The 114,418-nt window shown below is 56.6% G+C and carries 101 protein-coding genes, 3 tRNA genes, 1 other RNA gene and 8 pseudogenes (2 of these 113 running past the window's edge); 46 read left to right on the top strand and 67 right to left on the bottom strand.

The window, feature by feature from the left end; translation table 11 throughout:
- From AABM54_RS04385 to AABM54_RS04370, 4 genes are all read right to left on the bottom strand, one after another.
- Nucleotides 1-837, bottom strand: partial view of a methyl-accepting chemotaxis protein gene (locus AABM54_RS04385; protein WP_347904030.1) — the 5' end (the start) only. It extends 1,194 nt beyond the left edge of the window; only the first 837 of its 2,031 coding nucleotides appear in the window; it begins with the start codon at nucleotides 835-837; its stop codon lies beyond the left edge, outside the window.
- 215 nt (nucleotides 838-1,052) lie between these two features.
- Nucleotides 1,053-1,889, bottom strand: coding sequence for a regulatory signaling modulator protein AmpE (gene ampE / locus AABM54_RS04380; RefSeq protein ID WP_347904028.1), 837 nt, complete (start codon nucleotides 1,887-1,889; stop codon nucleotides 1,053-1,055).
- Nucleotides 1,886-2,446 (bottom strand): 1,6-anhydro-N-acetylmuramyl-L-alanine amidase AmpD, encoded by a 561-nt coding sequence (ampD, locus tag AABM54_RS04375; RefSeq protein ID WP_347904027.1) that lies wholly within the window; start codon nucleotides 2,444-2,446, stop codon nucleotides 1,886-1,888. The genes ampE and ampD overlap by 4 nt, the downstream gene beginning before the upstream one ends.
- Nucleotides 2,447-2,509: 63 nt before the next feature.
- Entirely contained in the window at nucleotides 2,510-4,738 is a 2,229-nt protein-coding gene (locus AABM54_RS04370; protein WP_347904026.1) for a DUF1631 domain-containing protein, read from the bottom strand.
- A gap of 366 nt (nucleotides 4,739-5,104) precedes the next feature.
- Between AABM54_RS04370 and nadC the strand changes: the two genes are divergently transcribed.
- On the top strand, nucleotides 5,105-5,953 hold the full coding sequence (gene nadC / locus AABM54_RS04365) for a carboxylating nicotinate-nucleotide diphosphorylase (protein ID WP_347904024.1): 849 nt from the start codon (nucleotides 5,105-5,107) through the stop codon (nucleotides 5,951-5,953).
- A gap of 81 nt (nucleotides 5,954-6,034) precedes the next feature.
- On the opposite strand, the gene AABM54_RS04360 is transcribed toward nadC, so the two are convergent.
- Nucleotides 6,035-6,340, bottom strand: a complete 306-nt coding sequence (locus AABM54_RS04360; protein ID WP_347904022.1) for a DUF6388 family protein — start codon at nucleotides 6,338-6,340, stop codon at nucleotides 6,035-6,037.
- A 300-nt stretch (nucleotides 6,341-6,640) separates the two neighbouring features.
- Between AABM54_RS04360 and AABM54_RS04355 the strand changes: the two genes are divergently transcribed.
- Both AABM54_RS04355 and AABM54_RS04350 read left to right on the top strand, forming a co-directional pair.
- Nucleotides 6,641-7,180 carry a hypothetical protein gene (locus AABM54_RS04355; RefSeq protein WP_347904021.1) on the top strand — a complete coding sequence of 180 codons (540 nt, stop codon included), beginning with the start codon at nucleotides 6,641-6,643 and terminating at the stop codon, nucleotides 7,178-7,180.
- Nucleotides 7,181-7,514: 334 nt separating this feature from the next.
- Nucleotides 7,515-9,494 carry an acyltransferase family protein gene (locus AABM54_RS04350; RefSeq protein ID WP_347904019.1) on the top strand — a complete coding sequence of 660 codons (1,980 nt, stop codon included), beginning with the start codon at nucleotides 7,515-7,517 and terminating at the stop codon, nucleotides 9,492-9,494.
- A gap of 257 nt (nucleotides 9,495-9,751) precedes the next feature.
- On the opposite strand, the gene AABM54_RS04345 is transcribed toward AABM54_RS04350, so the two are convergent.
- From AABM54_RS04345 to rlmE, 16 genes and pseudogenes are all read right to left on the bottom strand, one after another.
- A tRNA-Thr gene (locus AABM54_RS04345) sits at nucleotides 9,752-9,827 on the bottom strand.
- A 134-nt stretch (nucleotides 9,828-9,961) separates the two neighbouring features.
- Nucleotides 9,962-12,067 (bottom strand): polyribonucleotide nucleotidyltransferase, encoded by a 2,106-nt coding sequence (gene pnp / locus AABM54_RS04340; RefSeq protein ID WP_095145053.1) that lies wholly within the window; start codon nucleotides 12,065-12,067, stop codon nucleotides 9,962-9,964.
- 208 nt (nucleotides 12,068-12,275) lie between these two features.
- Nucleotides 12,276-12,545: a 30S ribosomal protein S15 gene (gene rpsO, locus AABM54_RS04335; protein WP_003197723.1), complete on the bottom strand. Its 270-nt coding sequence runs from the start codon at nucleotides 12,543-12,545 to the stop codon at nucleotides 12,276-12,278.
- 142 nt (nucleotides 12,546-12,687) lie between these two features.
- Nucleotides 12,688-13,605 (bottom strand): tRNA pseudouridine(55) synthase TruB, encoded by a 918-nt coding sequence (gene truB / locus AABM54_RS04330; protein WP_347904017.1) that lies wholly within the window; start codon nucleotides 13,603-13,605, stop codon nucleotides 12,688-12,690.
- Between the two features lie 3 nt (nucleotides 13,606-13,608).
- Nucleotides 13,609-14,011: pseudogene (gene rbfA / locus AABM54_RS04325) on the bottom strand (30S ribosome-binding factor RbfA).
- Between the two features lie 158 nt (nucleotides 14,012-14,169).
- Complete coding sequence (gene infB, locus AABM54_RS04320) at nucleotides 14,170-16,686, bottom strand: translation initiation factor IF-2 (protein ID WP_347904015.1); 2,517 nt, start codon at nucleotides 16,684-16,686, stop codon at nucleotides 14,170-14,172.
- 26 nt (nucleotides 16,687-16,712) lie between these two features.
- A complete protein-coding gene (gene nusA / locus AABM54_RS04315) occupies nucleotides 16,713-18,194 on the bottom strand; it encodes a transcription termination factor NusA (protein ID WP_347904014.1) in 1,482 nt (493 codons plus the stop codon).
- Between the two features lie 47 nt (nucleotides 18,195-18,241).
- Nucleotides 18,242-18,700 (bottom strand): ribosome maturation factor RimP, encoded by a 459-nt coding sequence (rimP, locus tag AABM54_RS04310; protein ID WP_159987310.1) that lies wholly within the window; start codon nucleotides 18,698-18,700, stop codon nucleotides 18,242-18,244.
- A 139-nt stretch (nucleotides 18,701-18,839) separates the two neighbouring features.
- A tRNA-Met gene (locus AABM54_RS04305) sits at nucleotides 18,840-18,916 on the bottom strand.
- 96 nt (nucleotides 18,917-19,012) lie between these two features.
- Nucleotides 19,013-19,098: transfer RNA gene (locus AABM54_RS04300), tRNA-Leu, on the bottom strand.
- A gap of 22 nt (nucleotides 19,099-19,120) precedes the next feature.
- Nucleotides 19,121-19,504, bottom strand: coding sequence for a preprotein translocase subunit SecG (gene secG, locus AABM54_RS04295; protein WP_347904012.1), 384 nt, complete (start codon nucleotides 19,502-19,504; stop codon nucleotides 19,121-19,123).
- A 4-nt stretch (nucleotides 19,505-19,508) separates the two neighbouring features.
- Entirely contained in the window at nucleotides 19,509-20,264 is a 756-nt protein-coding gene (gene tpiA / locus AABM54_RS04290) for a triose-phosphate isomerase (protein WP_347904011.1), read from the bottom strand.
- Nucleotides 20,265-20,330: 66 nt separating this feature from the next.
- On the bottom strand, nucleotides 20,331-21,668 hold the full coding sequence (glmM, locus tag AABM54_RS04285) for a phosphoglucosamine mutase (RefSeq protein ID WP_347904010.1): 1,338 nt from the start codon (nucleotides 21,666-21,668) through the stop codon (nucleotides 20,331-20,333).
- A gap of 16 nt (nucleotides 21,669-21,684) precedes the next feature.
- Nucleotides 21,685-22,536: a dihydropteroate synthase gene (gene folP, locus AABM54_RS04280; RefSeq protein ID WP_347904008.1), complete on the bottom strand. Its 852-nt coding sequence runs from the start codon at nucleotides 22,534-22,536 to the stop codon at nucleotides 21,685-21,687.
- Nucleotides 22,537-22,544: 8 nt separating this feature from the next.
- Complete coding sequence (ftsH, locus tag AABM54_RS04275; RefSeq protein ID WP_347904006.1) at nucleotides 22,545-24,455, bottom strand: ATP-dependent zinc metalloprotease FtsH; 1,911 nt, start codon at nucleotides 24,453-24,455, stop codon at nucleotides 22,545-22,547.
- A 202-nt stretch (nucleotides 24,456-24,657) separates the two neighbouring features.
- Nucleotides 24,658-25,287, bottom strand: a complete 630-nt coding sequence (rlmE, locus tag AABM54_RS04270; protein ID WP_347904004.1) for a 23S rRNA (uridine(2552)-2'-O)-methyltransferase RlmE — start codon at nucleotides 25,285-25,287, stop codon at nucleotides 24,658-24,660.
- 101 nt (nucleotides 25,288-25,388) lie between these two features.
- On the opposite strand from rlmE, the gene AABM54_RS04265 reads away from it, so the two are divergent.
- Nucleotides 25,389-25,697 (top strand): YhbY family RNA-binding protein, encoded by a 309-nt coding sequence (locus AABM54_RS04265; RefSeq protein ID WP_347904002.1) that lies wholly within the window; start codon nucleotides 25,389-25,391, stop codon nucleotides 25,695-25,697.
- Nucleotides 25,698-25,706: 9 nt separating this feature from the next.
- On the opposite strand, the gene AABM54_RS04260 is transcribed toward AABM54_RS04265, so the two are convergent.
- The 8 genes and pseudogenes from AABM54_RS04260 to grpE all read right to left on the bottom strand — a co-directional run bounded on the left by AABM54_RS04260 (nucleotide 25,707) and on the right by grpE (nucleotide 36,192).
- Nucleotides 25,707-26,111 carry an MFS transporter gene (locus AABM54_RS04260; protein WP_347904001.1) on the bottom strand — a complete coding sequence of 135 codons (405 nt, stop codon included), beginning with the start codon at nucleotides 26,109-26,111 and terminating at the stop codon, nucleotides 25,707-25,709.
- 31 nt (nucleotides 26,112-26,142) lie between these two features.
- Nucleotides 26,143-26,619: a transcription elongation factor GreA gene (gene greA, locus AABM54_RS04255; RefSeq protein ID WP_347903999.1), complete on the bottom strand. Its 477-nt coding sequence runs from the start codon at nucleotides 26,617-26,619 to the stop codon at nucleotides 26,143-26,145.
- Nucleotides 26,616-29,838, bottom strand: a pseudogene (gene carB / locus AABM54_RS04250) (carbamoyl-phosphate synthase large subunit). The gene greA and the pseudogene carB overlap by 4 nt, the downstream one beginning before the upstream one ends.
- Before the next feature lie 135 nt (nucleotides 29,839-29,973).
- Nucleotides 29,974-31,110, bottom strand: coding sequence for a glutamine-hydrolyzing carbamoyl-phosphate synthase small subunit (gene carA / locus AABM54_RS04245; protein WP_347903997.1), 1,137 nt, complete (start codon nucleotides 31,108-31,110; stop codon nucleotides 29,974-29,976).
- 257 nt (nucleotides 31,111-31,367) lie between these two features.
- A complete protein-coding gene (dapB, locus tag AABM54_RS04240; RefSeq protein WP_347903995.1) occupies nucleotides 31,368-32,174 on the bottom strand; it encodes a 4-hydroxy-tetrahydrodipicolinate reductase in 807 nt (268 codons plus the stop codon).
- A 10-nt stretch (nucleotides 32,175-32,184) separates the two neighbouring features.
- The gene (gene dnaJ / locus AABM54_RS04235) at nucleotides 32,185-33,309 is read right to left on the bottom strand and encodes a molecular chaperone DnaJ (protein ID WP_347903993.1); all 1,125 of its coding nucleotides are present in this window, start codon (nucleotides 33,307-33,309) and stop codon (nucleotides 32,185-32,187) included.
- 297 nt (nucleotides 33,310-33,606) lie between these two features.
- Nucleotides 33,607-35,523 carry a molecular chaperone DnaK gene (gene dnaK, locus AABM54_RS04230; protein ID WP_347903992.1) on the bottom strand — a complete coding sequence of 639 codons (1,917 nt, stop codon included), beginning with the start codon at nucleotides 35,521-35,523 and terminating at the stop codon, nucleotides 33,607-33,609.
- Nucleotides 35,524-35,625: 102 nt separating this feature from the next.
- Nucleotides 35,626-36,192 (bottom strand): nucleotide exchange factor GrpE, encoded by a 567-nt coding sequence (gene grpE, locus AABM54_RS04225; RefSeq protein WP_095169477.1) that lies wholly within the window; start codon nucleotides 36,190-36,192, stop codon nucleotides 35,626-35,628.
- A gap of 250 nt (nucleotides 36,193-36,442) precedes the next feature.
- Between grpE and recN the strand changes: the two genes are divergently transcribed.
- Nucleotides 36,443-38,116 carry a DNA repair protein RecN gene (gene recN / locus AABM54_RS04220; RefSeq protein WP_347903991.1) on the top strand — a complete coding sequence of 558 codons (1,674 nt, stop codon included), beginning with the start codon at nucleotides 36,443-36,445 and terminating at the stop codon, nucleotides 38,114-38,116.
- Between the two features lie 75 nt (nucleotides 38,117-38,191).
- Here recN and fur read toward each other — a convergent pair whose 3' ends face one another.
- Complete coding sequence (fur, locus tag AABM54_RS04215) at nucleotides 38,192-38,596, bottom strand: ferric iron uptake transcriptional regulator (protein ID WP_064382593.1); 405 nt, start codon at nucleotides 38,594-38,596, stop codon at nucleotides 38,192-38,194.
- A gap of 97 nt (nucleotides 38,597-38,693) precedes the next feature.
- Here fur and AABM54_RS04210 point away from each other — a divergent pair, with 97 nt between their 5' ends.
- A complete protein-coding gene (locus AABM54_RS04210) occupies nucleotides 38,694-39,221 on the top strand; it encodes an outer membrane protein assembly factor BamE (RefSeq protein ID WP_347903988.1) in 528 nt (175 codons plus the stop codon).
- Between the two features lie 61 nt (nucleotides 39,222-39,282).
- Here the strand turns inward: AABM54_RS04210 and AABM54_RS04205 are convergent, their stop codons facing one another.
- The 3 genes from AABM54_RS04205 to AABM54_RS04195 are packed head-to-tail and all read right to left on the bottom strand — an operon-like array spanning nucleotide 39,283 to nucleotide 41,438.
- Nucleotides 39,283-39,600, bottom strand: coding sequence for an RnfH family protein (locus AABM54_RS04205; protein WP_347903987.1), 318 nt, complete (start codon nucleotides 39,598-39,600; stop codon nucleotides 39,283-39,285).
- Nucleotides 39,593-40,027 carry a type II toxin-antitoxin system RatA family toxin gene (locus tag AABM54_RS04200; RefSeq protein WP_347903985.1) on the bottom strand — a complete coding sequence of 145 codons (435 nt, stop codon included), beginning with the start codon at nucleotides 40,025-40,027 and terminating at the stop codon, nucleotides 39,593-39,595. Before AABM54_RS04200 ends, AABM54_RS04205 begins: the two co-directional genes overlap by 8 nt.
- 7 nt (nucleotides 40,028-40,034) lie before the next feature.
- On the bottom strand, nucleotides 40,035-41,438 hold the full coding sequence (locus AABM54_RS04195; RefSeq protein ID WP_347903984.1) for a sodium-dependent transporter: 1,404 nt from the start codon (nucleotides 41,436-41,438) through the stop codon (nucleotides 40,035-40,037).
- A gap of 118 nt (nucleotides 41,439-41,556) precedes the next feature.
- Here AABM54_RS04195 and smpB point away from each other — a divergent pair, with 118 nt between their 5' ends.
- Complete coding sequence (gene smpB / locus AABM54_RS04190; RefSeq protein ID WP_131060797.1) at nucleotides 41,557-42,039, top strand: SsrA-binding protein SmpB; 483 nt, start codon at nucleotides 41,557-41,559, stop codon at nucleotides 42,037-42,039.
- 148 nt (nucleotides 42,040-42,187) lie between these two features.
- Here smpB and AABM54_RS04185 read toward each other — a convergent pair whose 3' ends face one another.
- The gene (locus AABM54_RS04185) at nucleotides 42,188-42,955 is read right to left on the bottom strand and encodes an FCD domain-containing protein (protein ID WP_347903983.1); all 768 of its coding nucleotides are present in this window, start codon (nucleotides 42,953-42,955) and stop codon (nucleotides 42,188-42,190) included.
- 261 nt (nucleotides 42,956-43,216) lie between these two features.
- Here AABM54_RS04185 and AABM54_RS04180 point away from each other — a divergent pair.
- The 8 genes and pseudogenes from AABM54_RS04180 to AABM54_RS04145 all read left to right on the top strand — a co-directional run bounded on the left by AABM54_RS04180 (nucleotide 43,217) and on the right by AABM54_RS04145 (nucleotide 53,239).
- Nucleotides 43,217-44,912 (top strand): annotated as a pseudogene (locus AABM54_RS04180) (lactate permease LctP family transporter).
- A 150-nt stretch (nucleotides 44,913-45,062) separates the two neighbouring features.
- On the top strand, nucleotides 45,063-45,887 hold the full coding sequence (locus tag AABM54_RS04175) for a (Fe-S)-binding protein (protein WP_347903981.1): 825 nt from the start codon (nucleotides 45,063-45,065) through the stop codon (nucleotides 45,885-45,887).
- Nucleotides 45,884-47,338, top strand: a complete 1,455-nt coding sequence (locus tag AABM54_RS04170; RefSeq protein ID WP_347903980.1) for a LutB/LldF family L-lactate oxidation iron-sulfur protein — start codon at nucleotides 45,884-45,886, stop codon at nucleotides 47,336-47,338. Before AABM54_RS04175 ends, AABM54_RS04170 begins: the two co-directional genes overlap by 4 nt.
- Nucleotides 47,338-48,009 (top strand): lactate utilization protein, encoded by a 672-nt coding sequence (locus AABM54_RS04165; protein WP_347903979.1) that lies wholly within the window; start codon nucleotides 47,338-47,340, stop codon nucleotides 48,007-48,009. Before AABM54_RS04170 ends, AABM54_RS04165 begins: the two co-directional genes overlap by 1 nt.
- Nucleotides 48,006-50,816 (top strand): FAD-binding and (Fe-S)-binding domain-containing protein, encoded by a 2,811-nt coding sequence (locus AABM54_RS04160; RefSeq protein ID WP_347903978.1) that lies wholly within the window; start codon nucleotides 48,006-48,008, stop codon nucleotides 50,814-50,816. Before AABM54_RS04165 ends, AABM54_RS04160 begins: the two co-directional genes overlap by 4 nt.
- Before the next feature lie 211 nt (nucleotides 50,817-51,027).
- Nucleotides 51,028-51,306 (top strand): hypothetical protein, encoded by a 279-nt coding sequence (locus tag AABM54_RS04155; protein ID WP_347906132.1) that lies wholly within the window; start codon nucleotides 51,028-51,030, stop codon nucleotides 51,304-51,306.
- A gap of 96 nt (nucleotides 51,307-51,402) precedes the next feature.
- Nucleotides 51,403-51,796, top strand: a transfer-messenger RNA (tmRNA) gene (gene ssrA / locus AABM54_RS04150).
- A gap of 185 nt (nucleotides 51,797-51,981) precedes the next feature.
- Nucleotides 51,982-53,239: pseudogene (locus AABM54_RS04145) on the top strand (integrase domain-containing protein).
- A gap of 166 nt (nucleotides 53,240-53,405) precedes the next feature.
- Here AABM54_RS04145 and AABM54_RS04140 read toward each other — a convergent pair.
- The 5 genes from AABM54_RS04140 to AABM54_RS04120 form a co-directional block, all read right to left on the bottom strand.
- Nucleotides 53,406-53,675: a hypothetical protein gene (locus tag AABM54_RS04140; RefSeq protein WP_032902697.1), complete on the bottom strand. Its 270-nt coding sequence runs from the start codon at nucleotides 53,673-53,675 to the stop codon at nucleotides 53,406-53,408.
- Nucleotides 53,672-54,652: an integrase domain-containing protein gene (locus tag AABM54_RS04135; protein WP_347903976.1), complete on the bottom strand. Its 981-nt coding sequence runs from the start codon at nucleotides 54,650-54,652 to the stop codon at nucleotides 53,672-53,674. The genes AABM54_RS04140 and AABM54_RS04135 overlap by 4 nt, the downstream gene beginning before the upstream one ends.
- Nucleotides 54,636-54,989: a hypothetical protein gene (locus AABM54_RS04130; RefSeq protein ID WP_347903974.1), complete on the bottom strand. Its 354-nt coding sequence runs from the start codon at nucleotides 54,987-54,989 to the stop codon at nucleotides 54,636-54,638. Before AABM54_RS04130 ends, AABM54_RS04135 begins: the two co-directional genes overlap by 17 nt.
- Nucleotides 54,976-56,382 (bottom strand): YfjI family protein, encoded by a 1,407-nt coding sequence (locus AABM54_RS04125; RefSeq protein WP_347903972.1) that lies wholly within the window; start codon nucleotides 56,380-56,382, stop codon nucleotides 54,976-54,978. Before AABM54_RS04125 ends, AABM54_RS04130 begins: the two co-directional genes overlap by 14 nt.
- A gap of 1,063 nt (nucleotides 56,383-57,445) precedes the next feature.
- Entirely contained in the window at nucleotides 57,446-57,982 is a 537-nt protein-coding gene (locus tag AABM54_RS04120) for a LasR-specific antiactivator QslA (protein ID WP_347903971.1), read from the bottom strand.
- A gap of 529 nt (nucleotides 57,983-58,511) precedes the next feature.
- Between AABM54_RS04120 and AABM54_RS04115 the strand changes: the two genes are divergently transcribed.
- Nucleotides 58,512-58,844 (top strand): hypothetical protein, encoded by a 333-nt coding sequence (locus AABM54_RS04115; RefSeq protein WP_347903969.1) that lies wholly within the window; start codon nucleotides 58,512-58,514, stop codon nucleotides 58,842-58,844.
- A 191-nt stretch (nucleotides 58,845-59,035) separates the two neighbouring features.
- On the opposite strand, the gene AABM54_RS04110 is transcribed toward AABM54_RS04115, so the two are convergent.
- The 6 genes from AABM54_RS04110 to dndB all read right to left on the bottom strand — a co-directional run bounded on the left by AABM54_RS04110 (nucleotide 59,036) and on the right by dndB (nucleotide 67,481).
- Nucleotides 59,036-60,172, bottom strand: coding sequence for a hypothetical protein (locus AABM54_RS04110; protein ID WP_347903967.1), 1,137 nt, complete (start codon nucleotides 60,170-60,172; stop codon nucleotides 59,036-59,038).
- 67 nt (nucleotides 60,173-60,239) lie between these two features.
- Entirely contained in the window at nucleotides 60,240-62,183 is a 1,944-nt protein-coding gene (locus tag AABM54_RS04105) for a hypothetical protein (protein ID WP_347903961.1), read from the bottom strand.
- 327 nt (nucleotides 62,184-62,510) lie between these two features.
- A complete protein-coding gene (gene dndE, locus AABM54_RS04100; RefSeq protein WP_347903959.1) occupies nucleotides 62,511-62,882 on the bottom strand; it encodes a DNA sulfur modification protein DndE in 372 nt (123 codons plus the stop codon).
- Entirely contained in the window at nucleotides 62,875-64,860 is a 1,986-nt protein-coding gene (dndD, locus tag AABM54_RS04095) for a DNA sulfur modification protein DndD (RefSeq protein WP_347903957.1), read from the bottom strand. The genes dndE and dndD overlap by 8 nt, the downstream gene beginning before the upstream one ends.
- A 2-nt stretch (nucleotides 64,861-64,862) precedes the next feature.
- Nucleotides 64,863-66,353 carry a DNA phosphorothioation system sulfurtransferase DndC gene (gene dndC, locus AABM54_RS04090; protein WP_347903956.1) on the bottom strand — a complete coding sequence of 497 codons (1,491 nt, stop codon included), beginning with the start codon at nucleotides 66,351-66,353 and terminating at the stop codon, nucleotides 64,863-64,865.
- 27 nt (nucleotides 66,354-66,380) lie between these two features.
- Nucleotides 66,381-67,481 (bottom strand): DNA sulfur modification protein DndB, encoded by a 1,101-nt coding sequence (gene dndB / locus AABM54_RS04085; protein ID WP_347903955.1) that lies wholly within the window; start codon nucleotides 67,479-67,481, stop codon nucleotides 66,381-66,383.
- Between the two features lie 921 nt (nucleotides 67,482-68,402).
- Between dndB and AABM54_RS04080 the strand changes: the two genes are divergently transcribed.
- From AABM54_RS04080 to AABM54_RS04070, 3 genes are read left to right on the top strand one after another with little or no spacing between them, the layout of a single operon-like run.
- On the top strand, nucleotides 68,403-69,692 hold the full coding sequence (locus AABM54_RS04080) for an ATP-binding protein (protein WP_347903953.1): 1,290 nt from the start codon (nucleotides 68,403-68,405) through the stop codon (nucleotides 69,690-69,692).
- Nucleotides 69,685-70,650, top strand: coding sequence for an O-methyltransferase (locus AABM54_RS04075; RefSeq protein ID WP_347903952.1), 966 nt, complete (start codon nucleotides 69,685-69,687; stop codon nucleotides 70,648-70,650). The genes AABM54_RS04080 and AABM54_RS04075 overlap by 8 nt, the downstream gene beginning before the upstream one ends.
- A complete protein-coding gene (locus tag AABM54_RS04070; RefSeq protein WP_347903950.1) occupies nucleotides 70,647-71,453 on the top strand; it encodes a restriction endonuclease in 807 nt (268 codons plus the stop codon). Before AABM54_RS04075 ends, AABM54_RS04070 begins: the two co-directional genes overlap by 4 nt.
- A 156-nt stretch (nucleotides 71,454-71,609) precedes the next feature.
- Here the strand turns inward: AABM54_RS04070 and AABM54_RS04065 are convergent, their stop codons facing one another.
- Entirely contained in the window at nucleotides 71,610-72,386 is a 777-nt protein-coding gene (locus AABM54_RS04065) for a hypothetical protein (RefSeq protein WP_347903948.1), read from the bottom strand.
- A gap of 755 nt (nucleotides 72,387-73,141) precedes the next feature.
- Here AABM54_RS04065 and AABM54_RS04060 point away from each other — a divergent pair.
- Nucleotides 73,142-73,267 (top strand): hypothetical protein, encoded by a 126-nt coding sequence (locus AABM54_RS04060; protein WP_347903946.1) that lies wholly within the window; start codon nucleotides 73,142-73,144, stop codon nucleotides 73,265-73,267.
- A gap of 155 nt (nucleotides 73,268-73,422) precedes the next feature.
- Here AABM54_RS04060 and gstA read toward each other — a convergent pair whose 3' ends face one another.
- The gene (gstA, locus tag AABM54_RS04055; protein ID WP_347903945.1) at nucleotides 73,423-74,082 is read right to left on the bottom strand and encodes a glutathione transferase GstA; all 660 of its coding nucleotides are present in this window, start codon (nucleotides 74,080-74,082) and stop codon (nucleotides 73,423-73,425) included.
- A gap of 121 nt (nucleotides 74,083-74,203) precedes the next feature.
- Between gstA and AABM54_RS04050 the strand changes: the two are divergent.
- A pseudogene (locus AABM54_RS04050) lies at nucleotides 74,204-75,055 on the top strand (LysR family transcriptional regulator).
- Nucleotides 75,056-75,118: 63 nt separating this feature from the next.
- Here the strand turns inward: AABM54_RS04050 and AABM54_RS04045 are convergent.
- Genes AABM54_RS04045 through AABM54_RS04035 form a run of 3 tightly spaced genes read right to left on the bottom strand, consistent with a single transcriptional unit; the run spans nucleotide 75,119 to nucleotide 76,909 of the window.
- Nucleotides 75,119-75,610 carry an NUDIX hydrolase gene (locus tag AABM54_RS04045; protein ID WP_347903944.1) on the bottom strand — a complete coding sequence of 164 codons (492 nt, stop codon included), beginning with the start codon at nucleotides 75,608-75,610 and terminating at the stop codon, nucleotides 75,119-75,121.
- Between the two features lie 11 nt (nucleotides 75,611-75,621).
- Nucleotides 75,622-76,335, bottom strand: a complete 714-nt coding sequence (locus AABM54_RS04040) for a hypothetical protein (RefSeq protein ID WP_347903942.1) — start codon at nucleotides 76,333-76,335, stop codon at nucleotides 75,622-75,624.
- Nucleotides 76,223-76,909: a hypothetical protein gene (locus AABM54_RS04035; RefSeq protein WP_347903940.1), complete on the bottom strand. Its 687-nt coding sequence runs from the start codon at nucleotides 76,907-76,909 to the stop codon at nucleotides 76,223-76,225. Before AABM54_RS04035 ends, AABM54_RS04040 begins: the two co-directional genes overlap by 113 nt.
- Nucleotides 76,910-77,159: 250 nt before the next feature.
- Here AABM54_RS04035 and AABM54_RS04030 point away from each other — a divergent pair, with 250 nt between their 5' ends.
- The 3 genes and pseudogenes from AABM54_RS04030 (at nucleotide 77,160) to nadE (ending at nucleotide 79,877) form a co-directional block, all read left to right on the top strand.
- On the top strand, nucleotides 77,160-77,807 hold the full coding sequence (locus AABM54_RS04030; RefSeq protein ID WP_347903939.1) for a nicotinamidase: 648 nt from the start codon (nucleotides 77,160-77,162) through the stop codon (nucleotides 77,805-77,807).
- Between the two features lies 1 nt (nucleotide 77,808).
- Complete coding sequence (gene pncB / locus AABM54_RS04025; protein ID WP_347906131.1) at nucleotides 77,809-79,014, top strand: nicotinate phosphoribosyltransferase; 1,206 nt, start codon at nucleotides 77,809-77,811, stop codon at nucleotides 79,012-79,014.
- A gap of 10 nt (nucleotides 79,015-79,024) precedes the next feature.
- A pseudogene (gene nadE, locus AABM54_RS04020) lies at nucleotides 79,025-79,877 on the top strand (ammonia-dependent NAD(+) synthetase).
- A gap of 136 nt (nucleotides 79,878-80,013) precedes the next feature.
- Here nadE and AABM54_RS04015 read toward each other — a convergent pair.
- Together AABM54_RS04015 and AABM54_RS04010 are read right to left on the bottom strand one after the other, a co-directional pair.
- Entirely contained in the window at nucleotides 80,014-80,481 is a 468-nt protein-coding gene (locus AABM54_RS04015; RefSeq protein WP_347903938.1) for a hypothetical protein, read from the bottom strand.
- A 101-nt stretch (nucleotides 80,482-80,582) separates the two neighbouring features.
- Nucleotides 80,583-80,717 (bottom strand): hypothetical protein, encoded by a 135-nt coding sequence (locus AABM54_RS04010; protein WP_347903937.1) that lies wholly within the window; start codon nucleotides 80,715-80,717, stop codon nucleotides 80,583-80,585.
- A gap of 174 nt (nucleotides 80,718-80,891) precedes the next feature.
- Here AABM54_RS04010 and AABM54_RS04005 point away from each other — a divergent pair, with 174 nt between their 5' ends.
- Both AABM54_RS04005 and AABM54_RS04000 read left to right on the top strand, forming a co-directional pair.
- Nucleotides 80,892-81,587: a hypothetical protein gene (locus AABM54_RS04005; protein ID WP_347903936.1), complete on the top strand. Its 696-nt coding sequence runs from the start codon at nucleotides 80,892-80,894 to the stop codon at nucleotides 81,585-81,587.
- A gap of 24 nt (nucleotides 81,588-81,611) precedes the next feature.
- Nucleotides 81,612-81,871: pseudogene (locus tag AABM54_RS04000) on the top strand (hydrolase); the annotation flags it as partial.
- Between the two features lie 87 nt (nucleotides 81,872-81,958).
- Here AABM54_RS04000 and AABM54_RS03995 read toward each other — a convergent pair.
- Together AABM54_RS03995 and AABM54_RS03990 are read right to left on the bottom strand one after the other, a co-directional pair.
- Nucleotides 81,959-82,342, bottom strand: coding sequence for a hypothetical protein (locus tag AABM54_RS03995; RefSeq protein ID WP_347903935.1), 384 nt, complete (start codon nucleotides 82,340-82,342; stop codon nucleotides 81,959-81,961).
- Nucleotides 82,343-82,716: 374 nt separating this feature from the next.
- Nucleotides 82,717-83,607 carry an EamA family transporter gene (locus tag AABM54_RS03990; protein WP_347903933.1) on the bottom strand — a complete coding sequence of 297 codons (891 nt, stop codon included), beginning with the start codon at nucleotides 83,605-83,607 and terminating at the stop codon, nucleotides 82,717-82,719.
- A 105-nt stretch (nucleotides 83,608-83,712) separates the two neighbouring features.
- Between AABM54_RS03990 and AABM54_RS03985 the strand changes: the two are divergent.
- The 4 genes and pseudogenes from AABM54_RS03985 to AABM54_RS03970 all read left to right on the top strand — a co-directional run bounded on the left by AABM54_RS03985 (nucleotide 83,713) and on the right by AABM54_RS03970 (nucleotide 86,770).
- Nucleotides 83,713-84,496 (top strand): annotated as a pseudogene (locus tag AABM54_RS03985) (helix-turn-helix domain-containing protein).
- A gap of 97 nt (nucleotides 84,497-84,593) precedes the next feature.
- Complete coding sequence (locus AABM54_RS03980) at nucleotides 84,594-84,737, top strand: hypothetical protein (protein ID WP_347903932.1); 144 nt, start codon at nucleotides 84,594-84,596, stop codon at nucleotides 84,735-84,737.
- A gap of 113 nt (nucleotides 84,738-84,850) precedes the next feature.
- On the top strand, nucleotides 84,851-86,305 hold the full coding sequence (locus tag AABM54_RS03975; protein ID WP_347903931.1) for a phospholipid carrier-dependent glycosyltransferase: 1,455 nt from the start codon (nucleotides 84,851-84,853) through the stop codon (nucleotides 86,303-86,305).
- A 51-nt stretch (nucleotides 86,306-86,356) separates the two neighbouring features.
- Nucleotides 86,357-86,770, top strand: coding sequence for a hypothetical protein (locus AABM54_RS03970; RefSeq protein ID WP_347903930.1), 414 nt, complete (start codon nucleotides 86,357-86,359; stop codon nucleotides 86,768-86,770).
- Nucleotides 86,771-86,970: 200 nt separating this feature from the next.
- Here AABM54_RS03970 and AABM54_RS03965 read toward each other — a convergent pair whose 3' ends face one another.
- Together AABM54_RS03965 and AABM54_RS03960 are read right to left on the bottom strand one after the other, a co-directional pair.
- A complete protein-coding gene (locus tag AABM54_RS03965; RefSeq protein ID WP_347903929.1) occupies nucleotides 86,971-87,810 on the bottom strand; it encodes a phosphatase PAP2 family protein in 840 nt (279 codons plus the stop codon).
- Nucleotides 87,811-87,839: 29 nt separating this feature from the next.
- On the bottom strand, nucleotides 87,840-88,514 hold the full coding sequence (locus AABM54_RS03960; protein WP_347906130.1) for a histidine phosphatase family protein: 675 nt from the start codon (nucleotides 88,512-88,514) through the stop codon (nucleotides 87,840-87,842).
- Nucleotides 88,515-88,939: 425 nt separating this feature from the next.
- On the opposite strand from AABM54_RS03960, the gene AABM54_RS03955 reads away from it, so the two are divergent.
- Nucleotides 88,940-90,859 (top strand): methyl-accepting chemotaxis protein, encoded by a 1,920-nt coding sequence (locus AABM54_RS03955; RefSeq protein ID WP_347903928.1) that lies wholly within the window; start codon nucleotides 88,940-88,942, stop codon nucleotides 90,857-90,859.
- Between the two features lie 48 nt (nucleotides 90,860-90,907).
- On the opposite strand, the gene AABM54_RS03950 is transcribed toward AABM54_RS03955, so the two are convergent.
- From AABM54_RS03950 to AABM54_RS03925, 6 genes are all read right to left on the bottom strand, one after another.
- Nucleotides 90,908-91,327: a type II toxin-antitoxin system VapC family toxin gene (locus tag AABM54_RS03950; RefSeq protein ID WP_347903927.1), complete on the bottom strand. Its 420-nt coding sequence runs from the start codon at nucleotides 91,325-91,327 to the stop codon at nucleotides 90,908-90,910.
- Nucleotides 91,324-91,569: a plasmid stabilization protein gene (locus AABM54_RS03945; RefSeq protein WP_347903926.1), complete on the bottom strand. Its 246-nt coding sequence runs from the start codon at nucleotides 91,567-91,569 to the stop codon at nucleotides 91,324-91,326. The genes AABM54_RS03950 and AABM54_RS03945 overlap by 4 nt, the downstream gene beginning before the upstream one ends.
- An 82-nt stretch (nucleotides 91,570-91,651) precedes the next feature.
- A complete protein-coding gene (locus tag AABM54_RS03940) occupies nucleotides 91,652-92,020 on the bottom strand; it encodes a glyoxalase superfamily protein (RefSeq protein WP_347903924.1) in 369 nt (122 codons plus the stop codon).
- Between the two features lie 170 nt (nucleotides 92,021-92,190).
- A complete protein-coding gene (locus AABM54_RS03935; protein WP_347903923.1) occupies nucleotides 92,191-93,654 on the bottom strand; it encodes a D-aminoacylase in 1,464 nt (487 codons plus the stop codon).
- A gap of 1 nt (nucleotide 93,655) precedes the next feature.
- Nucleotides 93,656-94,516 (bottom strand): MurR/RpiR family transcriptional regulator, encoded by an 861-nt coding sequence (locus tag AABM54_RS03930; RefSeq protein ID WP_347903921.1) that lies wholly within the window; start codon nucleotides 94,514-94,516, stop codon nucleotides 93,656-93,658.
- Between the two features lie 16 nt (nucleotides 94,517-94,532).
- Nucleotides 94,533-95,882, bottom strand: coding sequence for a gluconate:H+ symporter (locus tag AABM54_RS03925; RefSeq protein WP_347903919.1), 1,350 nt, complete (start codon nucleotides 95,880-95,882; stop codon nucleotides 94,533-94,535).
- 294 nt (nucleotides 95,883-96,176) lie between these two features.
- On the opposite strand from AABM54_RS03925, the gene AABM54_RS03920 reads away from it, so the two are divergent.
- From AABM54_RS03920 to AABM54_RS03905, 4 genes are all read left to right on the top strand, one after another.
- The gene (locus tag AABM54_RS03920; protein WP_347903918.1) at nucleotides 96,177-96,755 is read left to right on the top strand and encodes a hypothetical protein; all 579 of its coding nucleotides are present in this window, start codon (nucleotides 96,177-96,179) and stop codon (nucleotides 96,753-96,755) included.
- A gap of 8 nt (nucleotides 96,756-96,763) precedes the next feature.
- A complete protein-coding gene (locus tag AABM54_RS03915; RefSeq protein WP_123584879.1) occupies nucleotides 96,764-96,970 on the top strand; it encodes a helix-turn-helix transcriptional regulator in 207 nt (68 codons plus the stop codon).
- Nucleotides 96,971-96,981: 11 nt separating this feature from the next.
- Nucleotides 96,982-97,353 (top strand): hypothetical protein, encoded by a 372-nt coding sequence (locus tag AABM54_RS03910; RefSeq protein ID WP_347903916.1) that lies wholly within the window; start codon nucleotides 96,982-96,984, stop codon nucleotides 97,351-97,353.
- Between the two features lie 115 nt (nucleotides 97,354-97,468).
- Entirely contained in the window at nucleotides 97,469-97,873 is a 405-nt protein-coding gene (locus AABM54_RS03905) for a lysozyme inhibitor LprI family protein (RefSeq protein ID WP_347903914.1), read from the top strand.
- Between the two features lie 51 nt (nucleotides 97,874-97,924).
- Here the strand turns inward: AABM54_RS03905 and ggt are convergent, their stop codons facing one another.
- The 3 genes from ggt to AABM54_RS03890 all read right to left on the bottom strand — a co-directional run bounded on the left by ggt (nucleotide 97,925) and on the right by AABM54_RS03890 (nucleotide 101,391).
- Nucleotides 97,925-99,592 (bottom strand): gamma-glutamyltransferase, encoded by a 1,668-nt coding sequence (ggt, locus tag AABM54_RS03900; protein WP_347903912.1) that lies wholly within the window; start codon nucleotides 99,590-99,592, stop codon nucleotides 97,925-97,927.
- Nucleotides 99,593-99,830: 238 nt separating this feature from the next.
- Nucleotides 99,831-100,742, bottom strand: coding sequence for a LysR family transcriptional regulator (locus AABM54_RS03895; RefSeq protein ID WP_347903910.1), 912 nt, complete (start codon nucleotides 100,740-100,742; stop codon nucleotides 99,831-99,833).
- A gap of 58 nt (nucleotides 100,743-100,800) precedes the next feature.
- Nucleotides 100,801-101,391, bottom strand: coding sequence for an NAD(P)H-dependent oxidoreductase (locus tag AABM54_RS03890; RefSeq protein WP_347903909.1), 591 nt, complete (start codon nucleotides 101,389-101,391; stop codon nucleotides 100,801-100,803).
- 202 nt (nucleotides 101,392-101,593) lie between these two features.
- Here AABM54_RS03890 and AABM54_RS03885 point away from each other — a divergent pair, with 202 nt between their 5' ends.
- The 7 genes from AABM54_RS03885 to AABM54_RS03855 all read left to right on the top strand — a co-directional run bounded on the left by AABM54_RS03885 (nucleotide 101,594) and on the right by AABM54_RS03855 (nucleotide 107,846).
- Nucleotides 101,594-101,908: a putative quinol monooxygenase gene (locus AABM54_RS03885; protein ID WP_347903907.1), complete on the top strand. Its 315-nt coding sequence runs from the start codon at nucleotides 101,594-101,596 to the stop codon at nucleotides 101,906-101,908.
- A gap of 186 nt (nucleotides 101,909-102,094) precedes the next feature.
- Entirely contained in the window at nucleotides 102,095-102,628 is a 534-nt protein-coding gene (locus AABM54_RS03880) for an RNA polymerase sigma factor (protein ID WP_347903905.1), read from the top strand.
- The gene (locus tag AABM54_RS03875; RefSeq protein WP_347903903.1) at nucleotides 102,625-103,617 is read left to right on the top strand and encodes a FecR family protein; all 993 of its coding nucleotides are present in this window, start codon (nucleotides 102,625-102,627) and stop codon (nucleotides 103,615-103,617) included. The genes AABM54_RS03880 and AABM54_RS03875 overlap by 4 nt, the downstream gene beginning before the upstream one ends.
- Before the next feature lie 152 nt (nucleotides 103,618-103,769).
- Nucleotides 103,770-106,247, top strand: coding sequence for a TonB-dependent siderophore receptor (locus tag AABM54_RS03870; RefSeq protein ID WP_347903902.1), 2,478 nt, complete (start codon nucleotides 103,770-103,772; stop codon nucleotides 106,245-106,247).
- 149 nt (nucleotides 106,248-106,396) lie between these two features.
- On the top strand, nucleotides 106,397-106,972 hold the full coding sequence (locus AABM54_RS03865; RefSeq protein WP_347903900.1) for an NAD(P)H-dependent oxidoreductase: 576 nt from the start codon (nucleotides 106,397-106,399) through the stop codon (nucleotides 106,970-106,972).
- A gap of 53 nt (nucleotides 106,973-107,025) precedes the next feature.
- A complete protein-coding gene (locus tag AABM54_RS03860) occupies nucleotides 107,026-107,397 on the top strand; it encodes a MerR family transcriptional regulator (RefSeq protein ID WP_347903898.1) in 372 nt (123 codons plus the stop codon).
- Between the two features lie 104 nt (nucleotides 107,398-107,501).
- On the top strand, nucleotides 107,502-107,846 hold the full coding sequence (locus AABM54_RS03855) for a cupin domain-containing protein (RefSeq protein ID WP_347903896.1): 345 nt from the start codon (nucleotides 107,502-107,504) through the stop codon (nucleotides 107,844-107,846).
- Nucleotides 107,847-108,072: 226 nt separating this feature from the next.
- On the opposite strand, the gene mmsB is transcribed toward AABM54_RS03855, so the two are convergent.
- Together mmsB and AABM54_RS03845 are read right to left on the bottom strand one after the other, a co-directional pair.
- On the bottom strand, nucleotides 108,073-108,960 hold the full coding sequence (mmsB, locus tag AABM54_RS03850; protein ID WP_347903895.1) for a 3-hydroxyisobutyrate dehydrogenase: 888 nt from the start codon (nucleotides 108,958-108,960) through the stop codon (nucleotides 108,073-108,075).
- Nucleotides 108,961-108,970: 10 nt separating this feature from the next.
- Entirely contained in the window at nucleotides 108,971-110,497 is a 1,527-nt protein-coding gene (locus tag AABM54_RS03845) for a CoA-acylating methylmalonate-semialdehyde dehydrogenase (RefSeq protein ID WP_347903894.1), read from the bottom strand.
- Between the two features lie 164 nt (nucleotides 110,498-110,661).
- Here AABM54_RS03845 and AABM54_RS03840 point away from each other — a divergent pair, with 164 nt between their 5' ends.
- The 4 genes from AABM54_RS03840 to AABM54_RS03825 form a co-directional block, all read left to right on the top strand.
- Entirely contained in the window at nucleotides 110,662-111,612 is a 951-nt protein-coding gene (locus AABM54_RS03840) for a LysR family transcriptional regulator (RefSeq protein WP_347903893.1), read from the top strand.
- 434 nt (nucleotides 111,613-112,046) lie between these two features.
- The gene (locus AABM54_RS03835) at nucleotides 112,047-113,372 is read left to right on the top strand and encodes a hypothetical protein (protein ID WP_347903892.1); all 1,326 of its coding nucleotides are present in this window, start codon (nucleotides 112,047-112,049) and stop codon (nucleotides 113,370-113,372) included.
- A 73-nt stretch (nucleotides 113,373-113,445) separates the two neighbouring features.
- On the top strand, nucleotides 113,446-114,102 hold the full coding sequence (locus tag AABM54_RS03830; RefSeq protein ID WP_347903891.1) for a DUF5343 domain-containing protein: 657 nt from the start codon (nucleotides 113,446-113,448) through the stop codon (nucleotides 114,100-114,102).
- A gap of 1 nt (nucleotide 114,103) precedes the next feature.
- Nucleotides 114,104-114,418, top strand: the 5' portion of a protein-coding gene (locus AABM54_RS03825; protein WP_347903890.1) for a Swt1 family HEPN domain-containing protein. 279 nt of this gene lie beyond the right edge of the window; 315 of the gene's 594 nt are visible here — the first part of the coding sequence; it begins with the start codon at nucleotides 114,104-114,106; its stop codon lies off the right edge, out of view.

Below are 114,418 nucleotides of genomic sequence, written 5' to 3'. Positions count from 1 at the left end.
GGTGTCGGCCATGACCACTTGCTCCTCGAACAGCTCGCTGGCCTTTTTCAGCGACGCCTTGCTGGTGTCGGCCAATGAAGAGAGGCGCTCGCGGGCCGCTGCACTGGAGCTCAGCGCGTCCTGCAACTTCAGTCCGTACTCGGCCTGGAGCCTTTCGATCTGCGCCAGCAGTTCATCGAATCGGGTGCTGGAAGACGAGTTGAGAAAGCCCTGCCCCAGGGAATAGGCCCCCATCGCCCGACCTTCGCCGAGGATCTGGGTAACGTGCGGAGTGACGCTGGTAATCAGTTCGCTCAACTGACGCATGTCGCTCTGGTTGTCGCGGCTCAGGCCGGCCTGACTGGCGATGATCTGACTGAAAATCTGCGCACTGCCGAGCAACTTTTCGATCAATGCGCTTTTGCTTTGCAGCGAGTTTTCGGCTTGCTGGGCCTTGAAGGCGCTGATCATTTCATCGCGTTTGGCGTCGAACACTGCGACCAGCTCGGGGTCGACGGTCATCGCCTTCAAACCTTGCAAGTGCTGCAGGATGGTCTGCTCAAGGGCGGCGATCTTCGTCTCGACATCGCCAGCCTTGCCGGACTGGCCGAGGCTGGCGTTGATCTGTACGAGGTTGTTCAGGGTTTCCAGGTCCCGCCGCAACGCCAAGCTGCTGCCCAACAGGTCCAGGCTCTGCAATTCGACCTGGGTGCCCTGGAACTCGCGATAGGAATCGCGGACCAGGTAGAAGTTGGTCACCAGCATCGGCAGTAAAAACAGCACGCTGATCAAGCTGAACTTCATGCCGAAGCTCAGTCGGTTCATCAGTGCGACAGCAGGATAGAGCAAGCTCTTCACTGGAAGTCCCCCTAGGATTTTTTATTTTTATTGGCAGGCGCAGCCGAATACAGCAGATAGCCACTATGGCGCGCTACTTCTGTATAGCTCAAATCAAAGGGAGGCTTTGTAACTTAAGGTTAACGGCGAGATACGGTTCATCTGGACAGATGAACCCTTGCGGCGAGGGCGCTTGCTTGCTCGCCACAATGAGGTTCACTTCAGCGTTGAGGTGGTTACGGCAGAACAGTCCACAACGCAAACCCGGCATACCAGAGCACGGCGGCACGCAGCAGCAGTTCCCAGATCCGGTCCAGGCTCATGAGGCCTTCCGGCCCCGTCACGGGTGGGGGAATTTCGCCAGCCACCAGGCCAACTTTCTCGATCAACTGCGCGGCACTGATGTTCCAGTTCAGCAGTTCGTGCAACATCACCCGGCTGACTGCGACGAAATTGCCAACCAACGCGAAACTGGCCCCCAGCAGGCGCACCGGCACCCAGTCAAAGGCATGGCGCAATTGACTGGCGCGCTCCGCCAGCGCCGTGTTCTTGCTGTGTTCAGCGGCCAGCGCCAGCAGGCGATAGCTCAGGGCGGCGACCGGGCCCAGCAGGAAATACCAGAAAATCACCGCAAAAAAACTCTGGTAGGCCTGCCACAGCAGGTGGGCTTGCACCCGCTCCAGCAGTTGCTCGCCGCTGTCGGCGCAAATATCCAGGTCACGTTTGGCGACATGCGACGCCGCTTGCAGGTCCTCGCGGCGCCAGGCATCGCGAAACGGCCCAAGACCGCCGAGCAAGTCACCTCGGCCCAGGCTGTAAATCACCACCAAAACGTGCACCGGCAAGGCCAGTAAACCGTAGGCCAGCGGGTCCAGCACCACCAGTAGCAACCCCAGCAGTACGACCGGCAACAACACCAGCAAGGCCAGCACTAACCAAGGTCGCCCCGTCAGCCGTGGGCTGGCTTCCAGTTTGGCCAGCTCACGCAACCATCCCTTGTCACGCTGCACCCGCTGACGCAAGGCCGAGAACTTCTCGATCCAGACTGCCAGCAGTAACACCAGAAAACTCATTGTCCTTCCCCTTTTTCCAGAGCTGCGCGATAGCGCGCCCAGTCAAACGCAGGTCCCGGGTCAGTCTTGCGACCAGGAGCGATATCGCTGTGGCCACAAATCCGCTGCGCGGTAATAGCCGTGAAGGCGTTCTGCAATTGCCGGGTCAGGGCAATCAACGCCTGATACTGAGCGTCAGTGAACGGCAGATCATCCGTGCCTTCCAGTTCAATGCCCAGGGAAAAATCATTACAGATGTCACGTCCCTCAAAGCACGAAACACCGGCATGCCAGGCGCGCTCGAGACAGGAGACAAACTGAGTGACCGCGCCGTCACGTTCGATCAGAAAATGAGCAGACACCCGCAGCTCGGCAATCCCTTCAAAATAGGGATGTTCCGTGACATCCAATCGATTCTGGAAGAATTCCTGCACTTTGCCAGTGGCAAACTGTGCCGGAGGCAAACTGATGTTGTGGATCACCAGCAGGGAGATTTCGCCTGAAGGGCGCGCATTGAAGTTGGGTGACGGGCAGTGGCGAACGCCCTGGCACCAACCACTCGCGGAGTCCAGCTGCATACAGGTTCCTTCAACGACGCCTTTGATGCCGCCAGTATGCCGTGATCCACCGTCAGGTTGCGATCACTTGCCGTGATTGAGTCGGCGCAGGTTGCCAATCACCGACTCCAGCGCGCGATCGAACAACAACGCATCATCCAGCGCCCGGACCGTGCCACGGCGCAATTCCAGCGCCAGCCCGGTACGACTGCGCTCCAGCACCTTCATGCCGGTGCGATTGACGAAGATGTATTTGCCCGTCGGCTGGATGATCGCCGCCAACTTGCAGCGCAGGGTGTTTTCATCGTCTTCCTGAAACTCGACCCAGCACCCCAGGCGCAACTGGTCGACCTGCTGCAACCCGGCATCATCCACTGCCAGGCCCGCGCCAACGCTTTCGGCCGGGCCTTCGTCGGCGGTGGGCAGCACAATCTGCTGCAACACTTCGATCATCACCGGCAAGTCGCTGACACGCTGTTCAACCGGACGCTGCTCAGGCGCCTGGGCCGATTGCTCGAACAGGTGCACATGCAGGCCTTCGAGTTCGCTGAAAAACTCGCTGGTGGCAAACGGATCGAACGCCGCGCTGCTCAGCCCATTGCGCAACGCCTTGAGCAACCCCGGCACCAGCGCCAACAGGTGCAGGCTGGCATCGGGATCGACATGGCGCTGAACGCTCCAGATCAACTGGTCCATGGTCTGCACGCCCGCCCGCCATTCGGCCGACTGTTCGCCATGCTTGAGGCAGGTCAACAGCAGTACCTTGCTCCACGCCTCCTGGACAAAATTGACCACCGCCTGCGGCAGCACTTTACCCAGCAAGGCCTGATTCAATGCCTGCTCGACCCGCTGGCGCGCCAGTTCAGCCTTGGCCCGGCCTTCTTCGGCGTCGCGGGTACGTTGCTCCAGCAACTCGCTGCGACGACGCTCGTCGCTGGTGAAGGTCAGGAAGTCGTTCAGCAGCTCGGAGAATATCGCCGGATCGTCACCGAAGTCGTTCAGCAAGCGTTGCACCACTTGTTCGATACGCACGTACAGGCTGTCACGCTGATGGTCATCGCACGCGCCCCAGCCCATGGCCGCAGCAGCGATTTCATTGAGCAGGCGGCGAGCCGGGTGATTGCCACGGCTAAAGAAGCTTTTGTCGAGCACCGCGACTTTCAGCATCGGAATTTGCAGGCGACCGATCAACGCCTTGAGCGAGTCCGGCAGGTTGCGGTCATCGAGAATGAATTCAAAGAGCATCGCGATCAGGTTGATCACGTCCTCGTCAGCCACCCCGACCACCCGCGACTTACCACTCTTGACGCTGACCCGCGTGAGCAACTGCTCCAGCTGGTTGCGCAGGTCGAAGTCCTCGACGGCGGTCGACGCTGGCACATATTGCTGCAAGTGCGAGAGCAGGCGCAGCAGGTCGCGGGTCGAGATCGGCTGGGTCTGCGCGCTGGCCTCAAGGGTCGGCGCCACACTGCCGCGCACGTGAAAAAGCAGTTCCTGCAACGCTGCGAAGACTTCCTGCACGCTGTCATCAATCTGCGTGCTGCCTGACTTGCTTGCGCTGTCATGGGATGCGGCGTGCACGCTGGCAGCCGAACGATCCGCGGCACGGCGTGCCGGCGCAGCCTTGAGCTCGGGCAACACCCCCGTGGCGATCAGTAACTGGTTGGCTTCGGCATAGAGCTGGTCGGCGTCGCTGAGCACGTAGCGTTCGAACAGCTTGAGGATGATCAGCTTGACCTTGATCTCCACGCCCAGGTTGCGCCCGGCCTGCAAAAAATACTCGCAGAGCATCGCCGGGCCCATCGGGTTGTGCGAGTCGTCCAGCGGCTTGCCCAGCAACGCGCCCAACCGGGCCGTCAATTGGCCGAGGGCCAAGCCGTCGCGGTTGAGCACCTTGGCGACCATGGCCTCCAGGGCCACCGCCCGCTCCAGATCGTCGCTGGGGAGCTGGGTCGACGGGTCGTAGATCATCGACAGCAGCAACGCACTTTGGCTGAGGTCATAACGGGCCAGGCCGACGAAAGCCTCGAAGAACTGCTCCAGGAAACCCCGCTCGATGCTTTTGCGCTTGAGGCGCAAGTCGCGCATGGCTTCAAAGAACGTGTTCTGGTCGACATTGTTCTGCGCCCGGTCAGCCATTTCGAACAAGGTGTCGTCAGCGTTATCGAACAGTTCCTGCAAGCCGTGGCGCAACTGCTGGGCAGCCTTGTCGCGTACCTGAAGCAGAATCACCGGCAGGCGGGCGAGCGGCGAAGGGCTCGCCTGATCGGTAGCCGCCTTGTGTAAAGGCACTACATTCCCGTCGTTGTGCATCCAAGCCTCCTGAAAGGGGTGATTCTTCGGTTCGATATGAAAGATCGGCAACGCCGCACACGCTCACAGCCGGCTCACAACGCAATCGTGACGCACGGCGCTGCATTTCAATTATCGGGAGCCAAAGGGACGTCAAAGCTATGACGTCAAACGCAAGGCGCGATTATCTTGCAAAAGATATCCCGAGTGCCAGCGGACTCTGCGTTTCTCGGTGAAATAGATCCGAACAAGGGACCTTCGCAAGGCTGCGAAGATTCGGTCGAGCCGACCAAATGCAGGTTGCAGCGCCTGGTGATGCGCGTCGGTGCCTTGGGTTCGCTCCCGGCATGGCCCTATAATCGGGCCACTTTGTTTGTGGAGCCCGTTATGCCGAATCTACGCCTCGCCGATTTGACCGCCGAAATCGAAGCCAACGTGCGCCGTGCGTTGCTGGAAGACATCGGCAGCGGCGACATCACCGCACAATTGATCCCGGCCGAGCGCCTGGCCAAAGCCACCATCATCACCCGTGACGCGGCCGTCATCAGCGGCACCGCATGGGTCGATGCCGTGTTTCGGCAACTGGACCCACGCGTCGCGGTGCACTGGCAAGTGTGCGACGGCGAGCGTGTGACTCCCAATCAGCCTCTGTTCCATCTCGAAGGCCCTGCCCGTTCACTGTTGACCGGCGAGCGCAGCGCGCTGAACTTTCTGCAACTGCTGTCTGGCGTGGCGACGCGCGCGCAGTATCTGGCGGACTTCGTCGCCGATACCCAGGTGAAATTGCTGGATACGCGCAAAACCCTGCCGGGGCTGCGCCTGGCGCAAAAGTACGCCGTGACCTGCGGCAGTTGCCACAATCATCGCATTGGCCTGTATGACGCCTTCCTGATCAAGGAAAACCATATCGCCGCCTGTGGTGGCATTGCGCAAGCCATTGCAGCCGCGCACAAGATCGCTCCCGGCAAACCTGTAGAAGTTGAAGTGGAGAGCCTGACGGAACTCAAGGAAGCCCTGGCGGCCGGTGCCGACATCATCATGCTGGATGAGTTGAGCCTGGACGACATGCGCGAAGCCGTGCGCCTGAATGCGGGCAAGGCGAAACTGGAAGCCAGCGGCGGCGTCAACGAAAGTACTTTGCGCCCGATCGCCGAAACCGGTGTGGACTACATCTCGATTGGTGCGATGACCAAGGATGTGAAAGCCGTGGATTTGTCGATGCGCCTCAGTATCTGAGGTAACTACAAGCGGCAAGCTACAAGCCTCAGCGGTTGCTTGCCTGACTTGTAGCTTATCGCTTGAAGCTTGAAGCTGTTTTCAAACCACCAGATTATTCATCTCGCAGTACTCTTCCCACTCGACACCCAATACCTCGGCCGCCTCCTTGTGCAGCGCCAGGCGCGCGGCCTCGTACTCTTCCGGGCTCGAGGTGTACTTGAGCGTCAGCTCCCAAGGCTGCAGGCCCTGAGCCTCGGCTTCATCTTCGAACGCCCACTGAATCTGGTCTTTCTGGTCGTCCGGACTCAAGTCCTTGATCTCATCCATCAATTCGGGTGCATCCAGCGCGTACTTCTTCAGCGCTTCTTCGTGTCTTGCTTCTTGGCTCAACTCTTTAACGGTCATGGCGTTCTCGCTGATCTGGGAATGGAAGATGGATCTGGATCATCAAGGATCTCTCTGACGCAAAAACCGGCTTAGGCCCGGTCTATCTGGCCTTCAGAACCATTCTGGATCATTTGAAAACTGCTGGGTGGTGCTCAGACAGGCTTCGAATATAGGACGTTTGAGGGACTATTCACATGGCTCTTTACATCAATCCCACAAAAAAACCTGTCCGTTGGGCAGCCGAAGCCAGGGGAACATAAACCTGAAATCCAAGTCATAGCGATGTGCCATATCGGCACTTCACAAGGAACCCCAGTGATGCGCAGTTTCCCGAAGTTTCCGGCCAGCCTCCTCGCCACTGCTTTGCTTGGCAGCATGGTATTAACCAGTGCCGCTCAGGCCGCTGTTGAGGTCACCTCCGACCCTGCTTCCTACAACGACAAAGTCTCTGCCATTCACAACTCGTTCGGCAAAGACACGCTGGTCAGAACCAGCGTCAGCATCGATGACCTGGAGAACATGCAGAAGACCGTGAAAGCCAATGCCGCCGAACTGGAAAACCAGAAACGGACGATTAGCGATCAGGCCCGCCTCATCGAAGAGCTCAAGCGTAGCAGCGGTTCCAGTTCCAGCTCGAACAACAGTGAACTGTCCAACCTCAAGCGCACGGTCAGCGAGCAGGAACGCGACCTGAACAACCTCGGCAAGCAGGTGGAAGACCTCAAGCGCAGCAGCGGCTCCAGCTCGAGTTCAAGCTCCAGTGAACTGTCGAACCTCAAGCGCGAAGTCAGCGATCAAGATCGCACAATCGATCAGCTCAAACGCACGGTCGAGGACCTGGGCAGGAAGGTGAAATAACGTTCGTCCCGCAGTGATGATGAGGTGCTTCGTAGCCATCTCGAGAGAGGTGGCACAAGCAGGAATTGCATGTAAACCAGATAACCTACACAGAGTGAACCTTACCCGCTGACCGCCAAGCCGCTGTACTGACCCATGTACTTTTCCGGCTTGGCTGGGTCCGCCCGCAGCAGAGATGCTGATCGATCATAAGGCGCCACAGTGATCAATCAGGTCGCAGCCACTGACGTCCTGTCGTCCGAACATACCCACTGTGCTGTTGAATCAATCCAGATACGCGTAGGATAGCTGCGCCCTTGATGTAGGCGAATTGACATTTGGAGTTCACCGCAGGATGACGTCCCTCGCCGAAACGGCTAAAAACTTGAGCGTTCCTCAATTTATCCAGCCGAAGTATCGGGCTGACATAGACGGCCTACGCGCATTAGCAGTCCTTGCTGTTCTGCTATTTCACTTTGATCTTGGAGTGCCTGGCGGATATGTTGGGGTAGATGTCTTTTTTGTAATCTCTGGCTTCTTGATAACTGACACCATTAGAAATTCAATCACTCAAAACAGATTTTCATTTCTAAGTTTCTATACCAGAAGACTTTTACGCCTGCATCCCGCATTGCTGGCAACCATTGCCGCGAGTCTGTTGACTGGCTTCCTGATCATGGACCCAGCGTCATTAAGCAAGCTGGCGTCGTCCGCTAAATACTCGCTGCTATCAGCATCAAATTTCTATTTCTTCAACAGCCAGGGTTACTTTGAAGAAACCGCAAAGATGCAACCACTGCTCCACACCTGGTCTTTATCCGTGGAGTGGCAATTTTACCTGGTATGGCCATTGATAGTATGGGGATCCCTTAAGGTATCCAACAAGTTCCTGGCCATTGTGCTTGCGATCTTGACCATAGTGTCCGTAGCTTCATCGCAAGCAATGCTCTCCATAAACCCCTCAGCCTCATATTACATGATGCCTTTTCGTGTATTTGAGCTTTGTATAGGTGCATTCCTGGTCCTGCTGAATGACAAAAGATCAGGCGTACCACTTGAGAGACTTGTGTTTGCCGCAGGCATCATCACAATCATTGCGGCTTCGTTTTTACTGAAGCATGACTCCCTGTTTCCAGGCCTGCTCGCCCTTGCTCCCTGCCTGGGTGCAGCGGCGTGTATATATGCAGGCCGGAGCGATTTAGGGGCGCTGACCAGGAACAAAGTTGCCGTCTACATCGGGAAAATTTCGTACTCTGTTTACTTGGTACATTGGCCAATACTGGTTTTTTACAAATATTATATTTTCCGAGAAATAACAGTATCCGAAAGTGCCTGCCTGCTTCTGGCCTCACTGGTCGCTGGCTCGGCCATGCACCACCTGATTGAAAACATCTTCGTCAGTAAAAAGAGCCGAACGATGATCATCGGCACCGTCGTTGTCGTGATAGCAACATCGGCAGGCGTGTACGGCTCAAGGGAGATCATTAAACACCAAGGGCTGTCATACCGACTCCCGAAAGCTTACATGGAGATGGCCTCTCGACCGGCAGAGTTCCACCGAACCAACTATGGCGGGGACGGCTATGAACTTGACGCATCAATTGGAGAGCAAAAGAGCACACCTGACTACCTTATCGTGGGTGACAGTTTCGCCCTTCAATACATGAGCGGTCTTGATAAAATCCTGCACAATACAAAAAAACAAGCGCGAGGATTCTTTGCACACGGCTGTTACATCTCAAGAGACTATATAAGAATAAACCAGGGGATCATCAGTCCTGACTGCAAGGCGATGTACAAGACCCTGATGGATTCGACCCAGGGAAACAATACGCCTGTGATGTTCGCCCTGCATTGGGTTGGCTACTCCGACTACATCAGCGACAACGCATCAAACCCTGTAAAGTTCAATTCAAATGAAGAATATGAAAACTTCATCATCAAGAACCTGTCCGAGCTACGCAAAGACCTTGGCGACAGAAAGCTTGTTCTCGTTGGCAGCCCACCCTACAGGTATGGTGCCTCTTCTCTTATGTCGTGCCTGCTACGGCCGCACATGATAAGCCAGCCTTGCGACTCATTCATTTACTACCCGACCGAAGTGTCCGCCGCATACTCTATAAACAATAAAATCAGAGAGTTTGCAAACAACACACAAAACACATACTTCGTTGCGCCATCAGATGCGATTTGCACAAAAGGAACTTGCTCTCCTTTTGTGGGCCGTGACCTTGCCTACTCTGACATGGTTCACCTTTCAAAAAGCGGATCATCGGCAGTATCCGAACTCATCATTAAAGCCCTTGAAGATAGCCCCTCAGCTACCCAGCCTTGAGTAGCTCAGCAATATAAATCGGCACTCAACCGAGTGCCGTATTCCTGAAAGTCCGGTTTGATAACAGGTCAATAGCCAGCCTGTTTGACATCCATGTGTTGAAGTCACGGTCCTGCACATATGCTTCCATCACTTGAAGGGGTAGGTGCAGTGCAACGCACTAAATGCTGAAGACACATGAGAGTGGTTGACCCGAGCCGACAATGCGCGCGACCATGGTGCATCGAGAAGGCCTGATATAGCCCAAGAGAGCAGGGTGGTGCCCGAGACAGGAGTTGAACCTGCGACCTTCGCGTTACGAGTGCGCTGCTCTACCGACTGAGCTACACGGGCAGTGGGCTAAACCTAGCACAGGTTTGGCATGCCGCAACCGCAAGTACCTTTTCGGTTTGCTGCAGGCAAAAAAAGGCCCCGCAGTTTTCACTGCGGGGCCTTTTTACAACGTTGAAACAATCAAGCGGGGGTGATTAAACGCCCGATGCCTTGGCTGCTGCTACGTCTTTGATGGACAGCTTGATACGACCGCGGTTGTCCACGTCCAGTACCAGCACTTCCACTTCCTGGCCTTCTTTCAGGATGTCGGTCACTTTCTCGACGCGAGCATCGCTCAGCATGGAGATGTGAACCAAACCGTCCTTGCCCGGCAGGATGTTCACGAATGCGCCGAAGTCAACGATGCGCTCAACCTTACCGACGTAGATCTTGCCGATTTCGGCTTCAGCTGTGATGCCCAGAACGCGCTGACGTGCCGCTTCAGCCGCTTCCTTGGTTTCGCCGAAGATCTTGATCGAACCGTCGTCTTCGATGTCGATCGAAGCCTTGGTTTCTTCACAGATCGCACGAATGGTCGCGCCGCCTTTACCGATGACATCACGGATTTTGTCGGTGTCGATCTTCATCGCGATCATGGTCGGAGCGTTTTCCGACAGTTCGGTACGCGACTGGCCAATGATCTGGTTCATCTGGCCGAGGATGTTCAGGCGCGCTTCCAGGGCTTGGCCCAGAGCGATCTCCATGATTTCTTCGGTGATGCCTTTGATCTTGATGTCCATCTGCAGCGCGGTAACACCTTTGGCGGTACCCGCTACTTTGAAGTCCATGTCGCCCAGGTGGTCTTCGTCACCCAGGATGTCGGTCAGGACGGCGAACTTCTCGCCTTCTTTAACCAGACCCATCGCGATACCGGCAACCGGTGCCTTCATCGGAACGCCAGCGTCCATCAGGGCCAGGGAAGCGCCGCAGACCGAAGCCATGGAGCTCGAACCGTTGGACTCGGTGATTTCCGACACAACACGGATGGTGTACGGGAACACGTCGGCAGCCGGCAGCATGGCCTGAACCGAACGACGGGCCAGACGGCCGTGACCGATTTCGCGACGACCAGCGCCACCCATGCGACCACACTCACCTACCGAGAACGGAGGGAAGTTGTAGTGCAGCATGAACGGGTCTTTTTTCTCGCCTTCCAGGGTGTCCAGCAGCTGTGCGTCACGGGCAGTACCCAGAGTCGCGACTACCAGAGCCTGGGTTTCACCACGGGTGAACAGTGCCGAGCCGTGGGTCTTCGGCAGAACACCGACTTCGATGTTCAGCGGACGTACAGTGCGGGTGTCGCGACCGTCGATACGCGGCTTGCCGTTTACGATGTTTTCGCGAACGGTGCGGTATTCGATTTCGCCGAAAGCCGCTTTGACTTCGCTGGAAGAAGGCTGGCCTTCTTCACCGGACAGCTTGGCAACCACCTGGTCTTTCAGTTCGCCCAAGCGAGCGTAACGGTCGGCCTTGATGGTGATGGTGTAAGCCTGGGAGATCGCTTCACCGAACTCGGCACGGATAGCGCCCAGCAGTTCGGTGGCTTCAGCCTGAGGAGCCCAGGTCCAGGTTGGCTTGGCAGCTTCGGCAGCCAGCTCTTTAACCGCGTTGATCACAACCTGGAACTCGTCGTGAGCAAACAGTACGGCGCCCAGCATCTGGTCTTCGGTCAGCTCTTTGGCTTCCGATTCAACCATCAATACCGCTTCCGAAGTACCGGCAACGACCATGTCCAGGCTCGATGCTTTCAGTTGCTCGTAAGTCGGGTTCAGCAGGTAGCCGGTGCTTTCGTGGAACGCAACGCGTGCTGCGCCGATCGGGCCATCGAAAGGAATGCCGGAGATGGCCAGCGCAGCCGAAGTACCGATCATCGCAGCGATGTCCGGATCGGTCTTTTTGCTGGTGGAAACGACGGTGCAGACAACCTGCACTTCGTTCATGAAGCCTTCCGGGAACAGCGGACGGATCGGACGGTCGATCAGTCGGGAAGTCAGGGTTTCTTTCTCGGAAGGACGGCCTTCACGCTTGAAGAAACCGCCAGGGATCTTACCGGCAGCGTAAGTTTTTTCCTGGTAGTGAACAGACAGAGGGAAGAAGCCCTTGCCTGGATCGGCTTGCTTGGCACCGACTACGGTCACCAATACGCTGACGTCGTCGTCAACGGTGACCAATACTGCGCCGGAGGCCTGACGGGCGATACGGCCAGTCTCGAGGGTAACGGTCGACTGACCGAACTGGAATTTTTTGATTACCGGGTTCACGGTGTCCTACCTTCTTTGTGGCTCTTGGGGGAACTGGTTTTCTTGCGAAATTCTTGCGAAATTCTTGGGCAATGTCGGGAATCGGCCCGGCCTTGATTGTCCAGGTAAAACGGCTGTCCAGATAAAACTTGAGGCTGGGAGCCTGCCATGCGCCGGCGGGAAACCCACTGACACACGGCAAACAACCAACCTCTAGCGCAATCGCTTATTAGCGACGCAGACCCAGGCGAGCGATCAGAGCGCTGTAACGGCTCACGTCCTTGCCTTTCAGGTAGTCCAGCAGCTTACGACGCTGGTTTACCATGCGGATCAGACCACGACGGGAGTGGTGATCTTTACCGTTGGCCTTGAAGTGACCTTGCAGTTTGTTGATGTTGTGGGTCAGCAGTGCAACTTGCACTTCTGGAGAACCAGTATCACCAACAGCTTGCTGGTAGTCAGCTACGATTTGGGCTTTTTCTTGAACGTCGAGAGCCATGAGGCAATCCTTTTATCAGGAAACTGTTTCAGAAAAACAGTTTCAACAGGCCAGGGACAAATCCCTGTATCTATAAATGAGTAGTGACCGTGCCTGTTAACAGCCACCCTCGCCAGCCTGCTGTTACGCAGGCTGGTTTCGGTCATTCCGACCGAATCAAACGACGCGGCGCAATGCGCCCGTCTTCGCTCACTTCACCGATACCGATGAAACGACCATTGTGATCCTGTACCCGTACCATGCCAAACTTCGGTGCATCCGGGGCGCGTACCGGCTGGCCGTTTAGCCAGTAGAACGAGCTGTGCTCCGAGAACTGCAACAGTGGCCAATCCAGCAGGCCGCTGTCCGATGGCATCAGGAAGCGGTCGACCGCTTCGTTGCCGCCTTCGGCATGTACTGCTTCCAGCTCTTCGAGCGTGACCGTCTGGGCCAGGCTGAATGGACCGGCCTGGGTACGTCGCAGTTGTGCAACGTAAGCGCCACAGCCGAGCTGTTCACCAATATCCTCCACGAGGGTCCGGATATAGGTGCCTTTGCTGCAATCTACGGCGAAGCGCGCAGTATCACCTTCAAAGGCCAGCAATTCCAAGCGCGCAATAGTAACAGAACGCGGTTCACGCTCCACCACTTCACCTGCACGGGCCAGTTTGTACAACGGCTGACCGTCACGCTTGAGAGCGGAGTACATCGGCGGTATCTGACTGATTTTCCCACGAAAATTTGGCAAAACCGCTTCGATATCGGCGCGACCAACGGTCACCGGGCGCTCCTGCAAAACCTCACCTTCGGCATCGGCCGTGGTGGTGGTCTTGCCCAATTGCGCCAGGGTTTCATAACCCTTGTCGGAATCGAGCAGATATTGCGAGAACTTGGTCGCCTCACCGAAGCACAGCGGCAACACGCCGGTGGCCAACGGATCAAGGCTACCGGTGTGTCCGGCCTTCTCGGCGTTCAGCAACCAGCGGACCTTCTGCAAGGCTGCATTGGAGGTGAACCCCAGCGGCTTGTCGAGCAGGATGATGCCGCTGACGTTACGACGGATACGTTTGACCTGAGCCACCGATTACTCCTTGGTGTCTACGGGTTCTGCCGCGACCGGGTGCTGATTGTCCTCAGCCACGGCGCGCTCGATCAATGCCGACAGATGAGCACCACGCACGACGCTTTCGTCGTAGTGGAAGTGCAGCTGTGGAACGCTGCGCAGCTTCATCTCGCGAGCCAACTGCATACGCAGGAAACCGGCGGCCGAGTTCAGCACCTTGATGCTTTGGGCGATATCTTCGGCGCTGTCCTGGCCCATCACGGTGATGAAGATCTTGGCGTGACCGACGTCACGGCTGACTTCAACAGCGGTAATGGTGACCAGGGCCGACGCGCGGGTCTTTGACTTCACGACGGATCAACTGTGCCAGCTCACGCTGCATCTGATCGCCGATACGTTGGGTACGGCTGTATTCTTTTGCCATGTCTTGTTACCTGTTACTGCCTCACGGTGAAACCCGTGGGTCTGAAAGCGGCAAACGCCCGGCCTGACAAAAGCCAGACCGGGCGTTGCGTTTAGAGTCCTGTTGATGCGCCGTGCATTTTCATGCGGCTGCCCATCAAGGCTCTTGAAGTGCGCGAGTTAGAGGCTGCGAGCAACCTGAACCTTCTCGAAGACTTCGATCTTGTCACCGACTTTAACGTCGTTGTAGCTCTTCACGCCGATACCGCATTCCATGCCGGCACGTACTTCGGAAGCGTCATCCTTGAAGCGACGCAGGGATTCCAGCTCGCCTTCGAAGATAACGATGTCTTCACGCAGTACACGGATTGGACGGTTACGGTGCACAACACCTTCGATAACCATGCAACCGGCGATCGCGCCAAACTTCGGCGAACGGAACACGTCGCGGACTTCAGCGATACCCAGGATGTTCTCCCGAACGTCGCTGCCAAGCATACCGGTCAGGGCTTTCTTGACGTCTTCGATGATGTCGTAGATCACGTTGTAGTAACGCATATCCAGACCTTCCTGCTCGACAATCTTGCGAGCGCCAGCATCGGCACGCACGTTGAAGCCAAACAATACAGCGTTGGAAGCCAGTGCCAGGTTGGCGTCGGACTCGGTGATACCACCGACACCGCCACCGACTACGCGCACTTGCACTTCGTCGTTACCCAGGCCGTTCAAGGCGCCGTTCAACGCTTCCAGCGAACCACGGACGTCAGATTTGAGGACGATGTTAAGCGTCTTCTTCTCTTCCTGGCCCATGTTCTCGAAGATGTTTTCCAGCTTGCCAGCGTGAGCACGAGCCAACTTGACTTCGCGGAACTTGCCTTGACGGAACAGAGCCACTTCACGGGCTTTCTTCTCGTCGGCAACAACACTCATCTCGTCGCCAGCGTCCGGGGTACCGTCCAGGCCGAGAATCTCGACAGGGATGGAAGGACCGGCTTCCTTGATTGGCTTGCCGTTCTCGTCGAGCATGGCGCGAACGCGGCCATAGTTCGAACCGACCAGTACCATGTCACCTTGGCGCAGCGTACCGTCTTGAACCAGAACGGTCGCAACCGGGCCACGACCCTTGTCGAGACGCGACTCAACCACGACACCACGGCCAGGAGCCGAAGGAGTCGCTTTCAGTTCGAGAACTTCAGCTTGCAGCAGAACAGCTTCGAGCAACTCGTCCACGCCAGTACCGACTTTCGCCGAAACCGATACGAACGGGGTGTCGCCGCCCCACTCTTCCGAGGTCACGCCGTGAACCGACAGTTCGCTACGGATGCGATCGAGATCGGCGCCCGGCTTGTCGATTTTGTTCACTGCAACCACCAGCGGAACACCAGCAGCCTTGGCGTGCTGTACGGCTTCAACGGTCTGCGGCATTACGCCGTCGTCCGCTGCAACCACCAGGATCACGATGTCAGTCGCCTTGGCACCACGGGCACGCATGGCGGTAAACGCGGCGTGACCAGGGGTGTCGAGGAAGGTGACCATGCCGCGTTCGGTTTCAACGTGGTACGCACCGATGTGCTGGGTGATACCACCGGCTTCGCCAGCAGCTACCTTGGCACGACGGATGTAGTCGAGCAGCGAGGTCTTACCATGGTCAACGTGGCCCATTACGGTCACAACTGGCGCACGGGAGAAAGCCTCACCTTCAAACTTCAGGGACTCAGCCAGGGAATCTTCCAGGGCGGTGTCGCTGACCAGGGTCACTTTGTGGCCCAGCTCTTCAGCTACCAGTTGAGCAGTTTCCTGATCGAGTACCTGGTTGATGGTCGCTGGAGTACCCAGTTTGAACATGAACTTGATGATTTCAGCAGCCTTGACCGACATCTGCTGGGCGAGATCGCCAACAGTGATGGTCTCGCCGATCTTCACTTCACGCACGACAGGGCCGGTTGGGCTCTGGAAACCGTGGGCGTTGCGTTTCTTCAGCTTGGCCTTGCCACGACCACCACGACGGAAGCCATCGCTTTCTTCGTCGGTAGTACGTGGCGCAACCCGTGGAGCAGGTGCTTTTTCTTTGACCGAAGCGCGATGCGGAGCGTTTTTACGCTCACCATCACCCGCGCCACGACGGTTGTTATCGTCGGCACGTGGTTTGTCCGGACGACGTTGTTCGTCGCGTTTGCGAGCGTCAGCCGCTGGAGCAGCTGCTGCAACCGGCGCTTCACGCACTGGCTCGGCAACTGCAGCAGGTGCTGCAACAGCGTTGGTAGTCGCGGTTTGCGCAGCAGCAGGCTGACGGCGCGCGTCTTCTTCGGCGCGACGCTTGGCTTCTTCTTCAGCCTTCTGACGAGCAGCATTTTCTACTGCGCGACGTTCTTCCAGTTCGCGTTTGCGCTCGGCTTCGATTTCTTCCGGGCTGCGCTGTACGAAGACTTTCTTCTTGCGCACTTCAACGCTGATGCTTTTGCTGCCAGCAACACGCAGGGTGCTGGTGGTTTTACGCTGCAACGTGATCTTGCGCGGTTCTTCCACTTTCGCCTTGTGGCTGCTTTTCAAGTGAGTCAGCAGAGACTGCTTCTCACTGTCGGTCACATGTTCCTCGGCGGCGGTGTGCGGCAGACCTGCCTCACGCATCTGCTGCAGCAGGCGCTCTACCGGTGTTTTGACCTCATCGGCCAGTTGTTTCACCGTGACTTGCGTCATGCACTTCTCTCCTCAGGCCGCGCCTATTACTCGAACCAATGGGCTCGGGCGGCCATGATCAACTTGCCGGCACGATCATCGTCAATGCCGTCGATGTCGAGCAGGTCGTCAATAGACTGCTCGGCCAGGTCTTCGCGGGTAATTACGCCGCGCACCGCCAGTTCCATCGCCAAATCCTTGTCCATACCCTCAAGCGAGAGCAGGTCTTCGGCCGGATGGGCGTCTGCCAGCTTTTCCTCAGTAGCGATGGCTTTAGTCAACAAACGATCCTTGGCCCGAGCGCGAAGCTCGTTGACGGTGTCTTCGTCAAAGCCATCGATGTTGAGCATTTCTTCCAACGGTACGTAGGCAATCTCTTCCAGGCTGGTAAAGCCTTCATCAACCAGCACCTGGGCCAGATCTTCGTCGACTTCCAGCTCGTCGATAAAGTTGCGCAGGATGTCGCCGGTTTCTGCTTGCTGCTTAGCCTGGATGTCCGATTCGGTCATCACGTTCAGGGTCCAGCCAGTCAACTGGCTAGCCAGACGCACGTTCTGACCACCGCGACCGATGGCCTGAGCCAGATTGTCTGCGCCAACGGCGATATCCATTGCATGGGCATCTTCGTCAACGATAATTGCCGCAACCTCAGCCGGGGACATGGCGTTGATCACGAACTGCGCCGGGTTGTCGTCCCACAGGACGATATCCACACGCTCACCGCCCAATTCGCCGGACACTGCCTGGACACGCGAACCGCGCATACCAATGCAAGCGCCCTGCGGGTCGATGCGTTTGTCTTTGGAACGGACCGCGATCTTGGCGCGCGAACCCGGGTCACGGGATGCTGCCATTACTTCGATCAGGCCTTCAGCAATTTCCGGCACTTCGATGCGGAACAACTCGATCAGCATTTCCGGCGCAGTACGCGACAGGATCAGCTGCGGGCCGCGGTTCTCGGTGCGGATTTCCTTGAGCAGCGCACGCAGACGCACGCCAACCCGGAAAGTTTCGCGAGAGATGATGTCTTCACGGGCCAGCAACGCTTCAGCATTGTTGCCCAGGTCGACGATCACGTTGTCGCGGGTTACTTTTTTCACGGTGCCAGAGATGATTTCTCCCAGGCGCTCGCGATAAGCATCAACAACTTGAGCGCGCTCGGCTTCGCGAACCTTCTGCACGATGACTTGCTTGGCAGTCTGCGCAGCGATACGGCCGAACTCGATGGACTCGATTTTTTCTTCGACAACATCGCCGACTTGCGCGCCCGGATGCGTCTCCTGGACCTTGCTCGGCCAGGTTTCAACAGCCGGATCGTCCAGGTCTGCTTCTTCGACTACCGTCCAGCGACGGAAAGTTTCATAAGCACCGGTGTGGCGATTGATTTCCACACGCAGATCAACTTCGTCTTCAAAACGCTTTTTGGTAGCAGTGGCCAGAGCCAGCTCCAGCGCTTCAAAAATTACGTTTGCCGGTACGCCCTTTTCATTGGATACCGACTCAACAACCAGCAGTACTTCTTTGCTCATCGTACGCCTCGCCTTTCGCAAGCCATTGGATCCGCGGGATCCGCGTCTCAGTCAAAACTGGGAATAATGTTGGCCTTGTCGATCATATCGATCGGCAACAGGAACTCATGGTCTTCAACCTGCACCACGACGTCCTGCTCTTCTACACCGCGCAGAAGGCCCTGAAAGTTGCGTCGACCTTCAAAAGGCGAGCGCAGCTTGATCTTCACTTGTTCACCGGCAAATTTTGCAAACTGCTCAATAGTGAACAGTGGGCGTTCCATGCCAGGCGAGGAAACTTCAAGGGTGTATTCAACAGCGATCGGATCTTCAACATCCAGAACACCGCTGATCTGACGGCTGACAATGGCGCAGTCATCCACCAGTACGCCGCCTTCTTTATCGATATAAACGCGCAACATTGAGTGGCGACCTTGAGCCGAAAACTCAATACCCCAGCATTCATAGCCAAGGGCCACGACCACCGGGGCCAGCAAGGCCTGCAACTGTTCTAGCTTGCTCGACACCTGAACCCCCTAGTGCATGTATGTGCATGCTGTGCAGAATAAAAAAATGGGCGAAACGCCCATCCCTGAAACGCCGTCGAACAGCGGCGTTATAAAGTGTCCAGCTAACAAAAAGCCCCTTAAAAGGGGCTCCTGAAACTGGTTGCGGGGGCCGGATTTGAACCGACGACCTTCGGGTTATGAGCCCGACGAGCTACCAGACTGCTCCACCCCGCGACAAAGCTGGGGCGGAAGTATACGACCGATCCCTGACAGGGTCAATGTAACCTTCCACCTACAAGAAAGCCCGCAACAGCGGGCTCTCCTGATAATTGGTACCGAGAAGGGGACTCGAACCCCTACACCCTATGGGCACAACCACCTCAAGGTTGCGTGTCTACCAATTCCACCACCTCGGCAATACTACGTTTGAAACCCTTCTTACTTTTGCTCTTGAGCTGGAGGCACGTCAGTCGCATTGGTTGCCGACTTTTGCTCTTGAAGCACCGGTACATCATCAGAAGCCGGCTTTTGCTTTGGAACTTCCAACACCGCTGGATTTGGCAAACCTACTTGAGTCAGCTCATGAGCCTTCTCTTTAGCAAAGTAACCTAACCCTAAGCTGGTTATGAAAAAACCTGCGGCAAGTATAGCAGTAAACTTACTAAGAAAGGTAGAGGAACCTTGGCTTCCGAACACAGTATTTGAAGCACCTGCTCCGAAAGACGCGCCAGCGTCCGCACCTTTACCCTGCTGCAGCAATACGAGAGCAACTACGCCCAATGCACCCAGCAGATGAAAAACGACTACGACTGTTTCCAGCATTTTTTCAGTTTCCCGCGGCGCGACAAATCGCACCGAACTCATCTGCATTCAGGGAAGCCCCACCAATGAGCCCCCCATCGATATCCGGCATGCCGAACAGTTCGACCGCATTGGCCGCCTTCACGCTGCCGCCGTATAGAAGCCGCACACCTCGTGCGATTTCAGAATTCTCTGCCGCCAACTGCGCGCGAATGGCTGCATGCACATCCTGCGCTTGTTGCGGCGAAGCAGTCAGCCCGGTACCAATAGCCCAGACCGGCTCGTAAGCAATTACTGCCTTTGCAAATGCACCAACACCCAGCTCTTCGATGATACTGCCCAGCTGACGCCCGACAACCTCAATCGTTTTCCCGGCTTCGCGTTGCTCCAGGGTTTCCCCTACACACAACACCGGAATCAAGCCGCATGCCTGCGCCGCTGCAAACTTGCGATTCAGCACCCCGTCACGCTCACCCATAATCAGGCGACGCTCGGAATGCCCGACAAGCACCAGGGAACAACCTGCATCCACCAACTGACTCGGTGCAATTTCACCGGTCAATGCGCCTTGCATGGATTCCACCGCAGAGTTCTGCGCGCCGACCGAAATCGACTTTCCTTTCAAGCCATCAATCACTTGATTGATATGCAAGCAAGGCGGGAATACCGCGACATCAACACCGCTTGGCAAGGCCAGATGACGAAGGCCGTTGATCAGCTCAGCGACGCTGGCGCGGGTACCGTGCATCTTCCAGTTACCAGCTACCATAGGGCGACGCATGCTGTACCTCGTCGGTCAAAGTGGGCGCAGATGTTACCCAACCGCGCCATTACTGGCAAGCCGAAATCAGACAGAAACTTCAGCAACCAGCTTTGCCAGCTCTTCGGCGTAGCCGCGAACCAGCGTTTCGTCCTCGCCCTCGACCATGACACGCACCAAAGGCTCTGTCCCGGACTTGCGCAACAGCACTCGACCACGTCCCGCCATAGCCTTGGTGACGCGCTCGCTGGCCTCCTTGACTGCCGGATGCTCAACGGGATTTGCACCACCGCCAAAACGCACATTAATCAGAACCTGGGGGCACTTGCGCAGGGCTTGTCGAGACTGCGCAAGACTTTCATTGCGAGCCTTCAACGCCATCAGCACCTGCAAGGCTGCGATGATCGCATCACCCGTGGTGGTGTGCTGAAAGCACACAATATGCCCTGAGTTTTCGCCACCCACCTGCCAGTTACGCTCAAGCAGATCGGCAATCACATAACGGTCGCCGACATTGGCACGCACAAATGGAATTTTCAGCTCACCGAGCGCCAACTCCAGCCCCAGGTTACTCATCAGGGTACCGACGACACCGCCTTGCAGGCGATCGCGCTCATGCATGTCGCGAGCGATGATGAACAACAACTCATCACCATCAACAATCGCCCCGGTGTGATCGACCATCAATACGCGATCACCGTCACCATCGAAGGCAATCCCCAGATCGGCATGCTCGGCCAGCACCGCTGCCTGCAACTGCCCCATATGGGTTGAGCCACAGTCGTCATTGATATTCAGGCCATTAGGTTGCGCGGAAAGCACCGTAACCTGCGCCCCCAGCTCCCGGAAGACGCTCGGCGCGACTTTATAGGTAGCCCCGTGAGCGCAGTCGATAACAATATTCAGCCCCGCAAAACTGGTGCCGGTAGGCACGCTGCTTTTACAGAATTCGATATAACGGCCCGACGCGTCGTTGATACGCGAAACCTTGCCGATCTTGCTGGACTCGACAACGGTCATTGGCGTGTCGAGCAACTCTTCAATCATCAGCTCGACTTCATCGGGCAGCTTGGTGCCTTTCCCGGAGAAGAACTTGATGCCGTTGTCGTCGTGAGGGTTGTGCGAGGCACTGATGACGATACCGGCTTCTGCGTGGAAGGTACGAGTCAGGTAGGCGATAGCTGGCGTCGGCATCGGCCCCAACAACATCACATCGGCACCCGCCGACGTAAGCCCTGCCTCCAGCGCAGACTCGAACATGTATCCGGAGATACGCGTGTCTTTGCCAACCAGCACCTTGCAAGCACCCATGCTGCGGAACGCCATGCCTGCGGCCCAGCCGAGCTTGAGCATGAAATCAGGAGTAATCGGATATGTACCGACCCGACCACGAATACCGTCGGTGCCAAAATATTTCTTAGTCATAAGTGCTCCATCATTCTTATTCGGCTGATTCCACTGCTGCGATCATCCGTACAACATCTACTGTTTCGGCCACATCATGCACGCGCAAGATGCGAGCCCCCTTGATCACCGCCAGCGCCGCGAGAGCCAATCCGCCATGGAGGCGCTCTCCAACGGGGCGATTCAAGGCCTGCCCTATCATGCTCTTTCGCGAAACCCCAACCAACAGAGGTCGCCCCAAGGCATGCAGACTTTCCATGTGCTTGAACAAGCTTAAATTGTGCTGCAAGGTTTTGGCGAATCCAAAACCCGGATCCAGAATGATCCGCTCGGCAGGGATGCCAACTGCCTCACATTGAGCCATACGCTCGGCGAGGAACTCGCCAACCTCCCGACCTACATTCAGATAGTGCGGATCATCCTGCATATCCCCTGGCTCACCGAGCATATGCATCAAGCACACTGGCAAACCAGTGGCTGCCGCCGCGTCCAGCGCGCCATCACGGCGCAGGGAACGAACATCATTGATCAGCCCCGCCCCCAGACGCGCAGTCTCGCGCATGACTGAAGGCGTCGAGGTATCGACCGAAATAATCACATCCAGTTCACGATGAATTCGCTCGACAATCGGCGCTACCCGCTCAAGCTCTTCAAGCGGCGACACCGCTCGCGCGCCCGGCCGGGTCGACTCACCACCGACATCGATCAATGTAGCGCCAGACACCACCATTGCCTCGGCGTGACGCAAGGCAGCATCGAGCTGACTGAAGCGGCCACCATCGGAGAAGGAGTCAGGAGTGACATTGAGAATGCCCATGACATGCGCATGGGCCAAATCAAGAACCCGGTTGCCGCAAGGCAACCGGGTCAAGGAGGGCACAGAAGTCATTTCAAACCTTAGACGTCGGCAGCCGGGCCGCCGATTGGCGTTTCCGGGCGTTCATCCTGCACCGCAGGAGGCGTCCCGGAAGTACCGGTGCCGCCCGACCAGTCACGCGGCTCACGAGGCGTGCGACCCGCCATGATGTCATCGATCTGCTCGGCATCGATGGTTTCGTACTTCATCAGGGCGTCCGCCATCGCATCCAGCTTATCGCGGTTATCCGTAAGGATCTGCTTGGCGGTGCCGTAGCACTGATCAATGATGCTGCGCACTTCAGAGTCGATCAGCTTGGCCGTCTCGCCCGAGAAGCTCGCGTGTTGACCGCCGCCGCCACGACCCAGGAAGACCTCACCTTCTTCTTCCGCATACATCAGCGGCCCCAGCTTCTCGGAAAGACCCCACTTGGTCACCATGTTCCGCGCGATCTGACTGGCACGCATGATGTCGTTGGAAGCACCGGTGGTGACACCGTCAAAGCCCAGAGTCATCTCTTCAGCAATACGGCCGCCGTACAACGAACAGATCTGACTGATCAGTGCGCGCTTGGACAGGCTGTAGCGGTCTTCTTCCGGCAGGAACATGGTCACACCCAGCGCACGACCACGCGGAATGATCGACACCTTGTAGACCGGATCATGCTCAGGGACGACCCGACCAACAATCGCATGGCCAGCTTCGTGATAAGCCGTGTTCTGTTTTTCTTTCTCGGACATGACCATGGATTTGCGCTCGGCACCCATCATGATCTTGTCTTTAGCTAGTTCGAATTCCTTCATCTCGACAACGCGCTTGCCGGTACGAGCTGCAAACAATGAAGCTTCGTTCACCAGGTTAGCGAGGTCGGCACCGGAGAAACCCGGCGTACCGCGTGCAATCACCGCAGGAGCGACATCTTCACCCATTGGCACTTTACGCATGTGAACCTTGAGAATCTGCTCACGACCACGGATATCCGGCAAACCAACCACCACCTGGCGGTCGAAACGACCAGGACGCAGCAAGGCCGGGTCCAGTACGTCGGGACGGTTGGTTGCGGCGATGACGATAATGCCGTCATTCATCTCGAAACCATCCATCTCTACCAGCAACTGGTTGAGCGTTTGCTCGCGCTCGTCGTGACCGCCGCCCATACCTGCGCCACGGTGACGACCGACAGCGTCGATTTCATCGATGAAGATAATGCATGGTGCGTGCTTTTTAGCCTGTTCGAACATGTCACGAACACGGCTGGCACCCACACCGACGAACATTTCGACGAAGTCGGAACCGGAGATGGTGAAGAACGGCACCTTGGCCTCGCCTGCAATGGCCTTGGCCAACAGGGTTTTACCGGTACCCGGAGGACCAACCATCAGCACGCCGCGAGGAATGCGACCGCCCAGGCGCTGGAACTTGCCCGGATCACGCAGGAACTCGACCAGTTCGCCGACTTCTTCCTTGGCCTCGTCGCAACCCGCAACGTCAGCCAGGGTAGTTTTCACCTGATCTTCGGACAGCAGACGCGCCTTGCTCTTGCCGAAGCTCATCGGCCCGCCCTTTCCACCGGCACCACCCTGCATCTGCCGCATGAAGAACATGAAGACAGCGATAATCACCAGGATCGGGAAGCTTGCGACCAGAAGTTGAGTCCAGATGCTTTGCTGCTCAGGCTGCTTGCCTTCGACAACGACGTGGTTATCCACCAGGTCGCCGATCAAGCCGTTGTCCTGAATCGCCGGACGAATGGTCTTGAAGCTGTCGCCATCATTGCGCTTGCCGGTAATGACATAACCGTCCACGGCTACGCGCTCGACCTTGCCATCCTTGACCTGCTGGATGAAGTCGGAATAGTTGAGGGTCTGCGGCTCGTTAGGGCTGGAGAAGTTGTTCATCACCGTCACCAGGACAGCCGCGATGATCAACCACAGGATCAGATTCTTTGCCATATCGTTCAATTAACTACCCTCTGAAGCAAGCTCCGCAACTGGCGCGCGCTTCGCATGATATTCACCGGCCTAACTTACTACATTACCTACAGCTCTGGCAGGCGCCGTCTGTAACCCTTTGTGAAACACTTTCTACACAATATTCGCTAATGCTCACGGGGCGAAATACGAAAATCCTATCGCCCCGCAAAAAAACCTCGATTTACTCACTACGGCCGCAGTAGCCCCAAGCCAGCATGTATTGCTCGCGGGAACTGCCACGGGAAGAGTCCGGCTTGATCATCTGGACCTTGTCGAATTTCTGACGAGCGTCCTTCACGTAAGCATCAAACCCTTCGCCCTGAAACACCTTGATCACGAAATTACCACCCGGCTTGAGTATCCGAGCCGCCAGATCAAGAGCCAGCTCACATAGAAACATGGCTTTTGGCATGTCCACCTCAGGCGTACCACTCATATTGGGGGCCATATCGGAAATCACAAGGTCCACCTGCGAATTACCCACGGCTTCAAGGATCTGAGCGAGCACCTCGTCCTGGGTGAAGTCACCCTGGATGAAAGTCACGTCCGGAATGCTGTCCATTTCCAGGATGTCCGAGGCGATCAGACGCCCCTGACCACCGATCAGCCGACTAGTGACCTGCGACCAGCCGCCGGGCGCCGCTCCCAGGTCGACAACGCTCATGCCCGGACGGATCAGCTTGTATTTCTCCTGGACCTCCAGAAGCTTGTAACTCGCACGCGAGCGGTAACCATCCTTCTGCGCCTGCTTCACATATGGATCATTGACATGTCTTTTCAGCCAACCAAGGCTTGTCTTGGAACGCGCCATTGGGCACCTCGATGATAAGGGTCGTGATTAATTGGGCGGATCCACGAACCCTCGGGTAAAATGGCCGCCATTTTACAGAATCCAGACTAAAGGGTCAGATTATGCCGCTCACTCAAGAGCAGAAGAAACAGTACAAATCCATTGGCCACCATCTGAAACCAGTTTTGACTGTGGCTGACAACGGTTTGACTGAAGGTGTGTTAGCCGAACTTGAACGCGCTTTGGCGGATCACGAGCTGATTAAAATCAAGCTCAACATCCTCGATCGCGAGTCGCGCCTGGCGAACATTGCAGAACTGTGCAAGGCCGGCAAAGCGGACCTGGTTCAGGTCATCGGCAAGATGGCACTGATTTACCGCAAGAACTTCAGCGTCAACAAGCAGCTGTCGAACGTCCATCGCTTCAAGTGATGGCAAGGGTCAAGGGTGTGCTTCGCGCACCCTGCCACTCCATCCTGGCACCGGTTGCAACACCAGCAGCAACCCGGAAAAACCCAGCACAAGATAGCTGAACACCAACCAATGCTCCGCATCAGGCCAGCCAATACGCACCACGAAGTACATCGCGCTCGCGCATGACGCCATCAACAGCAGTTGCCCGCGTACATCGCGCCATAGACTGACAAGGCCCTTGGCCTGAACCAGCACCAAAACCTGAAAAAATACGCACGCCGCCGAGAACCCTACCAGCAGCGCATTCAGCATGCTTGAAATTTCTTCGATCAGCAGCGGCGCCAGACCAATCTGGTCCAGCACCGGCAGCAGACCAATGTGCAACAACCACAAGCCGCCAACCCATAACATCTGGGCCAGTTGCCACAGCATGGCGCCCGCACGTAGCGGACGCCGCTGCCTGTCAGATGTGGCGGACTTCGACAATCTCGTACTCGATAACGCCGCCAGGCGTTTTGACGGCAACCACATCGCCCTCTTCCTTGGCGATCAAAGCACGCGCCAAAGGTGAGCCGACCGAAATCTTGCCGAGTTTGAAGTCAGCTTCATCCTCGCCAACGATGTGGTAAGTGACGCGTTCGTCCGTCTCGACGTTGGCGATTTCGACTGTAGTGCCAAAAATCACTTTGCCGGAGTGAGGAATGGTCGTGACGTCGATGATGACCGCATTCTGCATGCGCCCTTCGATGTCACGGATCCGCGCCTCGACCATACCTTGCTGCTCGCGAGCAGCATGGTATTCAGCGTTTTCTTTCAAGTCACCCAACTCGCGGGCCGTACCGATGTCCTGGCTCAGCTTCGGACGGACGACCTTGGTCAGGTGAGCGTGTTCTTCCTCCAGGGCGCGAGCGCCCTGGACAGTCATGGGGTATTTGATCATGCCTTCAATCCTGCGTGTAGATCCTGCAAGCGACGCACGGTCTTTTCCGGACCGAACTTGAGCGCTTCGCAGATAGCTTCGCCAGCAGCAATGGTGGTGGTGCAGTAAATCTTGTGCTGCAAGGCATTACGACGAATGGAGTACGAGTCGGCGATCGACTGACGACCTTCAGTGGTGTTGATGATCAGCGTGACTTCGTCATTCTTGATCATGTCGACCACGTGCGGACGACCCTCGGTCACCTTGTTCACGCGACGCACTTTCAGGCCTGCGGCTTCGATCAGCTTGGCAGTACCGGCAGTGGCAACCACTTCGAAGCCCAAGTTGATCAGATCGCGGGCCACGCCTGCAACCAGTGGTTTGTCGTCGTCACGCACACTGATGAACGCAGTACCGCCGGTCGGCAGCAGTTCGCTGGCACCCATCTGGGCTTTGGCAAACGCTTCACCGAAGGTATCACCCACGCCCATCACTTCACCGGTGGACTTCATCTCAGGGCCGAGGATCGGGTCAACGCCAGGGAATTTGGCGAACGGGAACACCGCCTCTTTCACGCTGTAGAAGTTTGGAATGATTTCCTTGGTGAAACCGATTTCCTTCAGGGTTTTACCGGCCATGACGCGAGCCGCGATCATTGCCAGGGAAACACCGATGCACTTGGACACGAACGGTACGGTTCGGGAAGCGCGCGGGTTGACTTCGATGACGTAGATGTCTTCGCCTTGCAGCGCCAACTGAACGTTCATCAGGCCGACCACACCCAGTTCCAGGGCCATTTTCTTGACCTGCTCGCGCATCTCGTCCTGGATATGCCCAGGCAGCGAGTACGGCGGCAAGGAGCATGCGGAGTCACCGGAGTGAACGCCGGCCCTGCTCGATGTGCTGCATGATCGCGCCGATCACCACGTCGGTGCCGTCGCAAACTGCGTCGACGTCCATTTCGATGGCGCAGTTAAGGAAGTGGTCCAGCAGCACCGGGCTGTCGTTGGACACTTGAACCGCTTCACGCAGGTAGCGCTTGAGTTCTTCTTCTTCGTAGACGATTTCCATCGCACGGCCGCCCAGCACATAGGACGGACGCACCACCAGCGGGTAACCGATCTTGCCAGCAGCGCGAATCGCTTCGTCTTCGCTGCGCACGGTAGCGTTTGGCGGCTGGCGCAGGTTCAGGCGCTCAACCATTTGCTGGAAACGCTCACGGTCTTCGGCACGGTCGATGGCATCAGGGCTGGTGCCGATGATCGGCACGCCAGCCGCTTCAAGAGCGCGGGCCAGTTTCAGCGGAGTCTGGCCGCCGTACTGGACGATCACGCCTTTTGGCTTCTCGACGCGGACGATTTCCAGCACGTCTTCCAGGGTCACTGGTTCGAAGTACAGGCGATCGGAGGTGTCGTAGTCGGTGGACACGGTTTCCGGGTTGCAGTTGACCATGATGGTCTCGTAACCGTCTTCGCGCAGGGCCAGTGCCGCGTGTACGCAGCAGTAGTCGAACTCGATGCCCTGGCCGATACGGTTTGGACCGCCGCCCAGAATCATGATCTTGTCGCGACCCGACGGCGCGGCTTCGCACTCTTCTTCATACGTCGAGTACAGGTACGCGGTGTCGGTGGCGAACTCGGCCGCGCAGGTGTCAACACGCTTGTAGACCGGGAAAATTTCCAGCTTGTGGCGGTGGGCACGCAAGCTCTTCTCGGTCACACCCAGCAGCTTGGCCAGACGCTGATCGGAGAAGCCTTTGCGCTTGAGGCGGAACATCATGTCGCGGTCGATGCTGGCCATGCCCAGCGTCTTGACCTTCTCTTCTTCCTTGATCAGATCTTCGATCTGCACCAGGAACCAGGGATCGATCATGTTCATGCCGAAAATATCTTCGACGGTCATGCCAGCACGGAAAGCGTCAGCCACGTACCAGATACGCTCGGCGCCCGGCACGGTCAGCTCGCGCTTGAGCACACTCATGCTTTCCGGGTTGCTCAGGTCGAGCTTCGGGTCCAGGCCGCAAACGCCCACTTCCAGACCGCGCAAGGCTTTCTGCAGGGATTCCTGGAACGTCCGGCCGATGGCCATGACTTCACCCACCGACTTCATCTGAGTGGTCAGGCGAGCGTCAGCCTTGGCGAACTTCTCGAAAGCAAAGCGTGGCAGCTTGGTCACAACGTAGTCGATGGACGGCTCGAAGGACGCCGGAGTCTTGCCGCCGGTGATGTCGTTCGACAGCTCGTCGAGGGTGTAACCCACCGCCAGCTTGGCCGCGACCTTGGCAATCGGGAAACCGGTGGCTTTCGAGGCCAGCGCCGAGGAACGGGACACGCGCGGGTTCATCTCGATGACTACCATGCGGCCCGTGTCCGGGCAAATGCCGAACTGGACGTTGGAGCCACCGGTTTCCACGCCGATCTCGCGCAGTACCGCCAGGGAGGCGTTACGCAGGATCTGGTATTCCTTGTCGGTCAGGGTCTGCGCCGGAGCCACGGTGATCGAGTCACCGGTGTGCACGCCCATCGGGTCGAAGTTTTCGATCGAGCAAACGATGATGCAGTTGTCCTTCTTATCGCGGACAACCTCCATTTCGTACTCTTTCCAGCCGATCAGCGATTCGTCGATCAGCAGCTCTTTGGTCGGCGACAGGTCCAGACCACGGGCGCAGATTTCTTCGAACTCTTCACGGTTGTAAGCGATACCGCCACCGGTGCCGCCCATGGTGAAGGACGGACGAATGATGCACGGGAAGCCCAGCTTCTCGAGGACCGCGTTGGCCTCTTCCATGCTGTGGGCGATACCGGAGCGCGGGCAGTCCAGGCCGATGGATTTCATCGCCTTGTCGAAACGCGAACGGTCTTCAGCCTTGTCGATGGTGTCGGCATTGGCGCCGATCATCTCTACGCCGAACTTCTCCAGAACGCCTTCGCGCTCCAGGTCCAGGGCGCAGTTCAGAGCGGTCTGGCCGCCCATGGTCGGCAGCAGCGCGTCCGGGCGCTCTTTCTCGATGATCTTGGCAACGGTCTGCCACTTGATCGGCTCGATGTAAGTGGCGTCGGCCATGGCCGGGTCGGTCATGATGGTCGCTGGGTTGGAGTTCACCAGGATGACGCGGTAACCCTCCTCGCGCAGGGCTTTGCAAGCCTGGGCGCCGGAGTAGTCGAATTCGCAGGCCTGGCCGATCACGATCGGGCCAGCGCCGAGAATCAGGATGCTTTTTATGTCTGTACGTTTTGGCATGGGTACTCACTCAAATCCGCAGGTCCGACGGCAATCCCTAGGGAAAGGCCGCCTTGAACAATCGTTGAAGTACCTGAAGGGGCCGCCGGTTTCCGGGGCCGCCCTCAGGCGACTTCTCTACATCAAGACGAGCAGTTAGCGTCGCTTGGCCATCTCGTTGATGAAGCGGTCGAACAGTGGCGCTACATCGTTCGGACCCGGGCTGGCTTCAGGGTGACCCTGGAAGCTGAACGCGCTCTTGTCGGTACGCTCGATGCCTTGCAGGGTGCCGTCGAACAGCGATTTGTGGATCGCACGCACGTTGGCTGGCAGGGTCGCTTCGTCTACCGCAAAACCGTGGTTCTGGCTGGTGATCATCACGACACCGGTGTCCAGATCCTGGACCGGGTGGTTGGCACCGTGGTGGCCGTGGCCCATTTTCAGGGTCTTGGCGCCCGAGGCCAGGGCCAGCAGTTGGTGACCAAGGCAGATGCCGAACACCGGGATTTCGGTTTCAAGGATGTCCTTGATCGCCTGGATCGCGTAGTCGCAAGGCTCCGGATCACCCGGGCCGTTGGACAGGAACACGCCGTCCGGCTTGAGTGCCAGAACTTCGCTGGCCGGGGTTTGCGCCGGCACCACAGTTACGCGGCAGCCACGCTCGACCAGCATGCGCAGGATGTTCAGCTTGACGCCGTAGTCGAAGGCCACCACGTGATGCGGCAGTTCGCCGGCATCGATGGTCGCGTGACTGTCGGTTTTCAGGTCCCAGACCGTCGAGCGCCACTCGTACTTCTCTTTGGTGCTGACGACTTTCGCCAGATCCATGCCCTTCAGGCCCGGGAAGCCACGCGCGGCGGCAATCGCCGCTTCGTCGGAGATGTTGTCGCCTGCCATGATGCAGCCGTTCTGCGCGCCTTTCTCACGCAGGATGCGCGTCAGGCGGCGAGTGTCGATACCGGCGATGGCCACAACGTTGTTGGCTTTCAGGTAATCGGACAGGGACATCGTGTTACGCCAGTTGCTCGCAACCAGGGGCAGGTCACGAATCACCAGGCCCGCAGACCAGACGCGGTCAGACTCGGCATCTTGCGGCGTGGTGCCGGTATTGCCGATGTGCGGGTAAGTCAGGGTAACGATCTGTTGGGCGTAGGAAGGATCGGTAAGGATTTCCTGATAGCCGGTCATGGCGGTGTTGAACACCACCTCACCAACGGTTTGACCGTCGGCTCCAATGGCTTCGCCGCGAAAAATGCTGCCATCAGCAAGGGCGAGTATGGCTGGCTTAGTCAAGAAGACCTCCCGTAAATAAAGCCTGAAGGGGCGATCGCAGGTTGCAAAAAAGCGGAGTGACGTATGGACACGTCACCCCGCTTCTTCATCGAATTATCTGCGCGCTTTTAGTGGACACACTAAAGCTATAGCTTACAGAAAAAGGCTTTTTTGGTCCACCGCTAAAGAGCCTTAAAGGCAGGGGAATGCGACAGGACGTCGCCTAGCGGTTAAAAACAGGGCTCAAACCTGAGCTCAAACCCTGTTTTCGGCACATCTCAATGCAGGTCGAGCACGTCCTGCATGTCATACAAGCCAGGCTCACGCCCCTCGAGCCACAGCGCGGCACGCACTGCGCCCTTGGCGAAGGTCATGCGGCCGGACGCCTTGTGCGTGATCTCTAGTCGCTCACCCTCACAGGCGAACAGCACCGTATGATCACCGACCACATCACCACCGCGAACGGTCGCAAAACCAATGGTTTCGCGCTCGCGCACACCGGTATGGCCTTCACGCCCATAGACCGCAACCTTTTGCAGGTCACGATCCAGCGCACTGGCGATCACTTCGCCCATGCGCAGCGCCGTACCTGAAGGTGCGTCAATCTTGTTGCGATGATGAGCCTCGATGATTTCGACATCCGCATCATCGCCCAGCACGCGAGCCGCCATATCGAGCAGCTTCAGCGACAGGTTCACACCGACACTGAAGTTGGCCGCGAACACAATCGCAATGTCCTTGCCCGCCTCGGCCAGCAGCTGCTTCTGCGCGACGTCCAAGCCTGTGGTGCCGATCACCATGGCTTTGCCTGCCTTACGGCAGAACGCCAGGTTTTTCAGCATGACCTCAGGGAGCGTGAAGTCGATCAGCACATCGAACTCATCCGCCACCGCATCCAGATTACCGGACAGCGGAACACCGATACGCCCCAGCGAGGCCAGCTCACCGGCATCCACGCCGATCAGCGTGCTGCCAGGGCGCACGATGGCCGCTGTCAGACCAGTAAGAGGCGCGCGTTGCTGCACCGCCTCGATGAGGATCTTGCCCATGCGCCCGGCAGCGCCCATCACCGCGATACGTCGCATACCTGGCTCCTTACAGATCGCCGAAGAAACGCTTCACGCCTTCGAACCAACCTGTGGTTTTCGGCGAGTGGCTGTTGTCGTCTGCCAGGGAACTGCGGAATTCTTCCAGCAACTCACGCTGACGGCGCCCCAGATTAACCGGCGTTTCGACGGCCACACGGCACATCAAGTCGCCCGCACCACCGCCACGCACCGGCGCAACGCCTTTGCCACGCACCCGGAACTGCTTGCCGGTTTGCGTGCCTTCAGGAATCTTCAATTTGACCCGACCATCAAGAGTCGGAATCTCCAGCTCGCCACCCAATGCAGCATCGACAAAGCTGATCGGCACTTCGCAGAACAGGTGTTTGCCGTCACGCTGGAAGATCGCGTGCTCGCGCACGTTGATCACCACATACAGGTCGCCAGTCGGCCCACCCTGAGAGCCCGCCTCGCCTTCGCCAGACAAGCGGATGCGGTCGCCCGTATCAACACCGGCCGGCACTTTCACCGACAGGGTCTTGTACTCTTCGACGCGACCTTCGCCGTTGCAGGAGTTGCACGGATCGGAAATGATCTTGCCCTGGCCATGACAACGCGGGCAGGTTTGCTGCACCGAGAAGAAACCTTGCTGCATGCGCACCTGACCGATGCCGCCGCAGGTCGGGCATGTAACTGGCGCGGAGCCCTTCTTGGCACCCGAACCGTCGCACGGCTTGCAGTTGACCAGCGTTGGAACGCGGATATTCACGGTCGTGCCGCGCACCGCCTCTTCCAGGTTCAGCTCCAGCGTGTAGCGCAAATCGCTGCCGCGCTGCGCGCCGCCACGGGAACCGCCGCGACCGCCGCCGAAGAAATCACTGAACACGTCACCGAAGATGTCGGAGAAGTTCTGACCGCCAAAACCGGCACCGCCGCCACCCATGCTTGGGTCGACACCCGCGTGACCGTACTGGTCGTACGCTGCGCGCTTGCTGGAATCGGACAGTACTTCGTAGGCCTCGTTGGCCTCTTTGAATTTTTCTTCCGACGCTTTGTCGTCGGGATTACGGTCCGGGTGGTGCTTCATCGCCAGACGACGGTAGGCCTTTTTCAGGTCCGCCTCGCTCGTGCCACGCTCAACACCCAACACTTCGTAATAGTCACGCTTTGCCATAAGTCTTTGCACTCTTAAGGACGTCCGGCAAACCTCTCCTGAGCTTCGCCAAACTCGTTGAGCCCCAATACAGGCCCGGACCCAACTCACGTCAATTCAACGATCCTGGTCTTTGATTCGATTTGGTACTTTCGGCTCGAAAAGCAGGAGCATCCTCGGCCATACCAACAGCGTGCGAGCGTTGTCGCACCCTGTAAAAATTCGCTTACTCCAGACACGCCAACGCGGGAGCAAGCTCCCGCGCGGCGACATCCTACCAGTCACCGCCCAAAGGCAGTCAACCGGCCGACCAACAACTTACTTGTGGTCTTTAACTTCTTCGAACTCGGCATCAACTACGTCGTCAGCCTTTTCAGCCGATTCAGCGTGCGGTGCCGCGCCTTCAGCTGGCTGAGCCTGTTCGGCGTACATTTTCTGTGCCACTGGAGCAGAGACTTTCGACAGCTCTTCGACCTTGGCTTCGATGGCAGCCTTGTCGTCGCCTTTGACGGCGGCTTCCAGGGCAACCACGGCAGCTTCGATTGCAGTCTTCTCTTCAGCAGTCACTTTGTCGCCAGCGTCAGCGATCATTTTGCGCGTCGAGTGAACCAGGGCGTCGCCTTGGTTACGGGCGCTGGCCAGCTCTTCGAACTTGCGGTCTTCGTCAGCGTTGGTTTCAGCATCGCGAATCATCTGCTGAATTTCTTCCTCGGACAGACCGGAGTTGGCCTTGATCACGATCGACTGAGTCTTGCCGGTAGCCTTGTCTTTGGCGCCTACGTGCAGAATGCCGTTGGCGTCGATGTCGAAGGTCACTTCAATTTGTGGCACGCCACGTGGTGCTGGTGGAATCTCGGCCAGGTCGAACTTGCCCAGGGACTTGTTCTGAGCCGCTTGCTTACGCTCACCTTGCAGCACGTGAATGGTCACTGCGCCCTGGTTGTCGTCGGCCGTCGAGAACACTTGCGATTTCTTGGTAGGAATCGTGGTGTTTTTCTCGATCAGCGCGGTCATCACGCCGCCCATGGTTTCGATACCCAGGGTCAGCGGGCTGACGTCGAGCAGCAGAACGTCTTTCACGTCACCGGCCAGTACCGCGCCCTGGATAGCAGCACCCATGGCAACTGCTTCGTCCGGGTTCACGTCTTTACGTGCTTCTTTACCGAAGAACTCGGTCACCAGCTTCTGAACCAGTGGCATACGGGTCTGACCGCCGACCAGGATCACGTCGTTGATCGCGCCAACTTCGATGCCCGAGTCTTTCAGAGCGATGCGGCAAGGCTCGATGGTGCGTTGAACCAGGTCTTCAACCAGCGCTTCCAGCTTGGCGCGGGAGATTTTCACGTTCAAGTGCTTAGGACCGGTCGCGTCTGCAGTGATGTACGGCAGGTTAACGTCGGTCTGCAGGCTCGAAGACAGCTCGATCTTGGCTTTTTCAGCGGCTTCTTTCAGGCGCTGCATCGCCAGCGGGTCACCTTTGAGGTTCATGCCGCTTTCTTTCTTGAATTCGTCAACGAGGTAGTCGATCAGACGAATGTCAAAGTCTTCGCCGCCCAGGAACGTGTCACCGTTGGTGGCCAACACTTCGAACTGGTGCTCACCGTCAACTTCGGCGATTTCGATAACCGATACGTCGAAAGTACCGCCACCCAGGTCATAAACGATCACGGTGTGATCGCCCTTGGCCTTGTCCATACCGTAAGCCAGAGCGGCTGCGGTTGGTTCGTTGATGATACGTTTTACGTCCAGGCCAGCAATACGGCCGGCGTCTTTAGTCGCCTGACGCTGACTGTCGTTGAAGTAGGCAGGAACGGTGATCACCGCTTCGGTCACTGCTTCGCCGAGGTAGTCTTCGGCGGTTTTCTTCATTTTTTTCAGGATTTCAGCCGAGATCTGTGGCGGCGACATTTTCTGGCCGTTCACTTCAACCCAGGCGTCGGCGTTGTCAGCCTTGACGATCTTGTAAGGGACCATCTGAATGTCTTTCTGAACCACTTCTTCTTCGAAGCGACGACCGATCAAACGCTTCACCGCGTACAGGGTGTTGTGCGGATTGGTCACTGCCTGACGCTTGGCCGACTGGCCAACCAGGATTTCGCCATCGTTGGCGTAGGCAACGATCGACGGCGTGGTGCGCGCGCCTTCGGCGTTTTCGATAACTTTTACGTTGCCGTTTTCAAGAATGGAGACGCAGGAGTTGGTAGTCCCCAGGTCGATACCGATAATTTTGCCCATGTTCACTCTCCCGAAACTTTGGATTTGGTTGCCGCAGCAGTGGTGGCTAACTGCGGTAGCACTTAAACGCTTGACTTATAAATGGGGGCCTTGCGGCGGATTTCAAGCCTGCTCGTCAATCGAAGGCGAAACCGGCGCTGGCGCCTTGCTGACCACGACCATGGCCGGGCGCAGCAGGCGACCGTTGAGCACGTAGCCCTTCTGGAACACCTTCAGCACGCTGTTGGGTTCCATGTCGGCACTTTCCTGCATCGCCATGGCCTGGTGATGCTCGGCGTTGAACGGCTCGCCTTCCGGATCGATCGCTTCCAACTGATAACGTTTCAGAGTGTCCTGGAACATTTTCAGGGTCAGCTCGATGCCTTCACGCATCGGGCGAATGCTTTCGTCGTCCGGGTTGGACAATTCCAGGCCACGCTCCAGGCTGTCGATGATCGGCAGCAGGTCGCCGGCAAATTTTTCCAGCGCGAATTTGTGAGCTTTCTCTACATCCTGCTCGGCGCGACGGCGGACGTTCTGCAGATCGGCGGCAACACGCAAAGCCTGATCCTGAGCGCCAGCCAGTTGCTCTTCGAGCACTTGTACACGAGCCACCAGGTCTTCACCCGATGCTTGGGGAGCCTGATTGGCGTCTAGATTTTGCGTATCCAGCGTCTGTTCGTCAGCCATAGATTTCTCCTTTCAAAATCGTGCGCGAACTCGACTCGCGCTTCTGCCCCGGTATATGGGGCCGCAATTTTCAGGTTCAAGGGCTGAAGTCGTGGTACGCGTGATTAACCTTACAAAAATGCGTGAGATAGCATTCTGCTTCGCAATAAGAAAACCCGACTCTCAAGCAAATCGAGCTAAACGTGGGCATTGTCAGCCAGAAACAAAACACTGTATAAATAACCAGACCTAAAGCCTGGGAGCGGCCTCTATGCTGGTGCACCTGTCCGTACATAACTACGCCATCGTTGAACATCTCGATCTGGAACTTGATCGCGGGATGAGCGTGATCACAGGGGAAACCGGCGCCGGCAAGTCGATCATGCTCGACGCCCTGGGCCTGACCCTCGGCGACCGCGCCGACAGCGGCGTCGTGCGCCCGGGCGCCGACAAGGCCGATATCCTGGCCACCTTCGACCTTGCCGACATTCCCGAAGCCAGCGCATGGCTGGCCGAACGCGACCTGGAAAGCGAAGGGCCGTGCATCCTGCGCCGGGTCATCACCGCCGAAGGTCGCTCACGCGGCTATATCAATGGCAGCCCCTGCCCCCTTGGCGACCTGAAAGCCCTCGGCGAACTGCTGATTGATATCCACAGCCAGCACGAGCACCAATCCCTGCTCAAAACCGACACCCACCGCCGCCTGCTCGACGAGTTCGCAGGCGCCACGGACCTCGCCCGCCAGGTGCAACTGGCCGCCCAACGCTGGCGCCAGACCCGCCAGGAACTGGAACGGCTCTCCAACTCCGGCGACGAACAACGCGCGCGCCACCAGTTGCTCAGCTATCAACTCGAAGAACTGGAAAACCTAGGCCTCGGCGAAAACGAGCTGGAACACCTGGAGCAGGAACACAAGAACCTGACTAACGCTGAAACCTTGCTGGGCATTTGCCGCCAAGTGGTCGAGCAATGCAGCGAGAGTGATTCGGGCAATGTCCTGAATGCCCTGACCGCCAGCCTCAATCGCCTGTCGAGCGTCAATAACTCGGTGGTCGCACTGGGCGAGGCGACCAACCTGCTGACCAGCGCACAGATCCAGGTTGAAGAAGCGGTCGGCGAACTCAACCGCTTCCTCGATAACTTCGACGCCGACCCGGCACGCCTCCAGCAACTGGAAGAACGCCTCGACGCGATCTACACCCTGGCACGCAAACACCGGATTCAACCCACGGACGTCGCGGAACTCCAACAGCGACTGCTGGACGAAATTGAAACACTCAATGCCAACGACGAGTCCATCGAGCGACTGAGCGAAGAACTGGGCGCATACGCCCGGCACTATCAGGAAAAAGCCCGAGAGCTCAGCGATCTGCGCCATCAGGCGTCCACCCGCCTGGCCAGCGCCGTCGAACAGGAAATCCAGCGCCTGGGCATGCCCGGTGGTCGCTTCACCATCGAATTGCGCCCCAACAGCAGCACCGAACTACTGCCCAATGGCCTGGAACAGGTGGAATTGCTGGTCAGTGCCAACCCCGGACAACCGCTCAAAGCGCTGGCCAAGGTCGCGTCAGGTGGCGAACTGTCACGGATCAGCCTCGCGATCCAGGTCATTACCGCGCAAACCTCACGAGTACCGACGCTGGTATTTGACGAAGTGGACGTGGGTATCGGCGGCCCGACGGCTGAAATTGTCGGCCAACTGCTGCGCCGCCTGGGCGAGCGCGGCCAAGTGCTGACGGTCACCCACTTGCCGCAAGTGGCGTCCCAGGGTCATCAACATCTATTTGTGCACAAGGTTCGCGGCCACGACGCGACGCACACAGCCGTGTCGAAGCTGAGCAAAAACGAGCGGATAGAAGAAGTGGCCCGGATGCTGGGCGGAATCGACCTGACCAAGGAGTCCTTGGCTCACGCAAAGAAAATGGTCGTAACGGCAAAGATCTGATCAACAGCAGAAAGCACGAAGGCGACCCTTGGGTCGCCTTCGTTCGTTTCGCGGACTTGAGTCCGCGCGACATGCTTACTTTTTCTTGCGTACGTACAGCACAAGATTGTGATCCACCATCTCGTAGCCGTGCTTCTCGACGATCGCCTTCTGAAGCTTTTCGATTTCTTCGTCGAAGAATTCGATCACTTCGCCAGACTCCACGTTGACCATATGGTCGTGGTGGCCGCCATCAGCCAGTTCGAAGACCGCGTGGCCGCCGTCGAAGTTGTGGCGGACCACAAGGCCAGCCGCTTCGAATTGAGTCAGAACACGGTAAACCGTGGCCAGACCGACATCCTCGCCCGCTTCCATCAACGCCTTGTAAACATCCTCGGCGCTCATGTGACGTTGCTCGGTGGAATCGAGCATTTGCAGAATTTTGACCCGTGGCAGGGTCACTTTGAGGCCGGCTTTGCGTAGTTCGCTATTTTCAACCATGGTCAGCTTTCTCGCGATGCTGCTTCGCAGCTTCTCTTAATGCGGGTATGATCGGCGTTTACGTTGTCCCAGCCAAGATAGTGGAAGTCGCCCACCGATGCAAAACACCAAGCTCTTGCTAACCAGTTTCACCTTCGTGGGACTGCTCGCACTCGCCGGTTGTTCATTCCCCGGGGTTTACAAAATCGACATCCAGCAGGGCAATGTCGTCACGCAGGACATGATAGACCAGTTACGCCCGGGAATGACCCGTCGGCAAGTACGGTTTATTATGGGCAACCCCCTGCTGACCGACACGTTCCATGCCGATCGCTGGGATTATTTGTATAGCCTGCAGCCAGGCGGCGGTGAGCGCCAACAGGAACGCGTCAGCGTTATCTTCAACGCCAACGACCAACTCGTCAGCCTGTCGGGCGATTTCATGCCTGGCGTGAGCCGCGACGAAGCCATTCTCGGCAAGGACAGCGCCACGACCGTGACCGCTCCCGCTGAAAACGTCGAGAAGCCGAAACCAGAGAAACCGGTCAAGCCGGGCTCCCTGCTGGATCAGATCCAGAAAGACGTGGACGGCGTAAAAGCCGTTCCGGTGCCAACACCAGAACCGTTGGACACCTCGCCGCAATAAATGGCGACACAACAAAAAGCCCGGCATGTCCGGGCTTTTTGTTGTCTGTGCTTCAGGAAATCTATTGATCCCGCGCCTTGGCCTCGGCTGCGGCCTTAGCCGCTCGCAATCGACGCACTTCCTTGGGGTCGGCCAGCAGAGGCCGGTAAATTTCGATCCGGTCCCCGGCCAACACTTCACGCTGCTGCGGATCAGCGATGACCTTGCCGAAGATTCCAACCGGACAACTCGCCAGATCAAGCTCCGGGAACCGCTCGCCAATCCCCGACCTCAACAAAGCCGTTCGTATTGTCGAGCCGACCGGCACCGCCACCGTGAGTAGCTCCTGACGGTCGACGGCGGCATACACCACCTCGACATCAATCAACGACTCAACCATACAACTGCTTGGCACGCTGACAGAAAGCATCGACCAGCGTGTTGGCTGCCTGGTTGAACAACGGCCCCAGGGTTGCCCGAACAATCGGCCCCGCGTAATCGAACGACAGATCGAGGCTGATCTTGCAGGCCTTCTCTCCCAGCGACTTGAACGTCCAGACGCCGTGCAATTGATTGAACGGCCCTTCCTCAAGGTTCATCTCGATCGAATGCCCCGGCACCAGCGTGTTACGCGTGACGAAATGCTGGCTTAAACCGGCCTTTGCGACACCGACACTGGCACGCATATGCACATCGGAGCTTTCCAGCACCTCGGCCGACGAGCACCACGGCAGAAACTCCGGGTAGTGCGCCACATCATTGACCAGGTCATAGAGCGCCTGCGCCGGGTACGGCAACAGGGCCGAACGTTGAATGTGAGTCGTCATGTCAGCGTCACTTCCACAGCTGGGCGGCAAACACTACAAGAATGCCGATGGGCGCCACATAGCGCATCAAGAACAAGGTCAGGGCAAACAGCACAGGGCTGCGGATCGACAGCTCATCGCGCACCGTTTCACGCCCCATGACCCAACCGGCAAACACCACGAAGCACAAACCGCCCAGCGGCAGCATGATTCGCGAGGTAAAGAAGTCGATTACACCGAAGAAATCCAGACCATGCTCCGCCCCCCACTGGTAGAGGTGAAAAACCCCGCCGTCGTTCACGAAAAACTTGGCCTGCTTCCAGATATTGAAAGAGAACACAGTACCCAGGCCCACGAACCAGCAACTGAACGCCAGCCAGAATGTGACCCAACCGCGACGGATCCTGGTCCGCTCAACCAGGTAAGCCACCATCGGCTCAAGCAACGAAATCGCCGAACTCCAGGCGGCAATCGCCACCAGCACGAAGAAAACCACCCCCATCAATTGACCGAAGGCCACGTTACCAAAGGCAAATGGCAGGCTGACGAACATCAGCCCTGGCCCTTCGCTTGGGTTCAGGCCGGCGGCGAACACAATTGGAAACAACGCCAGGCCGGCCAGCAACGACACGAACGTATCGAGCAGCGCTACACCGACAATAGTCCCGGAGATCGACGAGTTCTTCGGCATGTAAGCGCCATAGATCATGATCGAACCAACGCCCACGCTCAGGGAGAAGAACGCATGGCCCATGGCCGGTAGCAAGCCGTCGAGCACCTTCGACGAGTCGAAGTCGAACATGAAATGCACGCCGTCCATGAAATGCCCGGTGGTCAGGCTGTAACCCAGCAGAATCACCAGCATCACGAACAGCATGGGCATCATGATCCGCAGGCTGCGCTCAAGTCCGGCCACCACGCCTTTGGCAATGACGACCGCCGAGAGCAGCATGAAAATGGTGTGCCACAACGTCAGCCGCCATGGATCGGAGATGACCCCGTTGAAGTACGCGCCAACCTGATCCGCCGTGACGCCCTGGAAGTCTCCACGGCCCATGTCGATGATGTAGTCGAGCGACCAGCCGCCCACCACACTATAAAAAGACAGGATCAGCAGCGCCGTGATCATCCCGGCAAACGCGCCCCAGGACCACTTCGCCGAATGTCCGGCTTCCAGCGCCAGCACCTTCAAGGCATTTGCCGGACTTTGCCGCGCACGACGTCCGATCAGGGTTTCGGCCAACATCACCGGCACGCCGATCAGCGCGATACAGGCCAGAAACACCAGCACGAACGCGCCGCCGCCATAGACGCCGACCATGTAGGGGAATTTCCAGATACTACCCAGGCCCACGGCCGAACCGGTCGCAGCGAGTATGAAGACCCAGCGGCTAGCCCAACTGCCGTGGACAGAAACCTTGTCTGTCGACATCGTTATCACGCCCAAGCGTTCAAAAAAGAGGGCGCATTGTCCGGGATTCACTCAATGCGCTCAAGCACGCAGGTTCACCGTAGCCGACTCGCGTGCAACTGCCTATAATGCCGCCCCTATGGCTAAACAGAAGAAACACCCTACAGGGACCATCGCGCAGAATAAAAAGGCGCGACACGATTACTTCATCGAACACCGGTTCGAGGCTGGTCTGGTCCTGGCCGGCTGGGAAGTAAAAAGTCTGCGGGCAAGCAAGCTGCAACTGGTTGACAGTTACGTGCTGCTCAAGGATGGCGAAGCCTGGCTGCTCGGCAGCCACATTACGCCGCTGATGACCGCCAGCACCCACGTCATCGCTGATCCGACCCGCACCCGAAAATTGCTGCTCAACCGGCGCGAGCTGGAAAAGCTGGCCGCAGCCGTGCAGCAAAAAGGTTATGCCTGCGTGTGCCTGTCCTGGTACTGGAGCAAGCACATGGTCAAGTGCGAGATCGCTTTGGGCAAGGGCAAGAAGGAATACGACAAGCGTGATACCGAGCGCGAACGCGACGCCGGCCGCGAGCTGCAGCGCGCCGTGCGGAACAAGGGCAAGGAAGAGTAATTCTTTCGGCCTGATCGCGGCTTTTGTGGCGAGGGCGCTTGCTCCCGCTCGGCTGCGAAGCAGTCATAAACGATCTGCTTAACGGTGCTGACCCGGGGGGCCGCTTCGCGCCCCAGCGGGAGCAAGCTCCCTCGCCACAGTAAACTGACTACATCCCCTTGCGTCGCTCCGCCCGAGCCATGCGCTGCACTTCCTGACGCACTTCCTCGAGCACTTCCTGCACATACAAAATGTGTCGGCTGGAAACTTCCCGCGCCTGCTCCGCATGCCCCTCGATAATTGCCTGATACAAATCCCGGTGCTGACTGATCAGCATGTCGCGGGTTTCGGTGCGCTGTTTGTACATGCCGCCGATGTTGGTCACCACGTTGCGCTTGAGCAGATCAAACAGCCCGCGAATGGTGTGCAGCAACACCGCGTTGTGACTGGCTTCAGCAATGGCCAGGTGGAATTTCGCATCTGCCGCACCCTCTTCCGCCCGGCTCACTTCGTCATGACGCGTATAGCAGTCCTGCAACTCTTCAAATGCCGAGGTCAAGCGCTCGCGATCAACATCGGTCGCCCGCAGCGCGGCGTAATAAGCGCAGGAGGCTTCCAGGGTATGACGGAACTCCAACAGATCGCGCTGGGCTTCAGGGTTACTTTCCAACAGCTGCAACAACGGATCGCTGAACGTTGAACCCAGGGATTCGACCACGTAATTGCCGCCGCCCTGGCGACTGACCAGCAACCCTTTGGCCGCCAGTTTCTGAATCGCCTCGCGCAACGAAGGACGGGACACGCCGAACTGCTCGGCCAATGCCCGCTCCGCCGGCAAGCGCTCACCGGACTTCAGCGTGCCCTCGAGAATCATCCCCTCGAGCTGCTCGACAATATCGTCAGACAAACGGCGCTGACGAATCTGATCAAACCCCATAACTCATTTCTCCACGATCCCGACAGCTCGCCGGGCTCTCTATTCTGGCCTATTGCCGCCGCGCCAGCACCTACCAGACAGCGATTGATCAAACAGATCAGATGCCCTCTGCGCCGCTCATTCAACAAAATTTCCAGAGCGACAAATTGACACACCACGCTTAAGGCTTTTAACCTAGCCGACAGCGATTGTAAATTGGTATTACCAATTATCCAAAAACGCTGACAGTGCCTGACCAACAACAATTAGGGGCCACCCCATATGCAAACCTGGCAACAGCTTTACAGCCCACTCGGCAGCCTTGGCTTATCCGCGCTCGCGGCCGTTATCCCCATCGTATTTTTCTTCCTGGCCTTGGCCGTGTTCCGCCTCAAAGGACACGTCGCCGGGAGCATTACCCTGGCGCTGTCGATCCTGGTGGCGATCTTTGCCTTCAAGATGCCGGTCGACATGGCGTTTGCCGCCGCAGGTTATGGCTTTGCCTACGGACTGTGGCCGATTGCCTGGATCATCGTCGCCGCCGTATTCCTCTACAAACTGACGGTCAAGAGCGGCCAGTTCGAAGTGATCCGCAGCTCGGTGCTGTCGATCACCGACGACCAGCGCCTGCAAGTGCTGCTGATCGGTTTCTGCTTCGGCGCCTTCCTGGAAGGTGCTGCCGGTTTCGGCGCCCCCGTGGCGATCACCGCCGCGCTGCTGGTTGGTCTTGGTTTCAACCCGCTGTACGCCGCAGGCCTGTGCCTGATCGCCAACACCGCCCCGGTGGCATTCGGCGCCCTGGGGATTCCGATCATCGTGGCCGGCCAGGTGACGGGCATCGACGCGTTCAAGATCGGCGCCATGACCGGCCGCCAACTGCCGCTGTTGTCGCTGTTCGTGCCGTTCTGGCTGGTGTTCATGATGGATGGCCTGCGCGGCGTGCGCGAAACCTGGCCCGCTGCACTGGTGGCCGGCCTGAGCTTTGCCATCACCCAATACTTCACCTCGAACTTCATTGGCCCGGAACTGCCGGACATCACCTCGGCCCTGGCCAGCCTGGTGTCCCTGACCTTGTTCCTGAAAGTCTGGCAGCCAAAACGGACCGCAGGCGCGCAGATTGCCGGCGTCACCTCGGACACCGTCGTCACCGCCAGCGTCGGTGGCTTTGGCCAGAAGCGCACCACCGTCGCTTCGCCGTACAGCTTTGGCGCAATCCTCAAAGCCTGGTCACCGTTCCTGATCCTCACCGTGCTGGTGACCATCTGGACCCTGAAACCCTTCAAGGCAATGTTCGCCGCTGGCGGCTCGATGTATGGCTGGGTGTTCAACTTCGCGATCCCGCACCTGGATCAAATGGTGATCAAGGTAGCGCCGATCGTGACTAACCCGACCGCCATTCCAGCCGTGTTCAAGCTCGATCCGATTTCGGCGACCGGCACGGCGATTTTCTTCTCCGCACTGATCTCGATGCTGGTGTTGAAGATCAATTTCAAAATTGGTCTGACCACTTTGAAAGAAACCTTCTTTGAGCTGCGCTGGCCTATTCTGTCGATCGGCATGGTGCTGGCCTTCGCCTTCGTCACCAACTATTCGGGCATGTCGTCGACCATGGCGCTGGTACTGGCCGCCACGGGGGCAGCCTTCCCGTTCTTCTCGCCATTCCTCGGCTGGCTTGGCGTATTCCTGACCGGCTCCGACACCTCATCCAATGCGCTGTTCAGTTCGCTGCAAGCGACCACCGCGCACCAGATCGGCGTCAGTGACGTATTGCTGGTCGCCGCCAACACCAGCGGTGGCGTGACCGGCAAAATGATTTCGCCACAGTCGATTGCCGTGGCCTGCGCAGCGACCGGCCTGGTGGGCAAGGAATCCGACCTGTTCCGCTTCACCCTCAAGCACAGCCTATTCTTTGCCACGATTGTCGGCCTGATTACGCTGGCCCAGGGCCTACTGGTTCACCGGCATGCTGGTGCACTAGTTCCACAAGCAACACAGAAAGAACCGACACCGGGCTTTGACCCTGGCGTCAGCGACTCACAACCCGGTCTGCAAGGCTGCTGAAAGCTTCCCGCTTTATAGTCAGCAGCCTCAGCGGACGGATAACCGGGACCACCCGGAGACACGCCTGATGAGCGAGCTTTTTTACAACGCGGTGCCGAACGCGACCCGTGTCGCCCCGCCACTGCCTGAACCGCGTCAGTACCCCAGCGAAAAACCGCAACGGGTCTACCTGTTCGGTACGTGCGTGGTTGATCTGTTCTACCCCGAAGCCGGGATGGACGCGATTCACCTGCTCGAACGCGAAGGTATTCGCGTGGAGTACCCGCAAGGGCAAAGCTGCTGCGGACAACCGGCCTACACCTCGGGTTACACCGAACAGGCCCGGACGGTAGCGCGCTCGCAACTGGCGCTGTTTGCCGGCGATTATCCGGTGGTGGTGCCGTCGGGTTCCTGCGCGGGCATGCTGCGCGAACATTACGCCGACTTGTTCAAGGACGAGCCGGACACATTGAAACAGGTCCAGGCCCTAGCGGCGCGGACCTATGAACTGGCCGAGTTTCTGCTGTTCGTCTGCAAGGTGCAGCTCAAGGACAGCGGCACACCGGTGAAAGTTGCGCTGCATACCTCGTGCTCGGCACGGCGCGAAATGAACACCCACCTGCACGGTCGCGAATTGTTGTCGCAACTGAGCAACGTGGAACGGGTCGACCACAGCCACGAAAGCGAATGCTGTGGCTTCGGTGGGACATTCAGCGTCCGAATGCCAGACATTTCCGGAGCGATGGTCGCCGACAAGACCCGCGCCTTGAAAGAATCCGGTGCACACACGGTGCTGAGTGCCGACTGCGGCTGCTTGATGAACATCAACGGCTCGCTGGAAAAACAGAAAGAAGCGTTGCGCGGCCAACACCTGGCCAGCTTCCTCTGGCAGCGTACCGGAGGTGCTTTATGAGCAACCCGACGCTGATTCCGACGGTTGCCGTCGAAGAAGATTTTCGCGCCCGGGCTCACGAGGCTTTGGCTGACACGCAATTGCGAAACAACTTTCGCAGTGCGATGGATTCACTGATGGCAAAGCGGGCAGCGTCTTTCAGCGATGCCCATGAAAGAGAACACCTACGTGCCCTGGGCAATGCAGTCCGTGCCCGCGCGTTATCCAGGTTGCCCGAGTTGCTCGAGCAACTGGAACAGAACCTGACCCGCAACGGTGTGACAGTGCACTGGGCGGAAACGGTGGACGAGGCCAATGGCATCGTCTTATCGATCATCCGCGCTCACGAGGCGCGGCAAGTGATCAAGGGCAAATCGATGGTCAGCGAAGAGATGGAGATGAACCATGTCCTCGCGGCTCAAGGTGTTGAATGCCTGGAGTCGGACATGGGCGAATTCATTGTCCAGCTCGACCACGAGAAGCCTTCACACATCATTATGCCGGCGATCCACAAGAATGCCGGTCAGGTCGCGTCCTTGTTCCACGACAAACTTGGCGTGGAATACACCAAGGACGTTGACCAACTCATTCAGATCGGTCGCAAAGTCTTGCGGCAGAAATTCTTCGAAGCGGACATCGGCGTCTCCGGCGTCAACTTCGCCGTGGCCGAAACCGGCACCCTGCTGCTGGTGGAAAACGAAGGCAATGGACGCATGTCGACCACCGTGCCGCCCGTGCACATCGCCGTCACGGGGATCGAGAAAGTCGTCGAAAACCTGCGCGATGTCGTCCCGCTGCTATCGTTACTGACCCGCTCGGCCCTCGGCCAGCCGATCACCACTTACGTCAACATGATCTCCGGCCCGCGCAAGGAACATGAACTCGACGGCCCGCAAGAAGTGCATCTGGTGCTGCTGGACAACGGTCGCAGCCAGGCATTTGCCGACAGTGAACTGCGCCAGACCCTTAACTGCATTCGCTGTGGCGCCTGCATGAACCATTGCCCGGTTTACACGCGCATCGGCGGCCACGCCTATGGCGAGGTTTACCCTGGCCCCATCGGCAAAATCATCACCCCGCACATGGTCGGCCTGGCGAAAGTACCGGATCACCCAAGTGCGTCGTCGCTGTGCGGTGCCTGCGGTGAAGTCTGCCCGGTAAAAATTCCGATCCCGGCGCTGCTGCGTCGCCTACGCGAAGAAAACGTCAAAGCCCCGGACAGCCCTCATCAAGTCATGCGCGGCCAGGGCAGCAAGTACTCGCGCAAAGAGCGATTTATCTGGAACGCCTGGGCGAGGCTCAACAGCTCCCCGACCCTGTATCGGCTGTTCGGTTTCTTCGCCACCCGCCTGCGCGCCCTCACGCCGAGCAACGTCGGCCCATGGACGCAAAATCACAGCGCGCCGAAACCCGCCGCTCGTTCACTGCACGACATGGCCCGCGAGCATCTGGCCAAACAGGGAGACCATTGATGAGCGCCAAGCAGAACATTCTCGCCAAACTTCGGAACAGCCTGACCGGCACTACGCCAGTGGCTGACAACTTCGATGAAGCGCTGGTGACCGAGCCCTACACCTACACGCCGGAACAGCGCATCCCGCAACTGCGCAAGTTGATGGAAGCAGTGCACACCGAAATCCACCTGAGCCGCGAACAAGACTGGCCCGCTCTGCTCGCGCAATTGTTGCGCGACCGTCAATTACCGAGCCTGCTGATCGCACCGACCACGCCTCATGGTCAACGGATCACTCAGCATTGGGCGAACAATCCCGCGCTGCCGACACTCAAGGCCTACGACCGCCCGGTGGAAGAATGGAAAGCCGAGCTGTTCAACGACACCCCGGCCAGCCTGACCACCACCCTCGGCGCCATCGCCGCCACCGGCAGCCTGATTATCTGGCCGACCCGCGAAGAACCACGGCTGATGAGCCTCGTCCCCCCGGTGCATTTTGCCTTGCTCAAGGCCAGTGAAATTCGCGACAACTTCTATCAGGTGCAACGCGAATTCAACTGGGCCCAAGGCATGCCGACCAACGCGCTGCTGGTGTCCGGCCCGTCGAAAACCGCCGACATCGAACAAGTCCTGGCGTACGGTGCCCACGGCCCGAAAGACCTGGTGGTATTGATCCTGGAGGACCAATGAGCCTACCGGCGACTTTCCTGCGTGATGCGCAGCAACTGATTCCACAGGAGCGGCGCTTCGACGACCCGCTCTCCACCCTGGCCTTTGGCACCGATGCGAGTTTCTACCGGCTGATCCCGAAACTGGTGATTCGCGTCGAGTCCGAAGACGAAGTGGTCGCGCTGCTCAAACTGGCGCAACGCGATCAAGTCCCGGTGACCTTCCGCGCCGCCGGCACCAGCCTTTCTGGCCAGGCCATCAGCGATTCGGTGCTGATCGTGCTCGGCGACAACTGGAACGCTCGCGAGATTCGCGGCCAAGGCACACAAATTCGCCTGCAACCGGGCGTGATCGGCGCGCAGGCGAACGCCTGGCTGGCACCGTTCGGGCGCAAGATCGGCCCGGACCCGGCGTCGATCAACGCCTGCAAAATCGGCGGCATCGTCGCCAACAACGCCAGCGGCATGTGCTGCGGCACGGCGCAAAACACTTACCACACGCTGGCCGGGATTCGTTTGGTACTGGCCGACGGCAGTCGCCTCGACACCGAAGACGCCGCCAGTGTCGCGGCATTTCGCAGCAGCCATGCCGACCTGCTGGAGCGTCTGGCGACGCTGGGCCGCGAGACTCGCGCCAATGCCGAACTCGCTGCGAGAATCCGCCACAAATATCGTCTGAAAAACACCACCGGCCTGTCACTCAATGCCCTGGTTGATTTCGACGAGCCTGTGGATATCTTGAGCCACCTGCTGGTGGGCTCCGAAGGCACGCTGGGTTTTATCAGTGCAGTGACCTACGACACGGTGATCGATCACCCGAACAAAGCCTCGGCGCTGATCGTTTTCCCCGACGTGGAAACCTGCTGCAACGCCGTGACCGTGCTGAAAAGCCAGCCGGTTTCGGCCGTGGAACTGCTCGACCGCCGCAGCCTGCGCTCGGTGCAGGACAAACCCGGCATGCCGGCTTTCGTCCAGCAACTGTCGGCCAATGCCTGCGCCTTGCTGATCGAGTCCCGCGCCGCGTCGTCGGCATTGCTGCACGAACAACTTGCGCAGATCATGACGTCGCTGAGCTCATTCCCGGTGGAAAAACAGGTCGACTTCACCGAAGACCCGGCCGAAAACGCCAAACTCTGGGCGATCCGCAAAGACACCTTCCCCGCCGTTGGCGCGGTGCGCAAAACCGGCACCACGGTGATCATCGAAGACGTGACCTTCCCGGTGGAGCAACTGGCTATCGGCGTGAACCGCTTGATCGAGCTGTTCGACAAACATCACTACGACGAAGCGATCCTTTTCGGGCACGCACTGGAAGGTAATCTGCACTTCGTCTTCACCCAAGGCTTCAACAGCGCGGAAGAAGTCGCACGCTACCAGGCATTCATGGACGACGTGGCGCAACTGGTCGCCGTGGAGTTTGGCGGTTCGCTGAAAGCAGAGCACGGTACTGGCCGCAACATGGCGCCCTTCGTCGAACTGGAATGGGGCAGCGATGCCTACCAGTTGATGTGGCAGCTCAAACGCCTGCTCGACCCCAACGGCATCCTCAACCCGGACGTGGTGCTCAGCGAAGATCCGAAGATTCACCTCAAGCACCTCAAACCGCTGCCCGCCGCCGACGAGATTGTGGACAAGTGCATCGAGTGCGGCTTCTGCGAACCGGTCTGCCCATCGAAAGGCCTGACCTTGAGCCCGCGCCAGCGCATCGTGATCTGGCGTGACATTCAGGCGAAAAAACGCGCGGGCATCGACACCTCGGAACTGGAAGAGGCTTATCAATACCAAGGCCTCGACACCTGCGCCGCGACCGGCTTATGCGCTCAACGCTGTCCTGTAGGCATCAATACCGGCGAGCTGGTGAAAAAGCTGCGCAGCCGCACCGCCACCCGAACGAAAACCGCCAACTGGCTTGAAGGACATTTCGCCACCGCGCTGCAAGGTGTGCGTTTCACCCTGCACGTGGCCAACGGTGCACGAATGCTGCTGGGCGCACCGCGTTTGGCGAAGATTTCTGCTGCGGTGACCCAGCTGTCCAAAGGGCAAATCCCCCAGTGGACCAACGCCATGCCACAGCCGGAACGTGCGATTCGATTCAGTCCGACGGTCACCGACGAGCGCCCGCGCGTGGTCTATCTGGCGGCATGCGTGTCGCGGGTCATGGGGCCGGCGGCCGGTGACCAAGAGCAGATGTCGCTCTACGACAAAACCCGTGGCTTGCTGGAAAAGGCTGGCTATCAAGTCGTTTCGCCGGACAATCAGGACAGTCTCTGCTGCGGTCAGCCGTTCGCCTCCAAAGGCTATGCGGAACAGGCCGAACACAAGCGTCAGGAATTGATCGGCGCGTTGCTGCACGCCAGTCGCGGCGGGCTCGACCCGATCTATTGCGACACCAGCCCCTGCACGTTGCGTCTGGTACAAGACCTCGGCGAAGTGCGACTGGACTTGTACGACCCGGTGCGTTTCATCCGCACACACTTGATGGATCGTCTGGATTTCACCCCACAGGAAGCGCCAATTGCAGTGCACGTCACCTGCAGCACCCAGCACCTGGGCGAAAGCCAGGCACTGATTGATCTGGTGCGGCGCTGCAGTAAAAACGTGGTGATTCCGGAAGGTATTCATTGCTGCGGGTTTGCGGGCGACAAGGGGTTCACCACACCGGAGCTGAACGCTCACTCGCTGCGCACGTTGAAAGACGCCGTGCAGTTTTGCAGCGAAGGTATTTCCACCAGCCGCACCTGCGAGATCGGCCTGAGCCAGCATGGCGGGATCGACTATCACGGGCTGGTTTACCTGGTGGACCGGGTGACTCGGGCACGCTCGGCGTAAGAACCGGACCACACTGAAAAGGGGCGATTCGCCCCTTTTCTGTTCCTGCACCCCACCTCTTGGATTGATTCGTTCAGCGACGAAAAAGAACCGAATTCCTGCGCACGTCTATAGTCATTTGCTTAGGTCTCGCTGAATGAGGCTTATACCCGACCTCGGCGGCCGCCTCACGACCCGGCGTCACCGAGCCATCATGCGCAAGGAGATACCCATGAAGCGTACTGCACTGGCTGGACTGTTCATTACCGCGGCAATGCTGGCCTCCCCGGCGTTTGCCGCGGACAAGGATCTTTGTGACCTGAACCTGCAAAAGCTCGAAGACTCGATCGCCACCCTGCCCGCGACCTCCGAGAACACCACAAACAACATCAAAACGATGCAGGCTCGTGCGCAAGCCGCCAAAAAAGCAGGCAACGACAAGAAGTGCGTCGATGAAACAACCCAGGCGCTGCAAAGAATCCAGAAAATCTCCAGCGGAAACCAGGGCTGACCCATAGCCGGCCAACCTTCGGGTTGGCCTTATGCCCTGCGTTGGCGTACACTGCACAGGCTTGCTGCTCAAATTGATTCACAGAGCAGTGGGCTCGGGGCCGTTTAGGATTCGACGCCGGTTGCGAAACTTTAGGTGCATGCCGAGTTGGTAACAGAACTCGTAAATCCACTGTTGCAACTTCTTATAGTTGCCAATGACGAAACCTACGGGGAATACGCTCTCGCTGCGTAAGCAGCCTTAGCCCTTCCCTCCTGGTACCTTCGGGTCCAGCAATCATCAGGGGATGTCTGTAAACCCAAAGTGATTGTCATATAGAACAGAATCGCCGTGCAGTACGTTGTGGACGAAGCGGCTAAAACTTACACAACTCGCCCAAAGCACCCTGCCCGTCGGGTCGCTGAGGGTTAACTTAATAGACACGGCTACGCATGTAGTACCGACAGCGGAGTACTGGCGGACGGGGGTTCAAATCCCCCCGGCTCCACCACTTCAACATCTAAAGACGTCCACGGACGTCTTTTTTTGTACCTGAAATCCAATGAATACTGGAGTTTCAGGGCTTTCTGGGGCTTTGGAGGTTCTCTGAGTTCCAGGCGTTTTGGTATCCCGGGTGGTATCCCACGCTACCTGGTGCTATTTTCAGGATACCAAAACGGTGCTGGAGGTAGTCCCATGCCTACTAACGCAACCCGCCTCTCCGATCGCCAGCTCAAGGCAGTCAAGGCAACTGGTAAAGACTTCGTCCTTAGCGACGGCGATGGCTTGCAGCTTCGAGTGCGCGCCAGCGGCTCGATGATGTGGAATTTCAATTACCGCGAGCCGTTGACCAGAAGCCGTATCAACATGGCGCTTGGTCCATACCCTGACCTCTCGCTAGCCAACGCCCGGAAGAAAGCCACAGAGGCACGTGAGCTGCTCGCTTTGGGCACTGATCCCAAAACCCAGCGTGATGAGGTAAGGCAAGCCAAACTTGCTGAGACTGAACACACTTTCGAGAAGGTGGCCACGGCCCTGGTTCGAGCTGAAGAAAGACTCCGTAACCAAAGCCTACGCCGAAGATATTTGGAGATCGCTGACGCTGCATGTTTTCCCAAGTATGAAAACAACGCCGCTCTCTCAAATCACTGCTCCGATGGTTATCAAGATCCTTCGTCCGATCGAGGCCAAAGGGAGCCTCGAAACCGTGAAACGATTGAGCCAACGACTCAACGAGATCATGACCTACGGGGTCAACTCCGGGCTGATATTCGCGAACCCCCTCAATGGAATTCGGGCGGTGTTCAAGAAACCCAAGAAAGAGAACATGGCTGCGCTACCACCTGAGGAGCTTCCCGAGCTCATGATGGAAATCGCGAACGCCAGCATCAAGCGCACGACCCGCTGCCTGATCGAATGGCAACTGCACACGATGACCCGCCCTGCCGAAGCAGCTACCACACGATGGGCAGATATCGACTTCGACAAGCGCATTTGGACCATTCCGCCAGAGCGCATGAAAAAGCGTCGGCCGCACACAATCCCTCTTACCGATCAGGCACTTTCGTTACTGGAGACGCTCAAGCAACTCAGCGGTAACAGAGAGTACGTGTTCCCCTCAGATAGAAATCCCCGCACCCATGCCAATAGCCAGACCGCCAACATGGCGTTGAAGCGCATGGGCTTTCAGGACCGTCTAGTCAGCCACGGCTTGCGCTCGATGGCGAGCACCATCCTGAATGAGCATGGCTGGGATCCGGAACTGATCGAGGTCGCGCTGGCGCATGTCGACAAGGACGAAGTTCGTAGCGCCTACAACCGGGCGGATTACATCGAACGCCGGCGTCCGATGATGGCCTGGTGGAGTGAACATATCCAGAAGGCGGCCACCGGCAGCCTGTCGGCATCGGCCATCAATCAAACCAGAGATCGCAACGTCGTACCGATTCGCTGAACATCCAAAAGGTACGCGCCACCGGTTACGATCCGTGTCCTGTAGTAGAGCGAAAGGAGTGACGACAGTTGCCAGATCTCTGGTATGCCTGCGCTTCTTCAGCCAAGCCCCTGAGTATGGGAAGGCTCCGCATTCCCATACTCAGGGGCTCATGCTTAAAGATCTATCAGGCAACCACGACTTTTGCCTTTCTACGGCGGATCAACCCTGCTGTTAACTCGTAGTAGTAGACGGTAGCTGGAGCTGAGCATCGCAAATAGTGCTCCAGAAACCATCTCACGTGCTTTTCTCTCCAAGACCAGGGAGTCGCGCAACCCCAGCGTTCACGAATCACCTCGTGCATCCTTTCTGCTTGCCTGATGTGCCGCTGCTGCGTGGCATGTGCACCTTTGAGCACGGGGCGCAGGAACAACGCTATGTCGAACTCGGCCGTCATCGCCGACCTCCGATGTAGGCACTCACCACATCGATGCGGTTATGTCCCAACTCGTGGCTGATCTGCTTACGGGCTCGCTGATCGAGTGCTCGATCCTCTTGATGAACACGACCACCATTAACGGGTGCAGGAAAGCCGACTAGTTGCTCATAGCGCTCACAGGCGTAAGCCGCCCGCAGCTCATGAAAACCTTTCAATCCATGCTCATGCAGGATGTCCCGTGCCGGTCGCACAACTGCCTGCATAAAGTCTTTGTAGCTTTCGTCGGGCGCCAACAAATTCCGGCTGCCATTGGGTGAGTTCGCGCTGGCCCAATCCAGGGCATCGCGAACTTGATCCGTTACCGTAATCCAGCGCGGTGCCGAGGCCCCTGATCGACCACCTTTGGTGCCATCCTGGATGTTGATCTTGCCCAGTTGCCGAACCTCACGTTGCAGTCGGGGCAGATCGGCCAGGATCGTTTCGCGCAGCCGCATACCAGTCTCACGGGCGAGGAGCACAATGGCACTCACCCTCGATTGCTGACGATCTGACAGCGCCCGTGCGATCAACTCGACCTGCGCACGGTCTTGGCCTTGCGAAGCCTCACTACGCACGCTTGAGCGCTGCAAGCCCAGCGCCTTACTCGGACTCGGGATTTTGACGTACTGATCACCGCGCAGCGCGGCCATCGTTCGGTTCACGCTGGACAGTCGGTTCTGCGCGGTGGCAATGCCGACGTTGCCCTGATCAACCTGCTCCCGCACGTGGACGGCGTACCGCATGAGGATCTCGCGGTCTATCTGGCGCGCGTCATTGACCCTCGGTCCTTCATCGGATCGACACCAACGCACGAACGCCTGCCAGCGATCACTATGGGCTTTGACGGTAGCAAAATGGCCGTCGCCAAACAGGTCTTTCAGTGCTTGCGGTCCAGCATAGCTAAGCTGGCGACCGAAGCCGAAATTGCGCCCGGCTCGCTTACCGACCCGAGCCATTTTTCTGTTCCTGATCGACTGCCGCGAGATCATGCAAAAGGGCTCGCCAGTGCGCACTTACAATCGCGAACTGAGCCCAATCAGTCGGGCGAAAACACAGCGTGTTGTCGGTGACGTAAAGATGCGCACCCTCCTCTTTCAACCATTGAATAATGGCTGTCGTAGAGGCGATAGCTTTATGGGTGGTGGCGACACCGGCGACAGCGGCGACAACCCTTGTCCTGCCTGGCTTTGAGCGTGGCGACAAAGTGGCGACAGTAGCGGCGACAAATCGCGCTTTCGGCTCCTTTTGGCGCTGAGCCAGATGGTTGCGTAGCGCTTCATCAATATTGAACATGGCGCACCTCGAAGGTGTGGCCGTCAGTGATGAGCCACTGATGATCAATCAATTCGACCAACAGCTTGGCGGTATGACGACTGCTCTTACGGGCAAAGCGGGGACCGTTGCGATTCAATTCACGAATACTGAAACGCTTCCAATCTTTGACCTGTAGCCATCGCAGCAACCGGTCCGCTTCTTCCTTTACCCGACACACTGGCTCCTGCTCAGTCAGGCGCTGGATCTCGGTGAGGTAGTAGCCGACTAAAGCGGAGGCCCGTTGGATATGGTCGACCTCCACGACGCTGCTCTCCTCCACAACTGCAAGAATGCCGGCGACGCGCAGCAGGTTATCGGCGGCCTTCGATCCGCTGGGCCGTACGCTGGCCAGCTCGCCAAACTCACCCAACTGAGCTTCGATAGCATCATGTAGATCAATCCAGCGACGGCGGGCTAACGGGCTGAGGCTAAGCGGTGATAGCTGCAAGGCACCATCAGCGGAAAGCGACCAGGGCTGATAAAACAGGGCCGAAAGGCGGCGGTGATATCGCTTCAGGGCGGCGTCTTTGGACAAGTCGACAGCCTGGTAGCTCCGTTGCCCGGCTAGACTGGTGGGCCAGGTCATCAAGCAACGACCGAGGATGCCTTGCCCCTGCAGCAACGGGTCACTGAGTAACTGCATGGCCAAGTACGGTTGCAGCATGAGGTGCAGGCTCAAGCGTCGGTCATAAGCCCGAAGGCTTTCGCCTGCCATCGAACGAGCACGATCAATAGGGCTACCGTCCCAGAGTGACGACAAGGCCGCAACCGCTTTCAAACGGTTATCCCGACTCATGGTGCTGCTGCCGAGAAATTGTCCGCCCTCATCACAGAACAGCCCCATGCTGGGCAAGTCATGACAGAGCCCCTTAATCAGGGCTTCAATGGTTGGATCTGTGGTGATAAGTCTGGGTGCAGAGGGCTCCGTTTCAAGCGCCATGCTTACTGTGGAGTCGGGTTCGACAGGGTTGACACGCAGTGCCTGTCGCTGCGCGACACGGTACCGGGCGAGCTGTTCGCGGTAGCGCTGCCACTGCTCACGCTCCCATTGACGCGCGGGCAGCAATGCAAATCGATCTGCAGCCGTTTTACGATCCCCTGACGCGGCCACCGTGATCAGGTACAGCGACAGGGGATAATCTCTCCCGTCGAGCTGTAAGCCCGCATGACCTTGGGTGGCCAGCGCTGAGGTGGCCAACACCGATTGCGCGGCCAGTGCTTGGGGCACGCCGATAACCTCGGCCATGCGCTCCACCGCAGGCCCAAGAATCCCACCCAGTGCCCGCACCGGATAAGGCTGGGCCACGGGATTCGACTCAATCAGCGGTCGAGGTGGTCGTGGTAGTTCAAGCTTCGGATCTAACTGCTGCATGGGCCCTCTCCTCAATTGCTAGTTGTCCTCACGTAGTCCCGCCACGACTGTTGAGTGTTATCAGGGATCAAGGCCCCTGCGGCCTGTGAGGTGTTCACTGACGCGGAACGCACGGCTCCTTACGACCGGGAGCAAGGGCATGAACCCATGAATCTGGCCTCCTTAAACGCATCCGAAGGTGCGGGCGGGTGGAGGCTGTGCCGACTGACGAGTTCGGCACCTGGAGATCCTGAGTGGGAGAAGGCAACAACATCGACACCAGGGGCATGCCTGACTGTCAGTCAGGTGCAGCCTGTCCATAGGCTGCGGCACCGGTGCCTGTGTCATTGCGGATGGCGACGAATCGGAGTTGTCAGGCCGATTGTCACGAGGAGAGTTGCGGCAATGCCTTGTACGACATGGCTTGCAACAGTGGTACGAGCGCCCGTCTCTTTCCAGAAGAAAGAGACGGGCGCGGTCTGGCGCAGCGAAGTGTGCCGAGAGGTGAGGTTGCTGCAGTGCAGCGAGGTAGGTCCATCGTCTGCCGCAATGGGCAGATTAAGTCGAGTGAGCACCCATCACTCCTGGGGAGTGACCGTGCGAGCCGCCGGATGCTAATCGCACTTTGGGAAAACCACCACGCAAGTGGCGTAGCCTTAAAGGTTCTGGCTACCTGGGCAGGTGCTGTCAACGACAGCGATCTGTGCGCCAATTTTTATACATGCACGAAAAGGCGGTCAAGCATCATGGCCAAAGCGCTAAAAAAGTGGCGACTGTCGCCATTTTTGTCGCCACGCCCCAGGCCACGTTACGCGCGGCTTGTCGCCACTGTCGCCGCTGTCGCCACATCTCTAACGATAGCCTTACAACAAGCTCGGCTCTGACGCTGAAACTGCGTTGCGCTCGATAGAGATCCCGGACAATTACTAAGGCAAACACAATGTGTCGCTAATAAAATATGAAATGGAGGGTAGACCGAGGTCGACTCGAGAAAAAACGAGTGAACCCTCCGATCGGCGCGATCAAAGATCGCTTGATCGGAGGGTTTGGCGGGAAAAGCAAATCTCAAACGTCAATTACAGACTCAGGCATCAAAGCTGGTTGATTGGGAAGTGAATGCTTCACGCCCCATGATCAGTACCTGCTGCAACCTCAGCAGAAAGCCTGCTTCAAACGCATCCTGCGGATCACCTGGGCGATGATGCTTTCGGTTTTGCGCCAGTGCCCACCAGAGGGGTAATGATGAACCATCGAGCCAAGTCTCAGCGCATCGAACGCCATCCTCAATCATCGGGCGGAATTCATTGCCCCATGGTGTTCGGATACCGGGACAGCCTTCGGCGGAAGGCACAGAGACGTAGTCACCAATCTGTTGATGGACACGTTGAGCGGGGATACCCGAGAGATATCGGAACGCCTTGTCGAACAGCACTGCCGCGTCATCCAACAGCTCTACAGCCAGCTCAACGTCCTGCGGACAATGAAGCAGAACACTCTGGGCTCCGTTGAGCCGAAGAGTGGCAGCTTGGCGTAGTTTAATCGCGGCATCTTCAGGGTTAAGCGATTCAGTATCGATGGTGTTGGGTTTGGGGAGGCCGATGAGAAGCGAGAGATCAAACATCGCGGAATCCTCCGAGATAATTTGCAGTGCGAAACAGAAGACCACGGTGGCGCACGGGCTTAAAAGGGGGACATGCCATTTTCCTTATCTCCTTGGTTTGATTAAGGAATGCCATCCACCGTTGCGACACGTATGGGTGGCACACCGTACAGGGGTCGCAAACCGGAAACCAAGGAACCCGGCCAGGCCAAAGCCTGCCCTGCACGGTGCGCCATAGAAAAGCAGCAGCTAGCACTTAAAGTGCTGACTGTGCGATATGGCACATACCGCGCCTTGGTTTCGATTCAGGTTGCGACACCCGGTCCCGGGATTGACCGCGACGGAGCAAAGCGTAAATGTGTAGCCGCGACAACACAAGCATGAGTGTCAATAAGCGCAGAATCCGAATGAAAGCGCCGAGAAAAAACTAACGCCCATTGGCATCTAGGGCTTTGGCGGGTTAGGTACCACGCAGCATCTTTTCACTACTGAATCCGATCACGCTGATAGAATCGATAACTCTATACATGACATCCTCTCGAGAAGTGATATGAGTACAGAGTTGACCGAAGAAGAAATGCGGCGGGCGCTGTTCGGTGGAGCCGAACCCACTTTACCGCTGATTGACTCCCGCGCGCAAAATACCGTCCCGGATCCCATACTCACGAAACCGGTAAAGACAGCGAAGAAAAAACAAGTTTCAAGACGCTTCACACCCAGGCTGAAAGTCACTCTGCGCGTGGGAAATGAATTCGAAGGAGAGATGCATGAGATTGTGCATGAGGCCGATACACTGAGCCTTCTAGTTGCCGAGCAAGACGCTACGAAAACAGCCAGAAAAAAATTCAGGTTTGTAGAAGTAGTATCGGTCAAATCAATATAAGCCGGAATTTTAACTCTTTATTATATCGTTTCCTACCATCGATCAGTGCGTTTCGGTTGATGAATCAATCCATAACTTAAGATGATCGTATCGCAGACCTAAATGCGACACCTGACAAGGCTAAAGCCCGCTTATCAGAAACAAAAAACTTAAAAACCGGTCGAGACCTGTTACAAAAAAAACCGAACAAGCTATATAGCCAGCGATAAAGCCGAATGAACTGTAAACGAGCTTCTTAGGTCCCCATTCGGATCAAGCATATCCTCCAGTTCTACTGGCCAAGGTTCGCCCAACACCTTTACTGCGCCCTTCCATTTACTGTTAGCGATATTATCCAACCCACTCCGGACTCTTAGAAACAAGCTTTCAGCATCAACCGAACGGGGGCAAGACATATGATGTGTATATACAAAAAGATTCCTCCAGGAATTCAACTTAATCAAATCATTTGAGATTCCGCCAATAGAAAATCCACTATTAGATAGAGCAGAATGCAGAGCATCAAAACCGACCCAATCCTTATTTGGATTGGCCATTCGAGCCCCACTCCGGGAGGTAAAATCAAGCATGTTCTGATCTGCGCATTTAGCCGCAAGCAGCCATTCAGCCGCCCTATGCAAGAACAGTAAAGCAAGTACATAATTTTTGTTAGCATAATGAACATCTGAGGAAACCGTCATAAACGCTGAGGCCTGTCTGAAAACGTCAGACTCCTTGCGCGTAGAAGCCACCTCTAAATGCAAATCTTTGGCTTCCTCTTTAATTGCTTCAATCCAGTCTTTGACTTTTTGCAGGCTCGAAGGTACTCCACCATTTAGAATGGCGGCAAAACGCTGATTTGAGCGCTCTAAAGAGTTAGCCAAAGATGAAGGCTCTTTCCACCAAACTCGGTATTTAGGCAACGCATCATCATGAATAAAGAAAGCAGGCAAGCTCCACTCATGTAACGAAGTACGCCCAAACTCTGATACAAACTGCGAAATCTTTATGAGAAGACGCTGCGAGCTTATAGGTAAAACATTTGACATTCCGCAAAAAAACTCGAGGCGTGAAGCAGATGTACATACCGCATTAATGTCGAAACGTCTCAAGCCAACTAAAAGCTCACAAGCAGACTGCACTATATCCCGGACAGATTCTTGCAACGCACCAACTGCAGCAAGAAACCCGGGCGTATCAATTTGCTGCCGGACACAGTCTTTAATAGACTGCAGGCGTACTAGAGCGTCTATCACATCGACATGCGCACAACCTGCAGGAAGCACTCTTACAACCTGCTCTACGTTAGGCCAATTACCGCAGCTAATGTGCAAACTGGCGTCGTCCATATCACTGTGCTTAACGTAAACGATGCGCGCACCGTCTACTGAGGTTCCTTCTGTCCACAGCACATGCTTACTCCACAGGCCAAAGATCAGAAGGATCCTGTTCGAGCTGATTGGCAAAACGAGTTAACGCCTCCCTAAACTTCTCCATAGCCTTCTCGCCAGTACTTTCCTCGAATGCAGCAGGATCACTTTTTCTCAAATCTCTGAGAGAACCAGCTTCGGTTTCGCCGAAAAAATCAGCCAAATTGCGCTTAACATCGCGAGATATTTGATCAAGCATTGTTGAGGAATAACGTAGCGCAGCATCTGTACCCAAAGCCAATAATCGACGATCGAAAACCCCCTGTTGCTCCAAATCCATGTCGGCTTTCAATTGTTCTATTAACGCTTCGCGCACGTCTTGACGCAGAAGAGCAGCAAGCTGAATATCAGCCCATGCATCTCTAGCCCACTGCGCGCCAAAATTGATGTTATCGTTCTTCCAAAGAACCCTGCGAGTATATAATTGATGCTCACTCAAATAGTCTAACTGGGAGGATGCTACGAACACATTAGAAGCCGCTACTGCGGCGTTCACTATACGAACATTATCCACCCCTTGGTGAGCTAACTCACGAGCCAGAGTTAACCAAAAGCGCATATAACCTTGCTGAAAGGCTTGTCGCATATACACAACATCTTTATCTGGAACTTGGTTATCAGCCTTGAATACTGCCCAAGCTCCCTGAGCGAGCTCATCATACATCTCCCTCTCATTATAAACAAATCGAGCGAGATAATTAGACAAACTTGCACTTGCTGGATTCCCAAGATCGGTTTGCTTTTTGACTTTAGCAAACGCTTTACCTAAGCGATATTCGAGCTCTTGATATGGGCGCAGCTTACGCAAGAGAACATCTAACGCAGGAGTAAGGTGAGAGTTAATTTGTTCCCGAATTATTGGATCAATACGCAGCCCTGGAGATTGGTCGCGCATCCCCAACGGATCAAATTCAGGATCGATTTCCTCTAGCTTATCCTCACACTCTCCGAGTTTCAGCATTGCAGCGGCTAGACGCGGAACACCAAACAAATAATTTTCAAGTATACCGGCAACTATCGAGACAGTGGTGATAGAAAAAGGTCGCAATCTAGCGTCGGTACTTTGATTCTCGCGTGTATTCCACTCTAACAAGTGGAGACGGCTCCAATCGTTGTCCTCTATATCATGTTTCCACTGGTTCGCTAAGGAACGCACCGCAGAGGCTGCATTACTTGAGTCATCAAGCAGCAGGATGAAATGTCCGCTAACGCGCTGCGGTTCTGAGTTAACTGTAACAAAAATATCGCGCAAGTCTTTGACAATTTGCTCATCCCCCTCCGCCGTAGCTAAGGGCATCCAGACTATACAAACAGGTTGCTCAATATTGGCCACGATCTGTTTAGTTTCCGGCTTACTATTTAGCAGCCGAAGCGCTTGAAGCCGATGCTGCCCGTCTAAAGTTACCAACTTTGTACGGTCTGGATTGACCCCAAGCATCGCCGCGTAGTCATAAAACTCTACAGCCTCTCCAAGCCAATCTATCACGCGCCCACCTTGCCCCTGCGCGGCTTGGTACAAGTCGAGCTTGAAACCATCACGATCATAAACCGTACTTAAAGTGCCCTCTGAAATCGGTTGCTGAATGACAGAGTCATAATTAGGTTTAAGATTGTTATCGCTATCCATCACCGCTAGACACACCAACAAAGGCGGAAAAAAAACCGCCCGCTGGCTCCCCATTTTTAAGTAGCCTTCAGCTATACGGACAACTCTAGAATGATCAATATCCCTCTGGATAAGCTCCTCGAATGCTACACGGCGAATATTGAATACATCCGCAGCTACGTTGAGCTTTTCGAGCTGACTAATTCGAAGCGTAGTAGACAGATAATTCAACGTATGACTCGAATCGGTTTGAAATCGACCGAATGAGCCACGCAGCTTCAAGCCAAAAACGTCAATATTTCTTGGGCCGGGCGGCATAGCCATATGCTGTTATCCTTTAAAATCCGTTAATGGGGCTATCTTGCCTCATCACATGAGTCGAAGCTAGACGCAAAATCTTCCCTTCAGTAGGCGCACGGCCTTACAGCAGTGCGCCGCCCCCCTACAACTGAAAAGTTGACCAGTGAATGTAGCCTGTTTTTTGCCTTACGTCGGCGAATCGTTTACGTCCCTACACGTCATCGGTACTCATGCAGCTGTGTAACGCTTCTTTGAGTGTTGGACGCCGCTCCACCACTCAGAACGGCTCGCCAAAAACTCTGTCACGCAGGGTACAGGCCCACCCCACCGACCAACCTGCTCGCTTTAGACCTAACACAAGGTTCGGTAGATAGTATCCGCTAAATAGCTATCACTCTTACCGGCGAGATAAGAGAGCCCTCGATGCAGATGGCTCACACATAGCTTTCTAATGTTTTCAACACTAGGTTCTTTACCATCTTGCTGAAGGCGCTGTAGCAACAGATTAAGATATAGCTCGTCAAATCCGCCTGTAAAGACTCGCCAATCTATCTCTACTCCACCACTATAATTGAACTCCTCATCTGGCAGCGCGGATGGCTCCGCCAAAGACAGGCAAAGTGCATGCCGACATATAGAATTATAATGTTCTATACCAGTCTTACGCTTCAACGTAGAGAGCTGAATTTTCGCTGCAGCGGTTAAACGAATTCGGTCAATCATTGGTCATTACCAAGTGGGCCTGGTGAGCTCTTACCGAAACTAAACTTCGACGACTCTCATCATCAAAAATCAATTCATACTCTCGACTCAAATGCTGTTCCAAAGCCTTATGCACACTACCTTCCACCTCTTCATCCGTAGATAACACTAACACTTGATGAGAAACTTTGGCGAAGAAGTTATGGATTAAAGCTTCTCGATGCTGGCGATCTAGGCGCGCTAAAGGGGTATCTACTACTACTGGGAATCGACCTTTGCGCTCTCGAATTAACGCGCTCAGTACTGAAATAGCCAGTATTTGCCGCTCGCCTGCTGATAGGCGCTCCATTGGCAAGGTATGGCCGTTTACGTCTTCGATGGAAACCGCGTACGTCTGCGGCTCTACTAAAACACGAGAGATCAGGTTTCTCTTACGAAGCAGCTGCTTAAATTCAGCGGTTATCATCTCCGACAGCCACTTTGCCTTCGAAGCTAATAGGCGATCTCGAAAGATGTTCAGCGTTACTTTCGCACGATCAGCAGCTTCCAAAGCAATACGCTGGAAGGCACCCTCTTTCAGCTCGGCTCGATTTCGTGACATTGCAGCGTTGTGTCGCTGCTCAAAATGGACTTGTTTGCCCCTTAGATCGTCCAGTTCGCGACTTAACTGTTGTGACTTCAATTCAGCGACTGATACAGCTTGAGTGAGACTTTGCATAGCCTGAAAAACAGAACCAATTTGTTCATCATCAGGTATCTGCTCCGCTGCTTGTTGAGCTTTCTCCATAATTTGTTGAGTAACCGAAACATCTTCCTGCGCAGCTTTCAAACGTTGTTTGGCTTGCTCTAGACCCGGCTCTAACTCAGCCGGGTCACCCCCTTGCAGAAACACTGGCGAATGTTCCTCGACCGCTCGCAGCTCCTGCAAGTCAGCTGCTAGCAGCTCAGCGACATCATGTTGAGCGTTCGGAGCCCTGTCGGCCAATAGTTCCAAAATTCGCTTGTCACGATCAGCAAACTCTTCGAGCAGCAAGTTAGCGTGCTTAGCATCGCGATCTTTCTGCCACTGAACCTTGTAGCCAGCCCAAAGTGGAGATAACCACGCTAAAGGGAGGAGCGGATCCTCCAAGGCAGCGACTAACGCAGTTCGCGCATGTTCATATTGCTGCTTGCTAAGTTTAGCTCGAGCCCCTAAATCCGCGGCTTGCTGATAAGCTTTGAGGCCACTACGTTGGGCCTCGACTGAGTACGCCTCTAACTTACGCTGCGCATCGTCTAGTTCGTTCCTAGCATGGGCTTGACGTTGCGACACTATATCGATTTGCCCATTTAACTCTTTGAGCTGCAGCTCATAGTCGTCAGCCGGGGGCTCGTCGCCCCCCCCTCCAGGAGCATTCTTTTTATTAGTTCGACGCTCTAGAGCTCTCAAATCTCCAGCTAATGCGTCGATGCCACCCACCCCTAAGAAAACCTCCGTCGCTCGACGTAAAAGCTCAGGAAGACGTTCAGGGTTGGCCAAGGCCTCGATTTTCTCTCCATCAAAAAGAAAAAGGTGAACTAGCTCCACCGGCATAATGCCGTTGATGAAGTCATCCCAATCTTCCGCAAGTGCTAAGTCCTCGAAATGTCCAGCGAAGACTCGAAAACGCTCACGATAACCTTTTTCCTTAGGTAACCACTCACGACGGATGGTAAGCACCTGTGTGTAGTCGCCGACCTCAATACCAAGCTGCATTTCTATTCGAGCAGGTCCAGTGGCGTCCGAGCGCTGCAAACCGGTGATTAGCTGGTCATATTCTGTGCGCCGAGTTTGGTTAATGGCCTTGTAACCATACAAGCCAATCTGCAAGGCAGTGAGAAGAGTGGTCTTACCGCTGCCATTTAGAGCTTTCACCAAAATCACAGGGTGCAGGGCTTGCACGCTTAAATCGAAAATTTGCTGCTCACGGAATGGGCCGAGATTTTCGATAGAAATTCTATTAATTGTTAACTTGGCCATGCTTACTTCTCTTCCTCTTCTACTACTGCTAGAGGAATCAATTCTAGCTCGTCGTTAGTACTCGCCTCATCCTGATCTTCGTCACGAGTGCTTTTAGCGAATTCTAAAGCATCAAACTCTGTACGGAACGCGTTGGCCTTGAGAACTTCTTCCAAACGGTCTAAATGGCGAGAGCGTTTTTGGGTCTGCATGGATTGAAATTGGACAGCGAGCAGGTTGCGAGTGAGTTGATAAAGCTGGTTACTAGCCTCGGGATCGAGCTCTGTAGCGATTTCGTTTAATAACGCCAAGTCCTCTGCTTCCAAAGGAACAGGCTCCATTACCCGCCCTGGGTATTTCTCAAGGAAAACGCGCTCATAAATTTCCGGAACTAAGTCCTCAATTTCACCCTTTTCCTCAACCCAGATGCGTCGAATGGCATCAAGTTCATCAAGGGAGATCAATTCGATTTGAACATGTCCTGGGACTTTAGCATCCCGTAACGCACACTGGGTACGCAGTAGTTCTTCCAACAGCTTTGCTCGATAACTCTGCAAGTAAGGACCATGTATAAGCTCAGCAGTATCCCCCTTACCCATTAGTTTTACGCGGCCGTTCATACGTTTGAAATCCCGGACGTCCCAGTCCTGCACACTTAAATAATTATTGCGGAAGTCTAGAATCGGCTTCATCCAGGACTTTTGATCGTCGTTCTGAATCATTGCCTGCATGGATTTGTCCTGCGACACCATGGTACACACGTAGCATCCAAAACGACTGTCACCACAGCTGGGTGTCGATTTATCGACCACTACCGGGCACTCAGCGTCAGGAGTTGCTCCTTTATAGATGCTGAACAGATCTTGGTTGTCGACGCCCCAGGGATTTTCATCAGTGAGGACGTACATCCAGACGTCATCGCTAGTCCAAGTTTCTATAGGAAGATAAACCCAAACTCGAGAAAGTTTGGGATCACGATTACGGCTCAGACGATCGCGAGTACTTCCACTGTAGTTTTCGATCACTTTGTCACGCGCCTGGCTTTCGCCTCGGCGCTGACCGAGCACTAAAATTGCCTCGTTATTAGCCTCAGACAACTCCTGAATAAATTTCGTGGAAGCACTTATCTTTAAGCGGTCAGTACACCAACGAAAACGATTTCGGGGAGCGGGGTACCCTTTGCCTATCAGATTGACCCAAAAACGGTGCTCAAGGCTGGGAGTAAGCCGGTGAGGATGAATTGGCAACCCCTGCCGCTCCGCTTCGGCTTTCATGTTTCGCAGCGATGAGTCAACCCAAGCCGCGATAACTGGGTTCTCGACCAAGGTATCAGTACTGATGACATGAATATCTTTGGTGCGTTGCTCGGCAGGGAGAGACGCGACAGCCTTCCATATTAGCTGCAGTGACGCCGTTGAGTCCTTGCCGCCGCTGTAACCTACGATCCAGGGCATGGAATCAGAGCGGTAAAGCGACTGAATTTCTTCTATGATAGTTTCGGGAGGCGTGGTCATAATTTTTCCGATGTGAAGCGTAGAGCCTTACTGGCGGGCAGCAGCAAAGGCGCTTTCGATAATTTGCTCTTCAGGGCTTAAAGGAAGTCCGAGTGTGCGTTTGATTTCATTGCACGTGAGCGTGATATTTTGGCTGTTTTTTGCCATTCGTCCGCCAATCATGGCGCGCCCCTCCCACGTCTTAATGTTAGATCGAGACCAATCAATCTCACGCAGGTTGCTGAAAACGTTTTTCAGGTTAGGCTGCCCTGCTCCAGCCCTGTAAATGAATTTCCCAACACGTCCTAAAGCTTGAAGTACGATTGCGTGCGAATGGATAAAATCCTGGCGCACCTCACCGGCAGTCATTCGCCCTTCTCGTACGTATATCCATTCTGGGATTTGGTCGCCAATAACCTCCCAAAACTCATTGCATTTCTTAGATGCGGCAGAAAAATCTTCCAACTCTTGCTCGCTGAGCATCTCTAAAATGGAGAAATGAAGCGCACTTAGGGTAAACAGCTTGCGGGAACGCTTGGACAGTGACGATCGCTCCGACTCGATCAAGTTCCTGAACACTCGCGAGGTCAGACCCAGATGCTTAGCCACACTAGCTGCCGCGTTACGGTGATCATAAAGTACACTCAACGACGCTGAAGGCTTGACGGCGTGCCTGTTGAGATCGGCGAACATTTGCTGACAACGCTCTAGCCCACGGTCATGAAAAAACACCACGGCGATGGTTTCATCCCCAAGCTCAGGCCGCTCCTCAATAGCTAGCTCGATAGCCGCTCGCCGATGCTGCCCATCATTAACGATGAATCTGGCGTCCATATCGACCGTCAACGTCCCCATACGAAAGTGATTGGTATCGCGTTCGCTCACCGGAGCGAAGCTTAAGTCACCATCGATGGATGCCGTAATGGCAGAGAACGTGTAGCTTCCCGAGTTGGAGACGATGTATCGTGCGATTTCAGGAATACGTGAGCGATTGATTGACCGCTGCGCTCTCAGCTCCGGCATCAACTCCTCATTATCAAAGACAAATAGCTTCGCCAAAAGCCTAAGCGGGCACATCGAGACGTAGTATTCCCGCCCCGCTTGTACTCCGCGGATCGCAGGAAATGTGTAAGAAAAAGGACTGGTCATGGCTGCGAAGCCTAACATGTTTGCTTCAGCACAGACAAACAAGAGCAGTGATCTAGACGTACAGCTAGCTCGCCCAGTTCGGAGCCTCGCTAGCGTAATTCAGACGACCGGCCTGGGCAGGAAATGCTGTCGTGAACAGCATCGACAGGCCCACAGGTAAAGCGTCTATATGCCTCTGATTACATTAGCTATAGCTAACTGCCATCCTGCCCGAAATGGGGAGCGCCTTCGTATGAATACGTAGGTGCCGCAGTTACCCGGTAGCCATAGGGCTCACTCTCCGTGTGTAACGCAAATTCAAGTCCAGGTGACGAGACTCGACGCTACCTACGATGCCAGGTGATTTAGCTACCTATCGCTCACCAGCTCGCCTCCGCCTGCATAAGAGCTAAGCGCCCATACATTTGCCCGGCACGCCTCCTATCTGTGGCATTCCGTCGCATTTTCGATGAACGGGCATTTCCCAACGGCACAATAGCTTCGTGCCATTACACGGTTTTTCGGTAATACTCTACGAGGTAGGGATTCGTGGAAGACAAAAAATGGACTTCGATCGCACCATCACCCAACTTTGGTACGCACCAGTCTTACCTTTCTTGGTCGTATTCAGGATTGGCATGGTTGTGGGCCAGTGCAACCGACAAAACCGTCGACGATCTCAATCATCCTACATAAGTCTGATTGCACCACATCAGCCCCCCCCACTATTAACTTCACAGAATTGTGTCGAAGTTAGTTGGGATTGCATTAATTTATTGAATCTGCCTAAAAACTTTATTTTTCTCAAAAGAAAAACATATAAACGCGCGCGCAAACCTAATATTTTGTGTGCAAAAATATCTATGTTCGCACAGCCAAAACTTTCTTACTCACACCGCAACAAACAGCGGCCACCGACAACCTCATCAAAGTGAACCCCATATGATAGATAAAAACATAATAAAGGCAGACCCTACCAAAGAATTTTTCATTAACATGCTGACCCGTGACATTGCAACAGACCGAGCAATCCTTGACTTAATTGATAACAGCATAGATGCGGCCATTCAAAATGAACTACAGAACCCCGAAATAATAATCATAGCAACGAAAGAACACTTTCAGATCAAGGACAATTGTGGCGGCTTAGATTTGGAAAAAGCGAAGGGTTACGCCTTTCGTTTCGGTCGCCCCAAAGACGCACCGGACACTCCAAACTCTGTAGGGCAGTTTGGAGTTGGCATGAAACGCACATTATTTAAGCTAGGAACTAAGTTCGAGGTTGAGTCAAACCACAACCAAACTGCATACAATGTAAGCGTCGACGTAGACAAATGGGTAAACATCAAGGAATGGCACTTTTATTTTAACTTACTTGAAAACCCGGATTTGAAAGATGGAGAAACGAGAATAACAGTAACCAAACTAAAAGAGGAGACCATTCAAAACTTCTCTGAAGAAACCTACCTCAACAACCTGATGAGGGAAATCTCCGCAGCTTACTTCAAGCAAATAAATAACGGCTTTAAGATTTTTTTCAACAAAACCTCAATAAAAAGCAAAGACATAACAATAAAAAACTCAAAAGAATTAAGCCTAATAAAGAAAAAATTCACATATGAAAATGTAGATATAACTATAACTTGTGGTCTATCGGACCGAGACAAAGATGATAGTGGTTGGTACATAGTATGCAATGGTCGGTTAGTTGCAGAGGCAGACCAAACAGAAAAGACTGGCTGGGGAAAAAATGGAGCAAGCAAATTTCATACTGATTTTGCCTTCTTCAGGGGGTTAGTTGAATTTTCCTGTGAAGATGCCTCCAAACTACCTTGGACAACCACCAAAACAGGCGTGGATGGGGATAGCCAAGTATATAAGTATGCCTTACTCCATATGGGGCAGTGCATGGAGCCGATCTTAAAGTTCCTAAGAGAACGTACTGAGGAAAACTACAATTGCGATCAAGAGCTAATAGAATCAACGCCCCTGGCTAATAGCATAGCCGCGGCAGACTCTATCAGAATTTTAGACGCGCCGCTTTCGGAGAAATTTATACGCCCTGAAAAAATAATTCCTCCAAAGCCAGATAAAAACTACACCTCTATTACTTACACCATTTCGAATGAAAGACTTGAAAAAGCCAAAGAATCTCTCGATGTAAAAACTGCCACCCAAGTTGGCAAGCTAACTTTCGACTACTATTACCAGTATGAGTGCGAAAATGAGTAATAGCGGCAGAAAAATAAATTATTCTATTCGACCAGCTAAAAGCATTGAGCGCAAAATGATGCGAGATGTGTTTAGCTGCCTCCGTCATCATGCGCCTCTTAAGGACTATCAATATATCGGGTTTGGATCAAAATACTTCGTAGACTTTTCTCTATTCCATCGTCACCTAGGTATAGAAAACCTAATAAGCATCGAAGCCGACACAACTAACATTGAGCGATATGAGTTCAATAAACCATACTCTTCCATTCAAATGAAGTTTGGCAGATCCACCGAAGTATTACCTCAACTTTCCGCCCAGCCAGGAAGGAAAATTTATTGGCTTGACTATGACGGCACATTCTCTCCATACATGCTTGATGATGCCGCAATAATCGCTGGAACAATCGAAAGCGGAAGCATCTATAGCGCCAGTTTCAATTGCTCTCCGTTAATTTCCAGCTCAAATCAGAATACCCCATCAGAGGACATAGAGTCTAAACTTGTAGATTTAGTTGGAAAACCCTACGTTCAGCCAGGTATAGATACGAGAGGTTGGAAACAAAGCAAACGACTAGCAATCTTTTTAAAAGAATGCTTAAAAAAAGAAATGCAAAAAATAATTACCATTAGAAACACTGCACTACCGCCCAAAGACAGAATAAACATAGACCAAGTATTATTCTTTAAGTACGCGGACGGTTGCGAAATGGCAACAATCGCTTTTACCTTCTATAAAGAAAGCGACACCCAAATTCACTCCGCGTGCAGATTCAACGAACTATATTTTCACAGAAGCGGAGACTCACCGTTTGAAATAAAAACGCCGAATTTAACAATAAAGGAAATCAGACACATCATGGAGACTATGCCTGACAGAGAAAAACTCTCAAAGAAAATTTTTACAGACAAAGATATTGACGCATTATGGGACAACTATAGATACTTTCCAAACTTCACTGAAATCGAGTCAACATGAATCGTTCAAGGACCATTGTCGAGGCAATCATAGATATCCTAACCCAAAATAAGGGCAACCTCTCAGCTCAGCAAATACATGAAAAAATAGAAGAGAAACAACTTTACAGGTTCAATACACAGACTCCTGTGGGAGTAGTTCGCCAGCAAATACGTAGGCATTGTGAAGGGTTAGCATTTCCTTCAGCCATGCCACGCAAATACTTCTTCCAAGCAGAGAGTGGGAAGTATGGCCTACTCAAAAATATTGAAACCTTGGTTCCTCTTAGTACGACAAGCAAAGATAAAATCCCGGAAGAACACCTCCAGCAAGTTCATGAAAAGCACATCACCGAAACCAAACAAGAACTCCTAGGAAAAATAATAACTTTACAACCTAGAGTTTTTGAATCTCTAGTACTCGATTTATTATTAAAAATGGGCTACGGGATCAATGGATCAATCAAACACAGTCCTTCCGGCGCCGATGGTGGTATTGATGGTGAAATTCACTTGGACAGATTAGGATTCGATAGAGTTTATGTTCAGGTCAAACGCTACGCATACAACCGTACCGTCGAGGTCTCCCAAATAAGGGACTTCGTTGGCGCGATGAAAAACGGTGTTAGAGGAGCCTTTATAACCACATCAAAATTCTCTAAAGCAGCAATCAACTTTGCGGAAAAAGAACAACAACAGAAAAACCTAGCGTTAATCGATGGAAATCACTTAGCACAACTAATGATAGAGTACGGACTAGGCGTCATAGAAACAAAACAATATTCTACATACAAACTCGACTCAGACTACCTTGGTGAAATTTAGTGATCTTTTGCGGCCATACTATAGACAATCCGGCCTCACCCGCCCTGCGTAACCGCCGGACTTTAAAGACAGACAATGCACCTAACAGCCGAGTCAAAGCAAAACTAAAAATCAGGATGATATATATTAAACAACTTTCACAAAAGCTCGAAAAGATCAGTATAGATTATTCATAAAAAAGAATTTGGCTACTTCTTTTATAAAAGGGTCATTACCATGATCCGCAGTTACGATCATGACATTTGATCCATTCTCTACAACACTTAATTCCGACTTAGAGTAAAGAGGATTTAAAAACACCCTAAACCTCAGACCCAAAATATAAAACTCAAAAAAGTTAAGCACAGCTCCAGCGTGACATGAAGGAACCGTTATTATATCATTCAACCCATTATAAGTATTGACGGAAATTAATATTAGAGAGCCTTCGAGACAGATACATTCCCCCAACAGATACTCTTCTATTTTTTTCATGCTCTCGTAACTAATTCGGACATCCGCATTACCAAAGCTATAATCCCCACCAGGCCATTTTATTGCACGCCATACGACGCTGACCGCAAAATAATGTAAGGATCTGACAATAAATGAATCCAGATCTTCATTAGCATATCCATAATTTTCGCCGCGAATACTTACAGGGAGAAGCTGCTGAAGAATATCCAAAAGCGGAAACTTGTCCCCTCTCGCCCAAAGTTTTGAAACTACGTCTTCACCTTTTGCGGAAAATTCTTGCTCACACTTCCCACATAAAAAATACGCTACTATTTGCCGGTTTGTTTGTACAAATCTCTTCCTATCAATCTCAACTTTAGTTGGTGGTGAAATCCTAGCTCCGGAGTTTCTAAGTACTTTGTAGGCCGACTTAGGTAATAAGTGACTTTTCTTCAGGACTGCCTGTTTTTTGCATAACCCACATATTCCATTTTTCAATTTTTTCCCTCTGCAAACATTCTGGGCTTATTCAGCCCAAAATAGTCTATCTCTAAATATGGAACAGCTCTGCCGCGCACATACTCCGTACGCAAATCGATGACAACTGACAAGTGCAGTCGGATTCTCACGTCGAACGTAACCGCCAATAAAATTCCATTACCTTCGAGACGCCAGTGCCAGCCACAAAAGCAAACTGTTCTCGGAGGCACTGTCACAATGCTATGCTGTGCCCCGCATAATAACTAGTAAATCATCCTGAATTTTCTAGACGGACTCTTACGTAGTTTTTTTCACAACAATCGATGCTAGCTGTCAGCAAACTACTGGCCAGCCTTCCTGTCGCAACCTTCAGCTCAGATTTTTTGCTGTCTGTTATTCCGACAGATTTCGAGTTCCCTGAGTAATCATAGACGCGAAAAAATTTACACCTAGGGTACAGCCTGACTGCAGCCGGGATACTATACGGTGAGGTATTCCATTTGGTATTCCAATTAAAAACATACGATTATATTATCCTTATAACTCAATATCTTACTTAGCAAATTCAGATTACCCCGGCCCACCACTTCAACATCTAAAGACGTCCACGGACGTCTTTTTTTGCGCCTGAAATCCAGTGAATACGGGGGTTTCAGAGCTGCGGGGGACTTTCCAGGTTTTTTGAGTTCCAGGCGGTTTGGTATTCCCAATGGTATTCCCGGCTACCCGGCGCTAATCTTGGGAATACCAAAAGGTGTCATGGAGTACTTTTCATGTGCGCTCAAACCACCCGCCTCTCCGACCGCCAGCTCAAGGCGGTCAAACCGAAAGACAAGGATTACGTCCTCACGGATGGCGACGGGCCCACCAATTACTCGCTTCGACATGTACCCACATGATCCGAAGCACATCAAGAAGCCCGCCCCGTGCGGGCTTTCTTGTTTCTGAACATCCCCCAATGACTCCGTACTCTCTCGCCACCTCCGGCTGATACCACCCTGTCCACTCTTGAACCCAGGGCCAAGGAGCACCGAGAACATGACGGCCATAGCCTTTAGGAGGAAACACCCTGAGAAGGACGCAAAGCATGTGGAGGCCCTTCCACTTTCAACGCCAGGGCCACTGCCGGCCTTGCACCGACTCTTTGGAAATAGGCCTGCAAATTGTCCCATGCCGACAGGTCGATCTCTAATCGCCTGGCCCACGTCAGCATCGTGAACAGGTAGGCGTCGGGGGCGGAAAACCCGTGCCCCATCAGATAGTCTTTCCCGCACAACTCATGATCGACATACGCCAACCGTGGCGAAACCAGGAGCCGCGTCGCGTTCTGCCCTTCGATCGTCTTCGCCAGAAAGTTTGCGCTTACCCCGCCATGACGCTCGGGCGTGATGAAGTTCTTGTGTACCTCTGCCGAAATGAAACCAAGCCATTCCAGTGCGCGATAACGCTCGATGCGATTCTGCGCCGGAAGAAGATTGCGCTCCGAGTGCTGATCCGCGATGTACTGCAAGATGACGGCACACTCGGTCAAAATCTCCCCCTCTCCTGTTTTCAGGGCCGGCACGTACGACTTTGGATTGATCAGGTCGTAATCTCCGCCAGACCACTGCTTGCTCATCAAATCGACTTTCTCAAGCGAAAAGGAGGCACCGGCTTCGCGCAGGAGAATGTGAGGGGCAAGGGAGCTGGCCCCGGCCGCGTAGAACAAGATCATGATCGTCTTCCCATATGTGCTCACAGGGCGATTGGCCTGATGATGCATGCCGTGACTATAGGGCTACGCAAGCAACCGAAAAACGCGTGCTCGTGCAACTCAAGTGTGCGAAATTGCACTCATGATGAATTGGCAAGATCTGCACCATTTTGTTGTCGTTGCCCGCCTCGGCTCATTCACTGCTGCGGGGAAAGAGCTACGCGTCGATCACGCAACCGTGGGCCGGCGTATTACGGCCCTTGAGACAACCCTCGGAATGAAACTGGTGGAGCGCCTGCCGCGCTCATCGCAACTCACGGAGGACGGCTTGGCGCTGGCGGCGATTGCCATGCCGATGGAAGCCATTACCGATGCGATAGGCCGTCATGCACGTGGTACGGCCCCGTTGTCAGGAACCGTGAGACTGAGCGCTCTCCCCATGCTGGCCAGCACATTGATAGCGCCGAGCCTCGGCCACTTACGCTCGCACTACCCGGCCCTCAAGGTCATTCTCAGCGCGACCTCAGATGTGGCTTCGCTTGAAAAGGGGGAAGCGGACGTCGCCATCGGATTGGTACGACCTCAAACAGCCGGCCGCATTGTTCGCAAGGTTGGCTCAATGAAACTCGGCCTCTATGCCAGCCCGGCATATGCATTGAAGCCTTCACTGTCCTAGTCATTCATTGGCTTTGAGGAAGAACTCCATCAGATTCCCCAACAGCGCTGGATACAGCACTTTGCAGATGGACGCCCCTTTGTATTTCAAAGCAGCGATATCGCAACACAGCTAGCCGCCGCACGAGCAAGCATCGGCGTGGCAATCCTGCCCTGCTTTCTCGCGGATAGAGACAAGGCGCTGGCCAGGATTGAGCTGGATGACGAACCGAAAGCCCGGGATGTCTGGATGTCTGTTCATGCCGACGTACGGCGCTCCCCCGCAGTTCGCGCCACCATGGATCATCTGATTAATCTACTGGGCCACGAACTGGGATAAGGGCTGGAGCGTGGTCAACGCGCTGCAGCAAAATCAGAAAAGCTCACCACCCCAAGGTCCCGACTACAACATGGCCCAGGCAGACAAGGTATGCGCATCAGTGATTTTGCCGGCGCGGATCAGCGCCTTTATCTCCTGCTCGGTGTAAGCGAGGGTGCCTTTCGTCTCACCGTCCGTTTTCGTCGTTACTTGCACCGCGTCGGTCGCCAAATAGACCTCGACCGCACTTTGAATCAGTGAAGTATTGGTATGCAGTTTGCCGAGGAGCACCCAGGATTGCGACGTGTACCCTGTCTCTTCGAGCAACTCGCGTTTAGCGGTTTGCGCCAGCGTCTCATCCTGGTTGCGCCCCCCTCGAGGCACCTCCAGCGAGTCTTGATCGACCGCGCCACGGTAATGCTGCACCAGCAAGTAACGACCTTCTGTGTCCCTTGCGAGGATCACGGCAGCATTTACCTCGTAAGCCTCGGCTACGACGTAATACTTGCCCCGCTTGATCACCTTGAAGAATGGGGTTTCCAGCAGGGTCTGAATCGTGTTGGTCGGTGCGTCCATAGTTTTAAGCCTTAGTCATCTGACAGTGCACGATCAAACTCGAATATCACTTGCGGCTTGAGTTTGAGGTAAAGGTTTTGTGGGCGGCCCATCGCTGGCTGGACAGTTTCTTCTGTCAACGCGATGAGCTTGGCGTCGATCATCTTTTTCACGCGCTGAATAATGCTGGTCTTTCCTTTACCCGGTTTGATGCCTCGCACCACCGAGAAGAGGGTCATGACGTCAGTCATGGTGAACTTCATGGGCAGCATGGCGAACCCGATGCTGGTGTACCGGAATTTGCCCGCCAGGCGCGCTCTTATTTTTGCGGCGAGCTCGTTGTGATCGAACGCCAACAGGAATCCCTTTTCACTTGCCGACACGAGGTCGACCCACTGTTTGTCGCCTTCAATCTCTACGGTGTCATCGACCATTGCCATATAGACCGTGGTCGTGGCCCAGCCCCTTGGATCACGCACCGCATTACCCACCGTCACTACCTGCTCGCAATGACTGATCGCGAAACCCACTTTAGGAGAGTGGATGAGGCGCTCGATGGCAGCCTCCAGACTTTGATCCTCAGTGTCACCGTTGATGACCAAGCCTGGAATTGCCCATTGCCCGAAATAGGGCTCATCCGGATTGAGACGCTTGTGAACCAGTATCTGTGCCCGACCGAGTTCGCGGTTGAATCGAAGTATTCCGACATCGACGGACTGGATGGCGCTTCTTCGCTCTTCGCTCACCTATGCACTCCTCTGTTGTTGATCGGTCAATGAAATCTGCCCAGTATCGGCGTAAACGAGGTAGTCCGCCACGCGCAGGCCCCGGCGCCAGCCAATTGCGCGGAATGTCTCTGCCAGCCCTCAAGGCGTCTCGGATCATGGTGCTGTGAACACTGATCGTCTCGGGCAGGGTGATGACTGAAAACTCATCCATGATTTCCTGATACCTATAAAACGTGCGGAAAACCTTTTGGTTGTCCACGCCCATCACCAAGGCAACGTCCTTTGTATCCAGGCGGGCGCGCCTGGCGATGAACCGAAGCAAGTCGATGCTGAAAATCGGGGACTTGTGCTCAAACAACTCACGCTCACAGGTATCGACGACCAGGCGCGGCTCCTTGAAATCCCCGGCGATCTTCTCCAGCCACTGAACCCGCACGTCGAAATCGACCATTTGCTTGCCAAACGGGTGAGCGTACGAAGGCACCACCAGAACATGAGCGGCCTGGCTGAGCAGTGAAGCCATCACCTGAACATGCCCCGCGTGTGGAGGATTGAATGCACCTCCATAAACCGCCAACTGCACCGTCATCATTCAACCCTCACTTTTCGACATAGTGCGTGTAACGCATATACTGGTCAAGCCCTGGCGATTGGATTTAGGCCCTGCCGGGGGAGTTGATCACGATCACGAGCAAGGGAATCCAACAATTAATCCCTACAACTATGAGTACAGGCCTATGGAGATCGGTGCGATGAGTCCTGGAAAACTCACAAAGACTGGTTGACTAACTTAATACTTGTGAAGCACTATCTGCCGCAAGACGACAGCGGAGGTACCTGCAATGAGCTTTCCAAAATCCAAGATTGCCAGCTTCGATGTAGATGCACAGTGCGGTTTTACCCCTCTGTGCCCAGATGAGCTCCCTGTCATTGGTGGAGATGAAATCGTTCCTGATCTGAACTTCATGGCATCGCTCGCCGGTTTTCGAGTGGCCAGCAAGGATGCCCATAGCCCGAATGCAAAATGGGTCGTCGGCTCTCACGCCGAAATGGGAGTTGCGACAGGACTTGTGCATGCCGACCTGACCTGGGTGTCTCACTGCGTTCCGGGCACCCCGGGGTTCGAGCTTCTTCCCGGCCTGCCAAAAGTCAGTGAATACGGATTCATCGTGTACAAAGGCCTCGAGGTGGATTTGCACCCGTACGGCGCTCTGTTTCACGACGACATCATGACCACCGGCGCTATCGAAGTTCTTCGGTCGAGAGGTATCGAGAAGGTCCTCGTAGGAGGCCTGGCCCTCGACTACTGCGTGAAATCGACCGTGCTGCAACTGATCGGCGCGGGGTTCAAGGTGGCGGTTTATCTACCGGCCTGCCGGGCGATCAGCCAAGAGACCGCTGACACCGCACTGCAAGAAATGAAGCATGCCGGCGCAGTGCTGGCAGACAACGAAGCAGCATTGGCCCTGTTTGCCGTTGAGGGGAACTAAGATGGAAAGCGCATACAGCCCCGGCTCTCTCCCTGTCATTTCGCTGCTGGATAACGACCTGTATTCCTTTACGCAACAGCAACCCATCCTCCATCAGCACCCGGATGTCGACGTTGAATATGAGTTGATTGTCCGCTCCAAAGAAGATCTGACGCCCTACATCGGCGCAGTGCGCAAGGCGCTTGAGGCACTCAGCGAAAAGTCGTTCACAGAAGACGAGTTGCGCTTCCTGGCTCGCCAGGACAAGCGTGAATACATCAAGCCCGACTTCATTCGCTTCCTCGGTCTGTTCAAGTTCAACCTGCACTATGTGACGGTCAGCAATTGCGATGGCCAGCTCGCCATCAGGGTTCGTGGCCCATGGCTGCACTGCATCCTGTTCGAGATCCCGATTCTTTCCATGGTGAGCGAGATCCGCAATCGCCACACATACCCTGACGTCTCGTTGACCGATGTCACGAGTCGGCTATATGAAAAATTCGACTGGCTCGCGACCCACGCCACCCAGGATGAATTGGCGTTGATGCGCGTTGCGGACTTCGGCACTCGCCGGCGCCTGTCCTACAAGGCACAGTTCGAGATGATCGGTGTGATGAAGCGCGACTTCCCAGGCGTTTTTGTCGGCACCAGCAACGTCCACATGGCACGTGAATTCGACATTGATGCTATCGGCACCATGTCCCACCAGTGGCTAATGGCTCACCAGCAATTGGGCAGGTTGCATGAAAGCCAGGCCGCGGCGCTTGAGGGTTGGGTCAAGGAATACCGTGGCCGGTTGGGCATCGCACTGACTGACTGCATAAGCTCCGACTGGTTTCTCTCGGAGTTCGATCACTACTTCGTCAAGCTGTTTGACGGCGTACGCCACGACTCCGGCGACCCGCTGGTCTGGGCCGAAAAATTCATCGCACACTACAAAAAGATGGGCGTCGACCCGATGACCAAGAGCCTGGTCTTCTCCGATGCACTGGATGTGAAAATCAGCTTGAAGATCATCCGCGCGCTCCAGGGTCGAATCCGCTTCAGCTTCGGCATCGGCACCAACCTTTCCTGCGACGTCGCTGGCGTAACCCCGCTCAGCATCGTGATGAAACTGGTGAAGGTCAACGACCGCCCTGTCGTGAAGTTTTCGGACGAGCCAACGAAACTCGTCTGCCGGGACAAGAGCTTCGAAGAATACGCTCGTACCACGTTCAGCATCGCGTAAGGGGAACACCATGAATGCTCAAGCACATACCGATTCGCCAGCCACAACCCTGCGTGCCCGTATCGCTGAAGCGCTCAAGGTCAGTCCGTGGAGCGACGCAACGATCAGCGCAACGCGTGAAATCGATTCGCGCGTCAGCTTCCTCAAAGATCGCGTGCGGGCCAGTCACACCCAAGGCCTGGTGCTGGGCATCAGCGGCGGCGTGGACTCGACCACGGCGGGCAAACTATGCCAGCTCGCAGTGGAGGCGCTGCGTGCCGAAGGTTATGACGCCACGTTCTACGCCGTACGCTTACCCTTCTACGTCCAGCGTGACGAGGAAGATGCTCAACTGGCGCTGCGTTTTATCAAGCCCGATGCGATCCTGACGGTCGACATCGGCCAGTCGGTTGACGCCATGATGGGGGCAGTGGGTGGCCAGTCAGCCGGCGACGAACGCAAGATGGACTTCGTGAAGGGCAACGTAAAGGCCCGCGCCCGCATGATGGCTCAGTACACCATTGCCAACCTGAATAACTGCCTGGTGGTGGGCACCGACCATGCGGCTGAAGCGGTCATGGGTTTCTTCACCAAGTTCGGCGATGGCGCGTGCGACGTGACCCCACTGGCCGGCCCTGGTGAAGGGCCAGGTTCGTCAGATCGCACTGGCGCTGGGCGCGCCTGCCGACCTGGTGCACAAGACGCCAACGGCAGACCTGGAAGAGCTTGATCCCGGCAAGCCGGATGAACTGGCGCATGGATGCACCTACGATGAGATCGACAACTTCCTGCTCGGCAAGCCTGTCTCTGAGGAGGTAGCCAGGTTGATCATCAGCGTCTACACGAAAACAGCACACAAACGGGAATTGCCGTACGCCCCGTGATGCGACCAGGAGTGTCAGAACATAAGGCGGCTGAACATCGCACTTGCAGGAGCCCGGCTTACTGGCGATAGCGCCCTTAAGAACGCCATCGCCAGCAAGAGCCAGACGCCCCCAGCGTCTACGAACAGCGACAGGCTTAGCTATCTTGTTTCAACTCACCCTTGAATAACTGTTTTTCCCAGACCGTCCTGTACAACACAAACAAAGTGACCCCATACACAACAGAATAAATCATACCTATAAACATCGACACCACGACCAGGGCAACCATAGACAGCAAGAGCAGCGATATATACAGGCTCATCAAAGGTGAGCGCGTTCTCTCTTTTATTTTCGCCACCGCCAACCCAATACCTGCGAAATAGACAGCCATTGTCAGCGCCCAGATCCTGAAGACAATCGGAAGCCCTTCATCAATACGGCCTGACTCAGTTGATAGTTGGTACCCGCCAAACACCCAGAAGACAATCACCGATATCGCAATAGAGCCACCCACCCCATACACAACATATGTTTTAAAAAAATCGAACTCGCCCTTGCACAACGAACTATTCAAGAATGGCTTAGTGACCAACGCCAAAATAAAAGCTATAAAAAACGCCATGCATACTCCCCATTAAATACTTAACAAACACTGTCAGTAACGCCCATGAATTCGACATTGAAATGGACGATCTTATGTCGTCCATTTTTCCGGGCTTAGCCTTACTTGACTGTGCTGGCCAGATCCGGCCGGCTGGTTTTGAGCATGGCCTGATTGACCTTGCCCTGAATCGAGCAGTTCAACATGCCTTTGCTGGTCTTCGGCAGCCCCTCGGGGGCCGGCTCAATCAGGAACATTCGCTCCGCGGTGTCGGCCACCAGTTTGCCAGCGCCCTCTTTGAACCCTGGACAGCGAACTTCAAAAAAATGATATCACACCGATATCATTTTCCATGATGCCCTCCACGCTTCAAGTTCCCCCCATTCCCGCCGTTAACTTCTGAAACCACCCGTGTTCATGGAGATGACGATATGGAAATCAAAGCTTCAGTTCTATCGCTCGACCCGGCGCAAACTCCACTCAAAGACCGACTGCTCAACACAGGCGGGACGCTGACGGCCAAACCTGTCGATGCGACCACCGCGCAAGCCTTCAAGAATGCCACCACCCCGGCAACGGTCTATCACCCAAGTACCCCGCCGGCGACAACGGACACCCTGCTGGTTGCCGACGTGACGTACATCGGCAGTACCTCCCAAGCGGCCAACTACCCACAGATGGCAGAGCAGTACGACAGCGCCTACCTTTCGCTGAAAAACGCTTTCAGTCAGTTCAAGGCGGGACTGGATTTGCTTGACCCCGTGCTGGCGCAAAAGGATTTCGGGCTCACGGTGGACGCCGAAGGCAAGCTGATATTGCTCAACTCCAGCGGCTCGCTCAACGCTACGGACATCGAACGCCTCAACGAGATGCTCAAGGGTTCTGGTTTGCTCAAGGGGGCCGCCAGCCGCTACATGAATGCCTCCATCGACCTGGTGAAGGCCGATGCTGCATGGGGCGGCAATTTCATGGGCCGGTTTGATCTGAACAAGAACAACTTCGCGAGCACCATTGATATTGCTGCCCTGTTCAAAACCACGTCCGGGGTTTCCAGCATGGAGGGCTGGTTCAGCTCCCAGTTGTGGGCCAAAGGCGTGGTGGCGATCGGCCCCGCAGAAACGGTGTAACGCCGAAGCGTAAGAGGCGCGGCGCTTTGGCACGGTTACGCGCCTTCGCCTGAAACCCTCGGCTATCTGAAAGGCCTGAACGTGGAGCGGGTGCAGGTATGCGACCCTCAGACCGAAACCTGTTGCCTCACGGCGGGGTTCGCATTGTTTGATGCGGGGTTGCAACCGACGCTGATCAGCGATCAGACGGTGGGCTCGTCACTGGATCGCTCGGGCGGGTTGGGCGTAAACTCTGGGAGCATCATTTCAAGCAGGCAGTGAGCGTGAGCCAGATTGCCCGATAAGGGCACAGGGCCTGCGAGACACACAACAAAAAGCCCCAGACAGCCAACTCGTCGGGGCTTATACAACGGTCTTGAAGTAACCTTGAATCAAGGCTTGCCGTACACCGCAAAATTCAGGTTGGCGGAGCTTACCCCGGCCGGGAAAATCCCCTGGAGATTGCTCATTGAAACCGAGCGGATGTTGAACGTTTCACCGGTGTCGTTGGTGTTGACTTCAACATAGTGAAGGTTCTTGTCGCTGCCACCCTTGTAGTCCAAACGGACCATAAAGCGCGCTGAACCTGCCAGTGCCACCAGCTTGTAGGACTTGTATTGCTGAACCTGCATGCCCACAAAGTTGTTACCGGCTCGCTCCCCTTCCTTGCCCTTGACCGAGCAGCTACCGTTGCCGATGTAAGTGAACCCCTGGAGTTCAGCCTGCACCGATTTGGCAAAGCCTTCGCGCGGATCCTTGGTTTTTTCGTCAAGCATGATGCTTCTCCTTATTTAAGGTAACAGCGTCCTTCTTGCCCGTTGCAATCTAGACCTGTGGCAAGGCCCGTCAACTACTAGATCTGGTAGGTTCCCACTGAGCCATTGGTGTGCATAATCCGGGGAAGATGCGCGTCGTGCTGTTGAGTCGAATACAGCGGTGGCCGGGGCCGCGCGGATGAACTTTTCTTCACCGCAACACCGCCCCTGGCCGTGTACAGTCCACCCCGCTCATTCAAAGCACTACGGTTTGCCCGCCCTCCCGCGGGCTTTTTTTCGTCTGTGAAATACCCCTTCCCTCACAACCGATACAGCAAAGCGCCCTGAACAGCGTGCGCTCGTCTTTTTATCGATGTGCAACACGTCGCACCTGTTCATGGGGTACGCACCTGTACTGCCTCCACTGGGGGAATAGTCTTCTTGAACAACCCGGCGGCCAGCGCTGAAAGAATCAGCGCAATCGACAGCCCTTCGGTAATGCCCACCCGGTGCCCGAGGATCGCCATGGAACCCAGCACGCCAAACACCGGAATCAGTAACGACAGCGGCGCCACCCGTGACACCGGGTACTCACGCAGTAACAGGTTCCAACCCCAGTAGCAGAAGTGCGTCGCGCCATAGACCTGAAACATCAACGAGAACACCGACACCCGATCCAGTTGCGTCACCAGCGAGGTGAACGGCGCTGAGCCATGGGCCCACCACGTAAGTAAAAACAACGGAATTGGCGGAAACAGGCTCGCCCACACCACAAAGGCAAAAACCTCCCGCACTCCGGACCGCTTGATGATCACATTGCCCACGCTCCAACTGAACGCACTGACCAGCAACAACATGCAGCCCAGGGTTGTCGCCTCGCCGGGGCTGCTCCAGACAATCAGCATCACCCCCGACGCCGCGAGTAACACCCCCACCCCTTGCCCCCGGCTCAAACGCTCGCGAAACAGCACGACACCCCAGCCCAGGGTGAAAAAAGCGCTGAACTGGATCAACAGCGCAGCGGTGCCGGGGGGAACGCCCAGCTCGATGCCAAGGTTGATCAAGGCCCACATCGCCACGCCAAAGATCAGCCCATAAGCAACCAGCCACCAAACGGCAACCTGCGGGCGCCGGATGAAGAACACCCACGGCAACGCCGCCAGCGTGAACCGCAGCGCGGTCAGCAGCAGTGGGTCGAGGGTGGCCAGGCCCAACTTGGTGATCGGGAAATTCAATCCCCAGACCATGGTGACCAACACGGCCAGCAACAGGTGTTTCTTTTGCATGAGTGGTGTTTCCAACAAGCAGCGCCCAAGGCGAAGGCGTCACTATGGCTCGACGCCCGCCTGGCCCGCTTGCAATGCTGGGCCATATACCCTTCAATTCGGGCCATGCGCCAAACCGACATCGATCCTTACGAACACACCCCACGCGATGCCGTGATCACGGCCAACGATTACCCCGATGGCCTGCGCTTCGCCCTGCACACCCATCAACGCGGGCAGTTTGCCTATGCGGCGAGCGGCGTTATCAGCGTGTTTACTCAGGAAAGCAATTGGGTGGTGCCGCCGCAACGGGCGATCTGGGTGCCAGCGGGCATACCCCACGAAATGCAGATGAGCGGGCCCGTGACCATGCTCAACACCTACATTCGCGATGCCGCGGTGCAGCAGCTCGGCCTGCCTGCCAGCTGCCAGGTGTTTGAGGTCTCGGACCTGCTTCGCGTGTTGCTGATCAGCGCCATGAACGTCCCGGCGCTGTACACGCTGGACCACCGGGACGGCCACCTCATGGCGTTGTTACTGGACGAAATCGCCGCCATGAAACCGCTCTCGCTCAATGCGCCGCTGGCTACTGAACCCCGCCTGGTACAGGTTTGCCAGGAGATGCTGGAAAACCCGTCCCTGGAAACCGGGCTCGACGAGATGGCCGCTCGCGTCAACATGAGCCGTCGCTCGTTCACCCGCCTGTTTCGCCAGCAAACCGGTATCAGCTTCGTGCAGTGGCGTCAGCAGGCCCTGCCTGTTGGCGGCCGTGGTTCGGCTGGGCAACGGCGAGTCGGTCACGCGGGTGGCGGTGGACCTGGGTTACAGCAGCCCGAGCGCCTTCACCTGTGTGTTTCGTCGAGTTTTGGGTGAGCCGCCCAGTCGATATTTTTCAAACGGGCTACGCTGAGGCGTTGCCAATCGCAGGCTCGTCAACGACAGGCAAGGACACAGCTGAACGTGATTGCCGTCAGGGCGCTGTCATGTTGCAAACAAGGAGGCTCATGATGTTTCGCTGGATATCACCGATCCATTACCGTGAACGACTGATCGGCTCTTATGACGCAGAGCCCGGCGCCTATGAAACCCGGGGGGCGAACTTCGACTATGGGTCATTGCTGGCAGGCAAGCCTTATCCCGTCGACATGTGATGGTGGCCGGATTGCCCTGTGTGCGCTCCATTCACGATTTGTTAAGAATCGACCCCGTATACTTTTTTCCCTTCGGCTCACTTACGGCCCCACTCCTCTGGTAGTCACAGCCTATGTCGCGTCCCGCCCCGTTACTGTTTCTGCTTGCCTGCCTGCTATTTTTCTTCGCCCTGGGTAATCACCAGTTGCAAGGTTCCACCGAAGCCCGCGTGGCCGGTATTGCCATGCAAATGCACCTGGACAACGACTGGGTGACGCCCCGTTTGTTCGGTCAGCCGTTTCTGGAAAAACCACCGCTGAGCCTCTGGCTGGACGCCGGTGCGATCCGTGCGTTCGGCGGCACGCCACTGGCGGTGCGACTGGCCTCGGCGTTTGCCGGGCTGTTCAGTGTCATGCTGCTGTACGCCATGCTGCGCCGGTTCGGCCGGCCAACAGGCGTTGCCTGGGTGGCCTCGATCATGCTCGCGACCATGGCCAGCTACTGGAGCAACAGCCGCGGCGTTGGCGAAGATGCCTTGCTCAGCCTCGGGGTAACGATGGCATTGCTGGCGTTTTTCCTGGGCATTCGGCAACGCGAAGAACAACGGTCGAGCCTGGGCAGCGGCCTGCTATTCGCCCTCGGCATCGCGATTGCAACCTTGAGCAAAGGCATGCTCGGGCTGGCAATGCCTGGCGTGGTGATCTTCGTCTGGCTGCTCACCGACAGCCTGCTGAACAAACGCTTCTCCTTGGGCGACTGGTTGCGCCCAGGGCTCTTGACCTTGCTCGGGCTGGTGCCGCTGGTGATCTGGCTGGTTCTGCTGTATCAGCGTGGCGGCATGCAGGCGCTCGGTGAAGTGCTGCTGACCAACAGCGTCGGTCGCTTCAGTGGCTCGTTCACCGCTGCCGGGCACTATGAGCCGTTCTATTACTACCTGGCCAAACTGCCACAAGCCTTTTTGCCGTGGAACATCCTGCTCTACCTGGGCCTGTGGCACTTTCGCAAAAGCCTGACGAGTAACCCTTACCGGTTGTTTTTCACGATCTGGATTCTCGCGCAGTTCACCCTGCTGACCCTGGCCTCCAGCAAGCGCACGGTGTACCTGATGTCCCTGACGCCTGCCGCCGCGGTGCTCGCCGCCGAGTACGCGGCGGTGCTGTATGAACGATTGTCCGGGCACGTCAACGCCTCGACCTGGCTCGGCAAACTGGCACGTCATCGGCGCGGGATCGCCACGGGCGTGATCGCTTTCGTGATCTGCCTCTACCTCGCGGCCGCGCAGTGGGCTGCGCCCCACGCTGATCGCAAGTTGTCCTTCATGCCGCTGACCCAGCACATTCAGGCGCTGCAAGCCGAGGGGCATCAGGTGGCGATGTATCAACCCAACGAACGGGTGGCCGGTGCCAGCGTGTTCTATACCCAGAGCCAACTGATTGACCTGCAAACCGAAGCGCAACTGAGTGAGTTCCTGACGGCGGCACCCACTCATGTGGCGGTCATGGCCGGCGACATCGTGCCCAAACCGCCGCTCAAAGTGCTGAAAGTCATTCAGGTCGGACGCCAGCCGTACTATTTCGTGGCGCAGTAATCACGAACGGTTAACCTGCGCCCCATCAACCGATGAGGCGCAGGACGCATGATGACTGTTCGAACCAGGATGCTTTGGCTGTTGTTGTGCACGAGCCCCGCACTGGCGGCGGAGGTCAGCGTGCAAGAAGCGCGCATTTCGCTGAAGAACTATGGGCTGGTCAACTGTTTGACCGCCCCGTTCAAGGAAGAATCGGAACTCAGGACCGACCTCGGCCGGGCCAGCGGCGCGTACCACTTCATGGGCAAGGGCGCGCACGACATCGTGCAAAACCAGGACACCCTGGAAATCATCCACGACCCCTACCAGGCCACCGAGCGCTTCATGCAGGAGGCCTATGACCAGACCCCCGCTGCCAGCAAACATACGAAAAAGAAGGTGGTGTCCTATGCCTGCCTGAAGGTCTACAACTCCCCGGCCTTCGAGCAGTTCATCGAATCACAGGACCCTTACCTGACGAAGTAGCCAACGCAGACAACAAAAACGGCACCCAAGGTGCTGATGCCAGTCAGTTAAGTGAAACCCTTGTGGGAGCGAGCCTGCTCGCGAAATCGGTGAATCAGCAAACATTGATGTTGAATGTACCGACGCCTTCGCGAGCAGGCTCGCTCCCACGTGTTTCGTGCTCTAACTGACCGGCATTAACCCAAGGTGCCGTATGTTTTTCAGCCTGCGCTGACTCTTGCGCCGCCAGCGCTATCTTCAACGCCGACCGTTGTTTGCCGCAGAGGCTGGTCAAGTCGCGCCCGACCATAAAATGCCAGCGCCGTCAGCAGGCACGTCAGCCAGATGAAGATCCCCGCCCAGAAGGTGTGGGACATGTAGTGCCAGCCCTGAAACACCCGCGTAGTGCCGTAGATCATCCCCAACGCCAGCGAGCCATAGAGCACGGCTTTGGCATGGCGCCAGCGATAACGACGGGCAACGAAGTACAGCGCCAGCATGGTGAAACCACCCGAGGCGTGGCCGCCCGGCCAGCAACGGCCCTCACCGGCGGTGTTGAACAGGTCGAAGTTTTCGTACCAGTCCTTGTGTTCTATTTTCCCGGCGTACTGGGTGGTTTCAACCGGGCAGTACACGCTGGTGTGACTCTTGAGGTAATGGATCACCCCGGTGCTCAGGGAGAACGCGAACACCACGAACAGGAAGTCCCGACGATGACGGGCAGTGAACCTGAGCGCCGGCGCCAGTTTGATTTTTTCCAGAAACGCAGCGAATTTCGGGTATTTGTGCGCATTCACACAGCCCCATAAAAACGACAGTAGCGCACCGATGATCGCCACCTCCCCGGTCCAGTTCGGGATGATCCGGGGCCACTTGTGAGTGATCTTTTCGAACAGCTGCATTTTACCGATGGGGAACGTCTGGCTCACCGGGTCATAAAACAGATTGCTGAAGGCGATATCTATCCTGGTCAGGTCAAACGCCAGGAAAACCACCGCTGCGCACAGCAGCGGGATACCGAAATTGAGCCAGTAAAATCGATGGCGAACAAACGTCTGCATGGTGCGTCCTGCTTGAACAGTTTCAGGGATTACCGGGCGAACACCGAACGCCAGTCAGTGGCTTCCAGAGAACCCAAAAGGTGTGCGTGAGCGTTGCCCTTGTCGGTGGTCAGAAACAGCGCGGCACCGTAGCCAAGCGTGGCCGTTGACACCTTAAGCTGCTTTTCCAGCTCGGCCATGCACTCACTGTGGGTGACCAGCACCAGGTTGCGGCCCGGCACCTTGTGCGCCAATGCGTCGCGCAACATCGTGCCCTTGCAGTGGAACAGCCAGTCCTGCCCGGTGGTGGCCGAGTTGAACATATAACTTGAGGTTTGCACCGCACGGGTCAACGGGCTGTTATAGAGATCGGCGTTGGCCAATCCCAGCCGTTCGAACTGCGCGCCGAGACCGACCGCCACACTGCGGGCCCGGTCCGTAATGCCATCGGCGGCGCTCAGGCAGGCAGCCCTGGAGTGATCGCAACGCTCGACGTGGCGCACCAGCACGATCATTTCGCCCTTGGCCCAATCCGCTTTCATCTGCGCCAGCGCCGAAGCGTTGCCCGCCGCCAGGTCCGGCACCGTGGCCGGGCGCAAAAGCAGTGAACCCAGCGCCGCCGCACCGAGCACCAGCAGCAGTGCAATCACACCTTTGCGGTACTTCGCAACGCCACGCAGGCTGAGTGGACGCCTGACGCCAACACGATCAAGTAGTGATTCCAGGACCAAGTGCCCCCCGTGACAACGCCAAATGAATGAACCCAACCTACAGCGTCGTCATGACAACCACGCTGGCGAACCTGTTTGCCGGTGGCGCAACGAGCAGCCATCCCCAGCAAGGTCCACACCCTAGTGGCGAGCACGTTGGAGCCCGGTGAAATGAATGTGAAAAAAAGCGTGAATCGCGCCCAAAAAAAACGCGCACCGGTTCACCGATGCGCGGATTTGTAACAAGCCATGAGCCCCAGACGCTCTAGGTCAGGTGTTTCATGCGCCCTACCCTCATCGCCCGCAAATACGGGGCAAAAACCGTTTCAGCTCTCGCCAACGCTGCCGATACAGCCCTACTACACCCTTGCTGGCTCCCAAAAATAACAATCTTCCAGCCAACCGAGTTCAAGCAGTACAACGTTCCTGGAGGATTTTTTATGAATAGCTGGTTTGCCAACATCAGCGTCAACCTGAAGCTGGGCCTGGGTTTCGGCCTGGTGCTGGCCCTTACATGCGTCCTGGCCCTGACCGGCTGGACCAGCCTGGGCGGGCTGATCGACCGCAGCAACTGGATGAGCGACATCACCCAGCTCAACGCGGGCCTGACCAAACTGCGCGTCACCCGTTTGCAGTACATGCTGGCCAACGGTGATGAAACCGTCGCGCAAACCGTGCAAACCAGCCTCGATGGTTTCGTTGCACAACAGCAAGCCCTGCTGAAGAGCTTCACCAGCCCGGCAAACCTCAAGCTGCTCAGAGAGCAAAGCGCGAGCAGCGCGGCCTATCAGCAGTCGCTGAACAAAATGCGCAGCGCCTACCGCACCGGCAACATCGCGCGCCAGGCCATGGGTGACAACGCCGAAGCCGCCAACACGCTGATGAACGACATCAACACCCGCGTACGCCAGATGCCGATGAGCGATCAGCGCTTCGAGCAGTTCCAGGTCGTCACCAACGCCAAGGAACAATTCCAGCTGGCCCGCTACGAAGTACGCGGCTACACCCTCGACACCAACCCGGTGTCCGAACAAAAAGCCATCGTCCAACTAGACGCGGCGATCAGCACCCTGAAAGAACTCAACAGCCATTTCGGCGACACCCAACATGACGCACTGGCTGAACTGGGCAGCGCGCTGACCCACTACCGCAGCGCAGTGCTGGCCTACAAGGCCGCCAACAGCGAAGCCCTGCAAGCCCGTCAGGAAATGACTGTCCAGGGTAACGACATCGTTGCCAGCAGCGACCAGATGTATCAGATCCAGATCGATCGCCGCGACGCTGAAAGCGCCCAGGCGCGTACCCTGCAACTGATCAGCACGCTGCTGGCGCTGCTCGTCGGCGTTATCGCTGCGGTGGTCATCACCCGGCAGATCACCCGCCCACTGCGCGAAACCCTGGCCGTGGTCGAACGCATTGCCGGCGGCGACCTGACCCAGGACGTGCGCGTCACTCGCCGCGACGAACTCGGCGTGTTGCAACAAGGCATTGCGCGCATGGGCGTGACCCTGCGCGAGCTGATCAGCGGCATTCGCGACGGCGTCACCCAGATCGCCAGCGCCGCCGAAGAACTGTCGGCCGTGACCGAAGAAACCAGCGCCGGCGTCAACAGCCAGAAGATCGAAACCGATCAAGTGGCCACCGCCATGCACGAGATGACTGCCACCGTGCAGGAAGTTGCGCGCAACGCCGAAGAAGCCTCCCAGGCTGCTGCGGCGGCGGATGGCGAGGCCCGTGAAGGTGACAAAGTGGTCAACGAAGCGATCACCCAGATCGAGCGCCTGGCCAGCGAAGTTGCCCGCTCCACCGAAGCCATGACCGTGCTGCAACAGGAAAGCGACAAGATCGGCAGCGTCATGGACGTGATCAAGGCAGTGGCCGAACAGACCAACCTGCTGGCCCTCAACGCCGCCATTGAAGCGGCACGCGCCGGTGAAGCCGGTCGCGGGTTTGCCGTGGTTGCAGACGAGGTTCGTGGCCTGGCTCAGCGCACGCAGAAATCCACCGAGGAAATCGAAGGCCTGGTGGCCGGTCTGCAAAACGGCACCCAACAGGTCGCCACCGTGATGAACAACAGCCGCGCCCTGACCGACAGCAGCGTCATGCTGACCCGCAAGGCCGGTGTCTCACTGGAAAACATCACCCGCACGGTGTCCAACATCCAGTCGATGAACCAGCAGATCGCCGCCGCCGCCGAGCAGCAAAGCGCCGTGGCCGAAGAGATCAGCCGCAGCATCATCAACGTGCGCGACGTGTCCGAACAGACCGCCGCCGCCAGCGACGAAACCGCCGCGTCCAGTGTTGAACTGGCACGCCTGGGCAATCAGTTGCAGATGATGGTCAGCCACTTCCGGGTGTAACAACCGCCATCCAATCATTCCACCGCAACGGGTTGAATGATCACCGTCTCAGGCTTTCCAGGGATTGATCACTTCAACCCCTGGAAACTCGAAATCCCTGACATTGCGCGTCGCAATCGGGGCACCGTGAGTTCGACAAATCGCGGCAATCTGCGCATCGGCCATCGATGCAGCCCGACCGCGGGCCTCGCAGCCCGCGACCAACACGGCGTACTCGACAGCCGCGTGGGCATCAAACGGCAGAATCCTTCCGACAAAGTCTTCTTCAAACATTGCCATGGCATGAGCTTCAAGTTTTTGTTTACGCTTGCCAAAGGGCAACCGGGCAATTCCATGAAGAATTTCCGCCACGGTGATCGCGCTGATTGCCAGATCCATCGCCGGTTGAGCGTCAACCCACGCCAACACCTGAGGGGCGGGGTCGACCCGCATGAACTCAGAAAGCACGTTGGTATCCAGTACGATCATTCGGTGAAATCCACCGCTGTGGCTTTCTCCTGACGCGACGGCAAATCAAGCTCAACCCCGCCACCGGCCCTGAATCGATTGTGGATCCGGCTGCCCAGACCGCCGGCACGATCAACGTTCGACAAGGCCCTGGCCAATATCAGCCGGGCTTCTTCTTCCATCGAGTGGCCACTGTGAGCCGCCGCAACGCGCAGTTGCTCCTTGATACGGTCATCAAGGTTTCGAATCGTGATGCTGGCCATGATGCCTCCTGCAATCAATGAAATCATTGATTGAGACTAGCACACCGTCCCGGCCAGATAACTGCGCAACCGCCCGGCGGTCTCACGCACTGATCGCACTGGTAAACACCAACCGATTCCCGAACGGGTCGTTGAGGGTCATGTCCTGGCTGCCCCAGGGCATGGCCTGGATCTGCGGGTGGGCGTAGCGGTAAGCCTTGGCCTGCAAGTGCTGCTGGAAGGCTTCCAGCTCATCGGTTTCGATGCGCAGCGCCGAACCCGGTGTGGCGTCGCCGTAGTGCTCAGACAAATGCAGCACACAGTCACCGCGTGACACTTGCAGGTAGAGCGGGAAGTTTTCGTCGAAACGGTGCTGCCAGTCGAGGGTAAAACCGAGGAAGTCGACGTAGAACTCCAGCGCCTTGGCTTCATCGAAAATCCGCAGGATCGGGGTGACTTTACCGAAACTCATTGCGCTGCTCCCAGGCTCAAAGACGCCCTTCATCATAGGCTCTGTGGCGTGAGTGAGAACGTCTTTGCGCTCATATCTGCGACGCCACGGGTTGTCAGCGCTTCGGCCCGGCAGAGGGTTTCTTTAATCTCACAATGCCACCACTGTGACGAACTCCGCAGATCAACGCTTCAGACTGACGCAAAGCCCGAACTCAAGTTGCCTTCACGCGCCAGAAACCGCCCGGCCCGCGCCCCGTTCGCCCGCCCCTCGACATAACTGCGCACACCGTTGACCCACACCCCGTCGATGCCTTCGGCCGCACGTTGCGGGTCGTTGAAGTCCGCCACGTCGCGCACGCGCGCAGGGTCGAACAGCACCAGGTCCGCCCAGTGGCCTTCACGGATTTCGCCACGTTGCTTGAGGCCGAACCGTGCGGCTGAAAGACCGGTCATCTTGTGCACGGCGGTGTGCAACGGGAACAACCCGAGATCGCGACTGAAGTGCCCCAGCACCCTTGGAAACGCGCCCCACAAACGCGGATGGGGGAACGGGTCTTCCGGCAGACCGTCGGAGCCGATCATCGACAACGGGTGCGTCAGAATCCGCCGCACGTCCGCCTCGTCCATGCCGTAATACACCGCGCCGGCCGGTTGCAGGCGACGAGCCGCCTCCAGCAGCGGCACATCCCACTCGGCGGCGATGTCCAGCAAGTCGCGGCCCCCCACCTCCGGGTGCGGAGTCGACCAGGTGATGGTGATGCGAAACGCATCGGTGACCTGCTTGAGGTCCAGTGTCGAAGAGCTGGCAGCGTAGGGATAACAGTCGCAGCCGACCGGATGGGTTTTCGCCGCACGTTCCAGGGACTCAAGGAGCTGCGGACTCCTGCCCCAATTGCCCGCACCGGCGCATTTGAGGTGGGAGATGATCACCGGTGATTGTGCATGTCGGCCGATCTGAAACGCTTCGTCCATGGCCTCCAGCACCGGTTCGAATTCGCTGCGCAGATGGGTGGTGTAGACCGCCCCGAACGCCGTCAGCTCTTCGGCCAGTTGCTGCACCTCATCGGTGGAGGCCGAGAACGCGCTGGCGTAGGCCAGGCCCGTGGACAAGCCCAACGCGCCGGCCTCCAGACTCTCGCGCAACTGCTCGCGCATCGCAGTGATTTCGTCGGGTGTGGCACTGCGAAACAGGTCATCCAGATGATTGCTGCGCAGCGCCGTGTGGCCCACCAGCGCGGCGACATTCAGTGTCGGACTCGCCGCTTCGACGGCGGCGCGGTAGTCGCAAAAGCGTGGATAGACAAACGCCGCGAAAGTGCCAAGCAGGTTCATCGGGTCGGGCGGCTCGCCGCGCAAACTCACGGGCGAGGCGCTGATCCCGCAGTTGCCGACAATCACCGTGGTCACGCCCTGGCTGAGCTTGGGCAGCATCTGCGGCTGGCGGATCACCACCGTGTCGTCATGGGTGTGGACGTCGATGAATCCCGGTGCCAGCACCTTGCCTGCCGCGTCGATTTCCTCGTCGGCGCTTGCATCATGCAAGTCACCGATGCGCTCGATGCGCCCGTTCTTGATCGCCACGTCGGCGGGGTAACCGGGGCGGTTGCTGCCGTCAATGAGCAGGGCGTTGCGGATCAGCGTGTGGTACTGCATGTCAGTCTCCCAGCGGCAGGTGATCGTCGCCGCCACGGTAGTCGTCGAGGGCGAGTTTGATCCGCCGCAAACGCTCTTGATTGTCTTCAGGCCGGGCCAGCGCCAGCTCGGTGGCGAGCACGTCGATGGCCAGCAGCATGCCGTAGCGCGCTGCCGTGGGTTTGTAGATGAATGAGGTTTCAACGCTGTGCAGCGGCAGCAGCACATCGGCCAGGTCCGCCAGCGGCGAATCGGCCAGGGTGATTGCCACAATGCTCGCGCCGTAGCTGCGAGCCAGCTCGACGGCTTCCAGCAACTCGGGAGTGATGCCGGTCAGCGAACAGGCGATCAGCGCATGCTCGGGGCCGAGCGAAGCGGCGGTGACGCGCATCATCACCGGGTCGTGGCAGGCGGCAATCGGATAGCCGAGGCGCACCAGCCGCACTTGCAGTTCATCGCTGCACAGCGTCGAGCCGCCGCCCATGCCAAACGCGTGAATCATCCGCGCATTGCTCAGCAACTTCACGGCCTCGGTGAAACGCGCCTCGTCGAATGCCGACAGGTGCTGGCGCAAGGTCGACTCGATGTCACTGACGATCTGTCCATAAAACGCTGACTGTTCAGGTGGGTTCGCCGGGTCGAGGAAACGGCTGCCGACGCCGCTGGCCTGAGCCAGTTGCAGGCGCAAGTCACGCAAGTCGCGACAACCCACGCTGCGGGCAAACCGCGAGAGCGTCGCACTGCTGACCTCGGCCCGCAGCGCCAGTTCTTCGAGGCTGGCGCTGGCGGCGAAACCGACGTCATCGAGCATCAACCGGGCGATGCGCCCTTCGCCGGCGCTGAAGGAATCCTGGCGGGAGCGGATCTGATAGAGGATGTCCATGGGCGATACCTGGTGACTAGAGCAATTGGGACAGGCCGAGGGTCAGGCCGAAAGCGACCAGCGAGATCAAGGTTTCGAGCACCGTCCAGGTCTTGAAGGTCTGGGTGACGGTCATGTTGAAGTATTCCTTGATCAGCCAGAAACCGCCGTCATTCACATGAGAAAAAATAACCGAACCGGCGCCGGTCGCCAGCACTAACAGTTCCGGGTGGGGATACCCCAGACCGATGGCTACCGGCGCGACCACCCCGGATGCGGTGGTCATCGCCACCGTCGCAGAGCCCGTGGCCACCCGCATCAACGCCGCAAATAACCAGCCCATGACCAGCGGCGACAACTGGAACTCGTGAGCCAGGCCAACGATCTGGTCGGTGACCCCGGCGTCCACCAGAATCCGGTTCAACCCGCCACCCGCACCGACCAGCAAGGTGATGCTGGCCGTCGGGGCCAGGCATTCGTTGGTGAATTTGAGGATCGATTCACGGTTGAAACCCTGCGCCAGGCCCAGGGTCCAGAAGCTCAGCAAGGTTGCCAGCAACAGCGCGATCACCGAGTTACCAATGAACAGCAAGAACTGGTTGAAGCCGCTGCCCGGTGTCGAAATCAGGTTGGCCCAACCGCCGATCAGCATCAACACCACCGGTAGCAGAATCGTCGTCAGGGTGATACCAAAACCCGGCAAGCGGTCCCGTGGTTCGCGCTCGATAAATTGCCGCTCCAGCGGGTTCTCCGCCGGCAGTTGAATGCGCGGCACGATGAACTTGGCGTAGAGCGGGCCGGCAATGATCGCCGTGGGAATGCCGATCAGAATCGCATAGAGCAACGTCTGCCCCACCGATGCCTGATAGGCCTGCACCGCCAGCATCGCGGCCGGGTGCGGCGGCACCAGCGCATGGACCACCGAGAGCCCGGCGACCATTGGCAGACCGACCATCAGAATCGACACACCTACGCGCCGCGCCACGGTGAACGCGATCGGCACCAGCAACACGAAGCCGACTTCGAAGAACAGCGGCAGCCCCACCAGAAACGCAATGCAGACCATCGCCCAGTGCGCGTTTTTCTCACCGAAACGGTCGATCAACGTGCGCGCCATCTGCTCCGCGCCACCGGACTCGGCCATCATCTTGCCGAGCATCGTGCCCAGCGCCACCACTAGCGCGATGTGCCCCAAGGTCTTGCCGACACCCGCCTCGTACGCCCCGACCACGCCCGATGGCGGCATCCCCGCGAGCAGTGCCAGGCCAATGGAAACCAGGGTGATGACGATGAACGGATTGAGCCGGTAACGGGCTATCAGCACGATCAGCGCAATGATGGCGATGGCGGCGTAGATCAGCAGCCAATAACCGAAGGATGGTGTCATGCGGTACTCCTCGAAAAAGGGTCACGTCGATGTGTTGTGAAACTCATAAATCATTTCGAGGATGTGTTTTCAAATCTTATGAAAGTAATTTTCGCGCAGAGGTATGGAATGTCGTTTTCAGGCAGGTGTTGTCGCGATTAATGAAAATCCACGCAGTGTTTTTTCATCAATCGCCGCGGGCACTCCGACATGACATAAACGCCAGACCACAGGACAAATTTATAATTTGTTAATGTTTTACGATAATAAATCATGTAAATTCCGCGCCCCGTCTGACTAAGGAAAGGATTTTTCATGAATGCACACACCACGTTCAGGCTGCGCAAGCGCATGCGCTGGATCAGTCTGATGACCGTTGCCCTGGCCTGGGCCTTGGCCTGCAGTGAGATCGTCACCTACATTTCCAGCTGGACCCTGTGGGGCGACGTGACCCGTGAAGCCTACTTCAGCGGCTTCAGTGACCTGTTGCCGGGGCTGCTCAAGGAAGGCTTCGAACAGTCGACGCTCGCCGCCGGTCTGATCATGGTCCTCGACGCCGTGTTGCCGCTGATGGCTGCCGTGGGCATGACCGCCGCCGGGTTCTTTTTCCTGCGCCTGTCACGCAATGAAATCTGCTCGGAGCGCAATATTCGCTGTATCTCGCTGATCGGCATTTTGATTATCATGGAGCCACTTCTACAGCCCATCCTGAACAGCTTGCAGGTGCTGGCGCTCTCCATCGATCTCCCGCCGGGTGATCGTGTCTTTAGCTTCTCTGTCGGTTTCAGCTCAATGGCTTCCTACCAGATTGTGATGGGTATTTTCCTGACCTCATTCAGCCTGGTTCTGCGCGAAGCCAAGCTGTTGAGCGAAGAACAGAGTCATTACATCTGAGTTGTGCAATGAGCATTATCATTCGGCTTGACGTTGCGATGGCAAAACACAAAATGCGCTCCAAGGAGTTGGCCGAGATCATCGGCATCTCCGAGCAGAATTTGTCGCTACTGAAAAATGGCAAGGTCAAGGGCATCCGGATGGAAACGCTGGAGAAGATCTGTCGCGCACTCGATTGCGAGCCGGGAGATCTATTGGAGCTGTCAAAAGATTGAATGGGTTGTAGATGTCCTTCAGAACCGTTGTGTTGTCGTTTTCGCTGTTGGTTTTATTCACGCTCCAGGGCTGCGGCCCGCGCATCACCTACTCCTACTCGCCGCCAGAAACCGAGGCCGGCATGAACTGCGTCAGGGAGTGCAACACACAAAGAGGCCAGTGCAAGATGATGGCGCAAATGCAGGCCAGCAATGAGCGGGCCCTGTATGACGCCAAGCGCATGGCCTACGACTATTGCAGCCAGAACAAAGATAAAAAGAAGCGATCGGCCTGCGTTTACCCTTTCCAGAACTACAACTACGGCGACAGCTGTGGGGATGAGTACCAGGCCTGTTATCAGGGCTGCGGCGGGATCATCACCCCCATCATCCATCAGGACTGAGCCCCGAGCGGGGTCGCGCCCCGCTTCCTCCCTCACATTTCCCCGACCGCCCCGCAGACAGGAGCGCTACCATGGCGCCCTGGTATTTCTGCGTATCGACAGGGAGTGATCACCGATGAAACCCACCCGCTTCATGGCCCCGCTGACGGGCACCTTTTTGCTGCTTGGCCTGTGCGGTTTGGCCCAGGCTGCCGATGACGGCTACAGCCCGGCATACGCCCGCTGCATGTCGGCCTCGGGCGGCGTCACCGCCGACATGCTCGATTGCCTGGGCACCGAATTGCACGTTCAGGATGGCCGGCTGAACAAAGGTTACAAGGCTGCGATGGCACTGATGGAAGGAGGCAAGAAGGGCCAGTTGCAGGACGTTCAACGGCTGTGGCTCAAGTACCGCGATGCCAAGTGCGGATTCCTGATAGACCTGACCGGCGGCACCGTCGACGGGCTCAACCAGTCGTCCTGCGCCCTGGAGATGACCAAGACCCGGGCCGAGGAACTCGAAAGCCTGGCCCAGCCATAACGCGATGATCGCCCCCACGCAAAACGGCCCGCGCGGGGGCGATCCGTTGTGTTACTTCACAACCTGGCCAACTCCACGCCCACGTGGGTCGGAGGCCGTTTCCAGGGTCTTGCCGGTGACCTGGATCGCCTGGATATCGCCCATCTCCCAGCCCTGATCTTCCAGGGTGTAGCCCATCGCTTTCAGCTCATCGGCAACCTTGCCGGTAAGTGGCGCGTAGGCGTCGTAGTAGATCGTGTCCTTGGGCAGCAACTGGTGATGGACGCGTTGCGCGGCCACGGCTTTTTCCAGCGGCAGGTTGAAGTCATACAGATTGTTCAGCACCTGGAAGATCGAGGTAAAAATCCGCGAGCCGCCCGGCGTGCCCAGCACCAGCGTGACCTTGCCGTCGCGAGTGACCAGGCTTGGGCTCATCGACGACAACATGCGCTTGCCCGGCGCGATGGCATTGGCGTCGCCGCCGACGACGCCAAAGGCGTTGGCCACACCGGGTTTTGAGCTGAAGTCGTCCATTTCATCGTTGAGCAAAAAGCCTGCGCCCTTGACCACCACACCGCTGCCGTAATCCCAATTCAGTGTGTAGGTGTTGCTCACCGCGTTGCCGTCGGCGTCGACGATGGAGAAGTGCGTGGTCTGATGCGGTTCAAGGCCCGGACGGACTTTCTCGGTCAGCGAAATGGCGGTCGGGTTGACCTCCGCCGCGCGTTTTTTCAGGTACTCGGGATCCGTGAGCTGTTTGACCGGCACGTCGGAGAACGCCGGGTCGCCGAGGTAATCGGCACGGTCGGCGAACACGCGTTTTTCGATTTCGGCGAGCAGGTGAATGTACTTCGCCGAGTTCAGTTCGACGCCTTTGAAATCGGCGGCGCGGTCTTCCTTGATGGCGATCAGTTGCGCCAGCGCGATGCCGCCGGAGCTCGGCGGTGGCGCGGTGTACAGCGTGTTGCCGCGCCAATTGACCGTCAGCGGCTGACGCCAGTTGACCTTGTAGTCGTGCAGGTCTTCCTTGCTGATCAGGCCTTTGTCGGCCTTCATTTGAGCGATCAGCAAATCGGCGGTTTTACCCTCATAGAACTCGCTCGCGCCCTTGTCGGCGATCCGTTCCAGGGTCGCGGCCAGTTCGGGTTGGCGGAAGGTTTCACCGGGTTTCATGCTGCCGAAATAGTCGCCGAAGTTGGTCGTGCCGTTAAACAGTTTCAGCGCATCCTCGCGGTACTGATACTGCTTGTCCGCCACTTTGAAACCGCTTTTGGCGTAACCGATGGCCGGGGTCAGCAGCTCGCTCCAGGGCAATTTCCCGAACTTCTTGTGGGCTTCCCACAAGCCCATCACCGTGCCCGGCACACCGGCAGCGCGGGCGCCGACCAGGCTGAGGTTCTCGATGACTTCGCCTTTGTCGTTCAGGTACATGTCGCGGGTCGCGGCTTTGGGCGCGGTTTCGCGGTAGTCGAGGAAGTACGGTTTGCCATCGATGAACAGGGTCATGAACCCGCCGCCCCCAATGTTCCCGGCCTCCGGGTACGTCACCGCCAACGTGAAGGCTGTGGCCACCGCCGCGTCGACGGCGTTGCCGCCCTTCTTCAGAATCTGTGCCGCCACATCGGCGCCGTACTGGTTTGGCGAGGCGACCGCGCCGCCCTCCAGAACCGCCGCGAACGATGAGGCGCTGGCAGCAATCGCCACCGACAGGGCCAAGGTCTTGAACAACACAATGCGCATGAGATCCGTCCTTTTCTTGTTATTGAGGCAGGACGAACCATAGGCGTTGGCAAGGGGTTTGATCAAACCCGAAAACGCAAACGGCTGCCCTTGGGCAGCCATTTTGTGACGCGCTCCGCTTACACCCTCTCGTAACCAACCCACTCCACCACCGAGGTACGCTGGAACGAGTTTCGAGGACTGATCCCCGCTGAAAAATCCGGATTGCCCAATTCAATCTTGCGCAGAGGTCACGATCTCAGCCAGCAAACACCGATGTCGCATAACCGGCCAACTTCTCCTGGATGAAGTCCAGGAAGCACTGAATCCGCAAGGCCAATTGGGAGTTGCGGTAGTACACCGCGTTGATCGGTTGGCGATAACCGCTGTTGGCCTCTGCCAACAGCAACGTGAGCCGCCCGCTCTGGAGGTCATCGACGGTCATGAAGTGCGACAGGCACGCAATGCCCTGCCCTTCCAGCGCCAGATGCCGCAGGGTTTCACCACCGGAAGCGCTGATGCCCGGCTGAATCTGCCAGCGGTCGCCGTGCTCATGACGCAACGGCCAATGGTTGAGGGTTTCGGTCTGGGTGAAGCCCAGCAGCGTGTGCCCAGCCAGCTCGGCGACGGTGGCCGGCGTACCGTGTTTTTCCAGGTACGCGGGGCTGGCGAGGATGTGCAGCGGGCTGCACCCCAGGGAGCGTGCGTGCAAGGTCGAATCCGCCAATACCCCGATACGGATGGCGATGTCGGTGCTCTGTTCCAGCAGGTCAATGTTCAAGTCGTTGCTGTTGAGCTCCAACTGAATGTCTGGGTACAAACGGCGGAACTCATCGATGTACGGCACGATGACGTGCAGCATGAACGGCGCCGCCGCGTTGATCCGCAACCGCCCGGAAGGGGTTTTGTGACGCGAGGACAAACGCTCTTCGAGCTCGTCCATCTGATCGAGAATCAGCTTGGCCTGCTCAAAGAAGTACTTGCCCTCTTCGGTCAGGTCCATGCGCCGCGTAGTGCGGTTGATCAACGTGGTGTCGAGCTTGGCCTCCAGCCGCGACAGTGTGCGGCTGACCGCCGAGGGCGTTTGCCCGACCTGTTCGGCCGCCGCGGAAATCGACCCGCATTCAATTACGCAGACAAAAACCTGCAATTCATCGGATCTGGCTTTCACGTGTGCCCCTTCAATCAAAACAGGTTTGATAGTAGCCGGATGCGGGGCATCACGCAGGTTATGCCGGAAGGTTGAATGCCTGCTTGAGGTGCTGCTCGTAGCGTGCAACGTCGGCTTCAATGTTGGGACGCTTCATCACGTCGACACACAGGAAGGTCGGCAGTGCGCTCATGCCGAGGAAGGTATTGGCCTTGTGGAACGGGAAGTACACCGCGTCCACACCTTTGGCTTCGAAGAAATCGGTCGGGTCGTCGAAGGCTTGCTGCGGGGCGTTCCAGGTCAGCGACAGCATGTACTGTTTGTCGTGCACCAGGCCGCCGCTGCCGTACTTTTGCGACGCATCGGAACGGGTCCGGCCGTCACTGGCGTAGAGGCTGCCGTGACCTTCGGTGAACACTTCGTCGATGTACTTTTTCACGGTCCAGGGCGCGCCCATCCACCAACCCGGCATCTGATAAATGATCACGTCGGCCCAGAGGAACTTGGCGACCTCTTCAGCCACGTCGTAACCCGCGTCGATGTGGGTGACTTTGACATCGAGACCACCGCGATCCAGCACGCTCAGTGCCGCTTCGTGCAGGGTGGTGTTGTAGCGACCGTCGGAGTGGGCGAATTGCTTGCCACCGTTGAGCAACAGGACTTTTTTCATGGGGAGCCTCATCAGGGTCCGGTCCACCGCGCTGTGGATAAGTCGCGGGATCGGGAAGGTGTGAATGTGATGGCGGCAGAGTATCGATGAGGCCCCCCATGAATAAGCCCGAAGCCGGCAAAATACATTTGACCAAAAGGCACGAATCACTCAGCGATTGTTGCCGTAGGATTTTTCAACCCCCGCACCTGAGGAGTTCTACGTGAACCAACAACACGGTTTTATCCTGCACGCCAAAACCCGCCCGGAACAAAGCGACGCCTTCGAAGCGCTGTTTCGCGCCTATGTGGAACCGAGCCGCGCCGAGCCCGGTTGCATCGAGTACCACATGTTGCGCGACCAGCAGGACCCGACGCTGTTTATCTTTTACGAGATCTGGCAGTCCCGGGCGCATCTGGATGTACATTCGAATTTGCCGCACATGCAGCAGTTCTTCGACAACCGCATGGAGTACCTGGAGCGTGATTTCGACATCCGTCGCATCAACATGCTCAGCCCGTCCTCGGCTAGCCGCTGATCAACAGGTGCCGTCGAGCAAGCCCATGGCCACCGTCGGCAGCCCCAGGCCAATCACGCCTTTGCTCATGCCTGCGAGTGAACGATCCATAGCCTGACCCCTGCAAAAAACAGATATCAATTGCGAATCACTCGCATCCTCTGCTAGCGTGCGCGCTCCTGAACGCCCCCCGATCAAGGTAGTGCTGTGCCCTCCTGGAATACGCAGATCGCTCGCCTGTTCACCGAACAGAAGAAAGCGCTGGAAGCCTTTGTCACCCGCCGCACCGGCAGCGCGCAAGTGGCGGCCGACCTGACCCAGGAATCCTTCCTGCGCCTGGCTCGGCTGGACTCCGGGGAAAAGATCGACAACTTGCCCGCCTTTCTCTTCACCATCGCCAGCAACCTGGTACGCGACCATCAGCGCCAAGCCATTCGCCGTGAGCGCATGGAGGCCGGTGAGCCCAGCGATGAGCTGCCGTGCAGCACCCCTTCAGCGGTGGATCAATTGGCGGCTTATCAGGACGAAACGCTGATGCACGACGCTATTGGCGCGTTGCCCGAAGCGACCCGGCAGATCTTCCTGCTCTATCATGTCGACGAATGCTCCTACCGGGAGATCGCCGAGCGCCTGACGATCAGCCCGCGTAGTGTCGAATACCAATTGCGCCGTGCGCTGATCGATTGCCGGGCTTACATCCAGGCTCGGTTGGCCAACGATGCCAAAGGCTCGCGCCCATGAGCCGCGACCTTGCTGCTGTGGAACCCCTGATGACCGAATCCGCTGCATCGGTGCCCGCCGATGACCTGTTTGCCGAAGCCTCGGGCTGGTACTTCCGCCTCCAGGCCGACGACGTCACGGCCGCCGAACTGGACGCCTTCGCTACCTGGCTGGCGCAGGGCCAAGCGCAGGACCACGCCTGGCAAGAGGTCCAGGCATTGCTCGGCGGTTTACGCGAACCGGCGCGCCAGCACCGGGAGGCCGAGCGTGCACGCTGGAAAAACCCGCTGCGCTCGCAATGGACACCGTGGGCCTGCGCCGCGACGGTGTTTTTGATGGTGGGGCTGGTGGCGCTGCAAACGCCGTGGCTCGACCGCTTGCGTGCCGACTACGCGACTGGCACCGGCGAGACCCGACGAGTCGAACTGGCCGACGGCTCGCAGCTGCAACTCAATACCGACAGCGCCGTGCAGGTGCGCCTCAGCGCGGGTGAACGTCAGGTTCGCCTGTTGCGTGGCGAGGCCTGGTTCGAGGTGACGAAAGATGCCGCTCGGCCATTTCTTGTGCAATCCGGCGACGGCTGGGTGAAGGTGGTCGGCACGCAATTCAGCGTCGCCCGGCGCAGCGAGCAGACGCGGGTGCAGGTTGCTCAGGGCAAAGTCGAGGTCAGTGCCGGCACGGGTGAACCGGTCTCTCTGGAGCCAGGGCGTGCGGTCGAGTATCAGGACCGGCAACTGACCACGGTGCACGGCTTTGACCCCGCCGCCGGGTTTGCCTGGCGCCAGCGCCAACTGGTGTTTCGCCAGCAACCGCTGGCAGAAGTGGTCGACGAATTGAACCGCTACTGGCCCGGCCGGATTGTCGTGCTGGGCGACGGGTTGCGCGAGCGGCGAGTGTCTGGGGTGTTCGAAATCGACAAACCCGATGCCGTACTCAAGGCGCTGGTCTACACCCTCAACCTGCGGGCCGATCACTACACCCCTTACTTGCGGGTGTTGCGTGAGGGCTGAATGCTCTCCTCCACAGCCTTTCTGCAAATAATTCTCAAATACTTTCAGGGTTTTCCCCGGCAACGTCGTCCTTGATCACTGAGGCGCAAACAATAAGCACTCTCTAGTAGTGCCGCGCCTGACCATCGACTTCGATCACTGGGGAAACACTCATGGGACATCTGACTGCCACGCGGCGCCTGCCGGGCCTGCCGACTCTCCTGACGCTGGCCATCGGCCTGGCCGCCAGCGGAGCGCCGGTTTACCTGCACGCCGCACCCGCCGCACAGGCTCAGGTTTATCGCTTCGAGATTCCCGCACAGTCGCTTGATGCGGCGTTGGTGGCGTTTTCGGCGGTCACGCGGATTCAGGTGCTGGTGTCGGCCGATGTCACCCAAGGCGCGCATTCGCCCGGTGTGAGTGGCAGCTACTCCAAGGATCAGGCTCTGGCACGGTTGCTCGATGGCACCGGGTTGAGCGCCAGCTTCATCGACAGCGACAGCGTGACCCTGCAAAAGCGCCAGTCTTCGGACACCGCACTGGAGCTGGGCGCGACCACCGTCAGCGGCCAGCAGTTGGGCACCACCACCGAGGGCAGCGGTTCGTACACAACCGGCGCGGTGACGCTGGGAAAGGGTGAACAGAAGCTCAAGGACATCCCGCAATCGGTCAGCGTCCTGACCCGCAAACGGATGGACGATCAGGGCATCAACACCCTGACTCAAGCTGTGGAAGCCACACCCGGCCTGATCTCGGTCAAGTCGCCTGGCCCGGGCATGTTCATCTTTGCTCGCGGTTTTGACATCGAAGCCCTGCAATACGATGGCGTGCCGGTGCCTCGTAACGTTTATGCGCTGGGCAGCTACATCACGGAAAACATGGTGATCTACGACCGCATGGAAATCCTTCGCGGCGCGGCCGGCCTGCTACAGGGCGCGAACAGCCCGGGCGGGGCGATCAACCTTGTGCGCAAGCGTCCTCAGCACACACCCACCGTGACCTTGACGGCCAAGGCTGGCAGTTGGGATCGCTACGCGTCCCAGGCGGATGTCGGCGGCCCGTTGAACGATGAGGGAACGATCCGGGGTCGCGCGTTGGTCAACTACGAGAAGGGTCACTCCTTCACTGACTACCAATGGGGCTGGGAACAAACCGTGTATGGCGCGCTGGACTTCGACCTGGGGCCAGACACGGTGCTCGGTGTCGGTTTCAGCAACAAAAAGAGTCAAGGGCGCCCGTACTTCATCGGTATTGCGCGATACGCCAATAGCAATGCACTGCCGCTGTCGCGCTCGACGTACACCGGGGCTACCTGGAACCGTTCGGAGAATGACCAGACCGCCGTTTACCTAGATCTGGAGCATCACTTCAACGACGACTGGAAGCTCAAGGCCTCGGCCATGGCGATGAACGAGTCCAATGAAGCGACGTATCAGTTCATCGCCGGCACCGTCCCTCTCGGCACGACCACGGGGCCGCGTTTTTCCGACTATTCCACCGACTTCTACGGCAAGAACCGTGGGCTGGACGTTTACCTGACCGGCGAATTCGAAGCGCTGTCGTTCAAGCAAAACGTGGTGCTGGGCGCCAACTATTCCAAGTACACCACCGACGACGGCTACGCTCGGGCGTTCTCGCCGGGCGTCGATATCAGCGACATCGATCACCACCGCCCGAATCAGTCTTACAACAGCATCGCCGACACCGCGAACCTGGCACTCAGTACCTATGACGTTCGCCAAAAAGGCATTTACGGATCATGGCGGGTCAAACTGACCGATCCGCTGACACTGATTCTCGGTGCACGCACCAGTTGGTACGACTTCGCGTTCGACCAGGACAACTTCGTCGCCCGAAAACTGCAAGAAGGCGGCGAGAAAAACTCGGTCAAGAGCAGTGGCCAGGTCACGCCTTATGCCGGTCTGGTGTATGCGCTCAACGATCAGTGGTCGGTCTACGGCAGCTATGCCGAGGTGTTCATTCCTCAGACTCAGTTGACCAAGGGGAAAACCGGCCTGACACCCGTCGAGGGACAGAACTACGAGCTGGGTCTCAAGGGCGAGTTGATGGATGGACGGCTCAACGCCTCGCTGGCGATGTTCCGCTACATCCACAAGAATCGGGCGGTCTCCGACTTGAGCACGGACATCGAAAGCAATGAAGCGTGCGGTGGCTGGTACTGCTCCCTGGCGTCGGGCAAGGTGCGCAGCCAGGGTGTCGAAGCCGAATTGAGCGGGGAAGTGGCACCCGGCCTGCAACTGTCTGGCAGCTACACCTACAACACCACCACGTTCCTCAAAGACCCCGAAATGAAAGACAAGGTCTTCAACACCGCGACCCCAATGCACATGCTGCGGGTCTGGAGCGATTACCGACTGCCGGGCGACTTCGACAAAGTCAGCGTCGGCGCCGGGGTCAATGCCCAGAGCACCACCGTCAGCTCCGACCGCAAATTCGCCCAGGCCGGTTTCGCGATCTGGAACTCGCGGGTAGCCTACGATGCAACGGATGAAGTCACCCTGGCCGTGAACCTGAACAACGTATTCGACAAGAACTATTTCATTCCGGCCTACAGCCAGTTGTTCGCCAATAACTACTACGGCGACCCGCGCAACGTGATGTTCAGCGTGACCTACAAACCGCAGTTCTGAGGGATCGGATCAACCGGAGCGTGATCGCTTCGACGGGCAGCAAAGGAATGCTGCCCCTGCCCTCTTACCCCAACGCGTTGCTGCACGCCTTGACTCTCCCCTGAGGGGCAGACTTTACCCTTGGGGTCTGATCCTCAAGGAGCGCTCACATGGGCAAACGCATTCTGGTGATTCTCGGCCATCCCTCCAGCCACAGCTTCTGCGGCGCGCTGACCGAACGCTATGTGCTGGCCGCGAAAAACGCCGGGCATGACGTGCGGGAGTTGCGCCTGGGCGCACTGGATTTCGACCCGATCCTGCGTGAGGGTTACCAACAGATTCAGCCGCTGGAAGCTGACCTGATACAGGCACAGGCGGACATCACCTGGGCCGAGCATCTGACCTTCGTCTACCCGATCTGGTGGGGCGCGATTCCGGCGTTGCTCAAGGGTTTTCTGGATCGCGTGCTACTGCCCGGTTTCGCCTTCAAATACCGTCCGGGCAAGGCCTTCCCGGAAAAACTGCTGCGCGGGCGCACCGCCGATCTGCTGGTGACGATGGACACGCCGCCCTGGTATTACCGCTGGGTCTATCGCATGCCCGGGGTGCACCAGATGCGTAAAACCACGCTGGCGCTCTGCGGCATCACGCCAAAGAAAACCCTGACCTTCGGCCCGATTCTCAACTCAACGGCAAGCCAGCGGGAAACCTGGCTGCTGCAAGCGCAGGCTATCGCCGGGCGTTGAGTCTCGCGGATAATCGCCGACGTCATCAGGGACATTCGGCAAAGGGATTTTTCATGTACATCGGCAAAGCCGCGCAGCTGTCAGGCACGACCATCAAGAGCATCCGCCACTACGAAGCCATCGGGCTGTTGCCGCCGGCGCAACGCCAGGGCAACTACCGCATCTATGATCAACAGAGCATCGAGTTGCTGAGCTTCATCAAATGCGCCCAGCAACTGGGTTTCAAGCTCAAGGACATGCAGGCGATATTTCACAAGCATCGCGGTCAGGCCCTGCCGTGGGACCTGGCGCGCCAGGCGATTGCCGAGAAGAAACAGGAACTCCAGAACACCATCGCGGCGCTGACTCGCCAGCACCAGCAATTGGCGGATTTCGAAAGCAGCCTCACTCAGGCGCAAACCGACTGTCCGCTTGAACATATTTGAACATGAGCGCGTTTCTGGACAGCTCGATGTCGAGCACAGACAACTGACCCGTTGCCGGGCGCTATAGGGTGCGACTTCAGTTCTCCCTACCGCACGGAGTCAGCATGTCCAGACCCATTACCGTCCTTCGCGATACCCACCCGTTGCCGCTGCTCGACGCCTGCAAATGGGAAAAGCTGGAAGGCGACCCACACACCGTCAACCTCAACGCCTACACCAGCGAAGATGGCAGCAAGATCATGGGTACCTGGATCTGCACGCCGGGCAAGTGGCGAGTGGATTACGTGAAGTGGGAGTACTGCCATTTCCAGGAAGGCTATTGCGTCATCACCCCGGACGGCATGGAACCGATCCATCTGCGCGCCGGTGATATTTTCGTGGTTGAGCCGGGGATGAAAGGCACCTGGGAAGTGGTCGAGACGGTGCGCAAATATTTCGTGTTCGCCTGAAACAAAAAACCGAGAGACTACCCGACGTAGTCTCTCGGAAAACATTCAAAAACATCTGTAGCGCAGGGCGCTTTGTGGCGAGGGAGCTTGCTCCCGCTCGCCTGCGAAGCAGTCGCAAAACCGGCCCACGCGGTGTGGACTGAAAGAATGCAGGGAGTGCTGCGCACTCCAGCGGGAGCAAGCTCCCTCGCCACAGAAAGCTCATTCACCGCCAGACCCAAAACCCCTATTGGGGTTTGCGATAGCTGTTGATGATCGCCGAGAAATCCTTGCCACCTTCGCCGCGCAGGCTCATCGCCTGATACAGCTGCTGAGCCACCGCGCCGAGCACCACCGGTTGGTGTGCCGAACGCGCCGCTTCAGTGGCCAGCCCCAGATCCTTGAGCATCAGCTCGGCGCCAAAGCCGCCGGTGTAACCGCGTGAAGCCGGCGCCGTTTCGACGATGCCCGGCCACGGGTTGTACATCTCCGAACTCCAGCAACGCCCGGTCGAACTGTTGATGATCCCCGCCAGCACCTGAGTGTCGATACCCAGCGCATCGCCCAAGGCCATGGCCTCGCTGACGCCGACCATCGAAATGCCCAGCAGCAGGTTGTTGCAAATCTTGGCGATTTGCCCGGTGCCGACATCACCGCAATGCACGATGTTGCGGCCCATTTGTGCCAGCACCGGTTGCAGGGTGGCGAACAGTTCAGGCGTGGCGCCGACCATGAAGGTCAAAGTCCCGGCCGCCGCGCCACCAGTGCCGCCGGACACTGGCGCATCGGCCATGGTCACGCCCTGTTTGGCCGCCGCCGCCGCGACTTCGCGAGCGGTCTGCGGGTCGATGGTGCTGCAATCCACGGCCGGAATGCCCTTGGCGATCCCGGCCAGCACGCCGTCTTCAGCCAACCAGACGCTGCGCACATGGACAGCGGCGGGCAGCATGGTGATCACCAGTTCCGCGCCTTGGGCCGCTTCACGCGCAGAGGCGCTGATGGTGCCGCCCAGTTGCGCCAGCTCGGCGAGTACGGTTTTGTTCAGGTCGACCAGGTTCAACGAATGGCCGGCCTTGATCAGGTTGCGCGCCATCGGCGCGCCCATGTTACCGAGACCGATAAAAGCAATTTTCATGGTCGGCTCCTTAACGCAAATTGATGGTGGTGTTCACACCGTCATTGACGCTGTCATCGTCGAACCAGCGGCTGGTGACGGTCTTGGTCTGAGTGTAGAACTGCACCACCTGCTTGCCATACGGGCCAAGGTCGCCGAGTTTGGAACCGCGTGAACCGGTGAAACTGAAGAACGGGACAGGCACCGGAATCGGAATGTTGATCCCGACCTGACCGACGTCGATTTCGTTCTGGAACTTGCGCGCTGCCGCACCGCTTTGGGTGAACAGGCCGGTGCCGTTGCCGAACGGGTTGGCGTTGACCAGCGCAATCGCCTGATCGAGGGTATCGACATCCAGCACCACCAGCACCGGGCCGAAGATTTCCTGGGTGTAGATCTGCATCTCGGGAGTTACGCCGGAGAACAGGGTCGGGCCGATGAAGTTGCCCTGCTCGAACCCCGCCACCTTGACGTCACGACCATCGAGTTCCAGTTTCGCGCCTTCCTTGATGCCGCTTTCGATCAGGTCAAGAATCCGCGCCTTGGCGCGCTTGGAGATCACCGGGCCGACATCCGTACCGGGCTCGCTGCCAGCGTTCACTTTGAGTTTTTGTGCCAGTGCCTTGAGGTCCGGCAGCCATTGCTTGGCCGCGCCCACCAGCACCACTACCGAGGTGGCCATGCAGCGTTGACCCGCCGCACCGAAACCGGCGCCGACCAAGGCATTGAGGGCTTGCTCACGATTGGCATCGGGCAGCACCACCGCGTGGTTCTTGGCGCCCATCATCGATTGCACGCGCTTGCCGTGTTTACCGGCCAGGTCGTAGACGTGAGTGCCGACGGCCGTCGAACCCACGAACGAAACAGCCTTGATGTCTTTATGGGTGCAGAGCGCATCCACCACATCCTTGCCGCCGTGCACCACGTTGAGCACACCTGCTGGAACGCCCGCCTCGATGGCCAGTTCCACCAGCAACAGGGTCGACAGCGGGTCCTGCTCGGACGGTTTAAGTACGAAGGTGTTGCCGCAGGCGATCGCCATCGGGAACATCCACAGCGGAATCATCGCCGGGAAGTTGAACGGGGTGATGCCGGCGCAGACGCCGATGGGTTGGCGCAGGGTGTAGGTATCGACGCCACCGGCGACGTTTTCGGCGAACTCGCCCATTTGCAGGCTGCCAATGGAGCACGCGTGTTCGACCACTTCCAGGCCACGGAAAATGTCGCCTTCAGCGTCGGCGATGGTCTTGCCCTGCTCGGCGCTGAGGACCACGGCAATACGTTTGGAGTGCTCGCGAATCAGTGCCTGAAGCTTGAGCATGATGCGCATCCGCGCGCCAATCGGCGTCAGCTTCCAGGTCTGGAAGGCGCGATGAGCGGCGCTGATCGCGGCGTCGACTTCCGCTGGCGTCGCAAACGGAACCTTGGCCAGCACTTGCTGGGTCGCCGGGTTGACGATGTCGTGCCACTCGGTGGTCTGGGACTCGACCCATTCGCCGTCGATCAACAACTTGACCTTGTGCAGCGTGGTTTCGTTAGGCGTGAGCGATGCGTTCATGACGGTCTCCTGGATGCTTTTTTATAGAGAGAGCTTGTTATCGAGGGAGCCAAGGCCGGAAGTCGCCTGATGTCCAGGCGGGTGCCGCGAATTGGTTGTCGGACTGTTTTTGGAGTATAGATGTGCAAACTTCTAATAAGAACGCACATAAAAGCCGGTCCATCATGCAAAAAAACATCACATCACTGGGCGCCCTGAACTGGGACGACCTGAAGTTTTTTCTTGAAGTCGCGCGCACCCGCAAAGCCAGCAGCGCGGCCAAACGCTTGGCCGTCGATTACACCACGGTGTCGCGGCGCATCAGTTCGCTGGAAGGTGCGCTGGGCACCTTGCTGTTCGAAAAATCCCGGACCAACGGCTTCGTGCTGACCGCCGAGGGCCAGCGCCTGCTGGGTTATGCGGAGTCCATCGAAAGCACGTTGCACATGGCCTGCGAGCAAGTGTCCGGCTCGGGCGTGGCGCTGTCCGGGCATGTGCGCATGGGCTGCACCGAAGGCTTCGGCAGTTTTTTTATCACCCCGCAACTGAGCCACTTCGTCGACGCCTACCCGGCAATCTCGGTGGACATCCTGCCGCTGCCGCACTTCATCAGCCTGTCCAAGCGCGAAGCGGACATCGTCATCGCCCTGGAACGGCCGGAGCACGGGCCTTATGTCTGCTGCAAACTCTGCGACTATCGCCTGCAGCTCTACGCAACCCAGGACTACCTCGATCATCACCCGGTCATCCGTCGCCCAGGCGATCTGGCCAAGCATCAGTTCATCAGCTACGTCGACGACCTGGCGTTCAGCTCGGAGCTGTTGTACCTGGCAAACGTGCTGCCCGGCGCCAGCGCCAACCTGCGCAGCACCAGCGTCATCGCACAGTTTGTCGCGGCGCAGCAAGGACGGTCATTGGCGATCCTGCCGTGTTTCCTCGCAGCCCAGGACCCACGCCTGCTGCCGGTGTTGCCGGAAGATATCAACATTACTCGTCAATTCTGGATGTACTGTCGCGAAGACTTGCGCAAGCTCAAGCGCATCACCTTGCTGTGGGACTACATTCGCAGCGTGACCGAGCAGAATCAGGCGCTGTTGATGGGGGAAACCCGCACGATGGTGTTTGCGCCGCAGTGATTTCAAGGAATCAGGTAGCGGCATCGTAACGAGGTCAGCAGGCCTTTGCCAACGGTTTGTGCCAGTGGTTGATACGCAACTTGTAACATCGGAGAGCATCTCCAATCACCTCAACGGCCTGACTTCCAGAGGCCCGCACGAGCGCGCTAAGGCCCCCCCATACAGGCGCACGATAAGGCTCAGGGGCGAGGGCCTACGGGGGAGTCTGCGCACGTATGCGTATTGAGGTGGTCACTCAGATTTTTCTATCAGATTCCATTGAAGAGCTCAAAGAACCAGTTCAGAAACATCACATGACGGAATATCCGCGAGGGGTTGCCGAAAGTCCTACCACCCTATAGCTTCAGATCTTAGGCATGGCGAGATGCCATCCCCATCTATCCATGGGTAGTCGGCCAGTCGGGTTACGCCCCATCGAATCAAGGAAGAACCACATGTCCTCAATCGTACCGAAGCCCCCTGAGCCAGCACTTCCAGCACTACTCTCAACGGTGCTTCCCGCATTAACCTCACTGACGACAGCACTTGGCATCCCAAGAACCGTTCTGGCAAGCGATGAGGAAATAGAGTACGCATGGCGAGACTTGCCACGTGAGCTTAGAGATATACCGGCACCATTGCGTGGAGAGTTGGTTGCAAGAATGTGTGTTGCGGTAAGCACTGGCCTTTTTGACAGTGCTATGAATTACATCTGGAACGCTGCCATTTTGCAGCTACGTACAAAAGTACGAAACTTTGGCCTGCCTATAGTTGCTCAAATTCTTCAGTCAGATTTTGAGGAAAAGCATCTATTAGAACTGCAAGATAGCCGACTCCTTGAACTTTCACTGAAGCTAAATCTGGTCAACGAGGACGGTTTTTTCTTCCTCGACCAGTGCCGTGATGTCCGGAACAATTTTTCTGCTGCACACCCCACTATTGGGACAGTAAATGATCGTGAATTCACTACATTCCTCAATCGATGTGTCCGCTACGCGCTTGCAGACGCCTCCTCACCACGAGGAGTCGACATTGGCGCTTTCATCACTGCAATCAAAGGTGCACGGTTCAACGCGAATCAAAATGGCGTTTGGGTGCAACGTCTTTCCGAAACTCACGATGCTCAGCGACAAATGCTGGTCGTTATGGTGCATGGAATTTATTGTGATCCCAACACGTCCGAGCCATCTCGACTCAACGCATTAGACGTTTGCAGCGCTCTCAACAATGGATTCACTGCTGACCTTCGATCAGATCTCGTGAACAAGCACAGTGAGTATGCAGCCAAAGGAGATGAACCGCGCCATACAGCTTCGCTCCAGTTCTTCGAGAAGCTTGGGCTTCTAACTCTTCTGAACGAATCGGAACAGCACGCGGTTTTTTACCGAGCAATTGATCGACTATGGAACGTCCACAACGGCACGAACAATTTCTATAACGAGCCTCCTTTTGCAGAACGCCTTTTAGAGCTTTCAAAGCAAAGTGCCATCCCTGAGACTATCCAAGAGCAATTTGTACAAGTAGTTGTCTGCTGCGTTATCGGAAATGGGTACGGCGTATGCTGGGCAGCGGTGTCAAGTTACGAGCAACTCATTCGCTCTTTTTCACCTCGGGAAGTTGCTATGATGATTGGGTTAGCAGCCACGCCAGCGACCACACTCGCTCGCAGAGTATCGAGCCATGCTTCTTGCCGCCAAAGATTTAAGCAAACACTAACACTCATAGACCCTGCAAGTGTCCCAAGCAGCGTAAAAGCGGCATATGATTTTTATATGAAGTAAATGACCTAAACTTACTCAAAGACTAACACGCCAGCTTACGAGTCCAAGCTGCAACTTAAAGGAGAACTGAACCGTGGCGGAAAACCTACCTTACAGCACTTCCATCGGAACACTTATTAACATGCTGGAAAAGATAAAGTCAGCATCCGTTCCCGAGAGAGTCACCCAAGACTTCGTTTCGACAAAGTTAGCCATGAAAGGTGGCTCCGCCGCCGCTTGCATTCCATTCCTAAAAAAGATGGGGTTTGTAGCAAGCAACGGAACTCCGACTGACTCGTACAAAGAGTTCAGAAATCCGAAAAAATCAAGAATCGCAGTCGGTAAAGCCTTCAAAAAGCTTTATCAAAAACTTTATGAGATGAATGAATACGTCCACGACGCTACTGACCAAGAGATACTTGGATTAATTGTGGAATGTACAGGCGGCGAAAAAGACTCATCAGTAACAAAGGCAACGCTAACGACTCTTAACGCACTTAGAAAAATTTCGGATTTCGACATTGAAAACAACGACGCAACCGAAGCGGTAGAGCCAACCAACGGCAGAGCAATACCAATTGAACCAACTCAATCAACACCTTCTCAGTTCCAGATACCGCCACAACACAGCTCTGGCAGCAAGGGAATCAACCTCGCCTATACAATTAATCTAAACCTGCCAGCAACTAAAGATATAGAAGTATTCAATGCCATATTTAAAAGTCTAAAAGAACATATCCTCGGAAACTAACATGGCCTTCGAAGAAACAGTAAAAGCATTTGGCATGACCAATATGCTGATCGAGTCAGAAATAGATCAACTGGAAAAAAGCCTCTCAATAAAACTTCGTAACGAAATTAGCAAAGAAGAAGGACAGAACGAAATCGAGAAAGCCTACTTCCCCCAGTTCGCAGAAACCTTGCGAATAGAGGCTGCGGAAATGGCCCGAAGCTACGAACTATTTTATTGCCTCGAAAAGACTATCCGACGGCAAATAACGGAGATCTTAGAACTTAACCAAGGTACTAATTGGTGGAACGACAAGACTATCCCTCAACAAATTTTT

It is taken from the genome of Pseudomonas purpurea, assembly GCF_039908635.1.
Lineage (GTDB): Bacteria > Pseudomonadota > Gammaproteobacteria > Pseudomonadales > Pseudomonadaceae > Aquipseudomonas > Aquipseudomonas purpurea.
Note: the sequence above shows the minus strand (reverse complement) of the source record. Positions and strands in the feature narration are given on the sequence as shown.

What these genes read in the sequence shown, in the direction of transcription:
- nadC (WP_347904024.1), top strand. Translation starts at nt 5,105, where the DNA reads ATGCCGAATCTACGCCTCGCCGATTTGACCGCCGAAATCGAAGCCAAC.
- AABM54_RS04160 (WP_347903978.1), top strand. Translation starts at nt 48,006, where the DNA reads ATGAGCCTACCGGCGACTTTCCTGCGTGATGCGCAGCAACTGATTCCA.
- dnaK (WP_347903992.1), bottom strand. Translation starts at nt 35,523, where the DNA reads ATGGGCAAAATTATCGGTATCGACCTGGGGACTACCAACTCCTGCGTC.
- dapB (WP_347903995.1), bottom strand. Translation starts at nt 32,174, where the DNA reads ATGCGACGTATCGCGGTGATGGGCGCTGCCGGGCGCATGGGCAAGATC.
- AABM54_RS04140 (WP_032902697.1), bottom strand. Translation starts at nt 53,675, where the DNA reads ATGACGGCCGAGTTCGACATAGCGTTGTTCCTGCGCCCCGTGCTCAAA.
- AABM54_RS04175 (WP_347903981.1), top strand. Translation starts at nt 45,063, where the DNA reads ATGAGCGAGCTTTTTTACAACGCGGTGCCGAACGCGACCCGTGTCGCC.
- AABM54_RS04155 (WP_347906132.1), top strand. Translation starts at nt 51,028, where the DNA reads ATGAAGCGTACTGCACTGGCTGGACTGTTCATTACCGCGGCAATGCTG.
- dndD (WP_347903957.1), bottom strand. Translation starts at nt 64,860, where the DNA reads ATGGCCAAGTTAACAATTAATAGAATTTCTATCGAAAATCTCGGCCCA.
- AABM54_RS03875 (WP_347903903.1), top strand. Translation starts at nt 102,625, where the DNA reads ATGAGCCGCGACCTTGCTGCTGTGGAACCCCTGATGACCGAATCCGCT.
- dndC (WP_347903956.1), bottom strand. Translation starts at nt 66,353, where the DNA reads ATGACCACGCCTCCCGAAACTATCATAGAAGAAATTCAGTCGCTTTAC.
- rlmE (WP_347904004.1), bottom strand. Translation starts at nt 25,287, where the DNA reads ATGGCGCGTTCCAAGACAAGCCTTGGTTGGCTGAAAAGACATGTCAAT.
- AABM54_RS03990 (WP_347903933.1), bottom strand. Translation starts at nt 83,607, where the DNA reads ATGCAAAAGAAACACCTGTTGCTGGCCGTGTTGGTCACCATGGTCTGG.
- AABM54_RS04005 (WP_347903936.1), top strand. Translation starts at nt 80,892, where the DNA reads ATGGAAATCAAAGCTTCAGTTCTATCGCTCGACCCGGCGCAAACTCCA.
- AABM54_RS03970 (WP_347903930.1), top strand. Translation starts at nt 86,357, where the DNA reads ATGACTGTTCGAACCAGGATGCTTTGGCTGTTGTTGTGCACGAGCCCC.
- grpE (WP_095169477.1), bottom strand. Translation starts at nt 36,192, where the DNA reads ATGGCTGACGAACAGACGCTGGATACGCAAAATCTAGACGCCAATCAG.
- dndE (WP_347903959.1), bottom strand. Translation starts at nt 62,882, where the DNA reads ATGATTGACCGAATTCGTTTAACCGCTGCAGCGAAAATTCAGCTCTCT.
- AABM54_RS04170 (WP_347903980.1), top strand. Translation starts at nt 45,884, where the DNA reads ATGAGCAACCCGACGCTGATTCCGACGGTTGCCGTCGAAGAAGATTTT.
- AABM54_RS03870 (WP_347903902.1), top strand. Translation starts at nt 103,770, where the DNA reads ATGGGACATCTGACTGCCACGCGGCGCCTGCCGGGCCTGCCGACTCTC.
- AABM54_RS04200 (WP_347903985.1), bottom strand. Translation starts at nt 40,027, where the DNA reads ATGACGACTCACATTCAACGTTCGGCCCTGTTGCCGTACCCGGCGCAG.
- AABM54_RS03910 (WP_347903916.1), top strand. Translation starts at nt 96,982, where the DNA reads ATGTCCTTCAGAACCGTTGTGTTGTCGTTTTCGCTGTTGGTTTTATTC.
- fur (WP_064382593.1), bottom strand. Translation starts at nt 38,596, where the DNA reads ATGGTTGAAAATAGCGAACTACGCAAAGCCGGCCTCAAAGTGACCCTG.
- dndB (WP_347903955.1), bottom strand. Translation starts at nt 67,481, where the DNA reads ATGACCAGTCCTTTTTCTTACACATTTCCTGCGATCCGCGGAGTACAA.
- dnaJ (WP_347903993.1), bottom strand. Translation starts at nt 33,309, where the DNA reads ATGGCAAAGCGTGACTATTACGAAGTGTTGGGTGTTGAGCGTGGCACG.
- AABM54_RS04080 (WP_347903953.1), top strand. Translation starts at nt 68,403, where the DNA reads ATGATAGATAAAAACATAATAAAGGCAGACCCTACCAAAGAATTTTTC.
- AABM54_RS04355 (WP_347904021.1), top strand. Translation starts at nt 6,641, where the DNA reads ATGCGCAGTTTCCCGAAGTTTCCGGCCAGCCTCCTCGCCACTGCTTTG.
- smpB (WP_131060797.1), top strand. Translation starts at nt 41,557, where the DNA reads ATGGCTAAACAGAAGAAACACCCTACAGGGACCATCGCGCAGAATAAA.
- AABM54_RS04015 (WP_347903938.1), bottom strand. Translation starts at nt 80,481, where the DNA reads ATGGCGTTTTTTATAGCTTTTATTTTGGCGTTGGTCACTAAGCCATTC.
- AABM54_RS04030 (WP_347903939.1), top strand. Translation starts at nt 77,160, where the DNA reads ATGAGCTTTCCAAAATCCAAGATTGCCAGCTTCGATGTAGATGCACAG.
- AABM54_RS04370 (WP_347904026.1), bottom strand. Translation starts at nt 4,738, where the DNA reads ATGCACAACGACGGGAATGTAGTGCCTTTACACAAGGCGGCTACCGAT.
- recN (WP_347903991.1), top strand. Translation starts at nt 36,443, where the DNA reads ATGCTGGTGCACCTGTCCGTACATAACTACGCCATCGTTGAACATCTC.
- AABM54_RS04185 (WP_347903983.1), bottom strand. Translation starts at nt 42,955, where the DNA reads ATGGGGTTTGATCAGATTCGTCAGCGCCGTTTGTCTGACGATATTGTC.
- AABM54_RS03890 (WP_347903909.1), bottom strand. Translation starts at nt 101,391, where the DNA reads ATGAAAAAAGTCCTGTTGCTCAACGGTGGCAAGCAATTCGCCCACTCC.
- AABM54_RS04265 (WP_347904002.1), top strand. Translation starts at nt 25,389, where the DNA reads ATGCCGCTCACTCAAGAGCAGAAGAAACAGTACAAATCCATTGGCCAC.
- AABM54_RS04205 (WP_347903987.1), bottom strand. Translation starts at nt 39,600, where the DNA reads ATGGTTGAGTCGTTGATTGATGTCGAGGTGGTGTATGCCGCCGTCGAC.
- AABM54_RS04210 (WP_347903988.1), top strand. Translation starts at nt 38,694, where the DNA reads ATGCAAAACACCAAGCTCTTGCTAACCAGTTTCACCTTCGTGGGACTG.
- AABM54_RS04165 (WP_347903979.1), top strand. Translation starts at nt 47,338, where the DNA reads ATGAGCGCCAAGCAGAACATTCTCGCCAAACTTCGGAACAGCCTGACC.
- AABM54_RS03835 (WP_347903892.1), top strand. Translation starts at nt 112,047, where the DNA reads ATGTCCTCAATCGTACCGAAGCCCCCTGAGCCAGCACTTCCAGCACTA.
- AABM54_RS04070 (WP_347903950.1), top strand. Translation starts at nt 70,647, where the DNA reads ATGAATCGTTCAAGGACCATTGTCGAGGCAATCATAGATATCCTAACC.
- ggt (WP_347903912.1), bottom strand. Translation starts at nt 99,592, where the DNA reads ATGCGCATTGTGTTGTTCAAGACCTTGGCCCTGTCGGTGGCGATTGCT.
- AABM54_RS03935 (WP_347903923.1), bottom strand. Translation starts at nt 93,654, where the DNA reads ATGCAGTACCACACGCTGATCCGCAACGCCCTGCTCATTGACGGCAGC.
- AABM54_RS04260 (WP_347904001.1), bottom strand. Translation starts at nt 26,111, where the DNA reads ATGCTGTGGCAACTGGCCCAGATGTTATGGGTTGGCGGCTTGTGGTTG.
- mmsB (WP_347903895.1), bottom strand. Translation starts at nt 108,960, where the DNA reads ATGAAAATTGCTTTTATCGGTCTCGGTAACATGGGCGCGCCGATGGCG.
- AABM54_RS04360 (WP_347904022.1), bottom strand. Translation starts at nt 6,340, where the DNA reads ATGACCGTTAAAGAGTTGAGCCAAGAAGCAAGACACGAAGAAGCGCTG.
- AABM54_RS03855 (WP_347903896.1), top strand. Translation starts at nt 107,502, where the DNA reads ATGTCCAGACCCATTACCGTCCTTCGCGATACCCACCCGTTGCCGCTG.
- AABM54_RS04130 (WP_347903974.1), bottom strand. Translation starts at nt 54,989, where the DNA reads ATGTTCAATATTGATGAAGCGCTACGCAACCATCTGGCTCAGCGCCAA.
- AABM54_RS03915 (WP_123584879.1), top strand. Translation starts at nt 96,764, where the DNA reads ATGAGCATTATCATTCGGCTTGACGTTGCGATGGCAAAACACAAAATG.
- AABM54_RS04105 (WP_347903961.1), bottom strand. Translation starts at nt 62,183, where the DNA reads ATGGCTATGCCGCCCGGCCCAAGAAATATTGACGTTTTTGGCTTGAAG.
- tpiA (WP_347904011.1), bottom strand. Translation starts at nt 20,264, where the DNA reads ATGCGTCGCCCTATGGTAGCTGGTAACTGGAAGATGCACGGTACCCGC.
- AABM54_RS04115 (WP_347903969.1), top strand. Translation starts at nt 58,512, where the DNA reads ATGAGTACAGAGTTGACCGAAGAAGAAATGCGGCGGGCGCTGTTCGGT.
- AABM54_RS03995 (WP_347903935.1), bottom strand. Translation starts at nt 82,342, where the DNA reads ATGCTTGACGAAAAAACCAAGGATCCGCGCGAAGGCTTTGCCAAATCG.
- AABM54_RS04195 (WP_347903984.1), bottom strand. Translation starts at nt 41,438, where the DNA reads ATGTCGACAGACAAGGTTTCTGTCCACGGCAGTTGGGCTAGCCGCTGG.
- AABM54_RS03975 (WP_347903931.1), top strand. Translation starts at nt 84,851, where the DNA reads ATGTCGCGTCCCGCCCCGTTACTGTTTCTGCTTGCCTGCCTGCTATTT.
- AABM54_RS03920 (WP_347903918.1), top strand. Translation starts at nt 96,177, where the DNA reads ATGAATGCACACACCACGTTCAGGCTGCGCAAGCGCATGCGCTGGATC.
- AABM54_RS04045 (WP_347903944.1), bottom strand. Translation starts at nt 75,610, where the DNA reads ATGGACGCACCGACCAACACGATTCAGACCCTGCTGGAAACCCCATTC.
- AABM54_RS03980 (WP_347903932.1), top strand. Translation starts at nt 84,594, where the DNA reads ATGTTTCGCTGGATATCACCGATCCATTACCGTGAACGACTGATCGGC.
- AABM54_RS04035 (WP_347903940.1), bottom strand. Translation starts at nt 76,909, where the DNA reads ATGATGACGGTGCAGTTGGCGGTTTATGGAGGTGCATTCAATCCTCCA.
- AABM54_RS04125 (WP_347903972.1), bottom strand. Translation starts at nt 56,382, where the DNA reads ATGCAGCAGTTAGATCCGAAGCTTGAACTACCACGACCACCTCGACCG.
- folP (WP_347904008.1), bottom strand. Translation starts at nt 22,536, where the DNA reads ATGACTTCTGTGCCCTCCTTGACCCGGTTGCCTTGCGGCAACCGGGTT.
- AABM54_RS03905 (WP_347903914.1), top strand. Translation starts at nt 97,469, where the DNA reads ATGAAACCCACCCGCTTCATGGCCCCGCTGACGGGCACCTTTTTGCTG.
- AABM54_RS03965 (WP_347903929.1), bottom strand. Translation starts at nt 87,810, where the DNA reads ATGCAGACGTTTGTTCGCCATCGATTTTACTGGCTCAATTTCGGTATC.
- AABM54_RS04135 (WP_347903976.1), bottom strand. Translation starts at nt 54,652, where the DNA reads ATGGCTCGGGTCGGTAAGCGAGCCGGGCGCAATTTCGGCTTCGGTCGC.
- AABM54_RS03860 (WP_347903898.1), top strand. Translation starts at nt 107,026, where the DNA reads ATGTACATCGGCAAAGCCGCGCAGCTGTCAGGCACGACCATCAAGAGC.
- infB (WP_347904015.1), bottom strand. Translation starts at nt 16,686, where the DNA reads ATGACGCAAGTCACGGTGAAACAACTGGCCGATGAGGTCAAAACACCG.
- rpsO (WP_003197723.1), bottom strand. Translation starts at nt 12,545, where the DNA reads ATGGCTCTCGACGTTCAAGAAAAAGCCCAAATCGTAGCTGACTACCAG.
- AABM54_RS03955 (WP_347903928.1), top strand. Translation starts at nt 88,940, where the DNA reads ATGAATAGCTGGTTTGCCAACATCAGCGTCAACCTGAAGCTGGGCCTG.
- ampD (WP_347904027.1), bottom strand. Translation starts at nt 2,446, where the DNA reads ATGCAGCTGGACTCCGCGAGTGGTTGGTGCCAGGGCGTTCGCCACTGC.
- glmM (WP_347904010.1), bottom strand. Translation starts at nt 21,668, where the DNA reads ATGACTAAGAAATATTTTGGCACCGACGGTATTCGTGGTCGGGTCGGT.
- AABM54_RS03945 (WP_347903926.1), bottom strand. Translation starts at nt 91,569, where the DNA reads ATGGCCAGCATCACGATTCGAAACCTTGATGACCGTATCAAGGAGCAA.
- AABM54_RS03925 (WP_347903919.1), bottom strand. Translation starts at nt 95,882, where the DNA reads ATGACACCATCCTTCGGTTATTGGCTGCTGATCTACGCCGCCATCGCC.
- AABM54_RS04350 (WP_347904019.1), top strand. Translation starts at nt 7,515, where the DNA reads ATGACGTCCCTCGCCGAAACGGCTAAAAACTTGAGCGTTCCTCAATTT.
- ampE (WP_347904028.1), bottom strand. Translation starts at nt 1,889, where the DNA reads ATGAGTTTTCTGGTGTTACTGCTGGCAGTCTGGATCGAGAAGTTCTCG.
- gstA (WP_347903945.1), bottom strand. Translation starts at nt 74,082, where the DNA reads ATGATCTTGTTCTACGCGGCCGGGGCCAGCTCCCTTGCCCCTCACATT.
- AABM54_RS04075 (WP_347903952.1), top strand. Translation starts at nt 69,685, where the DNA reads ATGAGTAATAGCGGCAGAAAAATAAATTATTCTATTCGACCAGCTAAA.
- pncB (WP_347906131.1), top strand. Translation starts at nt 77,809, where the DNA reads ATGGAAAGCGCATACAGCCCCGGCTCTCTCCCTGTCATTTCGCTGCTG.
- ftsH (WP_347904006.1), bottom strand. Translation starts at nt 24,455, where the DNA reads ATGGCAAAGAATCTGATCCTGTGGTTGATCATCGCGGCTGTCCTGGTG.
- AABM54_RS04120 (WP_347903971.1), bottom strand. Translation starts at nt 57,982, where the DNA reads ATGTTTGATCTCTCGCTTCTCATCGGCCTCCCCAAACCCAACACCATC.
- AABM54_RS03950 (WP_347903927.1), bottom strand. Translation starts at nt 91,327, where the DNA reads ATGATCGTACTGGATACCAACGTGCTTTCTGAGTTCATGCGGGTCGAC.
- AABM54_RS03940 (WP_347903924.1), bottom strand. Translation starts at nt 92,020, where the DNA reads ATGAGTTTCGGTAAAGTCACCCCGATCCTGCGGATTTTCGATGAAGCC.
- AABM54_RS04110 (WP_347903967.1), bottom strand. Translation starts at nt 60,172, where the DNA reads ATGGACGACGCCAGTTTGCACATTAGCTGCGGTAATTGGCCTAACGTA.
- greA (WP_347903999.1), bottom strand. Translation starts at nt 26,619, where the DNA reads ATGATCAAATACCCCATGACTGTCCAGGGCGCTCGCGCCCTGGAGGAA.
- AABM54_RS03845 (WP_347903894.1), bottom strand. Translation starts at nt 110,497, where the DNA reads ATGAACGCATCGCTCACGCCTAACGAAACCACGCTGCACAAGGTCAAG.
- secG (WP_347904012.1), bottom strand. Translation starts at nt 19,504, where the DNA reads ATGCTGGAAACAGTCGTAGTCGTTTTTCATCTGCTGGGTGCATTGGGC.
- AABM54_RS04060 (WP_347903946.1), top strand. Translation starts at nt 73,142, where the DNA reads ATGTGCGCTCAAACCACCCGCCTCTCCGACCGCCAGCTCAAGGCGGTC.
- nusA (WP_347904014.1), bottom strand. Translation starts at nt 18,194, where the DNA reads ATGAGCAAAGAAGTACTGCTGGTTGTTGAGTCGGTATCCAATGAAAAG.
- AABM54_RS03865 (WP_347903900.1), top strand. Translation starts at nt 106,397, where the DNA reads ATGGGCAAACGCATTCTGGTGATTCTCGGCCATCCCTCCAGCCACAGC.
- AABM54_RS03840 (WP_347903893.1), top strand. Translation starts at nt 110,662, where the DNA reads ATGCAAAAAAACATCACATCACTGGGCGCCCTGAACTGGGACGACCTG.
- AABM54_RS03930 (WP_347903921.1), bottom strand. Translation starts at nt 94,516, where the DNA reads ATGGACATCCTCTATCAGATCCGCTCCCGCCAGGATTCCTTCAGCGCC.
- AABM54_RS04010 (WP_347903937.1), bottom strand. Translation starts at nt 80,717, where the DNA reads ATGTTCCTGATTGAGCCGGCCCCCGAGGGGCTGCCGAAGACCAGCAAA.